This window comes from Polynucleobacter sp. Tro8-14-1, from assembly GCF_018881655.1.
Lineage (GTDB): Bacteria > Pseudomonadota > Gammaproteobacteria > Burkholderiales > Burkholderiaceae > Polynucleobacter.
In genome coordinates this window covers 110,044-222,046 of record NZ_JACVPX010000002.1, presented here as the reverse complement: position 1 = coordinate 222,046, position 112,003 = coordinate 110,044, and the positions used below count along the sequence as shown (strand labels likewise).

The window sequence follows — 112,003 nt, the reverse complement described above, 5'->3', positions numbered from 1 at the left end:
GCGCAATAAATACTGCAGCCATTGTTAAATAAATAGAGGTGCCATCTAAATTGAATGAATAACCCGTTGGAATAACTAAACCAACGCACGCTTTCTTGGCGCCCAACAGCTCCATTTTTTCCATCATGCGTGGCAAGACGGATTCGGATGATGAGGTTCCCAAAACAATTAACAACTCTTCTTTAATGTAGCGCACGAATTTAAAAATATTGAACCCATTAATTCGCGCGATGATTCCTAAAACAATGAACACAAAGAGTAGGCAGGTTAAATAAAACGAGCCCATGAGTTTGCCCAAAGAGAATAAAGAGACTATGCCGTATTTGCCAATGGTGAATGACATTGCGCCAAATGCACCAATAGGCGCAAACTTCATAATCACACCAATCATGTCAAAGAGAACATGGGATGTTTTTTCAATTAAGTCGAACACCATTGTTCCGCGACCACCAAACTTATGCAATGCAAATCCAAACAAGATTGCAATGAAAAGAACCTGCAAAATTTCACCCTTAGCAAATGCATCAACCGCACTGCTCGGGATAATATTCATTAAGAAATCTGTAGTAGTACCTATTTTTCCGGGCCCGGTATACGAAGCAATTCCTTTGGTGTCTAAGCTTGCTGGATCGATGTTCATGCCAGCACCAGGCTGAAGCACATTCACTACAACTAAGCCGACCATCAAAGCAATCGTGCTCACAATCTCAAAGTACAACAGTGCGAGTCCACCAGTTTTGCCCACCTTCTTCATGTCTTCCATGCCGGCAATACCTAGAACCACCGTACAGAAAATAATGGGGGCAATTAACATCTTGATGCCTTTAATGAAGGCATCCCCAAATGGTTTCATTTCTGTACCCAAGCTTGGGTAAAAATGACCCAGCAAAACACCAATTACAACGGCTGTAAGTACTTGAAAATAAAGGATTTTATAGATTGGTGGTTTTTTTAATGCAATAGTCATTTGGTCATCCTTTATTAAATTATGAGCAGGCTTTTTTATTTCGTCTGCCCCCATCTTAACTCCAGGCCAGTATTTAACCCTAATATCGGATAATGCAAGCATGGAAGAAAAAGTACGCGTCTCAAAATTACTCTCTGAGCTTGGTCTTTGCTCCCGTCGTGAAGCCGATTCATACATTGAGCAAGGTTTAGTCACAGTAGATGGCGAAGTGGTGAATGAATTAGGTGTTCGCGCCTACCGTGATCAAAAAATTGAGTTGCAATCTGGCGCCAAAGCACAGCAAGCCTCTCGCATTACCGTCATTCTGAATAAACCCGTTGGCTACATTTCTCACTATGACGACGAACAAGAATATCAACCGGCGGCCTCTTTGATTACCCCTGAAAATTACTTTGCCAGCCCGCTTGATAAAGGTAGAAGCCCTCGCTTTAATACCAAAGGGCTAGCGCCAGCAGGCAGGCTAGATATTGACTCTACAGGCATGCTAGTTCTGACTCAAGATGGTCGTATCGCCAAATTATTGATTGGTGAAAACAGCCCCATCGAAAAAGAATATTTAGTGCGCGTAGAGGGGGCTCTCTCTTTTGAAGATTTAGATCGCTTAAAACATGGTCTCTCTCTTGATGGAGTAGAACTCAAACCTGCACAGGTTAGCTGGCAGAACGAAGATCAGCTTCGCTTTGTATTGCGTGAAGGGCGTAAGCGCCAAATTCGTCGGATGTGTGAGATGGTGGGCCTCAAAGTGATAGGCCTCAAACGCGTCAGAATGGGTCGCATCTCATTGGGACCGCTTCCTCCCGGGCAATGGCGCTATGTAGGGGCTCATGAGCAGTTCTGAAGCACCTTGGCACGCTTATAATTGCCTCCGAACCTAGATACTCAACGCAGAATTACCATCGAAACTCTTACCTCCAGCACTCCAGGCGCAGAAGTACTTAGACGTCGAAGCTTTGCAATCATCTCTCACCCAGATGCAGGTAAAACTACGCTTACAGAAAAGTTACTGCTGTATGCGGGAGCTATTCAAATTGCGGGTAGTGTTAAAGCGCGTAAAGCCAGCCGTCATGCAACATCTGACTGGATGGAAATTGAAAAGCAGCGCGGCATCTCTGTAGCAAGCTCGGTGATGCAAATGGAATACCGTGATTGCATCATTAACTTATTAGATACACCAGGCCACCAAGACTTCTCCGAGGACACCTATCGTGTGTTGACTGCGGTTGACTCCGCTCTCATGGTGATTGATGCTGCTAATGGTGTTGAATCTCAAACATTGCGCTTGCTTGAAGTTTGCCGTGCGCGTAATACGCCTATCGTGACATTCATTAATAAGATGGACCGTGAGGTTAAGCCTCCTATGGAATTAATGGATGAGATTGAAACCGCGCTGGGCATTGAAGTAGTACCGTTCACTTGGCCGGTTGGCATGGGTAAATCTTTTGCTGGTGTGATTGATATTGCTAATTCTCGTATGCGCATGTTCAAGGCTGGTGAAGATCGCGTTACCGAGGATTCACATGCGGTGGTTGATATAAATGATCCAGCCCTTAAAGAGCGTCTGGGCACAGACTTAGAAAATGCCCTAGCTGAAGTGGAGCTGATCAAAGAAGCAATGCCAGCCTTTGATCTCAAAGCCTTTCTGGCTGGCCGCCAGTCACCGGTCTTCTTTGGTTCAGCTATCAACAACTTTGGTGTGCGGGAGATTCTCAATACATTGGTTGAGCTCGCACCATCGCCAGGCTCACGTAAAGCCTTGCAACGTGAGGTCAGCCCTGCCGAGAACAAGTTCTCAGCAGTTGTATTCAAGATTCAGGCCAATATGGATCCAGCACATCGTGACCGTGTAGCTTTTTTACGCATCTGTTCTGGCCATTTTCAGCGCGGCATGAAACTCAAGATTTGTCGCAACGGCAAAGAAGTACGAACCAACAATGCGCTATCTTTCTTATCCCAAAGACGGGATATTTTGGATGAGGCTTTTCCAGGCGACATCATTGGCTTGCCAAATCATGGCTTACTGCGATTGGGTGACACCTTAACCGAAGGCGAGCAATTGCAATTTACGGGGCTCCCATTCTTTGCACCAGAAATTTTCCGCATGGTTGAGTCCGCCGATCCTTTGCGCTCTAAGCAATTACGCACTGGACTGATGCAATTGGGTGAAGAGGGGGCTATTCAGGTCTTTAGGCCAATGGCTGGGGGCACCATGCTACTTGGCGCCTTTGGTCAACTTCAATTTGAGGTGGTAAGCCATCGCCTCCAAACTGAATATGGCGCGGAAGTGCGCCTTTTGCCTGCCCGCTATAGCCTGGCTCGCTGGGTTAGTTCAGATGATCCAGTTGCCCTGAAAAAATTTACCCAAGAAAATATCCACCGCATGGCAGAAGACGTAGTGGGTGCATCCGTTTTCTTGGCATCACATAAATCAGAGCTGGACGTTGCCCAACAACGTTGGGAGTCCATTCAATTCCATGCCCTCAGAGAGCATGCTGGCTTAATTTATCAATCCGATATGGCAGGCTAATTCGCCCAGCGGTTGCATTAAATTAGCGTGTTGTTTTGCAATCAAAGACAGCAACCAACTGCGTATCACTACTTTTAAACGAGGCAACCTTGCCATACTGCGCACAATAGGCGCTGGCCTTCTGAGTTAATTTCTCAACTGATTCGCCGCTACTATTTAGAAAAGTAACATGGTTAGAATCTGATGCATCGGTATATACCGCAGCACAAGCGCTCAAAATAGATGAGCAACATGTAGCCAAAACAGAAGACCTCATCAATGCATTCATTTAATCATTCCTCATCCATAACTTAGGGCTTATTGAGGCCCAGTACATTCATAATCTTTGCAGTGATTTTGCTAGCAAATGGCCTGTAAATCAGAATACAAACAATAGCCACTGGGTAAGCTACTGACCAAACTTCAAACCACGCCCAGAAGAAATTTTCTGCAAGGTCAACACGAACAAAAGTAGTGGCGAGCGTAATGCTTAAAGACATTAAGCACCCCATAACTAAAGCAAAGATAAGGTTCTGTATCTGAATCATGATCTAAACATAAAGTAGACGGCGCCCAATAAGCATAATCCCGCCCAGATGTAATCGGTTTTAAATGGCTCGCCCATGTAAAACACTGCAAACGGAACAAATACACTGAGAGTAATCACTTCTTGAGCAATCTTGAGTTGTCCCAGACTAAAAAACTGATAGCCTATTCGATTGGCTGGAACCTGCAAGGCATACTCAAACAAGGCAATCGCCCAGCTCACTAAAACTGCAATCCACCATGGCTTGGCTGATAAGTTTTTTAAGTGTGCATACCAAGCGAATGTCATAAATACATTGGATAGCGCTAATAGGCCAATAAAACTAATTGGGCTATTGAATACAGATAGATTAATCATGGCTACATCATAGCTTCTAGGTTTGTTAACTGTTATTCTGGACTGTGATCACTATTGTGCGCCCTAGACAGGGGAATCTCTTAAGAAAGTCTTTGAGATTCATCATTCCATTACTCTAGGAAAACTCCATGGCTGTAGGCCAAAATCAAAGAACCAGAAAAAATGACTCTATGCTCACCAAAACAGGAAAAGCGCGCTTAGGCCCCCTGAATACCGCTCAACTTACTAAGTTACTAGAATCGAGCACCAAACCCAAAGAGAAAAGCAAAATCTTGCGTGCACTCAGCAAACACAAAGTTGTTGCCGCATAATTAAAAAGCCCCGTTTAATCGGGGCTTTTTAATTTCATGGTTAGAAATAAAACTACGCTCTTTTTACCAGCATTCTTTTCCCAAGGATAACAGTAGATACAACCAACATAGCAAAGATTAAATTCATCACCGTGAGTGAATCGCCCAATAAAACGCTTGCTGCTACTAGAGTGCAAAATGGCTGAATCAATTGCACTTGACTGACACGTGCAATACCGCCAATCGCAAGACCCTCATACCAAAAGAAGAAGCCAAGAAACATGGGGAATAAACTCAGATAGACAAAGCTAGTCCATGCCACGGCACCCGCATGAATATATTCTGGGCTATAGGTAAGCCAAGTCATCACAATATTCAACGGCAATGAAATAACCAAGGCCCAAGAAATGACCGCGCGTGGATTCATTTTTCTGGAGAGTTCGCCACCCTCTACATAACCAATGCAAGCGCTGATTCCGCCAAGTACTAAAAGGCCATCAATATACGTAAAGCTACCGGAGCTCTTCAATAGAGCGTACAGAATGACCAAGCCTGCACCCAATAAAGATACCAGCCAGAACCCTAGAGAAGGCCGCTCTTTAAAGCGCAGCACTCCAATAACAGTGGTAGCAAGCGGCATCACCCCCAAAATCACTGCCCCATGTGAAGATGAACCTTGAGTCATAGCAACAGTAGTGAATATGGGAAAGCCAAACACGACACCCAAAGCTATGACAACAAATTTGACAAAATCTACTTTAGTGGGCGTGTGCTCTTTTTTGTACGCAAGATAGACCAGAGCAACCAACCCTGCTAAGGTTGCCCTGCCAAAAGCAATGAAATACGGGTTAAAGCTTAAAACAGCAATCTTACTTACTGGTAGCGTTAAGCTAAAAATTAGAATACCGATAAAGCCAATCAGCATTCCCTTGCTTTCTTTATTCACCGTTGCCCTTTGTCTTGTGTTGTATTTATTGTATTAACAATCATCAAAGCATGAGTTGTAATATGTAAATAGTCCCTATGAAATTCAATGCCTATATTCAAGCCATCTATCTAGCAGCGTCTGCTGGCAAGCAGATGCTATCTGTCAGCACTGCCAAAGTCATAGTTGGCAGTGGCCTTGAAGGTGACCGTTATGCACTAGGTACGGGCGCCTATTCAGCCATCGAGCCAACTAAAGTGCGTCACGTCAGTATCATCGCCCTATCTGCTATCAATACAGCAAATGATTGGCTAACAGCTGGAGATGAACCGACTTTTGAGGGCTCTGAAACACGCCGTAATATTGCACTTGCAGGAATTACGGCGTCTGAACTAAATGCGCTCGTAGGCCAACGATTTCAGCTAGGTGACATTCAACTACTTGGCACAGAACTATGCACCCCCTGTGAAAGACCGGCGCAATTACTGAGTAGGCCAAGCTTCATGGAGGCATTTGAAGGGCGCGGCGGCATTCGGGCCGAAGTTTTAAATTCTGGAGCTCTTGCTGTGGGTGATAGGCTCTTCGTAGGGGAAGAGGAATGACATGATTCAATATCACGACAACGCCACTATTACTGTGGAGCAAGCCATCGATCTTTACAAGCGCTCCACCCTTGGGGAGCGACGCCCTGTTCACAACGTTCAAACATTTGAGGAAATGCTCAAGAATGCCAACCTCACTATTACCGCATGGGACGGCAAATCTTTGGTGGGTATTTCGCGTTCGCTGACAGACTTTTCTTATGTGGCTTACCTTGCGGATTTAGCCGTTGATGAAAAATATCAACGCTCTGGAATTGGCAAGCAACTAATTGAGGAAACCAAAGCGCGCCTTGGTCCTGAATGCATGATCGTACTTTTAGCAGCGCCTAAGGCAAATGAATATTACGGACATATTGGCTTTGAACACAATCCGCGCGCCTGGACTCTCAAAAAGTAATTCCGTCTTTATCATTGCCATATGACTATTACTCGATTTTGCTTAGTTCGCCACGGTGAAACCGACTGGAATGCCAGACGCCGCCTTCAAGGCCACACTGATATTGGCCTCAATGCCAAAGGATTAGCTCAAGCAGGGCAAATGGCGCGTGCCCTTAAAAATATGGGGCTTCAATTTGATGTTCTATATACAAGCGATCTTCAGCGAGCAGCAAAGACTGCACAAGCTATTGAAGAGATATTCGAAACCTCTGCGATACCTAATACTGGGCTAAGAGAGCGTCATCTTGGTGCTCTACAGGGACTCACTACAGATGAAGCCCCGATACGTGAGCCAGAACTTTGGAAATCTCATCTCAGCAGAAATATTGAGGAGAACTTAGGTGATGGCGAAAGCATTCGACAATTTGCAGATCGAATTAAAACTGCGCTTGTGGAAATCTGCGAACAACATTCAGGCAAAAGTATTTTATTAGTAAGCCATGGAGGCGCATTGGACATGATGTACAGAATTGCGAGCAATCAAGCTCTGGATGCAGAAAAGACCGTTACAGTGCCCAATGCCTCCCTCAACTGGATTAGCCATGATGGGCTTGCATGGAAAGTAAACGGCTGGGCAAATACAAGTCATCTGAAGGATTTGGCTCTAGATAATCTAGACCTCTAGTGGCCTACAAGGGCTTATGATGCCTACATGAAATCGATTTTTCGCATAACGGCTCTTTTAATTGCTGCTGTAGTCTGCTTTCCGGCCTACGCCATGGATGATATTCCGGATACGCTTCCGGATCACATCGTTGGCGATATCGGTGTGGCCGCTTACACCACTAATTTACATATTGGCACTGAAGGGACTCAATCTTTGGCTGTGCCCTATGCCTTTTTTGACTATCAGCGTTTTTTCGCTCGTATAGATGAGGTGGGCATTAAGACTTTCAAGATGGGCTACGGCTATTTTGAAGTTATTGGAAAAATTAATTTAGATACCTACAAAGTAAAGTCGTCAATCAACGGCAACTCTATCAATCGAAGTGATCCAATACCACTTGGCTTGGGAACTTTTCAAGAGACGCCGATCGGAGGATTTTTTGTTAATGCCTATCATGACTTTGGGAAGTCAAAAGGGGCGCTCTATGAATTTTTATACTTCGCCGAAATTGAAACCTATAAAAAAGTAACCGTCTATCCGCAAATTGGTGTGGAACGACAGTCAAGTCAATACGCTAATTACTACTATGGCATCAACCCTGGAGAGTCGATGGCTACTGGTTATGCGGCTTATAGCGCCCCCGCAACAAACAATCTTCTAGCGGGACTCATGGTGGAGATTCCAGTGGTGGATAACTGGTACATCAACGTATATGGTAAACGCAAATGGATGGGTGGCGGAATTAATAACAGTCCCGTCATGAATCGCTCATTCCAAGACAATATCTTTATGGCACTTGCGTATCGCTTTAAGTAAGCGGGAGAGGTTAACTAACTCTAAGTGGCGGCTTTAGAAAGACATGGCAAGAATGGAAAAGCCTGAAATTAACATCACCAGCTCCATCAGTAATAAAAATTTCTTTTCTGGCAATGCCAAAACAATCTTCTTAGAAAAAATGGAGCCGACCAAAACGCAGCTACCAATAAGTAGCCCCTGAATGATTATGGTGGCATTGAGAAAGCCTAGTTGATGAAATGTAATGCCCTTGGTAAACAGAATAGATAAGGTGCTGGCCGCCTCTGTTCCCAAGAAGGCACCCTTGGTGAGGCCGTAGGCTAAAAAGAAGGGGGTGTTGATAGCTCCAGTAGTCGCAACAATCCCAGTCAAATACCCAATTACAGCGCCAACCAAGGCCATCTGCCAAAGTTTTAGATAAAAATTTTGATTGCGCATCCAGCGACGAATCGGTATCAATAGGATTAAAAATATTCCTAGAGTAATTTCTATTAATCGCTCATTAAGTTGAACAAGAGTATTCACCCCTAATATCGTGAACGGTATTGCAGCTAGGCTATAGACAAAACAAACGCGCCATTGAATCACGCTCCACCACAAAAAAATACGAGAGAGATTAGCTACGGTGGCAACCAAAGCAATAACCGGAATTGCCTGAATGGGGCCATAAAAATAGACCAAGGCAGGCATCAGGATGATCGTTGTGCCAAAACCAATGACGCCTCCTAAAACTCCAGCAGCTAGGCCCAATGAGCCCAGTACCAAGGCTTGAAGAACTAAATCAGGCAACACTATAGATCTCGATTAAATTTAAAAAAGGGTTAACGTCCGCCCTGACAATCTAAAGGCATTTCCCACATAGGCTTGCCTTGACTAAAGTCACAATTCACTCCGTCTGGAGAGGTAGTGCTAGCAAGACAACCGCTCAAGACCAGAGCAAATAAAGTCACAGTCAAAGCTAGGAATATTTTCTTCATATTGCAATACCTTAATTGAAATACAGTTTTATAAATAATTTTTCATTAAGCCCAAAATGCTTTCATCATTGCTACATCAGCAACACCCCTATCATTTCCATACTTCAAATAGGGTGCAATCCATTTTGGATCAAGAAGATTCTCCACCTTAGATAAACCAGGCGGAAGGCCAACAACAATATGTTTGGTCTTTGTGCCACCGCCCTCTAAATCTTTCACCTCTTGATTAATCGTATTGGGCAGAGAAGACAAACGCAATCCCTGCTTTTGCTCGTTGATCGTTCCATCGCCTAAAGAAATCACAATGGCTCGTTTAACGCCGGCAATAACATCGCTATGCGTGCTACTCTGGCTCATGCCGCCATCCATACATAACCTATCTTTTATAAATGTAGGGCCAACCTGGCCTGGTGCTGAAGAGCTTGCGGCACAAGCAACGTTAATAGGAACATTATCGGCTTTTGATAAAACAATACGCTGCCCCGTAAAGCAATCAATAGCCGTAGTAAACATTCCATCTGAAGGCCAAGCAGAAGCCGTTAGTAGTTTCTTCACTACCTTGTAGTGATCGGCTACACCATCAGGATTAAATGAGGCCATCGCAGCTTTGCCGATGCGCTGAATAGATGCAAGAGATCCATCACGCACCGTCAGCTCGGCACGCTGCGCTCTTAATTGAGAAGCATTAAATTTCAATGCGGGCATCATTTCTGCAAGCAATTTTGGGAAATCGGCAAAAAGATCTATCTCATCCACAAGGCGCCACAAGTGCCCAGATGTCAGCATTGCACCAAATATTGAACCCGCAGAAGTGCCGACCACTACATCTGCACTGCTTAAATCTATACCAGCCTTCTTCAGTGCGTTGCAGTACCCGGCATACCAAGCAATTAATGGAGTTCCACCACCGCCCAACGCTAAACCTCGCTCCTTACCTTGCGCAAACGGATTCTTAAATGGAGCTGGATGAACCAAACCATCATTCCAACTCGCTGTAGATTCAACATCTTTTTTAGCTGCCAAGGCCTCAACTTCGGCGATGGTTTTTGGTGACAAATTTTGGGCCTGGGCTAGAGCTTGCGTACTGGCAACTGCGGCGATGCCAGCAGCGGAAGTTTTTAAGAAATTACGGCGTGATGGTGTAGTCATATAGTTTCCATAAGTAATGCTCGATTTATAGCAGGCCCTAACAGCAAAGAATCATTTAAACGGCGAGCCTGTAGAGAGACCATGCCAAGTTCAAGGCCACTAATGCAATCAGCGTAAAAAAAGTAAATTTCATTCCAAGCACGCGCTTGCTGAAATCTGGCGGTGGAGTATTCATGCCTTTTGCATGAATCAAACGCCCAATGATGAGTGAGACGCCTGGAATAGCCACCAACCACCAGGGGGCGCCATTTAACTCAAGACAAGCAATTAAGATAACTCCCAAAGGAATGTATTCAGCAAAATTTGCCTGGGTACGAATAGCCCTCTCAAGATCTTCGTGACCACCACTTCCTAGACCAACCTTATTTTTTCTTCTTAAGCCAATGACCGCAAAAGAGAGTTTGATAAAAATGATTGTTAGGATGGCGACAATGATTGATGTAATTAAAAGCATTCATATCTCCTTAGATAATTTCTAATACCTTGCTTAAAGAATTGCCTTCATAGTTTGGCTTTTCACCAATCTCTTCAAAAGGGTGGCCAAGACGATTGACCCAAAATACATCAAAGCCATACCACTTTGCAGCTAAAGCATCCCAAGCATTGCTCGATACAAAGAGAATTTCTTCCTTCTTGACAGGAAATGCCTTTAATAGCAATTCATAGGCCTGTGGGGCCGTTTTAAATAAGCGCACATCCTCGATAGTGACAACTTTATCCAGGTAAGGCTTCAAGCTATTACTCTCAACTACGGTTGCCAACATTTCTCTGCTGCCGTTAGACAAAATCGCAGTAGATATTCCTTTCTGTTTTATTGTTTTGAGGACATTAAGACTATCTTCAAAGCCAGTGAGCTTGGCATACTGGTCCATCAACCGCCCCTCATAATCAGGGGTGAGATTTAGGTTCATACGCTTACAGACATACCGCAATGAGCGAATGGTTAACTCCCAAAACGGGAGATAGTGCTTACTCCCATTGGGATTGGGGTCACTCATCGTTACCAAGCGGGTGTATTCAATTTGGCGATCGCGCCACATTAAAGCAAAGGCCTTCCCATGACCCGGAAATAATTCTTCTGCCAACTGCCCCATGGAATACACATCAAATAATGTGCCATAGGCATCAAAAGCGATTAGCTTATACATGCGTTTCTTGCTTTCTAGTATGAATTTCTATTGTCATTTAATCAGAAAATTTAGCCAACGCATGCCACCCAAAACTGAGAAGGGGAAGCATATCTTTAGCGAAACCAGTGATCTCTTTAATTAACTCTTTCGAGCAAATCGTTGATCTGGGCAACTGCTTTCTAATAATCCAGCCTTTGAGTTTGATTGCTCGTTCAACCTCTGGCGGGACATCATTAAAGCCCCTCGGAATGCGGGCCAATGTGTTGGAATAATCCAGCTCATAGCCTTTTCTTTTTAAAGACTTCTCAAGCGAAAGCCAAGCCTTAGGGTTATCTAAAATTCCCTGTCTGAGCTTTTTTAGATTGTGGGCTTCTGGCTGTAAATAACCCGCAGCACATCTACTGCCTAAGGGGTCTAAACGAAAATACAAAACGCCGGGAGAGTGCTTGTCGCCAGTTCTCGTAAAGAGCCCACTGGCGTGCATGTTGTAAGGATGCTTTGCTTTTGAAAACCGAGCATCTCGATTAATTCTAAAGAGGGATTTTTTGGGATCGCCCCACAACGGTATATCTTTATTTGCGAGACTCTCAGACAATTCATCTGTAAAGTGCTTCATGGGTTCGCGTACAAACTCTTCATATTCCGAGCGATGCTCAGAAAACCAAACTCTAGTTTGATTGTCGGTAAGCTCTTCAAGAAATTTGAAAGCCTTAGGACTAAATCCAATAAAGTCGCTCATTAAAGTAGGGGCGAGAATACCAAGTCTAGCCTGGTTGCTTGAACCACTTCTGCTTTTCTTCAGGGCTCATATTTTCCCATTTGGCTCTTCGGGCCCTCATTTCTGCCTGTTCTTTTGGTGTTAACCCATCAAAGAACGCTTTTCTCTCGGCTTTCATTTTTTCTTTTTGTTCAGGAGTAATGGATTGCCATTGTGCCTTCATTTTTTCCTGAACTAGCTTGCGATCTTCGGGGCTTAAGGCCTTCATTTGTTCGCGCCTCTGATGCCAATATGCTTTTCGCTCTTCTGGTGTTGCTTTCAGCAATGCGGCATCTATTTGCTTCATTTGTTCAAAGCGCTGATCAAAGGTGAGGTTGATATTAGCCAAAGGATTTGGTGGCTCAGGGATAGCAGCACCAGCCAAAGAAACTACAGAAGCGCTAAATAGCGCTCCAACTACCCATTTTTTAGAACTCATCGCTTCATCTCCCGCTGGTTATGAGCCATTCTAATCCCGGTCAGGACAGAGTCAACCGGCCCTATCTAGTAAGTTAGACCCGCAATATAAGCGTAAAGCGGTATCCCCAAAATGATATTGAAGGGGAAAGTAATTCCTAATGACATGCCCATATATAAGGCGGGGTTTACTTCTGGAAGCGCATGCCTTAACACTGCAGGAACCGCAATATAAGAAGCGCTGGCGGCAAGCACCATCAATAAGACGGTATCACCCAATGGCAAGCCGAATAACTTGCAAAGTACTAATGCAATAGAGGCATGAACCAAGGGGGCGCCGATTGCATAAAGCAAAATAATGGTTGGCTTACCTTTTAATCCCTCAAAGTTCTTAGCTGCCATCAAACCCATATCGAGCAAAAAGAAGGCCAGCATTCCCTTGAACAAATCGATTGAAAATGGAGCCATTATTTTTTGCCCGCTGTCGCCACTGACTAAGCCAACCATCATCGAGCCCAAAAGCAGTAGCTGCGCACCATCAGTAAATGACTCATGAAGAATCTTTGAGATGCCTGCGGACTGTGTCGAATTAGTAGCTGATGACCTCGCTTTATTCGCCAACAAAATTGCCAGAATGATTGCCGGCGACTCCATCAAGGCCATTGCGGCCGCCATGTGTCCACCAAACGCAATGCCATACTGATCAAGCGCTTGTGTCGCAGTAATAAACGTTACAGCGCTAATAGAACCATAAGTAGCCGCAATGGCAGCTGCATCATAGTTATTGAGTCTGCTTCTTAAAACCACATATCCCATGAGAGGAATGAGGATTGCTAAAAATACCGCGAGCCCAAGCGCCAAAGACAAAAAAGAGAATTACTGGATTTAGGAAATTATTCATACCAAGATCTTAGGTAATTTTAGAAGTTCTTGTATTAGCCCCACAGTGCCTGAGGGCTATACAGGATCTATATGCGTCATGACATTGAGTACCGGCAATTGCTTCTTGATTTCATTACCCGCGTTTAGGGCAATGTCGTGCCCCACCTTGACGGTGGCATTGGCATCCACATCGATATGGACATCTACCAAAATCATATCACCCATCTTGCGAGTACGCAGATCATGAAAACCTCTAACGCCATCAGTAGATTTGATAATGTCCTCTATTTGACGATGCTCTTCTTCTGATACCGCCCTGTCCATCAGGTCATGCAGGGCATCCCAACCAAACTTCCAACCCATTTTTGCCACCATTAAGCCAACCACCAAGGCGCCAATAGCGTCAAAGATTGGGTGCCCAAATAAAGCACCAACAATACCGATAGAAACGACTAGTGAAGAGGCTGCATCAGATCTCGCGTGCCAAGCATTGGCTACCAACATAGAAGATCGCACACGCTGAGCTACTACCAACATGTATCTAAAAAGTATCTCCTTTGCGACCAAAGAGGCCAACGCAACATACAAAGCTAGGATTTGAATTTGTCCAGCTGGCACTGGATCAATGATCTTTTCTCCAGCCTTAAAGAGCATGCCAGCACCAACAGCTAATAATGAGATTCCTAAAAATAGAGAGGCTGCAGTTTCATATCGTTGATGACCATAGCGGTGATCTTCATCTGCATCTTTGGCGCTATGGTGATTAGCAAAGAGCACGACAAAGTCAGCAACTAAATCTGTCGCGGAGTGAATACCATCCGCAATCAAGCCCTGAGAGCCAGACACAATACCCGCAAATACTTGAGAAACTGTCAGGCCGATATTTATAATGACACTAACGAGGGTGCTTTTCTTCGCAGCCTTTTGTTTCGCAGGTGTTTCTGATTCGTGATCTTCTATTTCTTTATCCATTTGCCCATGCTAACAAGTATTTATGAAATATTGGCATATATCTCTACTTATTAATTAGAGAATTAATTCGGGCAAGTCGCTATGTGTGCTGTAGAACGCTCCTATTGAATTTAATTCTATAAAGTGATCCTAGGGATGGTCAAGCAGACATTAGAGGATGCGATAAGTAAGAAGTTTTCTGCTTTCAAACTTACGGCTAACAATCGCCAAATCTCCATTTCCTATAGTTTTGTATTTAATCTTTCTGGACAACCAAATCAAAACCACCAGAAGGTGGATTTGATTTTCTTGGTGGCCCGGCGTAGCGCCTAATGACCGTTACAAGGAGTGCGGTAATTAAAAAGTCAGTCCTAGGGCTTTAGTAATAACTCAGCGGCTCAGTTTTGCCCCAAAAGATTTTGTAGGAATAAATGGTGTATCCAATGATGGTTGGCAGCACAACTATAGCCCCCCAAAATATGACCCACAATGATTCCGTAGCTGAAGCCGCCTCCCAAATCGTCATTTTGTCGACAACGATGTAAGGGAACATGCTGTAAGCAATTCCTAAAAAAGCCAGGACAAAGATGGCTACACTTAGAGCAAAAGGCACCCATACAGGAGCGGGCTTATTTTTTTGCATTTTTAACAAGTTCAAATCGATCAAGATAAAACAGGCCAAGGTCAGAACTGGGAACGGCAACAAGAAAAAGACATTGGGAAAGGTAAACCACTTTGCCGCAATCTCTGCACTAAAGAATGGTGTCGCTACAGAAATGATCCCAACACCAAGCGCCGTTAATAAGAGGCATTTTCTTGCCCAACCTACTGCCTTGAGTTGTAACTCACCAGACGTTTTCATAATCAGCCAGCTAGCGCCCAATAGGGCATACCCGGCAGGCAGGCATAGCGCAACGATAAAAGAAAATATCCAGCCCAAGTATCCAGAGTCAAAACCAATCACTTCTCTACCAACCATGACCCCTTGAGATGCCGCAGCCAAGAAGCTACCAAAAAAGAATAGAAAGTTCCACACTGCCTTCTGACTCAAATGGGCCTTTGCACGAAAGTCAAAAGATACACCTCGTAAAATTAAACCAGCCAACATAATGCCTACAGGCAAATAGAGCTCAGTCAAAATAATGCCATGGGCCATTGGAAAGGCAATCAAGAGCACTCCGACCCCGAGTACTAACCAAGTTTCATTAGCATCCCAAAAAGGACCAATTGATGAAATCATGATGTCTTTTTCTGATTCGCTTGCCTGATTCAATAAGATACCAACACCCAAGTCGTATCCATCCAAGATAACGTAAGCAATCATTGCAATTCCCATTGCAACCAAAAAGAAAAGGGGCAACCAACCAGATGGTTCGTATAAATTAGGAATCATTCTTATGCTCCTGCAATGTTGTTAATGAGGCCTGGTTTTTGCTCATCAATAATATGTACAGGATTAGCTTGTCTTGCTAAATAAAACACAACCCAAATATAAGAAACAATAAGTCCAAAATACAGCGCAAGGTACATTACGAGCGTACCTAAAACCATATTGGTAGGCACTTTAGTAACTGCATCAGCAGTTTTTAGCACTCCACTAACAAGGTAAGGCTGTCTGCCTATCTCGGTCACATACCAGCCGGCAACTACACCGACCCAACCAGAAAATGTCATCACACTGAGCCCTTTTAAGAGCCAAGTTGGTAGTTCTTTATTTTTTCTTGCCAGGAAGAACCCAACGAATGCGGTAAAGAGCATCAACATGCCAATGCCGACCATAATGCGAAAGGCAAAGAAAATGGGGGCGACTGGTGGGGTTGCCCCAGGGAAAGCATCCAAACCTTTCACCTCACCCGCAAATGAGTGTGTCAAATATAAAGATGCGAGTTTTGGAATAGCTATTTCGTATTTATTGGCTTTAATACTCTCATCCGGTATGGCAAATAAAACGGCGGGGGCACCTTTTGTTGTTTCCCAAATTCCCTCCATTGCCGCCACCTTTGCAGGCTGATACTCCAGCGTATTTAGGCCATGTGAATCGCCAAGCACAATTTGTAATGGAGCCAACACCACCGCCATAGTCATTGCCAATTTGATCAGCGCTCGGTTGCCAGAAAGATTGATGCCTTTCAAATATCGATAAGAAGAAATGCCTGCAATTAAGAATGTTACCGTCAAAAATGATGCTGTCATCATATGAAGGAGGCGATAAGGCATCGAAGGATTAAAGACAATCTCAATCCAATTGGTCGCATGTGCTTGACCATTGATCATCTCAAACCCCTGTGGGGTTTGCATCCAAGAATCTAAGGCAATGATCCAAAATGCTGAAAGTGATGTGCCGAAAGCAACTAAAAATGTGGCGACAGTGTGCGCTCTTTGAGAGACTCGTTTAGAGCCAAACAACATAATTCCTAAAAAAGTTGCCTCAAGGAAGAATGCGGATAAAACTTCGTAGCCAAGCAAAGGCCCTGCGATATTGCCAACCGTTTGCATATATCCAGGCCAGTTAGTTCCAAACTGAAAGCTCATCGTAATGCCGCTGACAACCCCAAGCGCAAAGGTTAAGGCAAATATCTTGACCCAGAATTGATAGGCTTCGCTCCATACTGAGTCGCCAGTTTTATTAAATTTAACTTTGAAATAAAAAAGTACCCATCCCAATGCAATCGATATGGTTGGGAAAAGAATATGAAAAGTCATATTCGAAGCAAATTGAATTCTGCTCAAAATAAGCGTATCAAGCATTTGGCTACCTCTTATTTTTAATATATTTTTATTATGCTCTTTACCCCTCTAGCCTGCTGAGGCTGATTTAATAAGCCTACTCTAAGCATGGCATGCCGTTTTAACGCCCTTGCCCCAAGTGAAAAAAACCATCCGAAGGTGGTTTTGGTGATTCGTGGTCGCCGGGACTGATCGACCTGGGCCGAGGATCTCTAATCCTTATCGGCATATTGCATTTCACCATTACCAAACGACCAATTTTCTTTGCTTACCTCAAGCAGGTTAATAAAAACATCCTGTGGTCTGACTTTAAGCTTTTGCACTAAAGTCTCACAAATGACTTTATATAGCCTCTTTTTTATCTCAATAGACCTTCCAAAACTTATGGTCGCTTGAATAAAAATGATGCCTTCTGAATATTCAATTCCTAGATAGCTTTTTGGAATATTTAATTCCGATGCATCGTGTCTAGTAATAATCTGAAATTTATCGTCTTCAGGAACGTTGATTTGTTCGCGCATCACCTCATAGATAATGTCTCCGACTTGCTGAGCAAAGCTCTCAGAGTGTTTTTTACTTAAATTAATTCTGACTAATGGCATCACTATTCTCCTTGGGTCCATCCATCTTAAACAGATTCAACCTTATTTAGGTCTATACAACTTAAAGAGTTGCTCTTTGCCAATAGTGAAGTAATCGCCTGGACCGCCACCCCTAAGGACATGACCAGCCTCTGAGGTTTCGTAGATTCCCTGTTTTAATAAAGACTTAGCAATATGAATTTCTACAACTTCACCAAGCACCAACCATGTTTGCGCCTTTTCACCTGAAATACCTTTGAGCTGAATGATCTCAGTACATTTACATTCAAATGCAACCTTGGCTTTTGCAACCCTTGGGGGGATGACCAATGTCGATTTAGCTTGCTCAAGTCCTGTGGCCTCAAACTCACTGACTTCAGGCGGATATGGGGCGCATGATTGGTTCATAGCCTCTACTAAATCGAATGTAACTAAGTTCCAAACAAAGTCGCCAGTTTCTTCAATGTTTCTTAGGGTGTCTTTATAGCCAACACTAGAGAAGCCAATAATTGGTGGGACATAGTTAAACGCATTAAAGAAACTATAGGGGGCTAAGTTAATAATCCCAGCTTTGCTTTGTGTTGAGATCCACCCAATCGGCCTTGGACCAACGATGGCATTAAACGGATCATGCGGTAAACCATGTCCATTCTTGGGCTCATACGAATACATATCTGTCATCTCTGCTCCTTAGGCAGTTAGTACCACTTAGCTTCTTTTGGATTGAAGTTAGGGTTTTGAATAATTCCAAATCGGCTTTCAAAAGGGTCCTTTACAGCGGCAACCTTAATGCCTTCGCCAACATCTGTCACCGGCTCAAGAGATTCTGCGCCAAGGAATGGCAATCTTTTAAAAGCAGTTTCTATATCGGCCACACCCCAGAGCGGCTGTACTCCAGCAGTAGATGATTCTCCTTGCGGCAAAAGTCCAAGCTCAAACCCGCCCACCTGAAAGCCCACATAAAAAGGCTCATCAAAATATGGCTCCATCTTTAATACTTGGGAATACCAGTCTTTAGCCTTGGCCAAATCATTCACTGGATAGATTGCTGTTCTGAGTCCGAGGATCATATAAGTCTATTTAAGATTGCGTTGAGCAAAGCATAGCAAACCCAGATGAAAAAACCACCCGAAGGTGGTTTTGGTGTTTCTTTGTAGCCTGGAGCGGAATCGACCAGGGCTACAAGGTGCCTGACTCTAGCTCTAGACTACTTCCAGCTAAGGTTTAACTTCTTACGAGATGACGCACAATCACGCAAATAGAGATTAATGAGGCTTTGATAAGGAATGCCCACCTCTTCTGATATAGATTTGAAGTAACTCACTGAATCCTCATCCAATCTAATGGTGATGGGCTTCTTGAGCATAGAAGCATATGGATTTTTACGAGCTTTTGAGAAATCATATTCTTTACGCATTTTCATCACCTTTAATAAGCTTTTGACTCTTTAGGGGTTGCCTTACGAGCCGAAATAATACGAACGACATTACCCTCGCTTCGATAACAATGGCAAACCAAAATTACACGAAGAAAATGGCTTACTCCCAGCAAGATAAATCTGTCTTCATCCTCCGAATGATCGGGGTCGGAAATTAACTTAGCACTTTCATCATAAAACACAGATTTCGCCTCTTCAAAAGAAATGCCGTGTTTCTTCAGATTGGCTGAAGCTTTTCTGGGTTCCCATTCAAATCGTAACAAAATCATATGTACATTGTACATATGATTTTTGGAGTAAGCAATTATGGTTAAAAATCCTGGGGCAAGCAACCTTTACGTCTGACCAAATGAAAAAACCACCCGAAGGTAGTTTTGGTGTTTCTTGGTGGCCCAGGGCGGAATCGACCAGGGTCCAGGATGCCTGACTCTATTTCCAGCTTTGAGCCTGTTGAGATAGATGCTTCTTAAAGATTGTGGCTATTGGAGATAACTTTTTGCCTTTGGGACTCACAAGGTGCCAGCTTGATTCAATAGGAAATTCTTTACATTTCAATATGGCAACCTCTTCTTGGTCAATCTTATCACCAAGAGAATACTTGGATAGAACTGCGATACCGAGACCACCTATAACTGCCTGTTTAATTGCCTCATTGCTCCCTAGCTCTAACCTAACATCAGGCTTGAACTTTAGTCGCTTAAGGTGAGCATCCGTTGCCATTCTTGTACCAGAGCCCTTTTCTCTAAAAATAAACTTTTCACTCTTAAGCGCACTGATATCAATATTCTTTTTTTTGGCAAAAGCATGATCTTTTGGGGCAACCAATAACAAAGGGTTGGGCATAAACACTTCATCTTCTATATCGAGATGAAGTGGTGGCTGGGACATGATGTAAAGATCATCCAAGTTTTCTTCCAATCTTTTCACTACACCATCACGATTGAGCACCTCTAGAGAAATATCGATTTGAGGATACTTCGCACAAAAAGTTCCCAATATTCTGGGAATGAAATATTTAGCGGTACTTACCACTGCTACTTTTAACTTTCCTCGTGTTAACCCTTTGACGCTATTGACTTGCTGTTCGAAAGAATCCCACTCCCCAGAAATCGCACGAGCCGTCTTAGCCAACTCATGACCCATTTGCGTTAAATGTACTTTCCTGGCTACCACTTCGTAGAGGGGCACTCCAACAGCATCCGTAATTTCTTTTAAGCCCATAGAGGCCGTTGGTTGGGTAACATGAACCATGCGAGCGGCCGCGCTAACGCTTCCAGTCTCAGCAAGAGCGAGAAATAGTCTTAACTGCCTAAAAGTAATATTCATCAGCATTTACCTATATATAAACGTATTAATATCGATTTTACTTTACATATAAATTTCCCTAAGATCGCCTCAAAGGACAATTTATGAATATCTTGCTAGATCCCACCATCCTCTTTTTCATCTTCGGCATCTTTGCGGGCCTCGTGAAATCCAATTTAGAAATTCCACAGCCCATTTCTCGATTTCTTTCGCTATATCTACTGATGGCTCTGGGATTAAAAGGTGGATTTGCTTTAAACAAATCAGGCTTTACTCCTGAGATTGCTATTAGTCTTGGTCTGGCGATCACTTTAGCAATAGCCATTCCGCTATTGGGCTACAACTGTCTTAAATACAAACTAGATAAACTGGATGCCGCCGCGATTGCCGCTACTTACGGATCTATTAGTGCGGTTACTTTTATTACTACTACACAGGTCTTAGATCAAAGCGGTATTAGTTATGGCGGACACATGGCCGCGGCAATGGCCCTCATGGAGTCGCCCGCCATCATCATCGCCATCATTCTTGCCAACAGAATTCGTCAACAACGCTCAGGCAATGCCAGTGGCCACACTTCATTGGGCAAGATACTTCACGAATCATTTACTGATGGTGGGCAACTACTCTTATTAGGAGCCTTAGTAGTAGGGCTCATTTCAGGTGATTCGGGCCATAAAGTCATGGCGCCCTTTTCGATTGATTTATTTAAGGGTTTATTAGCATTCTTCTTGCTCGATATGGGATTGCTTGCCGCCAAGAGTTTAGGGGAGCTCAAAGGCAAGCCTTCGGTGACTTTAGCTTATGCCTTCATCGCGCCGCCTACCCATGCGATGATTGCCTTGGGTTTATGCCATATATTTCATATCTCTCTGGGAGATACGATCCTTTTGATGATTTTGGCGGCAAGCGCTTCTTATATTGCGGTTCCAGCAGTATTGCGCCATGCAATGCCCGAGGTAAGTCCAGCCTTGTATATGGGCATGTCCCTTGGCATCACCTTCCCTTTAAATATTATCTTAGGCATTCCAATCTATAGCGCAGTAGCCAAATATTTTGTTTAAAAACATCCAAATAAAATGCCAACTCATCCAAAACCCTATTCTGGACTCAAGGCGAGTTTGCTAACTCAACATGGCAAAGAGTCGGTCATTTGTCCACAACTCCTTGACTCTAATGGCTTAGAAGTTGTCCATATCTCTGGGTATGACACAGATAAACTAGGTACCTTTACTAGAGATATTCTAAGATATGGCTCCCAACTAGATGCCGCCAGAAAAAAGGCTAGGGTTGGAATGGAATTATCAGATTCTATGCTTGGCATTGCCAGCGAAGGTGCTTTTGATAATGATCCCTATACGGGCATGCTTCCTTGGAATTACGAGTTAGTAGTTTTAATAGATGACATACGCAAACTTGAAGTTATTGGTTTTTTTGGCGGGCACGCTCAAAGCACCAGCCGGCAAGTATCAAGTTGGGATGAATTAAATGCGCTTCTTTCAGAGGCACAATTTACTACCCATCAATTAGTCGTTCGACCTGATGATGAATATCACCCAGAGTGTCGTAAAGGAATCAAAGATCTTGAGTCTTTGAAAGAAGCGTTCGATTGGGCAACTAACCTTTCAAAAAAGGGAAATGTATTTGTAGAGAATGATTTAAGAGCACATACCAATCCCACGCGTATGTCTAACATATTGAAGGCTACACAAGATCTCTCAAGAAAGATGAATTCTGTATGCCCAGAGTGTGAGTCGCCTGGCTTCTGGATCACAGAAAGAAAGAAGGGCTTGCCATGCTCTAGCTGTGAAGCGCCAACAAATCTGCCAATAGCTAATGTATGGTCATGCGTAAAGTGTGCGTACAAAAAAGAAGAAATGTTGCTGGATCAAATCAAGGCGGATCCATCAAAGTGCGATTACTGTAATCCCTAAATATATTTGTCGTTTAAAACGACATCGACTGACGCAGGGATGAATAATTGGCTTGTCCTTTTAAAGGACATTTGATGACCCTGATATCCCAATCTAGAGCCAGAGTGGTGGCATCCTGATTGACGGATTGACTCTATGGAAAGTGACCGACTACGCTAATAGCAAGGTAGAGGCGCCATTGAGGACTTCTAATAAAAATAGCCCAACAAGTGGGCTATTGTGAATCTTGGTGGCCCGGGGCGGAATCGAACCAGGGCCGAGGATGCATAATGTCTTTAGAACTGCTCCTTAAAGTAGTCGGCAACAGCCTGCTGGAAGATGCTGTAACCCCTCTGATACATCATCATATGACCCGCATTAGGCACAACTACATATCGCTTATTGGCATTAGGCAATTGCTCAAAGAAGGGCATTAATTGCTTAGTATCAGCCACATCATCATATTGACCGTGAATGATCATGGTGGGCACAATAATTTGAGTTGGATTGAGCATTGGTAATTTAGTCACTAGGTCTAATTGTGGGCTAGTCGCAGTATTTACTTCAATCGCTGCGGCACTCTTAGCGTAGGCATCTACGGCTTCTGGGAAGTTATCTTCTTTGGGGGTCAGAGAATAAAAGCGGCCATGCCAACCAGCCTCAGGAATTTGAATGTAAACCTTATCTTGATATGTTTTTAGATTGGCTCTACGCTTGCCAATATCGATACTATCGATACCCATCTGCGCGTAAGAAACATATCGATCTACTTTTTCCGGATGGGCCATTACAAACAAACCGCCATACTGAGTCCCATAAGACCAGCCCAATAAGCCTACCTTGGGAATATTTCTAGATTTCATTACAAAATCAACGGTTGCGTTTAGATCGCTGGCGGCGTCCTCTGTAGTGAAATGTTGCTCTGGATGGGTAGATCTTCCAAAGCCTCTAATGTCCAAAGCAAATACATCGAAGCCTTGTTTGGCCAACACATCCATTAGGCTAATGTCTGGCTTACTTGGAACTCGCAAATCAAAGGATTCCTTGCCAGCTGTAGCAGAGCCGTGAGCTAAAACAATCACCGGTTTATTTTTTGGACTAACAGTAAATTTTTCCCAAACATATATCCTGATGTCTCCGTTTTGAACCCAGTGCTCAGCACTTTGTACGCTACCTGAATTATTTTTTTCTGCCATTACATTTGAAAAGTTGATAGCAAGCAATGCCGCAACTAGAACCTTGATTAGCCTCATTTTGTCTCCAATTTATTTTTATAAACTACAAAATCAGAATATCACGACAAAAGAATCGAAGTGGTGCTTCAAATGAAAAAACCGCCCGAAGGTGGCTTTAGTGGTTCTTGGTGGCCGGGGCGAAATCGAACCAGGGCCTAGGATTTCTTCCTATTGGGTTAACTTATGGGGTTTTCCAAAATGATCTTCCTTGGGATAAATCCAAACTGTCTTCACTGGCCCCATACCAATAATTTGCACTTGGGTATCAGCCACCATGGCGCCATCAAAATGTATGCCGTTAGCCGGATGAAACATCAGACTACCTGCTGGCATTGGAATATTCTTTTTTGGATCCCACTCAGGACCCATACCTGCATACCAGACCCCGCTGATTACCGTAACAAATCGATCTTGATCGTGAGAATGGGGTGCACTCATTACCCCCGCAGGAAAAATATTGCGGACCACATAAATTCCTGGCTTGCTAGGGTCTCCGTATAGGGTGGTTTGCTTGACGCCGTTTTCATTGGTCTTCCAAACAATCTGATCTTCTTTAACTGTAATAAATCCGCCGGGTAAATTCTCTGCATAAACTGTCGCGGAGAATAAAAATGTAAATAGCGTGGCCAACAATACTTTCATACCGAACTCCCTATCTTTTACCTTAAATAAAAAATCACCCAAAAGGTGGTTAATGTCCCCTCCAATCGATAACTATCTTGAATTGGCTTTTTATATGACAATTTAAGATAGTGCTAAGTGCGATGGAATATAGCTAGGACTAACCCTTGAGCATAATAAGAATTGTCGTTTTAAACGACATCGACCGACACGGGGACGTGTAATTGATTCGTCCCTTTAAAGGGCATTTCTAGATGGGGATATCCGAAATTTATAGCGGTCAAGCCGCAAAAGAGAATAGCCCAACAAGTGGGCTATTAGGATTCTTGGTAGCCCGGGGCGGAATCGACCAGGACCTGAGGATATCTAATCTTTGGTTGGTATTAAAAATTCTTTATCGCGCCGCAAAAATAGAAATCCTCATAGCGTTTTTTAGTACGAAAAATCATCATTAGAACTAAAGTACTACCCACACTTGGCAAGAAAATTGACTTAGGACAAGTTTTTCTAATTGGCACAAGCAGAGTATTGACTCACTGCTAACAACATAATTGTGAGAGAAGAAAATGGGGATAAAACATTTAGTTGTCGGGTTTGTTATTGGATTGTTTGTAGGTGTCGTAAGCGCATCAACATTAGAGGTGGGCAAAATTGGCTTTACTAAAGATGGGGTGATTACCTACCTAAATCAAGCTTGCTCAAATTAAGAACAGTTTTCTCGCAGTAACCATCTTTGCCCGCAGAAGTATGCGGGCATTTTTTTGATCTTATTACAACGGAACCTTATCCGTCAGCACCAAATAAAAAACCACCCGAAGGTGGTTTTGGTCTTTCTTGGTGGCCCGGGGCGGAATAGACCAGGACCTAGGATGTTTAATTCCGCCTCTAGACTGTTGCTTTAAAAGACAATTTACTCTTGCTCAATGTTAACAAATTTGTTAACATACACGGATGAGCTATTCCATCCTTTATTACAGCGAGCAGGTTCAAGAAGACATTATGAATCTTCCCGACACGCTTCAAGCTCGCTATATTGGATTGACCACTCGAATGATTGAGCATGGGCCGAATTTAGGCTTGCCTCATACGGATTCATTTGGCGGCGGCTTATTTGAATTAAGACTTAAAGGGGCTGAAGGTATCGCCCGAGTTTTCTTTTGTACGATGGTGGAGAAAGAAATAGTGATGCTCCATAGCTTTATTAAGAAGACTCAAAAGACGCCTGAGAAAGAATTAAAGATTGCGAAAGCACGTATGAAGGAGTGGAAAAAATGACAACACAGAAGAAAACAAAAATGCTTACCCATAAACAAATGATAAGCAAAATGCTTAAAAAGCCAGCTGTAAAAGCCGCAGTCAAAGAACTTGATCGCACTGAATTTGCTATTCTTGATGAGATTCTTACGGCAAGGAAAGAGGCTGGATTAACGCAAGCTCAAGTGGCAAAAAAGATGGGAACACAAACCCCAGCTATTGCTAGATTAGAAAGCTCTCTGGCTACCGGCAAACATTCCCCAAGCCTAACTACCCTAAGAAAGTATGCGGCGGCCTTGGGCAAGAGAGTTGAGCTTCATTTAGTCTGAGGACGTCTATATCCACTGTAATCATTTCACCCATAATTCATAATAGCTATGTTTGAAATAAAATTGATTGATCAGTTTTACTTTCTGGGACAACTAATCAGATATGGCATTTAGCATTGAACAGCTAGGGGATATTGACTATTTGGTCGGGCAGTGGTGTCTGCTTCTGGCTCCACTTGAAATCAAAAAAGATCTTGATTACGATTACGAAATCGATGGCCAGACTGTAAGTGTTTTTGAAGTTCGCCCTTTGTGGCGTGGAAAACCAGGAGAGTTAACTCGACGACCGTTTGTAAAATTTCGGTATATACAGTCTGAGGCTCTGTGGCATATTTATTGGATGCGAGCCAGCGGAAAATGGCAAGCCTATGAGCCAAATCCAATCTCAAAAGATCTCAATGAGGCACTACAAGTTATTGATGCCGATCAATATGGCTGTTTCTTTGGATAACAAGCTTGGGTTAGTCACCCTAGTTGCATTGCCTTGACTATTAGCTACTCCAGAATAAAAAACAAGATTTATAGTGTCGATGCTAACTTTCAAATGAAAAAAGAGAGCTAGAAGCTCTCTTTTTGAATTCTTGGTGGCCCGGGGCGGAATCGACCGGGGCCTAGGATGCCTTACTCTGTGGGAGCCAATTCTGCTCCAGCTGGTCTTTTGTAGCGGTTGTAAGACCACATATATTGATGTGGCTTAGAAAGTATCATCTCTTCAAAATAGTGGTTCATTTCTGTACAGGCATCGACTAGACAATCAGGAAATGCCTCATTCATCAATTGGCTCTTAATGAGCCAGCCCTTTCCTAATCCCAGTCTTTCTGCTCCAACAAAAAGGATTGCTACATTTGCTTGGCGAGCTAATTTAATTGGAAATGAGGTTGTATAAGCATATTGATTAAAAAATTTAGCCCACACTCCATCGCCAACGCTAGGCACCTGATCTGCTAATAGGCCAACTACCTCACCTTTTATTAAAGCTCGTTTAATCTGACGAACCCCGCCAAGATTTGCTTCAACAAATTCAATCTCGGTATGTTTTCTTGATTGAAGCATAAGCTCATTAACCCATCTTTTTCGGGCTGGCCTATACATTACTGTTGCTCTTGTATGTTCAGCAAAAATACGAGGCACTATTTCAAAGCCTCCGAAATGTGAAGCAAGAATAATTAAGCCTTTGCCACTTTTGGATAGCTCAATAACTTGATCCAAGTTTTCAATAGTTACTTTATTAATGGAGGATTTTGGATGCCTCCAAATCCATAATGTGTCAGCAAACATCATTCCAGATTCGGCAGCTACCCTCCACGGGGTTGATTTGAATCCCGAATAATGGGCTGCGCTCTGATGATTTTTATATAGGCGTCTTCGATATTTGTAAGAAAACAAGTAAACCAATACACCTGTGCCAGCGCCAATAATTTGAATGGCTGCCAATGGAAGCGAGCTAAAGAGCCGCAATATGAAATACAACATCGGCCATTCTAGACGCTATTGATGAAAAAACCACCCGAAGGTGGTTTTGGTGTTTCTTGGTGGCCCGGGGCGGAATCGAACCACCGACACAAGGATTTTCAAATATCCTCCGATAGACCGCTTTCGCTTTGCTTTCAAGGGCTTGAGTCACCAGTCTTAACTTGTCTAAAAATTGTGCGTCGTTGTGCTGGTCAAATTTGGTAATAAAATCAGAATCTTGCGAATGGCGATTTTTCAGTGTGTACAGATATGTTGCCATACCTTGCCAGTCAACCACCATAGTGTCTGTAAATGTCGTTTAAAACGACAAAATAAAACCACTCCGAAGAGTGGTTTTATTTTCAATTGAAATTAGATTACCCAACCCGCATAGGCAATAGGATCATTTGACGCCCACTAAAGTGCAATCTTTCCTGAATCTCCAATGGGGTTTGATTATGTAAGAACTTGGTAAAGAAGTTTGATTTAGCCAAAAGTAGCTTGCTTGAGAAACAAACGCTTTCATTTGGAAACTCAACATAAGCCTCATCCGTTAACTTCATAAACTCTTTGATTGGATCGGTGCCAAAACCAATTTTTGAAGTTGCGGCTAATCCATGCTGATGACAAAAATCAACATAGTACGCCATCGATTTTTCCATCTTCTCTTTAAGTTCTTCCATTTTTTGATGGCCTTCAAAGCTCGTTGCATCTACTTCACCCACTGCTACGAAAACATAATTCTTGTAGTGTGGGAAAAGTCTCATCGCCCACATCAGGGCATGCATACTGGCACCACGATGGCGACTAACCAAGATGATTGCGGCAGGTTTAGATTTATCTAGTTGAGTGATAGCCTCTGACTTCTCTACCAGCAGATCTGGGAACGCCTCATCCGCTTTTGATAATTGAACCCTAAAGTTCTCATAGTGCTTTCTTGTCAAGAGACAAAGAACTACCACTACAGATGTGACCAGGATAGTTAACCAACCGCCTTCAAATAGCTTTTCACTGATGGTAATCATCAAAATAGAGATGGTGACTACAAAACCTAAAGCGCTGAGCAAAAAGTGCTTTAACCAACCCTTATTTTTACTGTGCTTGATCCAATAGACTGACATACCAAATAAAGACAAACTAAAGGTTAGGAACACATTAATGCTGTACAGAACTACCAAGGTTGCAACAGAGCCGCCTGTAAAGAGAAGAATTAGTAAAGCGGCAACACCCATCACCAAAATACCGTTCTGCCTTACTAAGCGACTTGATAGCTCACGGAACTGTCTTGGCACCCAATAGTCGGCCGCCATGTTAGAAAGCACAGTTGGGCCATCTAAGAATCCCGTTTGTGCGGCAACAAACAACAATCCAGCCTCGAGCAATAGAACTACAGCTAAGGCAATATCGTTAACTCCACCGCCATTAGGATTTAAGTGATTAATAATTGAACCAAATGCTGTTGCATTTAGAGTTTGGCCTTCAACCTTTTCTGCGCCCCAAAGCATATAGAGCAAGATGATGCCGCCAGCAGTAATTGCCAATGAGAATGCTAAGTACCACATCGTGCGTTTGCCATGAGGCACTCTAGGCTCTGCAAGCGTATTCACATTATTGGATACGGCCTCTAATCCTGTATAGGTACCGCCTCCTAACGAGTAGGCTTTTAAAAATAAGGATGCAACCATGATCCAGCCTAAATTTGAACCCAGAGCATTAGCTTCAGAGATCGCATTTGGAAATAAATTCCCGAGTTCAGGCGCATGAACGCCAATACCGTAGGCAATCAAAATAGCGTGGGTAATACAAAAGCCCAAGAAGATCGGCAAAAGAATCAAAATGGATTCTTTAATGCCTCTAAAGTTTAAGAATATAAGGAACACCACCAAGCCGAGTTCAATGATCAACTTGTAGTCTTGATACTCAGGTGGGATCAAACTAAATGCGGCATCTACTCCGCTGGCAAGGGAAATAGCAATTGTTAATACATAGTCAACCAATAATGCTGATCCAGAAATTAATCCCGCCTTTGAGCCCAGCAATGCGGTAGCTACTTTATAGCCGCCGCCACCCGTAGGAAAGAGTTCAATAATTTGGTTGTAGCCCAATGCAATGATGAACACCGTTAAGGCTGTAGCCATTGCCAAGAACAGCGCCATATTGTGATTAGCACCTAAAGCTAAGAAAGCCTCTTCAGGACCATAGCAAGAAGATGACAGTCCATCGGCCCCCAACCCAACCCAAGCCAGTAGCGGAATAATAGATATCGCCCCTCTTGTTTTTGGATCCATTGGATCTAAGGCTTTGCCCTTAAAAAAATTAATGATTTTTTCCATCGTGTCCTCTGCGTTTCTTGGTTATATATCTAGGCGATATCCAACGCCTGTTTCAGTTAATAAAAACCTTGGTTGAGCTGGGTCATCCTCTAACTTTTGGCGGAGGTGCCCCATATAAATTCGTAAGTAGTGGTTATCTTCGGTATGCTGACCACCCCACACCTCTTTCAATAGCTGACGATGTGTCACTACCTTACCGCTATTTGTGAGCAAAATATTCAGCAATTGATATTCAATAGGGCTTAAATGAATCTCTTCATTAGCCTTAGTGACCTTGCGAAGGCTGAGATCGATCCTCACATCACCAAAACTAAATATTGGTGTATTAACCTCTGATTTAGATAGGCGCCTTAAAAGAACTCGCATTCTTGCCATGAGCTCTGCAGTACCAAAAGGTTTTGTGAGGTAATCATCGGCGCCTGCATCAAGTGCTTTTACTTTCTCATGCTCCTGCATTCTGGCTGAGAGCACTAGGATGGGATTGGTAGACCATGTGCGGTAGTTATTGATAAAACCAAGGCCATCGCCATCAGGCAAACCTAAGTCCAAAATGATTAAATCGGGCTTCTCTTTTGCGGCTACTTGCGAACCGCCGAAAATAGTCTGCGCTTCAAAGGCTACTAGATCCATGCCTTTTATGACTTTGATGATGAGTCCGCGAATATCTGCATCATCCTCAATCACCAATACTTTGATGGCTTGATCGCTCATAGCTTGGGTAACCCAGCATTTTCAGCAATAGGCAAAGTAAAGGTAATTACTGAGCCTACCTTTGATTCATTATTCTTTGCCGCTATAGAACCGCCGTGTGCCTCAACAATTTCCCTGCAAATTGCTAAACCCAATCCCATTCCTGATTGATTCGTATCAGAAATTCCTCTAGCAAACATCTCAAATAATTGACCAGGCTCTTGAGCAAAACCAGCACCAGCGTCAATTACGGATACTTCAACGAATTGCTCGCTTTTGTTAGCACTCACCTCAATAGTTGCAGATTCAGACGAATACTTGGCGGCATTCTCTAGCAAGTTACAAAGTACCCTTTCAATTAATACTTCATCAAAAAACAATGGCGGTACATCGCGTGCAATGCTTGTCTTAACAATGCTTTGTGGAAACGATGTGGAGAAGTGTTTAATGCTAGAACCAATAACATCCTCTATTGGTTGCCATTCCTTTTTAAGGGTTGGGCCCTGTGTTTGCAATCTGGCCATCTCCAGCAAATTTCCAATCATGCTTGATAGCCTTAGACCCTGGCCTCGAATGGTTTCAAGATCGGCTTTACTCTCAGCATTAATATTTTGATTCCGATCTTGCAGGCTCTCAGCCAAACCAATCATGGTTGTCAGCGGAGTACGAAGATCATGTGAGAGGGAAGAAAGAATTGCGCTCTTTAAACGCTCTGTAGCGGCCTCTACTTTACTGAGCTCCTGTGCTTGTACAGAACGCAATTGAGCAATAGCTAATGCAATTAAATTGGCGGCTGTTTGTAGTAGATCGTCACGACCGTAGTACCTTAAAGACTTTGTGGGATCGGACGCCACAAGAATGCCCAGCGTCTTTAATTCAGAGCGAATGGGTAGATAAATGATGGATTTACCATCCACCTCATCAACCTCATGAAATATCCGAGTGCCGCTCTGCATCGACCATGCAACAGATTGCATATCAAATCTTGCACTCTTTAACTTCTCTGGACTCTCAGTAATGAATAAATCAATTTCAATGCCGATTGGGCCCTCTAAAGCAGATTTAGCAACTTGAATAACCTGCTCATCTGATTGGGCGCTAAAGAGCCCTCGGGATAAATTTTGAAGGGCTTTGGCCAGCCCCTCTCTGGCAGAAACATCTTTAATTTGCTCTTTTAATTTTGCGGCTAAATGACCAGTAACTAGACCAACAATCAACATCACCAAAAAAGTAATGAGGTATTGGCTGTCGTCTACAGAAAATGAAAATCTTGGAGTGACAAAGAAGAAATCAAAAAATCCTACATTGATAAAAGCCGAGAATATAGCGGCATTACGGCCCAATGAAGTGGCAATCAAAAAAGTGCTTAGCAGGAAGATCATGACAATATTGGCAAGATCCACCGTGCCTAACAGGGTAGTACAAGCCAAACTTAGAATTGATGAAATCCCAATACAAATCAAGCCAGAGAAGAATGGCTGATTAGCTATAGAGGAATTTATTGTCTTTTTATCCACTTAAGTATTTTCGATCTATTGGCGTAAAAAAGGCGTAAAAATGAATTTGTCGTTTTAAGCGACATCGACTGACGCAGGGATGAATAATTGACATGTCCTTTTAAAGGACGCTCGTCGATGAGGATATCCAATGCCAATGGTGCCTAACCCTGCCAACCCATAAAAGAAAATAGCCCAAAAAGTGGGCTATCGTTGTACGACTCGACACATAGTTAACACTTTATACCGGACACATACTTTACAGTTTTTGGCATAGGAGGGACCTTACTATGCCGTGGAATGAAAGTACGAAGATGGATGACTGGGGGTGTAAAGCATGTGTCCGGTACGTACCCGTAATTCTTGGTGGCCCGGGGCGGAATCGAACCACCGACACAAGGATTTTCAATCCTCTGCTCTACCGACTGAGCTACCAGGCCAAGACTTGGAATTATAAATGAAACTGTAAGTAAGCTCTCTAAATGTGTGCAACTGTACTCAATCGCCTTGTATTTGCTTAATCCTACGGCAGTTAAGGATGTTTAATCCTGTTTAACGGTGTTCTGCTTTTCCTGCTTACGCAGATAATGCATTGCGTAAGTTTTGCTGTGCTTTCGTTACTTTTTGACGCTTTCTTTCGCTGTCTAACGCTTTGCTGACATTGTCTTTCTGCGTTTTTAATGCGTCTAAGCGTGCTTGTTGCGGCGTAAGCGGACTTGTTTTAATCCTCTGTTCTAGCTCTTTAATACGCATATGGCTGCATCCCTTATGCTACTTGGCTTGGCTGGTGGGGTACATTAGCGGCGCCGAAAATGGACTTAAACAATGCATATGCTTGTGCTTGATTTTGTGCGTACACGATTGTTTCTGTCCATAGTCCGCTTGCTTTGACTGTTGCCTTGTATTTGTGCATATAAGTATTTAGTAGTGCCGTGCTTTGCACGACAAATGCAACCATTGAAAAAAGCAGTGTCGTAGAATGTTTCTATTAAAAATAAACAACTGAGCCGAAAATGAAAAAACTATATTTACTTTTTTTCGTACTACTAACCGCCTGTAGCACAGGTGAGGTAATGAAGACGGCAAATAATGAATCTTATTCAGTTCATTCGGAATATATGTTTTTAGCAGGTGGCTGGGAACGATCATCTTTTGAGGCAAGAGAAAAGGCGGCGAACTTCTGTAAGGCAACAAATACACAGATGGAAGTCCTTGATGACAAGCGCGAGGGAGTGCCTGGCTTAACTCCACTAACAACCGATTTGCATTTCAAGTGCATCAAAAAAGCCTCTGAAACCTCTACCCCAAATCAAAATAATACAAACAATGCCTTAACATTTGAGCAAGCTAAATCCAAATGCATTGATTTAGGATTTAAGGCTGGAACTGAATCTTTTGGACAATGCATATTAAAACTTGCGAAATAATACTTGGGCAAAGTAGTGTCGTGTTCAACGCGACACCATCACTCCCTACTTGCCAAATCCTTTTCGCAAATTTACGCTTGCAGTTGCAATCTGCGTATCAAGCTCACCTAACTCCACCGCACTTTTAATCTGCTCCAATGCTTTGATTAAACCTTGTGCCGTGTCGCACTCTACGCTGTGCTTACCTTTTGCCAGCTCAATAAGCTGACTGCCATATTTAATGCTGACGCAAACCTTGCCTTGTTCGTTCTTAAACCACCACTCTCTCAACCTTTTGTTTACTTCCACGCTTTTACGCAAACCAGTTTCTTTGTCCTTTACTGTGCGAAACTTTTTAACAGCAAAGCTGGTGCCATCAATTTGGCTTTTGGCTAACTGTATTTGCTCCCAAAGTTTATTGGACAGCTTATTGCGACGAAATACGACTGCTGGTATATGTGCTGGTTTTTTTGCTGTGCTAAGTTTTAATCCATCTAATGTACTCATATCAATCTCCTTTGTTAGTAAGTTCAATTACTGTAATTTCGGAAACGCTACGAGAACAACCTGAATTTGCCGTGCAATACCAAGTCATATGTAAGAAATGGACAGCAAATATTAAGGAATATTTGGTTGTTGATAAATATTTGTATGCGTAATGACGAACAAGTAGCGAATGACTGGTTAAAGCAAAACGGTATTGCAATAAAGCATATGGATAAGATGGACTTATGTTTACAGCAAGCACAGATAGTTGCGACTAACTTACTCAAACATCACGCAGAATGGTTAAACAGCGACGAACGCGATTTACTAACGACATATACAAAAACCGTGCAGATAAGAGCAAGACAGAACAAGGCTTGTAGGGCTATGGCTTACAAGGTGCTTAATTTAGGCAAACGGACGAACAGAAAATTATTTAGGCAATATAAGGCAACAAACGCAAATAAGTCATTGCGATAACAAAGGACAAAAACACGAAGTGGAATATAACGGCTAATGACTTCGTGCTCGTACTGCAATTGCTGTAAAGATTGTGATACATATGAGCGAGCCGCAGAATTACTGTTTAGCAAATCAATGCGAAAACTGGTTGAGAGTTTTAATACATTCGTCTCTCGTTGAATTCTTTTACAGTTGTATGCGATGGAATCAGAACATTACATACAAGCGACGACTATCAATGCTACTTCTTTAAGTCGCATATAGCCGTTGTTTACTCCAAAATCAGTCAAACAACAAAGCAAAAGCAAATCAATAATGAGCCGAAGGAAATGTGACGAGCGAAAGCGATAGCTTTAGCGAAGACACAGCAAGCAACGAAGTAGCTTGCCTACAAAGCTCTTTTAAGGAGCCAAAACTATTTCAGCAGTCTCCCCACCTTTTACCGCAACCCTACGCATTAAGCTACCGCCTTGAGTGGCATAATTAACAGTCCATCTAACAGCAGTAACTACGAAATAATCGCCATCAGCAACATTTTTAAAGCTGAAGAAACCTTGTGCATTGCACTGAGTATGCTTTTGCATTGTTTTGTACTCTGCGACATCTGGCACAAATGTTGGTCTATTGTATGTATTAATACCTTTACTGGAGTTGCCATATAAAGCCAAGATACGAGTGTTGGCATAAGTTGTATATGGTATTAAATTAACTTCTTCGCCAGAGCAAGTTACTGTCTGCCCATCATTTCGCTTAATCAAAGCAGAACCAGTAATAGTGTTCTTCCCAACCTGATTGATTACCGAAGCTTCTTTAGCATCAAATGGAGTGGCGATATTGACGGTCTGCATTTGAGCACAAGCAGAGAGAATGGTAACAGTTGTAAATGCAATTAGTAATTTTTTCATATAAAAATATTTTCAAAAGATTAACAAACTTAGCATTGTTTATTCTAACCTTTAGAGCCACTTTAAAAACACATTATTAGGCGTTAATTTAATGCAATTGAGCACACTAAACGCGACAACAAATAGCAACACAAGCGAGAAGCAGCTCAAACAGTGTATAGACGATGTACGCAAGTCTGCGTATTTCTGTAGTCAAAATCCCACACTATCAATAAATACTCATATGTAAGGAAATACAAAGAAGCTTTGGTTTCTCGTCAAAACCTACATATCTCATTGATTATTGGAAAGAATTTAATTTGACAGCATACACACACGAAACGGTCGCAGAAAGATACAAAAGAAAATACATTAAACGCTTAGCAAACATTTGGTTAAAGAAGGAAAAAGTTATGACTAAGCAAGCAAAAGTTCTTAACAGCACAGAGATACGCAAAGTGCTTGATTACTGTGCAACACGAAAACACTCACTACGCAATAGAGCGTTAGTGCTAATTATGTTTAATACGGGAATGCGTGTCAGCGAGGTTGCCAGTCTTCGAATAAAAGATGTTGTAGATAGCGAAGGCAACATAAAGAATGAAATACGCTTATTGGCAGAGAATACAAAGACGAATGAGGCAAGAACGGTATTTGTGAATGAGAAGTTGCGTAAAGAACTACAGCAATATGCAAAGCTATATGCCAACGCCAATCCAAGCAATAAGTTCTTCTATAGTCAAAAGCGTGATAGCGACGGCTTTACGGCAAACACACTTACACAGCACTTTCACTATTTGTATAAGCGTGTTGGGTTAGACGGAGCAAGTAGCCATTCGTCTCGTCGCACATTTATTACAAAATTGGCAAATGATGGAATTGGTGTGCGTGTGATTATGGGGTTAAGCGGACACAAAGCACTTAGTAGCGTGCAATGCTACATCGACTGCAATAGTGAGCTTATGAGAAACGCTGTGGAGAATTTGGCTGTGGTGTGATGGATTTGATGGTTTGCTTGGTCAAGTTGGTCAAGCCGACCTTGCAGACCTTGCTGGATATGGGTTTGCGGGACAGAGAATATAGGGTTTAAGGAAAAGCACGGTTTTTACTAGGATAAATGGTGCAAAAAAACCATACTTTTTAATAAACCACTACCTTTGCTTCTTCTGCATTGCCTTTTCGTGTTCCTTTAGCAGTTCCAACTGCTCCTTCTCTTCCTTACTCATTTCACATTCAAACTGCTTACGCAAAGCGTCTTCCATTGCCCAAACTTCTTTATCACGCTTGCTTGCTACAAGACTGCCATTACCAAATCCTGCTCTTGTAAGTGCAATGTTGCCTACGCTTTGTACACTCCAACTTGCTTTACCTTCGTCAAGCGCCTTACTCCACGCATCCATATACACTCGCGCCGCTTTCACTTCGCTGCCTGCTTGTAGCTTTCTAATGCCATCAAGCATTCCATCTTCTACTTGTGCAATCGCTTGCTTGTAAATCTCAATACGCACTTCTAGCTTAGTTTTCCAACCAATCGCTTGTTCTTGTTCTTTAGTTTTAGGACGCTTATGCGTTTTGCGTAATAGCTCTTGCTCTGCTTGTGCATTATGTAAACGCTCAATCTGCTCAGGACTCAATAAGACTTCAACATCAAATTTAGAAACCTCTTCGCCACGCTCCAACTTCGCCAAACGCTCTTTAAGTCGCTGTGGCAAGTGGGTTATGTTTAGCTTTGGCATTGATTGTCACCAGTAAGTTTATTTAGATACTATGATTTGCCAATGATGTATTGCTAAGCTATGCTTAATTAATTCTTTTAATTATCTATATTATGAACAAATATACAATACTTATTATGTTATTTTCTACTTGCCTTATTGCGGCTTGTAGCAAATCTGACAACACAAAATTAAGTGCCGAAAAGAGTTTAGAGCTGTCCAAAAAATGCTCTGACCAATCCATCATTGCCTTTAAGCAATTAGGCTTTAAGGTTGGAACAACTGACTTTTACGAAAATCATTACAACAATAAATTAAATAAGTGCTTTATCTTAATTCAATCACCCATAGCCACTGCGTCGGCAAATAAACAGCTAATCGATGCATTTGAATTGAAGTCCTATGCTTACTGGGAAGTAAGATTTGATAATAAGAAATTGGAGAATGCCTTTCAAGTTTGCGAAATTACAATTCCGAATGAGCCAAAGAAATTATGCAAATCAGCGGATGACTTTGATAAATTTGTGTCCGCATATATGAATGAGTAACGCTTTATAAAAGGAATAATGTGTCTATGAAAAAGATTTTTATTGGATGTCTATTTTTATTGTTCTCAAATGCGTTTGCTGGAAATCTTTATATGGGCAGCGTCTTGCAAGGAACTGCTAATGGACAAACTCAAGCGGCGCAAGTAAATATGATGAATGCGTGGACGCAATGTATGAATAATGGCGGCGGAGCAACTTGTGGAAATGCTCCACAAGCAAGCCAACCAAGTCCGACGCCGCAATACAACCAAGTTCCACAGCGTGACTATCAGTGCTTTAACGATTGTATGAGCCACAACTACACTTCACAGCTTTGTAGTGCAAGATGCTCATACTAACTACGCCAACCTATCCGCCGCCATTGTTGCCGTCATTTTGCTGTAGTGTCGTTCAATCATATTCACGCTTGTTCCCATTTGCTTAGCGAGCGTATGTATATCAATGCCACTTGCTAGAGCAAAAGTCGCGTAAGTATGACGCAAGCTATACAGCGTTCGGTTTAGTCCGCCACTATCCTTACGCATACTGCTTCGCACCATTAAGTTTCTAAATATGTTTTCCATATTGCTTATCTGCGTGTTGTCAGGCAAACAGAAGATAGCTTTATCTAGCTTTGCTTCAATTAGTCCATTTAAGTTTGTGTAGTCTAACTTGTGCCACCGCATAAGTCGTTCAAATACCTTTATCACTTCGTGCTTTGCAATTAAGTAGCGTGGTCCAGTCTTGCCACTTACCCAAACACGCAAATATTTTTTATTACCTATCCAATGCCATTGCAAATGCTTCCATCGCAAGCGTAGTGCTTCTGTGCCGTGTCTTACTCCAGTGTTTACCAAAAATTCTATATAAGCTACGCACAGCGTTCGCATTAGTCGTGTGCGTTCTGTATAGCTACTCTTTACCCAAGTCTCCGTATAACTTATTAGCTCTGTAATTTCTTCTTTACTAAAAGCTGGGCGAGGCTGACTACGCTTGCCTTTGCTGTCTAACATTGGCACAGCACGATTGTGTGCAACATAGCCACGCTCACGCGCCAAATTGACAACACGAATGTATGCACTTGCGTGATTGCGTTTCGTGCTTGCCATCGGCACTTTATTCATTTCTGTAATTCGCCACGCATCAAAATCTGCAAGCATCTCTGTTGTAATGTTTTCTATTTCGTAGGCGCCAAAAAAAGGAATGAGATATTTGTTGATTGCAAAAATGTAATCTCTATAACAACGACGACCAATGTTGTTATCTAACGCTCTACTCATATTTGCAATTTCATCTAATGCTATTTGTTTAAATGTTTTCGTTGTGATTGCCAAGCCAGCGTCTGTTTTTATTTTTACTGTTTCAATAATTGCAATGGCATTGATTTTTGCTTGCTCAATGTCGTCTGTATTTGTTGTCGTGCTATGCCACTTATTGTTTGCTAACTTAAATCGCACTTGCCACTGAACCGACTGCGGACGCTTATACAACAAGGCTTTGCCGTTCATCAGCTTTACTTGTTTAATTGTTTTCGCATCAAACTGTGTTGCGAATAATTGTTGTAGCGAGGACATACACGCAAGTATGTTTTCAAATGCCAACTTGGACGACGATTAGTTTTTTATCGTCGTCAAAATGCCACGCGATACTCTGCGAACAAAATTATGTGTGTGATTTTTTTATTGTGTGCCGCAGATTTTTCTGCGAATTGAACGGCGCTGTGAAGAGGAGCTTTTGACTAATGTTTACAACTGTCAAACATCGAAAAATATTTTTTTCAATCCTCTGCTCTACCGACTGAGCTACCAGGCCAAGACTAGGAATTATAAATGAAACTGTGTTTGCGCTTAACAAATGTAATCCACTGTGCTGACTCTTATTGTAAATTCGTAATCCTGTTTGGGTGCGGATGCTTCATCCTGCTTGCGGTAGCCTGTATTTGCGGGGGTGGCAGGGTTTAAGCGTAAAAATAATTTACGCTACAAAATAACAAGCAGCCATTTGCGCTATACCTCTCGTCCCCACAACCAATAAATTACAAAAACACTAAAAATCTACCAAAACCCCACGCTTTTGGTGTGTTTTTGCTGGTTTTACCAAAACAGGGGGGTGTTAGATTAAAACTGGTGGGGTAAAAGCACAGTGGAAGTTGGCACAACAACAGAGCTTGTACCTACATTAGAAATTATTAAGGGCGCTGTAGAAGCGGGTGAATTGGACACGCAGTTAGAGCAAGTTAGTGGCGCTGTAGCTGCTGCGTTTAAGCATTAAACGGCATTAAGCGGGTAAGGGTGCTGCCGTATGCGTAGCACCCACCTCTTATTCAGTTATTTTTTGAATACTTCAGAGTGTGTACCAATGCGCACTAAGTACAACTCTTTTTCAATAATGCGGTAGATAAGCACACAGTCATTGGTAATGTGACAATCCCAAAAATCTTTGTATGTACCGATAAGAGAGTGGTTGGCATATTTTGCTGGTAATGCTTTGCCAGCAATGAGCAAACTCAACACCACCAAATATTCAGAGTGATTAAATTTAGGGCTTTGGACAATCCGCTTAAAGTCTTTGCCGTACTGCGTACTGGCAATAGGAACAAGCATTAAGGTGGCGTCTATTAGCTACGAGCCAATGCTTTATTCATTTCTGCTACGGACTTATGACGTTTTAATTTAGCACGTGTTTTTGGATTTTCAATCTCCTCCATTGCCGCAATAGTTTTTGTATTAGGCACACGCAAGTCAAACGGAATAGTGCCGTCAGTAGCCACACGCTTTAAGAATAGGCGTATAGCGTCGGAGACATTAAGTCCCATTGCTTCAATCACCTCTGCTGCGTCTGCTTTTACTTTAGCGTCAATTCGGCAACGCACGTCTGTAGTTAGCATTTTGTGCTCCTTTTTTTATATGCCGCTATTGTAGCTACAAATTGTAACAACGTCAAATCTATGCCCTAATGCGCTTTTACTGTCGTTTCAACACGACTACGTAAGCATTTCCAATAAATACATAAAAGGAGAAGTGCTATGCGTATGAATGAATTTATGAAAGACGAGGATAAGAATGAATTACTACAACTGCTAAACCAATTCTTTGCCAGTAAGTTTGCTGCGCCACAAGTCCAACCCAACCAACCCTCCCAACCTAAACCAACACCCCCGCCTAATAAAGCCATACCCTCACCAGCCTCTACCCAACCCCCACAACAAAAAGCACCACCCCCACAAGCTAAGCCACCAACCCTTCCGCAAAAACTCCACAACGTACAGCAACGCAAAATGAATGGGCTTGCTAATCGCTATACCCAGTCCGCCTTAAAGCAGCAAGCCCAACCAACTGAAACAGATAAAGTGCTGGCGTTGCGTAACGTAGCGCAGCAAAAGTTTGACAACAAGTAAGTGTCGTTTCAACGCGTCACTTTATCTAAATGCGTTTATGCGCCAAAAGACGGGGTATTAGTGGTGAATATGGCTGTATAAAAAAATATTGGTGACACTGACGACAGGCATAGTAAAAATGGTTAAGCGTTGGCAACGTCACACGTTTTGAAATACGTAATTACGTTTTGCTACGCTACTTTTTATGTGAAGAAATTTTTAACGACTGTAAAAATATTCTGTGATTTTGTTTAGCAAACTTTGTAACTTACCAAACTCTAATCGCCCGCAAAGCCTAATTCTATATGGCTCTGCCGTCTTCCAGGATGCTTTTCAATCCTCTGCTCTACCGACTGAGCTACCAGGCCAAGACTTGGGGTTATAACGAATTGGCTTGGGGCACCCTCAAATTTGCTTAGTACCCCGTGATTTCTGGGTTTTGTGCTGCTTGCCCTTATTGGGTGGTCGCCTAGCTCTCGCCCTTATTGCGCGAGGTATCTATTCCCAATGCTTTCAGTTTGCGATACAAATGGGTTCGCTCTAGACCTGTGTACTCTGAAATCTTAGTCATACTGCCGCCCATGATTTGCATTTGATGTTCAAAATACGCCTTCTCAAATAAATCTCTTGCCTCCCTCAAAGGAAGATCAAAGTACGTTTTTGCAATTCCACTGATGTATTCGCCCTCAGTAGCTGGGGCAACCGATTCGGCAACCACCTGCTTTGGTGTGACAACGGAGTTAGTGATCGACTGAACGGTCCTAACCTGTTCTGGCTCTACATATTTAGGAGAGCTCTCCAGTGCTTTGCTGACTGTCTTTAAAAGTTTCTGTAGGGCAATCGGTTTTTCTAAAAAGTTGAGAGCACCAATGCGAGTGGCTTCAACAGCAGTGTCAATCGTTGCATGTCCCGACATCATCACTACTGGCATCGTGAGCTGGCCAGTATTGGACCATTCTTTTAATAATGTAATGCCATCGGTATCAGGCATCCAAATATCTAACAAGACTAAGTCGGGGCGCATTTGTTCGCGAATAGTGCGCGCCTGAACAGCGCTTTCTGCAGCGTAAACAGTATGGCCTTCATCTGTGAGAATCTCATTGAGAAGCTCACGAATTCCCATCTCGTCATCAACAACCAAAATACTAGCCATGCTTATGCTGCCTCTTTTGCTAGATTCATAAACAATATTGACACTTTCGCACCAACCACTTCTTCACCCTGCGTACGGTTCCGAATTTCAATTCTGGCCGAGTGATCATCAATGATTTTCTTAACTACTGCCAAACCCAGACCCGTGCCTTTGCTCTTTGTTGTTACGTAAGGCTCAAAGGCTCTTGCCAATATCTTAGCTGGAAATCCAACCCCACTATCACTTATTGTTAATCGCACAGCATTTTGCGCTATGCCATTGTGTTCGCCATAAGGGACTAACTCTGTCTTAACCTCCACCGGATTACCGGGATGGGGACCCTCAAGAGTGGCATCTTGGGCATTTTGTAGCAAGTTATGGATTACCTGTCTTAGTTGTGTGGGATCCCCCATGATCTCTGGGCAATGAGGATCTAACTGAGTGCGCAATGGACTGCCCTCGTATAACCCCAAAATTTCAGAGGTGAGCGTATTGATAGAAACGGGCTTGAGTTGTGGGGTTGGCGTCTTCGCAAAATCCCTAAAATCATTCACCATTTCTTTCATAGCTTGCACCTGACCAATGATGGTTTCAGTGCTGCGATTAATCATTTCTTCTTGCTCTGGGCTCAACTTGCCTGCAAGCTTATGCTGCAATCTTTCTGCAGAAAGCTGAATAGGCGTTAGAGGATTTTTAATTTCGTGAGCAAGACGTCTAGCTACTTCACTCCAAGCGATAGATCTCTGTGCGCTCACCACATCAGTAATGTCATCAAAAACAACCATGCGTAAGTCGCCAGTTAGCTCTGTGCCACGCACGAACAGGGTCACACCTAATTCATTTTCAAATTCATTTGTAGTGTGCAGTTGAATTTGTTTTTGCCACACCGGCGCATTCATCGGCGCAGTCTTTTGTTCCGCGTCTCCCTCGCCCAGGACTGCGAGTTTCATAGTAGAAAAGCCTTCTTTGATGGCCCCTTCAAACTCCAATAGAGCTGGGCTGCTACCAAGGGGCTTTCCATCAAGCAGAGTAAGGTCCTGACCAAAAATACGATCTGCACCAGCATTACTAGAAACAACGTTGTAGTTTTTATCGAAAATGCATACGCCTGCGGTAAGGCTGCCCAATACGCGCTCTAAGAATGCTTTGGATTCTTGCAACGAAGTGCGGGTATCAGCCAACTGCCTAGTCATGACGTTAAATTGCCGTGTAAGCATGCCAAGCTCATCGCCAGTATCGAGCTCTGGCTTGGGAGATAAATCTCCCTGTGCAACTGCCTGGGTGCCCCTCAGAAGCATTAGGAGAGGACGGGCAAGCTGCCTACCCAACATCAGAGCCAAGGTAATAGCCACAAAGACCGCAAAGAAAAGGGTAAGCGTTAATGTCCCCACAAACATCTTGCGAAGGCCGGTACGCCCCAACGCTTTTTCTTGATATTCGCTATATGCAGACTCCACAGCAAAAATGTTTTTTGCCAACGGGGTAGGTAGGTAGCGCACTAATTGTAAAAAATATTTGTCTTCGATATCTTTGCCAGAATCTAATTTGTTGTGAATCGATTTTTTTCGTATAACAGGAACAATTGCCCTGATTCGATAGCCTCGTTGACCACCCTCCACTTCAATTTGGTCTAAAAAGGTCATACCCTTCTTGCTAAACGCTTCTGCAACGACGTCGGCACTAGGCGCAGGAAAGTATTTTTTAGGCCTTAGCTCGCTCGTTAAGATCAAATTGCGTTGCATATTGAAGAGACTAACCTCTTGAATGCCAAATTGATTACGAATTTTCATCACCGCTGCAGCTACCTGCTCAGTAGTTGTGCCTGATGGAACTTGGACGATCTGCTCGGCAATGAAATTGCCCTCACCCAAAATTTCTTCTTGGGCTACTCGCAAAGTTACGCGCCCCAACTCTAAACCCGAGTTCAGCGCTGTCTCCACTTTGACGTCAAACCAAGTCTCAATGCTGCGCGACACAAACTGCAATGAAACGCCATACAAAATTAAGCCCGGAACAATTCCGACCAAGGCAAAAATCATTGCCAACTTTGCAATCAAGCGCGTGCCAAAGTGACCGCGATACCATCGCACAGCGATAACCGCCACCAAAATCAAAATAACCAGAGTTAAGCAAATCCCAATGACTACATTGGCAGCATAGAGCCAAATAAAATAGTTATTAAAAAATTCTGTGTTGGATGAGGCAATCGCCAATAAAACTAAAAGCAATAAAGCAAAGGCGCCGATCACACCAATCGTGATCGGAATTATTTTTTTACTCCAAGCCTTAGATGTAAAAAAGCCCGGGTCTAGCATGGCTGCTATCGATCTCATCGCTTAATTAAATTAGGGCCATTAGGAGAAAATGGGAAGCGATACCAATCGCTTGATACGTTCCATTCGCGGTTATTGAGTGCGTTTACTTGGAATGGTTTTGGTAGCTTACTGAGATCTAAGCTCATTCGCATGCTGGCTGTATACGATTTACTGGAATCTAGTTGAGTGCCGTCAATGACTCGCCACCCACCAATACTCCCCACCGCCTGCAATGCCTCAGACATAGTTTTGGCAGAAAAGGTAAAGCCCTCTGAAGCAATTCGGTACTGCTGTGTCAATGGCTGATAAGAAAGGCGCATCTGCCTTTGCACAAGCACAGACTTTTCATCAAACCAATACCAACGCGATCGCATTAAATCAAACTCCGTTTGGAAATAGAGGACGACGCCTTTTTGCACTGCGTCTTCTAGTCCGGGAGATAGCTCAATCTGAAAAGTGGCATTGAGAAGCCAGTCGTTATCCGCCTTCTCCAACTCAAAGGATTTAATCTTGATTCCTTCGGCGCTAACGGTTGTTGAAAAAATACCCAACAACATCAAGAACAAAAAGAGGAATTGTTTAATTCTTCGGCTCATGGCCCATTTTTCTTAAACAAAGCATAGTAAAAACCGTCATTTAGCTCACCAGGCAAAATCTGGCCTGGAGCAGCTAATCGTACCGCATTGGAGTGCTGCTCAGCAAACCAAACAGTCTGCTCCTCGCCCTCCTCAGGGAATATCGAGCAAGTGACGTACAAAAGAGTGCCTCCCGCTTTGAGCATCTTCCACGCTTGATTCAGAATTGCACGCTGCCTTTCTTGGAGAGCCCAGATATCTGCTTCGCGCCTTAAAAATGGAATATCAGGATGTCGCGACACTATTCCAGAAGCTGAGCAGGGGGCATCAAGCAGAATCTTGTCAAAAAGAACACCATCCCACCAAGCCGCCTTGGAAGCATCGCCGCGTAACACGCGGACTTTGTCAGATTGCAAACGAAGGCGGTCTAGGTTGCCGCCAATTTTTCCAATGCGCTCGCCATCCAACTCCAGAGCCCGCATCGAACAATCTGCAAGCTCCAATAGATGCGCCGTTTTTCCACCGGGAGCTGCGCAGGCGTCCAACACCAACTCTCCGGTCTGGGGATTTAATAAGATCGCGGCCAGTTGTGCGCCCGCATCTTGCACAGACACAGCGCCAGTATAAAAACCTGGCAAGTCCGATACGGGAACCGCTTCAGGCAACAAGAGAGCGGAAGGCAACTGAACACCAACCAATTCATCTATTGGCTTTGATGAAATTCCGGCCTCAGATAATAAGGATTGATATTGCTCACGCGTATATTGCCTTTGGTTTACTCGCAAAATTAATGGCGCACGCTTGGCTTGTTGAAACAAAATGGATTGCCATGCTTTGGAGTAATTGCGCTTGAGGTTTGCTCGCCACCAAGCAGGGACATACATTGGAATTGGATCAGGCGGAAAATGCTTTTCGTCCGCTGGCGGTTGCACTACAAGGCTGACCTTGCGTAATACCGCATTCACCAAACCTTTGGCATACATGGTTTCGTCATATTCGCCACAGGCTTTCACTGCCTGATCCACAATCGTGTGGGCTGGATAGCCCTTGCTCTCAGCTGGATCTTGTAAAAATAAAGCAATCGCGACGCTGAGCAAATGATCCACTTCAGGAGGCGGAGTCTTTGGAATAAATTGCTTAATGAATTCATGAGAACGCACCCATTTACGAAGTGCATCAAAACTCAGGCTCTGCACGATCGGGCGCTCATAGGCCTCTAGCTCATCCAGAACTTCTGTAAGCGATCTTCCGCTGATGACCTCGCTTACCGCTTGTGCGGCAATCGTGATTGCTTCAGAGAGCGGGAGACTGCGTGGTATTTTTTGATCAGTCAAATTAATTTGCTCCGGGATATACCCCGTTTTTAGCCATACTCATTAAACGTGCCACCCGCTCCTCAGTTGGTGGGTGGGTTGAAAATAGTTGCGCAAGACCGCCGGCACTCAAGGGATTGAGAACCATCATCTGCGCTGTTTCAGGATGTTGTTCAACCGCTTGAAACGGGATGCCTTGTGCATAGTTATGAATTTTTTCTAATGCCTGCGCTAGCGCCTCAGGATCAGCGCTTATTTCTGCACCACTGCGATCTGCCTCGTATTCTCTTGCGCGAGAAATGCTCATTTGAATCAAGCTTGCTGCGATCGGGGCCAAAATTGCCACCATCAAGCTGGCTATTGGATTGTTGGGCCTGCCCTCAGAATCGCGCCCACCAAAGAACATGGCAAAGTTAGCTAATGCTGAAATGGCTCCCGCCATAGTGGCAGCGATAGTCGAAATCAAAATATCACGATGGCGAACGTGGGCAAGCTCATGCGCCATCACACCCCGTAGTTCGCGATTTGAGAGAATTTTCAGAATGCCCGTTGTTGCGGCAACCGAAGCATTGTCTGGATTACGCCCTGTTGCGAAAGCATTAGGAGCGTCTTCATTAATTAAAAATACTTTAGGCATCGGCAAGCCGGCCTTCTCCGACAACTCTTTAACGAGTCCGTAAAACTGGGGGGCAGATCTTTCATCAACCTGCTGTGCATTGGTCATCTTCAACACCATGGTGTCGGAAAACCAATAGCTAAAAAAATTCATTCCAACTGCCAGCAGCAAGGCCATCAACATGCCCTGTTGACCACCCAACATACCGCCAACCACAATAAAGAGTGCAGTAATTGCTGCCATCAAAACAGCAGTCTTTGCAAAATTAAACATTTCTACTCCTTTGTTTGAAAGCGCAACAATTTTTCACCAGCACCAATCGGCTGCAAGCACGTTTTGGCATCTATTTTTTTACCGCCCGGTTTTTGCATCTCTAAGACCTCAAGCACCCCTTCACCACACTGTATAAATGCGCCCTTATTACCAAACCCAAGGACCTCGCCTACAGTACCGGTGGCGCTGACGGCTTTAGGGTCTGCAAGTCTTGAATTCCAAAACTTTACGGCTAGCCCATTGAGGTTGCTGCTTGCCCCCGGGAAGGGATTAAAGGCCCGAATACGTTGATCGATTTCTTTGGCGCTGAGAACCCAATCGATCTCCGCCTCACTCTTCAATATTTTTTCAGCGTAAGTAATGCCATCTTTTTCTTGAGGTGCTCGAGATAAATCCTTACCTTGCTCTAGAGTATTTAAAACATCCACTATCAATTTTGCGCCAAGCTCTGCTAAGCGATCATGCAAGCTTGAGCTCGTTTCATCGCGAGCAATTTCAATATCAGCGACTAAAACAGTATCTCCGGTATCTAAGCCAGCATCCATTTGCATAATACAAACGCCCGTTTTGGCATCGCCTGATTCAATTGCTCGCTGAATTGGCGCTGCACCACGCCAACGGGGCAACAGAGAAGCGTGAATATTAAAGCTGCCATATCTTCCTGCTCTCTCGCTAATATCCAAGATCTCTTGGGGCAAGATCAAGCCATAGGCCACGACCACCATGGCGTCAAAGTCTATTGTGGATAAGCGCTCATTGGCCGCCACCGCTTGCGCCTGCTTTTGCGGATCGGAACTAGTGAGCCGCAATGTCTCTGGTTGGAGCACGGGAATATTTTTCTGCAAAGCAAACTCTTTAACTGGGCTTGCCTGAAGGTGCATGCCCCTGCCGGCACGACGATCGGGCTGCGTTAAAGCCAAAACAATTTCATGGCCAGCATCGTAAATTGCACGCATCGCTTGCGCAGCAAACTCAGGAGTTCCAGCAAAGACGATTTTCATTCGGGCGCTTAGCGCTGACCTACTAATTCTTTTGCGCGCTTCTTCATTTTTTGTGAGATACGAGTTCTTTTAAGTATGGATAAATACTCAACAAAAACTTTTCCTTGTAAATGGTCTAACTCGTGCTGCAAACAAACTGCTAATAAACCATCAGCTTCTATTTCGAATTCTTTACCGTCAATATCCACAGCTTTCACTCGAATCTCGGATGGTCTTTCAACCTCGTCATAAAACTCGGGCACAGATAAGCAGCCTTCGCGCCAAGATTTTGTTTCAGAGCTTGCCCAAACAATTTCTGGATTGATAAAAACCATCAATTCGTTTTGTTCATCAGACACGTCAATCACCACGATGCGCTCATGAATATCTACCTGCGTAGCAGCTAAGCCAACACCGGGAGCTTCATACATAGTGTCTGCCATATCGGCGACAATTTTTTTAATGCGAGCGTCCACTTGCTCCACTGGTTTAGCAACCTTGTGCAAGCGCGGGTCTGGGTAACAAAGGACGGATAACAAAGCCATATAGGAATTATCCAACAGAGCTATCAGTCTGTCCTGATTGCCGCAATTCCCCCAAAGAACAAAATTGATTGATGCAAACATCGCCAGTGCCTAATGCCGTTCTCCAAATCGATCGTCAGAGCCATCATTACCCAAGTCGCCTCCATGATTTATATGATCCCCCAGAGTGCCTTTATATATATGGGGACATTCATCTTCTAAAGAGACCAATGGTGGCAATAGTGGGCTCAAGAAACGCCAGCCCTGCAGGCTTAAAAAATGCCCACCTGTTTGCTCAAGCACTGTCTAAAGCAGGTGCCTTGATCGTTTCTGGCCTAGCAAGTGGGGTCGACAGTGCCGCACATCAGGCCACTCTTGAGCTTGGGCCCAATCACTCCACTGCGGCAATATTAGGAACCGGCATAGATGTCGTCTACCCCCGGCAAAATATCGAGCTATCTCGGGCCATCAGCGAGCAGGGAGTATTGGTGTCTGAGCTCCCTCTGGGGTCAGGGCCTAAGGCATGGCACTTTCCTAGAAGAAATCGCATTATTGCCGCTTTAGCGCTTGGTGTCGTTGTTATAGAGGCGGCGGAAAAGTCGGGCTCCCTCATCACTGCTCGCCTGGCCGCAGAGCTTGGAAGAGAGGTTTTTGCCCTCCCTGGGCCCATCCACAACGCAAATTCTACCGGTTGCCATCTACTCATTCAGCAAGGTGCAAAACTAGTCTTTAGGCCGGATGATGTTCTTGAAGAGCTTTGTTTTTAAGCAAAAATGCCATTTAAATAGCCTAAAGAGGGGTTTTTATCTGAAAATCGGAAGTGTCGACACGCCCAAAACTGGCCAAAAATAGCGGTTTTTGGACTTTTCCCAATTTATCGGTTAATAATAAAAAAGGGGTATTCAATTGGCTAAGTCCGATTTTGGGTTAAATTGGCCATCCGTTTTACCCAAAAAACATCGTTTCTAGCTCAAATTTAGGCATAACGCGTGGCAACTAAAGCAACTACCAAAAAAAGCAGCCCAAAGGCTAGCGCCGGAGATCATCCTAAGGCGCTCATCATTGCAGAGAAGCCTTCTGTTGCCAATGACATTGCTAAGGCCTTGGGCGGCTTTACAAAGTATGAGGATTATTTTGAGAGCGATGAATTCCTAATCTCTTCCGCGGTTGGCCATTTATTAGAAATTGCAGCCCCCGAAGAATTTGACGTAAAACGTGGCAAATGGTCATTTGCCAACTTACCGGTGGTGCCGCCATACTTTGATTTACGTCCGATTGTAAAAACTGAGTCGCGCCTCAAGGTTTTACAAAAGCTCATTAAGCGCAAAGATGTTACTGCGCTCATTAATGCTTGTGACGCTGGGCGTGAAGGTGAATTAATTTTTCGCCTAATTGCGCAACACGCAAAAGCATCGCAATCTATTCAGCGCTTATGGTTGCAATCGATGACTCCAGCCGCCATTCGCGAAGGTTTTACCAATTTACGCAGCGATGAAGATATGAAGCCTCTTGCTGATGCGGCTCGTTGTCGCTCAGAGGCAGACTGGCTCGTCGGCATTAATGGCACGCGCGCAATGACCGCCTTTAATAGCAAGAGCGGCGGCTTCTTCTTAACGACTGTAGGTCGTGTGCAGACTCCAACGCTTTCTATTGTGGTGGAGCGCGAAGAGCTCATTCGCAAGTTCATCTCTAAAGATTACTGGGAAGTGAAGGCTGAATTTATCGCTGCTGCTGGCGTGTATGAAGGCCGCTGGTTTGACCCTAAATTCAAAAAGGATGCTGCCGAGCCCGACGCACGCGAGAACCGCCTATGGAGTGAGGCTGCAGCTCAAAGTATTGTGGCTGCATGCCGCGGCAAAAAAGCAAATGTGACGGAAGAAGCCAAGCCTGCTACACAGCTTGCTCCTCAGCTATTTGATTTAACTAGCTTGCAACGTGAAGCAAACGCGCGTTTTGGATTCTCTGCAAAAAATACATTAGGTCTTGCACAGGCTTTGTATGAGCGCCACAAAGTATTAACCTATCCACGTACCGACGCAAAAGCGCTTCCTGAAGACTACCTCGATACCGTTAAACAAACCATGGAGAACCTTGCTGAGCATTCGCAAGACTATCGTGCTTTTGCTAAACAAATTTTGAAGGGTGACCCAAAGGATCCTAAGTCCAAAGCCGGCTATGGTTGGGTAAAGCCAAACAAACGAATTTTTGATAACTCTAAAATTTCTGATCACTTTGCAATCATCCCAACATTAGAAACACCTAAAACTTTAAGCGAGCCCGAAGCCAAGCTCTACGACTTGGTTGTGCGCCGCTTCTTGGCCGTGTTTTATCCTGCCGCAGAGTTCCGCGTGACCACACGCATTTCCGAGGCGTCCGGACACCACTTTAAAACCGAAGGTCGTGTGCTTGTAAACCCTGGTTGGCTAACGGTTTATGGCAAATCCAATCAAGCAGACGATGAACTAGTCCCCGTCCAAGAAGGTGAGTCAGTACAAACCGAATCTATTGCAGCGGTGCCATTGAAAACCAAGCCGCCAGCACGCTATACAGAAGCAACCTTACTTTCTGCAATGGAAAGTGCGGGTAAGTGGGTTGATGATGAAGACATGCGCGAAGCGATGGCTGAAAAGGGATTGGGTACACCAGCAACTCGGGCTGCCATCATCGAAGGCCTGCTCGCTGAAAAATACATGGTGCGCGAAGCTCGTGAGCTGATTCCAACTGCAAAAGCATTCCAATTGATGACCTTGTTGCGCGGCTTAGATGTTGAAGAGTTAACCCGCCCCGATCTCACTGGTAGCTGGGAGAACAAACTTTCTCTCATCGAGCAGGGCAAGATGAATCGCGATACTTTCATGCAAGAGATCGCACAAATGACTCAGCGTATCGTCAAGCGTGCCAAAGAATATGACAGCGATACCATTCCGGGTGACTATGCCACCATGACCACGCCGTGCCCACACTGTAAGGGTCCGGTAAAAGAAAACTATCGTCGTTTTGCCTGTGAAAAGTGCGGCTTTACGATCAGCAAAACGCCTGGTGGACGCGCATTTGAATATCCAGAAGTTGAAGAGTTGTTGCGTGAAAAAACCATTGGACCGCTGCAAGGCTTCCGCAGCAAAATGGGGCGCCCATTTGCAGCCATTATTAAATTAAGCGAAATTCCGGAGGATGACAAAGATTATCCAAATGCGGGCTTCAAACTTGAGTTTGATTTTGGCAACACGCAAGATGATGAGACTGAAGCCGTCGATTTCACGGGCCGTCTGGCGCTAGGCGTTTGTCCAAAATGTTCAGGCGCAGTATATGAAGATGGCATGCGTTACGTTTGCGAAAACAATACTGGCCCCAATAAATCATGTGATTTCAAAACCGGAAAAGTAGTGCTGCAACAAGAGGTCTCACCAGAACAGGTTCAGAAATTGCTGAAAGAGGGCAAAACAGATCTTTTAACCAACTTTAAGTCGAACCGCACTGGGCGTGGCTTTAAGGCCTATTTAGCGCTAGATTCTGCTGGCAAAATTGGTTTCGAATTTGAGGCCAAAGCACCTAAGGCTGAAGGCGCCGCTCCCGCAAAGAAACGGGCGGGCGCAAGTGCAGCGACTAAGTCTGCAGCAAAACCTAAGCGCGCAAGCAAAGCAAAGTCATCCTCTAGCAGTTGAGCTGTAATCAGCTTAGCCGCTAGAGCGGACCACAAAATTCCTCTCGACCCCAAGGCAGTAGCTAAAAATATTCCTGGGCGCTGAGCAAGTGCGCCGATGATTGGTAAACGATCGCCGGCGACACAACGAATGCCCACAAACTCTCCAGACTTCATTAATGAAGAAAGATTGCCTTCTTCGTAATCTACTAAGCGCTTAGCTTGCTCACGATTAAAGTCATCACTCATTTCTCTTGGTGAAAGATCATCCTCACCCTCATCAAAACTAGAGCCAACAATCCATTGATAGCTACCATCATCAAGTTGCTTGGCTGGCAAACAATATCCATCTCCAGAGATGCCAACCTGGGGTAGTTTTTTGATCCAAGGGTCATCTTTCCGAACCGTGAAAATGCTCAACTGACCGCGCACAGGCCTTAAGGGCAAACGAATACCGATACTATTCATAAGATCTTTTGCTTCAAGGGCGCAGGCTACTACAACTTGATTTGCAGTCACAATCAGCTTGTTTGAGGCATCAAATAAATGCCACTGATTGCTGAGCTCTTCTAAGCGCGCGATGCGCGTATTCCACATATAAGTTAATCGCTGTTGTTCATGTAATAACTCCTTGCTTGTTTCATGCAAATTTAAGCCAGCGCCGCGCGGCAACCAAACACCGCTTTGTTCAATTCCACAAAACTGTTTAGCCTCATGAGCATCCATGGCAATGGCTATATTTTCATCAAGATCCAATGAGCGCAGATGCTCTTCTGTTGCAGTGCGATCAAAGGTTTTATCTTTTTTAGTCGGCTGAAATATCCCATGTTGCCGCCACACATTTTTCCAGCGCGCCTCGGCCAGCAGAAATGCAAGGTGCGTTAGACGCAATAAACGGGGGGCGCCTTTGCCAATATGCGGATGTGCAATGGCATAAGCATGGCTTGAACAGGCGGCGGCTGGGGAGGGAGCGGTGTCAATAATACAAACAGCTTTGCCACGCTCAAGCAACTCATTTGCAATGGTTGCCCCACAAATGCCTGCCCCAATCACCACTATTTCATGGTGTTGGGGTTTGGTCATTTAAATAAATCTAAGATTAGTAGGTGCTACTAAAAACTTAAGCGTTTAAGCGTTTTTCAATCTTGGTACGCATCTCTGCTAATTCCTTAGGCAGACGATCGCCAAGATGCTCAAACAACTCTGTATGCAGCTTAAGTTCATTTTTCCAGTCATCTACCTTGGCGGTAATGACCTTTTCAAACTTCTCAAGAGAAAAGTCTAAACCCTTCCAATTTATATCGCCGTGCTCTGGAGAAATACCAAATACGGTTTCAACCCCTTTTGCAGTGCCCTCTGCGCGGCCCAAGATCCACGCCAGAACGCGCATATTTTCACCATAGCCAGGCCAAACAAACTTGCCGTCATCGCCTTTGCGGAACCAGTTCACGCAATAGATCTTGGGCAATACAGCGCCTTCAGCTTCAAGCTTCTTACCGATATTGAGCCAATGCTGGAAGTAGTCACTCATGTTGTAGCCAGCAAAAGCAATCATTGCGAATGGGTCTCGACGAACAACGCCAACCTGACCCGTAATGGCAGCAGTGGTCTCTGAGCCCATTGTTGCGGCCATATAAACGCCCTCTACCCAGTCGCGCGCTTCACTAACGAGAGGCACAGTAGTTGAACGGCGACCGCCGAACAAGAACGCATCAATCGGAACGCCTTCTGGATCATCCCACTTAGAATCAACGGCAGGATTGTTTGTGGCTGCCATTGTGAAGCGAGAGTTTGCATGAGCGGCTTTACGGCCAGCAGCACCATCAGCCGGAGTCCAATCCTTACCTTGCCAGTCAATCAAATGTGCGGGCGGTGTTTCTGTTAATCCCTCCCACCAAACATCACCATCATCAGTTAAACCAACGTTTGTAAAGATTACATCTTCGTTTAATGAATCGATGCAATTTGGATTTGTTTGACGATTTGTTCCCGGAGCGACGCCAAAATAACCAGACTCGGGGTTGATCGCAAATAAACGGGTTTTGCCTGTGACGGGATCTTTGCGTGGTTTGATCCATGCAATGTCGTCACCAATCGTTGTTACCTTCCAACCATCAAATCCTGCTGGCGGAATCATCATTGAGAAATTGGTTTTGCCACATGCAGATGGGAATGCTGCTGCTACGTGATATTTTTTTCCTTCGGGCGAAGTAACGCCCAAAATCAACATATGCTCAGCAAGCCATCCTTGCTCGCGCCCCATGTTAGAAGCAATGCGTAAGGCAAAGCATTTTTTACCCAACAATGCATTGCCGCCGTAACCTGAACCAAAAGACCAGATTTCGCGGGTTTCTGGATAGTGAACGATATATTTAGTTTTGTTGTTTGGCCAAGCCATGTCCTTTTCGCCCGGGCTCAATGGCTTGCCAACTGTATGGATACAAGGAACAAACTCGCCGTCGGCACCAAGCTGATCAATTACCGCTTTACCCATGCGAGTCATCAACTTCATGTTGATCGCAACATAAGGGCTGTCAGACAACTCAACGCCAATGTGTGCAATTGGTGAGCCAATTGGGCCCATTGAAAATGGCACAACGTACATTGTTCTTCCGCGCATGGAGCCATCGAACAATGGGTGCAATGTTGCACGCATTTCTGCTGGGTTTACCCAGTTGTTAGTTGGGCCTGCATCCTCTTGTTTAGCCGAACAAATGTAGGTGCGGTCCTCAACACGCGCAACGTCATCCGGGTCAGATAAGGCTAAAAATGAATTTTTACGCTTGGCTGGATTGAGGCGCTTGAAAACGCCCGCCTTTACCAACAATTCACATAACTCGTCATACTCTGCCTGCGATCCATCGCACCAACGAATAGCATCAGGCTTGGTAAGAGCAGCCACCTCGCCAACCCACTCAACTAAACGCTTGTTTTTTACGTAAGCTGGCGCATTTACATTAATCTGGCCGCTGGTAGTTGAAGTCATATGTTTCCTTATGAAAAATTGAATTTTTAATCCAACAATTTTATCATTTTGGGTAAATTTTTACCTCCACCCACACACAGCACAAACCCTTTACTTGCCAATACAGAACTGGCTGAAGATTTTCCCCAAAAGGTCGTCTGGAAGCAGTTTTCCAGTAACTTCACCCAAATGTCTTTGGGCCAAAGAGAGCTCTTCTGCAAATAATTCGAGAGAATTGTTGCCATTTGCAGCGAATTCTTCTGATTTTTCAATATGTTCGGCTGCACGCTCTATGCAGTCCAAATGTCTTCTACGAGCCAAAATGGCACCCTCCTGGGGTCCAGCCCAGCCCACAAGCTCCAAAATCTTCTGTTTTAGCGCCTCAATTCCCTCTCCGGTTTTGGCGGAAATCAGCAAAGATTCTCTGGACGCAGTTTTTGATGATTCTTGGAGCAAATCAGCCTTATTCACAAGCTCAAGCACAGCGCATTTGGGTGGTAATTCCCTCAAAATCTGGGTTTTTAGGTCGTCCTGTTGGGGGGGCGACTGAGCATCAGTCAAAAAAATCACTACGTCTGCCAAACGAATGGCATCCCAGGATCTTTCAATACCTTTTGCCTCTACAACATCCGTTGTTTCGCGCAGACCGGCTGTATCAATAATATGCATGGGCACACCGTCAATGGTGATGCTTTCTTTAACCCGGTCTCGGGTTGTCCCGGCAATGGGGGTAACAATAGCCACCTCTTCACCGGCCAATCGATTCAGCAAAGAGCTTTTTCCCACATTCGGCGCACCAGCCAATACCAGCTGAATTCCGTCGCGCAAGATTTTTCCCTGCTTAGCGCCAGCACGTAAAGCCTGTAACTTTTCTTTAACGGCGGTTAAGCGCTGACGCGCCTGAGCGTTTTCTAGAAACTCAATTTCTTCTTCTGGGAAATCTAAGGTTGACTCAACCAAAATTCTGAGTTGGGTTATTTCTTCAATGAGATTGTTAATGTCGTCAGAAAAAGCGCCCTGCAAAGAGCGAGCTGCGCCGCGAACAGCCGCCTCGCTTTGCGCATCAATTAAATCTGCAATAGCCTCAGCCTGGGTTAAATCAATCTTGTTGTTGAGATAGGCGCGCAGGGTAAATTCGCCTGGCTCTGCAATGACAAGCCCCTCGTTTTTGCCGAGCTCAAGACAGCGCTTCATCACCAGCTCAAGAAGTTGTGGTCCACCATGACACTGAAGCTCTAAAACATCTTCACCTGTAAAGGAAGCTGGCCCAAAAAAATAAATTGCAATGAGCTGATCAATGGCTTGGCCATTCTCATCACAGAGCGTTAATAAGTTTGCTTGTCTTGGGGAAAGATTTTTTTGAAAAAGGGTGCGCGTCAGGGTGCTTAAATTTTTTCCGCTAATGCGAATAACCCCAACGCCCGCCTTGCCTGGCGCGGTTGCAACAGCAATGATGGGCAATTTTCTTGTCATCATTGCTGTCTATTTATTACAGGCGAGTTATGCCGCGCTTAAATTACTTAGCGGGCTTTTTTCCAAATATCCGATTAATCTGCCATTGTTGAGTAATGGACAGAATATTGTTGGTGACCCAATACAACACCAAGCCCGCAGGGAAGAAAAAGAACATGATTGAAAAGGCGATTGGCATGTACATCATCACCTTCGCCTGAATTGGATCTGGAGGCGTTGGGTTCAACTTCGTTTGCACAAACATCGAGACAGCCATGATGACTGGCAGAATGTAATACGGATCAGGCACTGAGAGGTCGTGAATCCACAACACCCATGGTGCGCCGCGCATCTCAACGGATGACAATAGCACCCAATACAAAGAAATAAACACGGGGATCTGAATCACAACCGGTAAACACCCACCCAGTGGGTTAATCTTTTCTTTGCGATACATCTCCATCATGGCTTGATTAAGCTTTTGAGGTTCGCCCTTGTACTGCTCCTTCATGGCCGCCAAGCGTGGCTGCACTTCCTTCATGCGAGCCATCGACTTATAACTTGCAGCAGATAGGGGGAAGAAGACCAACTTAATTAAGATGGTCAACAGAATGATGGACCAACCCCAGTTGCCAGCAATATTGTGAATATGCTCTAGCAACCAAAAAATAGGTTTGGCCAGAATAGTTAGATAACCATAGTCTTTAAGCAGCTCAAGTCCAGGGGCTATGGTTTCAAGCATGCGCTCTTCTTGGGGGCCAACAAATAACTGCGCATTGGCGATTAATGTGGTTCCAGTTGGAATTGCGCCTAATTGTGTCTGCATTCCAACTCGGTACAAATCGCTATCGATTCTTCCTGAATAAATGTCTCGCGGCAATTTGTCATCTGGAATCCATGCACTAGCGAAGTAGTGTTGAACCATAGCAACCCAACCAGGCTGTCCGGCCGATATCTGTGCGGGTGCAGTAAATTTATTTTTCTCTATATCTGTAAATGGGACTTTTTTAAACTTATTCCCATCGGTATAAATTGCTGGCCCAGTAAAAGTGCTTGCAGAAAAAGCACCTCCAAAAGGTCCAATTTTTTGTTCCTGGGAGCCATCTCGCACAATCTCTGTATACAAACTCAGCGGGGCACCATTTGCTGCCACCTGTGTAACCCGATGTCCAACATAAACATCGTAACTTTGAGGATTAAGGAGAAATGTTTTTTCTAGTTTCACACCGTTACGCTCGGCGGAAAGAACCAAGAATGGTCTGCCAGACCCATCTTTGCCTGAGCGATCAAGCTTAAATGTGCTTGTATGGTTTGGCAAATCCACATTACCAACAGCCACCAAACCTGAGCGAGCTACATAGGTGTGGGTAGGCGTATGTTGGAAAATTTCTACTGGTTTTTGATCTGCGGTTAGTTCTTTTAATAATTTCGCACCAACGACGTTTGCGCCCGCAGAACTTATCTCCAATGAAAGAAGTTCGTTAGACAAAACAAATTTTTCAGCGCTCTCGCCCGTTATTGTTTTGGAGTTGGGCGCCTGGGTAATAGGTGTGCCCGCTATTGCCGCTGGGGCATCAACCTTGAGTGGTGTCGCCTTATCGTTAGATGAAGCAACAACAGCTGGAGATCCGCCAAACAAGGATGGCTTGCCCTCATGAACCTGCCAATTGTTGTAGAGCATGAGACCCGACATCGAGAATACTGCCCAAAGAATTGTTTTTTTAAAGTCCATTTATATTCACTTAAGTTGGTGTTTTGTATCTTTTACAGCAGGATCATAACCGCCGTGTGACAAAGGGTTGCAGCGCAAAATACGCCACACCGTAAGACCAAAACTTTTAATAAATCCGTAGTGACTAAAGCAGTCACATGCATATTGCGAACAGCTGGGAACGTACTTGCAGTGCATGCCTAAATACGGGCTTAAAGTGAGTTGATATATTTTTACCAACTTAATTGCCGCATTATTTAAGGCTCGCACCTAAATCAGCCCCGAAATTTGAGAGCGCAAAATTTCTTTTTCTTTATTTCTGAGTCTGCCTCGAGTTTCGCGACCAATTGGTTTTTTGAGCTTAACCACAACATCTTTGTTTAATGTGCTGGCTTGAGCCATCCAAACCAATTCGCGAATCATCCGCTTTAGGCGGTTTCGATCAACCGCTCTTTTGGCTAGCTTCTTTGCTACTGCAACCCCCAAGTCAGGTTTAACGCCCCCTTGAGTGGATGCAAAATACATACCCCAATACAAACTTGTCTTGGGGCGTGTTTTTAGTAATTCAGAAATCCTTGCGCTATTCAATGGCTAAATTACACAGCCAAACGCTTGCGGCCTTTTGCACGACGAGCATTTAAAACTGCGCGTCCGCTTTTGGTTTTCATGCGAATACGGAAACCGTGTGTACGCTTGCGACGGGTTACTGAGGGTTGGTAAGTTCTTTTCATGTTCGATCCCTGGAAAACCAAGTATTTTCCTTGTTGCAGAGCAAAAGGTCAATCCATCTTGATGAATATGTAGGTGTTTTTCTCTATTTTTATTTAAATTTCTCTTAAATCTTTAATTTAAATAGAGATTTTTCTATTATTCACAAGTTATCCACAGCTTTTCCACGTTTTTGTTACTTGTGGATAACTTTGCAGCATCGCTACAATGGATCCTCCAAAAATATGAGCAACTTACACAATCCTCCCGCCTTGAATTCAATTAGCCCACTGGGGTTCTGGGATGATGCTATCGGCATTTTATCCCGCGAACTGTCGCCCCAACAGTTTAAAACATGGATTCAACCCCTTACTTTATTATCTTTTATTGAAAGTGATGACTCACTAACAATTGGAGCCCCCAATCGATTTAAGTTGGACTGGACCAAAAAGACATTTGCCGACCGATTCCAAGAGCTGGCCTCCCAGTATTTTGGGCGCCCCATTAATGTCGGTTTTACACTCTCTGTCGAGGGTGGCACAACCAATACCGCACCCCCTGTATCACTGGAAGAGCCCATAGAAAAAAATGTTTCTGTGGAGACACCGGAACCAAACATATTGGTAGAAGAGAGTGCTTTTGAGATTGAAGATCACTCAAAACTCAACCCGAACCTTACTTTTGAAACGTTTGTTACTGGCAAAGCCAATCAACTTGCTAGGGCAGCGTCGATTCAGGTGGCGCATAACCCTGGAACCTCTTACAACCCCATGTTCTTATATGGTGGGGTAGGTCTGGGTAAGACCCATTTAATTCATGCGATTGGCAACCACCTCTTAAAAGAGAAGCCAAACGCCCGTATTCGCTATATCCACGCCGAACAGTATGTTTCAGATGTGGTCCGCGCATACCAACAAAAGGCGTTTGACCGCTTTAAGCGCTACTACCACTCCTTAGACCTCTTACTTATTGATGATATTCAGTTTTTTAGCGGCAAATCCAGGACTCAGGAAGAGTTTTTCTACGCTTTTGAGGCTTTATTAAGCAACAAAGCCCAAGTCATTATTACTAGCGATACCTACCCCAAGGAAATGGCGGGTATTGATGATCGCCTTATTTCCCGCTTTGATTCTGGGCTAACGGTTGCCATTGAGCCGCCAGAACTAGAAATGCGTGTCGCTATTTTAATGAAAAAGGCAATTAGTGAAGGCATCCCCATGAGTGAGGACGTTGCATTTTTTGTGGCCAAACACTTACGCTCAAACGTTCGGGAGCTAGAGGGGGCTTTGAGAAAGATTTTGGCGTTTGTTCGATTCCATGGTCGCGAAGTCACGATTGAGGTTGCCAGAACAGCCCTAAAAGACCTGCTTTCTATTCAAAATCGTCAAATTTCTGTCGAAAACATTCAAAAAGCGGTTGCTGATTTCTATAGCATTAAGGTTGCAGACATGTACTCCAAAAGGCGCCCGGCTAATATTGCTCGGCCCCGTCAAATTGCAATGTTTATGGCTAAAGAATTGACACAAAAAAGCTTGCCGGAGATTGGTGAATTATTTGGCGGTAGGGACCACACAACCGTCCTGCACGCTGTTCGCAAGATTGCAGATGAGCGGGCACATGATGGGCAGCTAAACCATGAGATTCACGTTATTGAGCAAACCTTAAAGGCGTAGTTTTTTGCTTGTGGATAAGGTTGTGGACAACCCTAGGGATAAGTTTGGGGATTGGATGTGGATAAATTGTGGAAAGGTTCAGCTTCATGCAAAAATAGGGTGTTGATAAAAAGTTATCCCCTTTTTATGCAGTGCTTATACAAGAGTTTTCCACAGGTTTTTTAATCTTCAATGTGTTGTTTTATAAGGGGTTTTTGACTTATCCACGGAATTTCGAACCCTTATTACTATTACTACTAAGATATATACAAGGATTTAAAAGCAATGCAACTCGTTAACACTTCTCGCGATAGCCTACTAAAACCACTTCAGGTTGTTAGTGGAATTGTTGAACGCAGACACACGCTGCCAATTTTGGCAAATCTCTTATTTAAAAAAGTTGGAGAAAAAGTTTCATTCATCTCCACTGATATTGAAATTCAAATTACAACAAACGCCAATTTTGGTGTTGGTACAGAAGATGTAACAACAACTGTTGCCGCTAGAAAACTTTTAGATATTTTGCGTGCATTGCCAGAGGGTCCGGTATCTTTAAATCTTAAAGATAACAAGATGGTTGTTCAAAGTGGCAAAAGCCGCTTCTCTTTGCAAACACTTTCTGCAACTGAGTTTCCAGTGATGCAAAGTGTGGGTGAGGTAACCGCTGCTTGGAAGATGTCACAAAAGAGTTTTCGTCAACTCATTAGCCAAGTACATTTTTCAATGGCACAACAAGATATTCGTTATTACTTAAATGGGATGTTGTTGGTAATTGAGGGTAAAGAGGTGGTTGCGGTGGCAACAGATGGCCACCGCCTTGCTTACTCTCAGGTTGAGCTTGCAGAAGCCCCATCAGGCTCTGGTCAAAAACAAGAAATCATTATTCCTCGCAAAACAATTTTGGAGTGTCAACATTTACTCGAGGACTCTGATGAATCCTTAGAAATTAGCTTGACAGCTAATCAAGTGAAGTTTGCGTTTGGTGATATTGAGTTAATTTCGAAATTAGTTGAGGGTAAGTTCCCAGATTTCCAAAGGGTGATTCCGAAGGGGCATAAAAACTCACTCGTAGTTGGTCGTGATGCCCTTCAATCAGCACTTCAGCGTGCTGCTATTTTGACAACAGATAAATTTAAAGGTGTCCGTTTCTCTCTTTCTCCAAACCGCATAACAATCCAATCAACCAATGCTGAGCAAGAAGAGGCTCAAGAGGAGATTGAGACTGAGTATGCTGGTGATGCGGTAGAAATTGGATTTAACGTTAGCTATTTGTTGGATGTTTTATCAAACCTAAAGAGCGAAAAGATTCAAATTAGCTTAGGTGATGCAAATAGCAGTGCCGTAATTACTCTGCCTGGCTCAGAGAGTTTTAAGTATGTTGTGATGCCAATGCGTATTTAACTTAGAAAAAAATGACTGAAGAAAAAAAAGTAGTAGAGCAGTACGGCGCTGCATCGATTCAAATCCTAGAGGGTCTTGAGGCTGTTCGTAAACGTCCTGGTATGTATATCGGAGATACATCCGATGGCACGGGTCTGCACCACCTTGTATTTGAAGTTTTGGATAACTCTATTGACGAAGCTTTGGCTGGCTATTGTTCTGAAATCACAGTTGTTATCCAAACTGATAACTCTATTTCTATTGTCGATAATGGTCGTGGTGTCCCAACAGGGATTAAATACGACGATAAGCATGAGCCGAAACGCAGTGCCGCTGAAATTGTTATGACCGAGCTACATGCAGGCGGTAAGTTCGATCAAAATAGTTACAAAGTTTCTGGCGGTCTACATGGTGTGGGTGTTAGCTGTGTAAATGCGCTATCTAAATGGTTGAAGCTAACCATTCGTCGTGATGGTAAAGCTCATTACATGGAGTTTGCACGCGGCGTTATTCAAAATCGCAATATTGTTGATGAGAATGGCGTTTTAGTTTCTCCAATCACTGTTACTGGCGACACTGAGTTATCGGGAACCGAAGTTCACTTTTTGGCCGACGAGACAATTTTTGGAAATGTTGAGTTTCATTATGAAATTTTAGTTAAGCGTATTCGCGAGCTCTCATTCTTAAACAACGGCGTTCACATTAAACTGATTGATCAACGTACCGGTCAAGAAGAAGACTTTGCTTTCTCTGGTGGTGTAAAAGGGTTTGTTGAGTACATCAATCAAACTAAAAATGTACTGCACCCCAACATTTTTTATGCTGAAGGTAATCGCCCTTCAGACCTAGGCGGTCAAATTACTGCTGAAGTATCTATGCAATGGAATGATAGTTTTAGTGAGCAAGTACTTTGTTTTACTAACAACATTCCGCAGCGGGATGGTGGAACACACTTGACCGGCTTGCGTGCCGCAATGACGCGTGTCATTAATAAATACATTGATGAGCATGAAGTTGCCAAGAAAGCAAAAGTAGAAATTTCTGGTGATGACATGCGCGAGGGCTTGGCCTGCGTTTTGTCGGTGAAGGTCCCAGAACCAAAATTCTCTAGCCAAACAAAAGACAAGTTAGTTTCCAGTGAGGTACGTGGGCCAGTTGAAGAAATTGTTGCCGAAGCTTTGAGCGCATATCTTCAAGAGCGTCCTGCGGATGCCAAGATCCTGTGCGGCAAGATTGTTGACGCCGCCCGTGCTCGCGAAGCCGCACGCAAAGCGCGCGACATGACCAGACGTAAGGGTGTGTTGGATGGACTTGGACTACCCGGCAAGTTAGCCGACTGCCAAGAAAAAGACCCAACAAAATCTGAACTCTTTATTGTCGAGGGAGACTCTGCAGGAGGCTCTGCGAAACAGGGGCGTGATCGTCGCTTCCAAGCAATTCTTCCTTTAAAAGGAAAAATCCTCAACGTTGAAAAGGCTCGTTTTGACAAAATGCTTGCTAGCCAAGAGGTGGTTACTTTAATTACCGTTCTGGGCACCGGTATAGGGATTGAAGAATATAAGGCAGATAAATTACGCTATCACCGCATCATTATCATGACCGACGCGGACGTTGACGGTAGTCATATCCGCACGCTGTTGTTAACTTTCTTCTATAGGCAGATGCCTGAGTTGATCGAGCGCGGCCATATTTATATTGCTCAACCACCGCTTTACAAAGTAAAGTTTGGTAAGAATGAGCAGTACATTAAAGACGACAACGAGCTAAATCAGTTGTTATTAAAAATCGCACTAGAAACCGCCTCTCTACAAACACCAACAGGTGAAATTGTTGAGGGTGAAGCACTTAATGAGTTGGCTAAACACTACCAAGTGATTCAGTCGATTGTTGACCGCTTGTCTCGCACCATTGATGAAGATGCTCTGCGAGCAATTGCTTCAGGAACACCATTAAATCTGGATACAGAAAAATCAGCAAATGAGTCTGCTGATCGTTTAAGGCAAGCACTTGCCGACTCTTTGAATCCTTTAGCTTTGCCACCAGAAATTATTGTGCAAAAAGAAGATCGCACTGAGCGCTTCCGCTTATTGTTATCGCGCCGTATTCATGGAAACCTGAAGCTCTCTTCCATTAACTCTGACTTTGTTCATGGCGATGATTACCAAAGCCTTGCAAATGCAGCAGCTGTTTTATCGGGCAAGGTTGTGGCGGGCTCCAAGGTTCGTCGTGGCGATCCAGATAAAAATCAAAAAGAGCAAACAATTGGCGACTTTAGGGCCGCCTTTGCTTGGTTGTTGTCTGAGGCAGAGCGCGTATTGAGTCGTCAGCGCTATAAGGGTCTTGGTGAGATGAACCCTTCACAGCTGTGGGAAACCACTATGGATGCTAGCTCTAGAACACTCTTGCAGGTAAAGATTGAAGATGCGATTGCCGCAGACCAGGTCTTTACTACTTTAATGGGGGATGAGGTTGAGCCTCGTCGCGCATTTATTGAAAAAAATGCCCTTATTGCCCGCAACCTAGACGTTTAATTTATGACATCCAAAAAATTAAAACCACCTAAGGTGGACAGATCCTCTATTGTTGTGAAATCTTCGCCTATTCACGGAAAAGGCGTATTTGTTGCCAAACCCATTAAAAAGGGTCAGGCAATTATTGAATACAAGGGCGAGCGCATCAGCTGGAAGCTTGCTGAGAAGCGCCACCCACACGACCCCAAAGACCCCAATCACACCTTTTACTTTTCATTAGAAGATGGTCGTGTGATTGATGCGAAATACGGCGGCAATGCTGCACGTTGGATCAATCACTCGTGTAAACCCATTTGCGAAACCCGCGAAGATAGTTTTGGTGGTGAGCCGCGAGTATTTATTTATGCAAAGCGCACCCTTAAGGTTGGTGAAGAGTTGTTTTACGACTACTCACTCGATATTGAGGGGAAAATTACGAAGCAAATGAAAAAAGATTACGAGTGCCGTTGTGGTTCAAAAAAATGCCGTGGCACTATGCTTGCAACTAAAGATAAGTAAAAATAATTTTCATGTTGTTTGTAACAATCCAAGAGCTAGAGGCTACCATCAACTACTGGCGCAGTCAGTCCCCATCAGAGGGTGATGAGTTGCGGCTCTGCCCTGAAGCTTCGGCCCTCGCTAAACCATATGCGTTAATGATTGTGCAGGGCGCCCAAAGGGTTCCGGTTGACGTCTTAGACGAATTAGCTCGTTCAGCAATTCAGCAATTTCAAAAACTGACCTAAAAATTTTTTAGCGCTACCGCTTTAATTGTTTAGGGTAATTGCTATATAAACCCATGCCATCTTCGGGTATCCTCGTATTCTTGCTCCCAAGTAGGGGGTAGAGGGTATGACATTGCAAGAAACAATATTAAAAACAATCGGACTGGGAAAATCCTTTAAGGGATTTTCTGCGGTCACTGATGTGAACCTAGATGTCGCTCGGGGAACCATCCACGCTTTGATTGGGCCTAATGGAGCCGGCAAGACGACTTGCTTCAATTTGCTGACTAAGTTTTTAGAGCCCAGCAGCGGTCAAATCTTATTTAACGGTTTTGATATCACCAAAGAGGCCCCCGCACAAATTGCAAGACGGGGCATTATTCGCTCCTTTCAGATTTCCGCTGTTTTTCCACATTTAACGGTTATTGAAAATGTTCGTGTTGCACTGCAGCGAGGATTGGGTACGGAGTTTCACTTCTGGAAGTCTGGAAACTCTTTAAATGTGCTTAATGAGCGCGCACTAGAGCTTCTACATGAGGTTGGTTTGGAAGGTTTTGCCGACGAGGAAACTCTCAATCTAGCTTATGGCCGTAAAAGGGCGCTTGAAATTGCAACAACTTTAGCTATGGAGCCAGAGTTAATGCTTTTGGATGAACCCACCCAGGGAATGGGCCACGAAGATGTTGAGCGCGTAACAGAGTTGATTGATCGTGTGGCCAAGGGCCGCACTATTCTGATGGTTGAGCACAATATGAAGGTGGTTTCTTCAATTGCAGATCGTATTACCGTTTTACAGCGTGGCTCCGTGCTGGCTGAGGGTTCTTATCATGAGGTTTCAAACAACCCACTGGTTGTTGAGGCTTATATGGGTAGCCATGGGGGAGACAACCTATGAGCACCATGGCGCTAGAGGTTAAAAATTTAGAGTCTTGGTATGGCGAATCTCACATTTTGCATGGCGTGAATTTTGCTGTGCGTGATGGCGAGGTTGTTACTTTACTTGGAAGAAATGGCGCCGGTAGAAGCACCATTCTGAAGACCATCTTAGGATTAACTAGTAAAAGAACTGGTTCTGTAGAGGTCTATGGGGCGGAAACTATCTCCATGCCCACTTATAAGATTGCTCGTTTGGGGGTTGGTTTTTGCCCAGAGGAAAGAGGTATTTTTGCTAGCTTGAGTACAGAGGAAAACCTTTTACTTTTGCCAGAGATTGCGCCCGGCGGCATGGGTTTGGATGAGATTTATGAAATGTTTCCAAATCTCTATGAAAGAAGAAATAGCCCTGGCACCCGCCTATCTGGTGGTGAGCAGCAAATGCTGGCGATGGCGCGAATTCTGAGAACCGGCGCCAAGCTATTGTTATTGGATGAGATTACTGAGGGGTTGGCGCCCGTGATTGTGCAAAAGCTTGGAGAAGTTGTCACCAGTTTGCGCAACAAAGGCTTCACGATTGTGTTGGTTGAGCAAAACTTCCACTTTGCTGCGCCCTTAGCTGATCGTCATTATGTAGTTGAGCATGGAAACGTGGTTGAGGTGGTGCAACAAAGCGAGCTTGCCGAAAAAGCAACTTTATTAAATGAGTATCTTGGGGTTTAGTGGATTTCTATAGGAGACGGTAATGAAGTTAAAGCAAATAACCGCGTGTCTGGTTGCGGCGACCATGTTTGGTTCAAACCCAGTGTTTGCACAAAGCGGATCAAAAGTAAGTGGCGATGTTGTAAAGATTGGCGTCTTAACTGACCTTTCCGGAGTCTATTCCGACTTGGCGGGCCCGGGCGCAGTGATTGCGGCAAAAATGGCGATTGCTGATTTCTCAAAAGACGGCACCGTTATTGGAAAGAAGATTGAGCTCGTAAGCGCTGACCACCAGAACAAAGCTGACATTGCCGCCAACAAAGCGCGTGAATGGTATGACAAAGACGGCGTTGATGTAATTGTTGAATTAGTTTCCACCAACGTTGCCTTGGCTGTAATGGAGGTTGCCGAGCAAAAGAACAAGATTACTTTGGTTTCCGGCGCTGGATCAGTTGCAATTACTAATGAAAAATGTACTGCCAACAACGTGCATTGGACTTATGACACTTACGCCCTTTCAAATGGCACGGGTAAGGCAGTAGTAAAGCAGGGTAAAAAGAACTGGTACTTCATTACCGCTGACTATGCTTTCGGTGCAGCCCTTGAAAAAGATGCCACTGCTGTTGTGACCGCTAACGGCGGTAAAGTTTTAGGCACCAGCAAACACCCATTCCCCAATAGCGATTTCTCTTCCTATCTTTTAAAAGCGCAGGCTAGTGGCGCAGATGTGGTTGCTTTGGCAAATGCAGGCCAAGATACCATTAACACCGTTAAGCAAGCCTCTGAGTTTGGTATCAACAAAAAACAAACCGTTGTTCCTTTATTGATGTTTATCTCCGACGTGCATTCTTTGGGTCTACCCACTGCACAAGGCATGTACCTCACAGAAGGTTTCTATTGGGATAAAGATGACAAGACCCGCGCATTTTCAAAGCGCTTCATCTTGCAGCATAAGCGTATGCCAACAATGGTTCAGGCTGGCGTTTACTCATCTGTTCTTGCTTATTTAAATGCAGTACAAAAAGCAGGTACCGATGACACTCAAGCTGTGATGAAGGCATTAAAGTCTACAAACATCGATGATGGTCTTTTCAAAGGCAAGATTCGTGCCGATGGTAAGTTTGAGCATGACATGTATTTGTTAGAAGTGAAGAAGCCGGCTGACTCTAAGAGCCCATGGGATTACTACTATGTTCGTGCAACCATTCCTGCTGCAGAAGCTACTTTGCCGCTTTCACAATCGAAGTGCAAGTTAGTTAACAAGTAATAAATAGAAATCAAGAATGTTTGAACTTCTCGGAATTACCCCTCAAGGGCTGGTAGCCCAGCTCTTGGTGGGGCTTATTAATGGCTCGTTCTACGCCATATTGAGTTTGGGATTGGCCATTATTTTTGGCCTTCTCAACATCATTAATTTTGCGCATGGTGCTCAGTACACTATGGGCGCTTTTATTGCCTGGATTGGTTTAACCCAGATTAGCCAATGGCTTGGGTTCCCTGACCTAACCATTAATTATTGGTTTGCTCTGATTGTTGTGCCATTGGTTTTGGCGGGATTTGGCTTAATTCTGGAGCGCACGATGTTGCGCCGCCTGTACCACCTTGATCACCTATATGGCTTGTTGCTGACTTTTGGTTTGGCTCTCATTATTGAGGGCATGTTCCGTCATTGGTATGGAATTTCTGGTGAGAGCTACCCGGCCCCGGAGTTATTGCAGGGAGCGATTCCATTAGAGTCGCTTGGCATCATCTTGCCAAAGTATCGCATATGGGTTGTGGTGATTTCTATGGCGGTATGTTTCTCAACCTGGTATGTGATTGAGAGAACAAAGTTGGGTGCCTATTTGCGCGCTGGAACCGAAAACCCCAAATTACTACAAGCTTTTGGTATCAATGTTCCGCTGATGATTTCTTTGGCCTACGCCTATGGCGTTGGCCTAGCAGGTTTTGCTGGAGTATTAGCAGCCCCCATTTTCCAGGTGAACCCGTTGATGGGTTCCAACCTCATCATTGTTGTGTTTGCGGTGGTGGTGATTGGTGGCATGGGCTCGATCATGGGTGCCATCCTTACTGGTTTGGGCTTGGGTCTGGTTGAGGGCCTGACTAAGGTCTTTTATCCAGAGGCCTCCGGCGTTGTGATTTTTGTGATCATGGCAATTGTTCTTTTGATTCGTCCTGCTGGACTGTTTGGGCGGGAGAAGTAAGCATGAATCCAAAAACAAAATTGCTTTACGGCATCTTGGTTTTAATTGCCCTGTTATTGCCGTTCCAAGATTTTATTTATCTCGTGTTTGCAATGAAGGTGTTGTGCTTCGCCCTTTTTGCGTGCGCATTCAATTTGCTTTTGGGTTTTACCGGGCTTCTATCTTTTGGTCATGCAGCATTTTTTGGAACTGCTGCCTACATCACCGCCTACTTCTGCAAAGAAGCGGGCCTCTCCCCTGAGTTAGGAATTGTGTTGGGCGTTGTTGGTTCTGGTGTTTTGGGATTCTTAATTGGATCGTTGGCCATTCGCAGACAAGGCATTTACTTTGCGATGGTGACTTTGGCTCTTTCGCAAATGGTTTACTTTTTAGCTGTTCAGCTTCCATTTACAGGTGGCGAAGATGGAATACAGGGCGTCCCCCGCGGCATGTTATTTGGCTTGATTGACCTAAAGGATGACGTCGCGATGTACTACTTTGTTTTGGCAGTTTTCTTATTTGGTTTTGCCGTCATTATGCGCGCTGTGCACTCTCCGTTTGGTCAGGTTCTTAAGGCAATTCGTGAGAATGAGCCTCGTGCAATTTCCCTGGGTTATGACGTTGATCGTTTTAAGTTGATGTCTTTTGTGCTTTCGGCCGCATTATCTGGCTTGGCTGGCTCCATGAAATCTTTGGTGTTCCAATTGGCAACACTGACCGATGTTCACTGGCATATGTCCGGCGAGGTTGTGTTGATGACTTTGCTTGGAGGCATGGGAACCATTCTGGGCCCAGTGGTTGGCGCAGGAATTGTTGTTGGTTTGCAAAACTATCTTGCCAATATTGGCTCATGGAGCACAATTGCAACCGGCTTCATTTTTGTCATTTGTGTTTTAGCATTCCGCCGTGGTGTTGTTGGTGAAATTGCTGCGTACTATAAAAACAAAAACTGAGCTTTTGTTTTTCCTTTTATTATTTGATTTTTAGTGCGGCGCTTTCGCCGCACTCATTTAATTAAAAGAGACTCTCATCGAATTTTCAATTTTCATATGGCCACTGCTTTTAGCAATGGCTTTCTTTGCTGGGCTGGTTGATGCTGTAGCCGGAGGCGGCGGCCTGATTCAGGTGCCGGCCCTGTTTGCTGCTTATCCCAATGTTCCACCTGCAACTTTGCTGGCGACGAATAAGGTTGCCGCGGTTGGTGGGACCTTTAATGCTGCGCGTAAATTTTTGGGTCATGTTTCTTTGCCTTGGGCAATTGTTTTGCCAGCAATCGTCGCAGGTTTTGTTGGCTCTCTTTTGGGCGCAAATGCAGTGAGCAATTTCCCGGCTGAGCCTTTGCGCAAAGCGTTGCCATTCGTTTTGTTGTTCCTGCTTCTGTACACCTGGTTTCAGCCTTCGCTTGGAGAGGCGCATGCGCCGAAAATTCTTGGGCGTTTTCAACAACTCAAGGGTGTAATTCTTGGCTTAACAATTGGTTTTTATGACGGCTTCTTTGGTCCCGGTACCGGTAGCTTTTTATTGTTTGGTTTTGTGCGCTTTTTTGGTTTTGATTTTCTCCATGCCTCTGCGGCAACAAAATTGGTAAACGTAGCAACCAACCTAGCAGCTATTTTGATGTTGGCTAGCCTGGGTCAAATTAATTGGACGCTTGGTTTTGTCATGATGATTGCCAACATTGCCGGCAGTCAGTTCGGCAGCCGGCTTGCAATTAAACACGGTAGTGCTTTCGTCAGAAAGGCCTTTTTGGTCATTGTTAGCGTGCTGATATTGAAGTCAGCCTGGAATGCTTATTTCATCAATTAAATCAATTGCTTAGAAATCAAACCTTTGTTTTTCTAGGAATTGTTGATCTTTTGTTTCACGTGAAACAAACAAAATGCTATGATCATCGCCCTATCTGAGGCAAATCATGCGTTATTCCAAAAGTTTCGATGTCATTGTGGTTGGAGGCGGTCACGCTGGGACTGAGGCCGCGCTTGCGTCGGCGCGTATGGGATGCGATACCCTATTAATCACCCATAGTATTGAAAACTTGGGCGCCATGAGCTGCAATCCTTCCATTGGCGGGATTGGTAAGGGTCATTTGGTAAAAGAAATCGATGCCATGGGCGGCGCAATGGCTGCGGCTACGGATGAGGCTGGCATTCAGTTTCGCATCCTGAATTCTAGTAAGGGCCCCGCTGTTCGAGCCACTCGTGCTCAGGGTGACCGAGTTCTATATAAGGCCGCCATTCGCCGCCGTCTAGAAAATCAACCTAATTTAAGTATCTTCCAGGCTGCAGTGGATGACTTATTGGTCAAGGGTGATCAGGTCCAGGGCGTTGTTACCCAAATGGGGCTGGAGTTCGAGGCAAAAAAAGTGGTCCTCACGGCAGGTACCTTCTTGGATGGAAAAATCCACGTTGGCTTAAATAATTATGCTGGTGGGCGTGCAGGCGATCCTGCCGCAGTTTCTTTATCGGCTAGATTAAAAGAGTTGAAGCTTCCGCAGGGAAGACTGAAGACTGGTACCCCACCTCGCATTGATGGTCGAACAATCGACTTTTCAGTCATGCTTGAGCAGCCTGGGGACTTGGATCCAGTGCCGGTATTTTCTTATTTGGGGCGTCCAGAGCAGCACCCCAAGCAGGTTCCTTGCTGGATTTCTCATACAAACGAAAAGACTCACGATATTATTCGAGGCGGTTTAGATCGTTCACCTATGTATACCGGTGTGATTGAGGGAGTTGGCCCCCGTTACTGCCCTTCTATTGAGGACAAGATTCATCGTTTTGCCTCCAGAAACAGTCACCAGATCTTCTTGGAGCCAGAGGGCCTAACAACTAACGAGTTTTACCCCAATGGGATTTCTACCAGCTTACCTTTTGATGTTCAGTGGGACTTAGTCCGCAGCATTTGGGGTATGGAGTCTGCGGTGATTGTCCGCCCTGGGTACGCAATTGAGTACGACTTCTTTGATCCACGCCAATTACGTCATAGCCTTGAGACAAGGGCAATTGGCGGGCTTTACTTCGCTGGCCAGATCAATGGCACCACAGGCTATGAAGAGGCTGCAGCGCAAGGTATGCTGGCCGGAATCAATGCCGGCTTGGCAGCGAAGGGCAAAGAGCCTTGGCTGCCTAAGCGCAGCGAGTCCTATATTGGTGTTTTGGTTGATGATTTGATTACCCGTGGTGTCCAGGAGCCTTATCGCATGTTTACAAGCCGGGCAGAGTATCGCCTGAGTTTGCGGGAAGACAATGCAGATATGCGTCTAACCACGATTGGGCGCGAACTTGGCTTGGTGGATGACTATCGTTGGGAAGTATTTTGCAGAAAACAGGAGGCTGTTTCACGTGAAACATCTCGCTTGCAAGACATTTGGGTTGGGCCAAAACATGAGGCTGCCCCCCTAGTTTCTCAGTTGCTGGGTCAAGACCTGTCCCATGAATGCAACTTAACCGAGTTATTGAGGCGCCCAGGGGTTACTTATGAAGCAATTACCGCTTTGGGTAATGGAATGTGGGCCCCAGCAACTCTAGACGAAGATCTTGGCTTGGCTGCTCAAATTAGCGATCAGGTAGAAATCTCAGTTAAATACCAGGGCTATATTGATCGTCAGGCGACAGAAATCGCTCGTCAAGAACACAATGAATCATTTCCCTTATCGGAATCATTGGATTATTCCCAGGTTATTGGCTTATCTAAAGAGGTTCAGCAAAAGCTGAATTTGCATAAACCCGAAACATTAGGTCAGGCTGGCCGCATTTCAGGGGTCACGCCTGCAGCACTTTCGCTTCTATTGGTGCACCTTAAAAAAGGCTTGGGCCGCACTCAAGAGACCCATGAGTGAGGGTTTGCTTGCTTTAGGGATTGGTGATCTTGGGTTGGAATTAAGCCCAAGCAATATCGCCGATTTAGAGCTATTTTTGCAAGAAATGGGGCGCTGGAACCAGGTTCATAATCTCACGGCAATCGAGGGTGAGAAAGATTCTATTCGACTGCATCTTATTGATTCTATTGCAGTTTTGCCAGTATTGAAACGCTTCTTAAGGGGCCCGTCTCCTAAGATTGCTGACCTTGGTTCAGGAGGCGGGTTACCGGCCATCCCTATTGCCATTGTTCAGCCGGAGTGGCAGCTTTCGCTGATTGAGGCCATCCGCAAGAAGACGGCATTTCTGCAGCATGTGCGCGGAAAACTGAAATTGAAAAACATTGAGGTGCTGTGCGAGAGAGTGGAAGATGCTGCAATGCAACATCCAGCACAATTTGATGCAGTCATTTCTCGGGCATTTACAAATCTCGCACGTTTTTTGGATCTGTCATTGCCCTTCTTAAAGCCCGATGGCCTGGTATTTGCAATGAAGGCCAAGCGCGCTGACGACGAAATGAAAGATGTTTCCATGGACGATTGGTGCTTAGTTGCCGATGAGCCCCTTCACATCCCTAATTTAGCGGTGGAGCGACGCCTTTTGGTGTTGGCCCCCGTGAGAAAATCCACCCTCACCTCTTAAGTAAACTCAAAAGTAGCCATGGCAAAAATTTTCTGTATTGCAAATCAAAAGGGTGGTGTTGGTAAAACCACAACCGCCGTTAATTTGGCGGCAGGCTTAGCGGGACTACAGCAGCGCGTTTTGTTGGTGGACCTTGATCCTCAAGGTAATGCCACCATGGGCTCAGGGATAGAGAAAGCAGATTTAAACGCGAGCGTATATCAGGTGTTAATTGGCATGACATCAGTTAAAGAATGTGTGCAGCTTTGCGAAAGCTCCGGGTACGACGTATTGCCGGCTAATCGTGATTTAGCGGGCGCCGAAATTGAATTGGTAGATTTGGATTTACGCGAAGCGCGTTTGAAAGATGCGCTTGCTCAGGTCGCAAATGATTACGACTTTATTTTGATTGATTGTCCGCCCGCCTTGTCTTTGTTAACGCTCAATGGATTGTGCGCAGCCAACGGAGTGATTGTGCCAATGCAATGCGAATACTTTGCATTGGAAGGCCTGTCTGATTTAGTAAACACCATCAAACAAGTGCATGCAAATTTGAACCCCGACTTGGTCATCATTGGTTTATTACGCGTCATGTTTGATGCGCGAATGACTTTGCAGCAACAAGTCTCCGATCAGTTGCTTGAACACTTCGGTGACAAGGTATTTAAGACCATTATTCCGCGCAATGTACGTCTTGCCGAAGCCCCCTCTTATGGGCTTCCTGGTGTGGCTTTCGATAAATCATCACGTGGCGCAAAAGCCTATTTAGAGTTTGGTGCCGAGATGGTTGAGCGCATCAAGCACATGTAATTTTTAGAAAGAACAGTAAAGATCATGGTTGCCATTAAGAAAAAAGGTTTAGGTAGAGGCCTCGAGGCGTTGCTTGGAGAAAAGACGCAGCAAGCAAGTCCTTCCACCGAAATCAATCGTTTGCCATTAACTGCTTTGCAGGCAGGCAAATATCAGCCGCGTCAAAAAATGGAAGCCGGTGCATTGCAAGAGTTGGCAGAAAGTATTCGTGAGCAAGGTGTTATGCAGCCCTTACTGGTTCGCCTGGTGGCTCCCGGTAAGTACGAAATTATTGCGGGTGAAAGACGCTTTCGTGCGGCAACTATTGCGGGCTTAAAAGAGGTTCCGGTTTTAGTTTCTGGCGCCGATGATCAGGCTGCGGCGGCAATGGCCCTGGTAGAAAATATGCAGCGAGAGGATTTAAATCCTCTCGAAGAATCACAGGGCTTAGCTAGGTTGATTGAGGAGTTTGGATTTACGCACGAGCAGGCAGCAAAGGCTGTAGGCAAGTCTCGCAGTGCAATTACCAACTTATTGCGTCTTGCCCAGCTCGCAAAGCCGGTCCAAGCCATGCTGTTGGCCGGCGATATCGATATGGGACATGCGCGTGCGCTATTGCCCCTTCCCGGGTCGAGCCAGGTGGCTTTGGCCCAGAGAATCTCGGCACAGGGTCTGTCTGTCCGTGAGGCGGAGAGAATGACTGCTGCTTTGGTGATTGCGGGCGGTCAAATTGGAGACAAAAAGGCTAAAAGTAAGCCAAGTACTTCTTCACCCAGCAGCGATCCAGATATGCAGCGTTTGACGCAAGAAATTGCAGATTTGATTGGTCTAAGCACGGAATTCAAGCTTAAAGGCAAGGGTGGAGAGCTCAGGCTTCGGTTCAGCCAGTTCGATGAATTAGATTCCCTATTAAAAAAACTGGGTATTGAGTCTTAAATTAGGTCAAAAATGTACCCAAATCCTTTGACATATTGCACTGCACACACTAAACTTTCGGGGCTAAATTGATTCCTCAAAAAAATCAATTTTCCGAGGTGGATGAGTGGGATGAGCCCGAAGAAGTTATCCGGGTTTACAGCAAAGAGGAAATTGTTGCGCTGCGGCAAAGTGATGCGACAAAGTACCGAGCCCTTTCACCGTGGAAAATTATTTTGGCCCAAGTGCTGATTACAGCTATCAGTATGGTGTTTTGGTCAATTTTTGGGGAGCCGGTAGGGGTAAGCCTTTATACTCAGTCGGCCTTTTTAGGTGGTTTAATTAGCGTCTTGCCTACAGCCCTGTTTTTAGTCAGGTTGGAGTTGGCAAAAAAATCGCAAAGATTGAATCCAGGAAGATTTTTGGCAGCATTGGTTTCGGGTGAATTTATCAAAATCGCCGTGACGTTGATGCTGTTTATAGGGATTGCGTATTACGTCCCTGGCGTGCTTTGGGTCCCCTTGTTGGTGACTTACCTGCTTGCCTTGAAGTGTGTATGGCTGGTGTGGTTGTGGCGCTAAGTAGTGACAATTGAGATTGAAACAAAGGACTAGTTAAGAGATGTCTAGCGAAGTACACCAAGCCCACGAGGCAGCCGAGCAAATGACGCCAACCGCGTACATTTCTGAGCATTTACAAAATCTCACCAGCACTGGTGAGCATCAATCCTCCATCGTTGATTTCAGCGTCATCAATTTAGATACCATTTTTTGGGCTTCATTGATGGGCTTTATAGCGGTATTTATTTTGTTGATTGCGGCGCGTCGTGCAACCCCTGGCGTTCCTGGTCGGTTTCAGTCTTTGATTGAAATGATTGTGGAGATGGTTGATACCCAAGCCAAGAGCATTGTTCATGGCGATCGCACTTTCATTGCGCCTCTCGCGCTCTTCGTATTTTTCTGGATCATTCTCTTAAACACCCTCGACTTAATTCCTGTGGATTGGGTGTTGGGCGTAAATCATTTCATCGGTAACTTTGGCGGACATGTACCGCACAACCGTATGGTTCCCACAACCGATTTAAATGCAACTATGGGCATGTCCCTATCAGTGTTGGTTTTAGTATTCTTTTACAGCTTTAAAGTAAAAGGATTTGGCGGCTTTTTGCATGAACTCATTTCCGCCCCTTTTGGTGCGAAATGGTACTTAGCCCCATTCAACCTTGCATTGAACATCATTGAGTATTTGGCGAAAGGCGTTTCTTTAGGAATGCGACTTTTCGGCAATATGTACGCTGGCGAATTGGTCTTCTTGTTGATTGCCTTGCTTGGTAGCGTATGGACCTTTAATTTAGATTTATCCCTGTTCGGATTGGTGGGCCACGTTATTGCTGGATCAGCTTGGGCCATCTTCCACATTTTGGTTATTTTGTTGCAAGCCTTTATTTTCATGATGTTGACTTTGGTTTACATCGGGCAAGCGCATAGCCATCACTAAGATTTTATTTTTAACTTACCTCTTTTAACTTCAGGAGTCAGCAACATGCAAGCATTTTTAGCAACTATTCAAGGTTCAACAGCTATCTGTATAGGCATCATCATCGGCCTCGGCGCGATCGGTGCATGTTTGGGCATTGCATTGATGGGCGGCAAATACATCGAAGCATGTGCACGTCAACCAGAATTGATGGAGCCACTCCAAACTAAGATGTTCCTTTTGGCTGGTTTGATCGATGCTGCGTTCTTGATCGGCGTTGGTGTTGCAATGTTGTTTGCTTTCGCAAACCCACTGCTCGCAGTTATTAAGTAATTGTTTTGGCGTGGATGACCAACGGGTCATCCAACTGTTCTCAACAATACTGAAAGGAATATCGTGAATCTGAACGCGACCCTATTCGCGCAAATGATCGTTTTCTTCGTCTTATGGTGGGTTGTTGCACGCTTTGTGTGGCCACCGCTAGTTAAGGCGTTAGATGAGCGTTCAAGCAAAATTGCTGATGGTTTAGCTGCTGCCGAGCGTGGTAAAGAAGCTCTCGCATTAGCCAGCAATGAAGCTGAGCAAGAATTAACTAAAGCACGTCAAGAAGGTGTTCAACGCGTTGCTGAAGCTGAAAAACGTGCACAAATGTCAGCCGAAGAAATTCGCGCTAACGCACAAGCTGAAGCCGCTAGAATCATTTCTCAAGCGCAACAAGACGCAGCCCAGCAAGTTACTCGTGCCCGCGAAGTTCTGCGCGCTGAAGTGGCTGTTCTCGCTGTTAAAGGCGCCGAGCAAATTTTGCGTCGCGAAGTTGATGCAAAAGCTCACGGCCAGTTGCTTGATCAACTAAAGGCAGAACTTTGATATGGCTGAATTAGCCACTATTGCACGTCCTTATGCGGAAGCGCTTTTTCAAAGCGCCAAGCCGGCTGAGTTTGCAGGCTGTTTGGAGCAACTAAACGAATTGGCACAGCTTGCAGCTTTGCCAGAAGTTGCTGCTTTATCAAACAATCCAAAAGTATCCGCTGACGATTTGAGCAAGTTGCTTTCTGGCATGGTGAAAACCAAGCTAGACCCTAAGGTTGCTAGCTTTTTGAATCTTGTGAATCAAAACCACCGCTTAGCAGCTGTTCCTGAAATTGCTCATCAATTTGAAGCAATGAAGAACAAAAGCGAAGGTGCCGCAGAAGTAAACATTACTAGCGCATTCCCTTTAGAGGGTTCTGCGTTAAATGATTTGTTGTCAAGTTTGAAGAAGCGCTTTGGGGGTAAAGAATTGCGCCCAACTATCCAAATTGATCCAACATTGATTGGCGGAGTTCGCATTCAAGTTGGCGATGAAGTAATGGATAGTTCAGTTAAGGCCCAGTTAGCTCAAATGCAAGCAAGTCTTGGCGCATAAGTGATCCCTATTAAGAACATACGAAATAAGACCCAGGAGTAAGTAATGCAACTCAACCCTTCCGAGATCAGCGAGCTGATCAAAAGCCGAATTAGCGAATTGGGCGTTGACTCCCAAGTTCGCAACGAAGGCACTGTAATTTCAGTGACCGACGGTATTTGCCGCGTACATGGCTTGTCAGGCGTTATGCAGGGCGAAATGTTGGAATTTCCTAACAACACTATCGGCCTTGCATTAAACCTTGAGCGTGATTCTGTTGGTGCCGTAGTGTTGGGTGAATACACTCACATTAAAGAAGGCGACCCAGTGAAATGTACGGGCCGTATTTTGGAAGTTCCAGTTGGCCCAGAGTTGCTCGGTCGCGTTGTAAACGCACTCGGTCAGCCTATTGATGGCAAAGGCCCAATCAATACGAAGTTAACTGACTTTATCGAAAAAGTTGCTCCAGGAGTTATCGCACGTCAATCCGTTAGCCAGCCAGTTCAAACTGGTTTGAAGGCGATTGATGCGATGGTTCCAATTGGCCGTGGTCAGCGTGAGTTGATCATTGGCGACCGTCAAACTGGTAAGACTGCAGTTGCGGTTGACGCGATCATTAACCAAAAAGGTAAAGGCGTTTATTGCGTTTACGTGGCGATCGGTCAAAAAGCTTCCACTATTGCTAACGTTGTTCGCAAGCTCACAGAATTGGGCGCGATGGAGTACACAGTTGTTGTTGCAGCGAGCGCTTCTGAGTCTGCAGCGATGCAGTACCTCTCTGCTTACGCAGGCTGCACCATGGGTGAATACTTCCGAGATCGCGGCGAAGACGCTTTGATTGTTTACGATGACTTAACTAAGCAAGCGGTTGCTTATCGTCAAATCTCCTTGTTGCTCCGTCGCCCACCAGGCCGCGAAGCTTATCCTGGCGATGTGTTCTACCTCCACTCACGCTTACTCGAGCGCGCTGCACGTGTAAATGCTGAGTATGTTGAGAAGTTCACCAATGGCGCCGTAAAAGGTAAGACTGGTTCATTGACTGCATTGCCAATCATTGAAACCCAAGCTGGTGACGTTTCTGCATTCGTTCCAACCAACGTAATTTCAATTACTGACGGTCAGATCTTCTTGGAAACTGACTTGTTCAACGCTGGTGTGCGTCCTGCGATTAACGCCGGTATTTCTGTTTCCCGCGTTGGTGGTGCTGCACAAACTAAAGTGATTAAGAAATTGTCTGGCGGTATTCGTACCGACTTAGCGCAATATCGTGAATTAGCAGCGTTTGCTCAGTTCGCATCTGACCTTGACGAAGCAACCCGCAAGCAACTCGAGCGTGGTCGTCGTGTTACTGAATTGTGTAAGCAAGCTCAATACAAGCCACTCCAAGTTTGGGAAATGGCCGCTTCACTTTATGCTGTTAATAACGGCTATTTCGATGATCTCGAAGTGAAGAATGTATTGCCATTCGAAAAAGGTTTGCAAGATCATTTGAAATCTAAATTCGCTGACTTAGTTGCGCGTATTGAAGAAACCAAAGATTTGAGCAAAGATGACGAAGCTGCATTGCGCGCTGCCATTGAGGATTACAAGCGTTCTGCCTCTTTCTAAGAGGGCTCGCATAAATCATGGCAAGCACAAAAGAGATACGATCTAAGATCAAGAGCGTGCAAAACACGCGCAAGATCACGAAGGCAATGGAAATGGTCGCCGCATCCAAGATGCGGCGCGCCCAGGAGCGTATGCGTAATGCGCGCCCCTATGCTGAAAAAATTCGTGAGATTGTTGCCAACCTTTCTAAAGCAAATCCAGAGTTTCGCCCTGCTTACATGGCGACTCGTGAGGTGAAGAAAGTTGGCACGATTTTGGTTACAACAGATAAAGGCTTATGCGGCGGTTTAAATACCAACGTCTTGCGTTTGATTGCTAACCAAGTGCGCGATTTGCAAGAACAAAATATTGAGATTGCGTACACCGCAATTGGTTCAAAAGGCTTGCAATTTTTGAATCGCTCAAAAGCAAAACTGATTTCTCAAACAATCCAAATTGGTGATACACCACATATGGATGTTTTGATTGGCGCAATTGTTGCCCAATTAGAAGCGTTTGAGCGTGGCGAGATTGATGCCGTTTATTTGGCATTTACCCGCTTTGTAAATGCAATGAAACAAGAGCCTGTTTTAGAAAAACTCTTGCCTTTGGAGCCAGAAGCTTTGACTCCACAAGAGAAAACAGGCAATTCTTGGGATTACATCTACGAACCTGATGCAGAGTCTATTTTGAATGGCCTGCTTAAGCGTTACGTTGAAGCAATGATTTATCAGGCAGTTGCTGAAAACATGGCTTCTGAGCAGTCTGCACGTATGGTCTCTATGAAGGCCGCTTCAGATAATGCGAAGAACGTAATCGGCGAATTGCAATTGGAATACAACAAAACACGACAGGCTGCTATTACTAAAGAGTTGTCAGAAATTGTTGGCGGAGCGGCTGCGGTTTAAGCGGTCAGCGTTTAGGAATACGAAAGAATTCAGGAATTAAAAGCGGAGAAATGCGATGAGTAACGGAAATATCGTGCAATGTATCGGTCCAGTGGTGGACATTCAGTTCCCACGCGACAAAATGCCAAACATTTATGATGCTTTGACATTAGTTGATAGCGGTGAAAAATCATTTGCTGAAAAAGGTTTGACCTTTGAAGTTCAGCAACAAATTGGTGACGGCGTAGTTCGCGCTATTGCCATGGGCGCAAGCGATGGTTTGCGTCGTGGCATGGAAGTGAAATCTACTGGCGGTCCAATTTCTGTGCCTGTTGGCCCAGCAACACTTGGGCGCATTATGGACGTTTTAGGTCGCCCAATTGATGACGCAGGTCCGATTGCAACTGAAGAGCGTCGTGCTATTCACCAGCCAGCACCGAAGTTTGATGAGCTTTCACCTTCTGTGGACTTGTTAGAAACTGGTATTAAGGTTATTGACTTAGTTTGCCCGTTTGCTAAAGGCGGTAAGGTTGGCTTGTTCGGTGGTGCGGGTGTTGGTAAGACCGTGAACATGATGGAGTTGATTAACAACATCGCTAAGCAACACTCAGGTTTATCAGTGTTCGCCGGTGTTGGTGAGCGTACTCGTGAAGGTAATGACTTCTACCACGAGATGAAAGAATCTAACGTTATCGACAAAGTAGCGATGGTGTTTGGTCAGATGAATGAACCTCCTGGCAACCGTTTGCGCGTTGCGTTAACTGGTTTGACAATGGCTGAAGCGTTCCGTGACGAAGGCCGTGACATTTTGTTCTTCGTTGACAATATTTATCGCTACACATTGGCCGGTACTGAAGTTTCTGCGTTACTCGGTCGTATGCCTTCTGCTGTGGGTTACCAGCCTACATTGGCTGAAGAGATGGGCAAATTGCAAGAGCGTATTACTTCTACCAAGACTGGTTCCGTTACCTCTATTCAGGCCGTTTACGTTCCTGCGGATGACTTGACCGATCCGTCACCAGCTACAACCTTCTTGCACCTTGACTCCACAGTTGTGTTGTCACGTGATATTGCTGCATTGGGTATTTATCCAGCGGTTGATCCATTGGATTCCACTAGCCGTCAGCTCGACCCACAAGTAGTTGGTCAAGAGCACTACGAAGTAGCTCGTGAAGTACAGATGACATTACAGCGTTACAAAGAGTTGCGCGACATTATTGCTATTTTGGGTATGGATGAGTTGTCACCTGAAGATAAGTTATCTGTATCACGTGCTCGTAAGATTCAGCGTTTCTTGTCCCAGCCTTTCCACGTTGCCGAAGTGTTTACTGGTTCACCAGGCAAATACGTTCCATTGAAAGAAACTATTCGTGGTTTCAAAATGATCTGCAGCGGCGAATTGGATCACTTGCCTGAGCAAGCGTTCTACATGGTGGGTTCAATTGATGAAGCCATCGAGAAAGCCAAGAAGCTTTAATCTAGGGAAATTATGTCAACCATACGCGTCGATGTAGTGAGTGCTGAGCAGTCTATTTTCAGCGGGGAAGCCAAGTTTGTTGCACTTCCTGGCGAAAGTGGAGAGCTCGGCATTTTGCGCGGCCACACTCCTTTGATTACACGTATTCGTCCAGGCTCAGTTCGTATTGAAAAAGCTGATGGTGATGAAGAGTTTGTTTTCGTAGCAGGTGGCTATTTAGAAGTTCAGCCAGATCGCGTTACTGTTTTAGCGGATACCGCTATTCGCGGACACGATCTTGATGAAGCTAAAGCGATTGAAGCTAAGAAACGTGCTGAAGAAGCGATGCAAAACCGTGGCACTGATTTTGATTTGGCTTTGGCTCAATCTGAGTTTGCAATGGCGGCTGCACAGCTAGCTGCAATTGCTCGTTTCCGTCGTAAAAAGTAATAGCCGGTCATCTCCTTGCTGTTAAATGATCGGTTTTTAAAGGCCTGCTTGGGCGAAGCGGTTGATCAAACACCGCTTTGGCTCATGCGTCAAGCCGGCCGATACCTCCCCGAGTACAACGCTACTCGCGCCAGAGCTGGAAGTTTTTTAGGGCTCGCAAAAAATCCTGCATATGCGACTGAAGTAACCCTTCAGCCTTTAGATCGCTATCCGTTGGATGCGGCGATTTTGTTCTCCGATATTTTGACAATCCCTGATGCCATGGGATTGGGCTTGAAATTTACTGCTGGTGAAGGCCCAAGCTTTGAGCATCCTCTTCGCACTGAAGAGGCAGTTAAGAAATTGCGTGTGGCCGATATGGATCAGCTCAAATATGTATTTGATGCGGTTTCAGAAATTCGGAAAGCATTGATACAGGATGGCAAGCAGCGTGTTCCATTAATTGGTTTCTCGGGAAGCCCGTGGACATTGGCGTGCTATATGGTTGATGGTTCAAGTGCCGATGATTTTCGTCATGCCAAAACGATGATGTTTAGTCGTCCTGACTTGATGCAGCATATCCTTGATATTAATGCTCAGTCAGTGGCAGCCTATTTGATAGAGCAAGTTAAAGCAGGCGCTCAAGCTTTGATGATTTTTGATACTTGGGGTGGAATGCTGCCAGATGGCTGGTATCAAAAAATGTCTCTGGCCTCAATGCAAAAAGTGATTTCTTTATTGCCACGCGAACATGAAGGCAGAAAAATTCCAGTAATCATGTTTACCAAAGGCGGCGGGATTTGGTTGAACGATATGGCGCAAGTTGGTGCTGATGTTATTGCCATTGATTGGACAATGTCGCTGAGTCGCGCACGCAAACAATTGCTGGCATTGAACAAGCCATTGGCATTGCAAGGTAATTTAGACCCGCTTATTCTGTTCTCAGAGCCAAAACAAATTGCGCAGCAAGCAAACCTCCTGCTTGAGGATTTGGCGAGTGCTCCAGCCCTTAAATCGGGCTTACATCCTCTAGACGGACATGTCTTTAACCTAGGGCATGGGATTTCTCAATTTACCCCTCCTGAAAGTGTTACGGCTCTCGCCGAAGCGGTCATTGAGCGCTCAAGGGCTCTCAGGACAAAGTCGTAATACTGAGTGATTGCTAACTTGCCGCTAGGATTTTTGGCGAAAGTTATGCACAGATAGCGGTAAAATTCGAAATTCAGTGAGATTGCGAATAAAGATGAAAATTCACTTTCGAATATCTTTGTAAGTTACTGATTTATATAAATAATTACTAAAAAGCTTTAAAAGGGTGCAGAATCCGAAAGCTGATAAATTAGCTTATAAATCAGAATCCTCGGATGATATCCACAGACTTATCCACAAGCAAACTAGAGATTTGAAGTAAATCATGCCCCCTCCAATCGTTGTCCAAGTTGTTGTTGATAAGCCCCTTGCCCAGGGCTTTGACTACTTGTGGGACGAAGAGGCATTAGGGTGCGACCCACAAGTGGGGGCAATAGTTGAGGCTCCCTTTGGGTACAGCTCACTGGTGGGATTGGTAATTAAAGTAAGTGCTCACTCAGATTATGAACTAGATAAATTAAAAGGGGTAAGCAAGATTGCGCCCCTTCCCCCCTTGGACCCTGCAATATTGAAGTTAATGAACTTTGCCAGCCAGTATTACATTCATGCGCTAGGCGAGACCATTATTCCCACCATTCCACAGATGTGGAAAAAGCCTGATGATTGGGAAAAGATCCCCAAGAAATTAGCTGCAGATCAAGAAAAGCAAAAGAAAAAAAACAAGCTAGAGGCCGTTGAGGGATTTGTTGATGAGGCCCAGCTGAACGATGGTCAAAAACTCGCCTTAGAAAAATTACGCACTATTCCTTCGGGAGAATTCAAAGCAATACTGTTGCAGGGACAAACTGGTAGTGGAAAGACTGCTGTATTTTTAAATTGGTTGAGTGGTATTTTGGAGGATGCGAGTGCACAAGTATTGCTCTTGGTCCCTGAAATTAATTTAACGCCACAGTTGGAGCGCAGAGTGCGTACTTATTTTCCAGATAAAAAAATGGTGGTGCTTCATAGCGGTGTCAGTGAGAAAGTAAGAGGCATTGCTTGGTATGAGGCGATGACTGGTCAGGCCCAAATTATTTTGGGAACAAGATTGGCTGCATTAACCCCCCTTCCTAATCTACGCGCCATTGTTGTGGATGAAGAGCATGATCCATCTTATAAACAGCAAGATGGTATTCGTTACTCTGCAAGGGATCTTGCGATATGGCGTGCCCACGACCTTAAGATACCGATCTTATTGGCCTCTGCTACACCATCGCTTGAGACTTGGATGGCTGCCAGGGCTGGTCGTTATGAATATGTTCGCCTAGATCAGCGCGCTCAAGGCGCAAGTTTGCCAAAAGTGCATTTGATCAATACGCGCGATCCACAAACGCAATTTAGTCCGGGTGATATAGAGAAGCCAAAATCCAAAAGCCTGATTACTAAAACCCTTGCGAATGCGGTTAGTCAGAATCTAGAAAATAAGCAGCAAAGCTTAATACTGATCAACCGACGAGGTTATGCTCCAGTGCTTAGCTGTGGCGCTTGCTCATGGCTCTCAAGATGCGAGCAATGCAGCTCCTATATGGTGCTGCATAAAGCTGGAGCATTAAGCAGGAAATCAGTTTTAAGTTGCCACCATTGCGGCTTGGTTAAATCGATTCCAAACCATTGCCCTGATTGTGGCAATGCCGACTTGAAGACCTTGGGACAGGGAACTCAAAAGATTGAAGATGCTATTGAGGAGATGTGGCCGGCTGCAAGAGTGCTGCGAGTCGATACAGACTCCAGCAGAAAGAGTAAGGGTGCCGAAGAGCTCTTTCAGGAAATTCACGAAGGCAATGTCGATATTGTGGTTGGGACCCAGATGATTGCCAAGGGGCACGATTACCAAAATATTGGCTTAGTAGCTGTATTGGATGCTGACAGCAGATTGTTTTCTCAAGATTTTAGGGCTGCAGAGCGATTATTTGCACAGCTAGTTCAGGTTGCAGGACGGGCTGGGCGATCCAATAAGGATGGTGAAGCAGGCGGCGCTATTTATATTGAAACCCAGTTCCCAGAATCTGCGGTTTTTCAGTTTTTACTGCGCCATGACGTAGATGGGTTTTTAAGCTTTACGGCCAATGAAAGAAAAGAAGCGGGTTTGCCGCCATTTGCCTATCAGGCTCTCATCCATGCTGAGGCTAAAAGTTTAGATAAAGCAATTCAGTTTTTGAGTGGTTTGAAAGGATATTTAAAGTCTCGGGGCCACATCAATAAAGGCCTCAGAGTCTATGATCCAGTACCTAAGGCGATGATGCGAGTAGCTGGATCGGAGCGCGCTCAACTTCTGGTGGAGTCTGATGATCGAAAAACCCTGCAAGAAATCTTAGAGGCGATGGATCTTTATTTGCGAGAGAACTCTCAGGGGCGCATTAGTAAAGAAGGGCGCATTCGTTGGTTAATTGAGCGCGACCCTATTTCAATCTGATTGATTTCAGATATCAGGCGCCAGGGCCCGCGTTATATATTTCTGGGGTCAGGAGTTGATTGAGTTCTTCGTTAAGAATTTCATCGGAGGCGGGTTTGATTTTGAATAGCCAAACACCGTATGGATTTTCATTGACGATCTCGGGTGATGCATCCACTGCTTCATTGAGGGCAACAATCTCACCGCTTACTGGCGCATGAATATCACTGGCCGCCTTCACTGACTCAATAACGGCAATAGCCTCCCCCTGCTTTACTTGTTGCCCAAGCTTTGGGGCCTGAAAGAACATCACATCGCCTAGCGCCTCTTGCGCATGATTACTAATACCAACCCAAACTAAGCCATCATTTTCCTGATCGGCCCATTCGTGAGTTTCTGCAAATTTAAATGTATCTTGGCTATTCATTGTTTTATCCTTTAGGTGCATTTTATGCCGACTCCCCTAAACTAGCTTTCCCCAATGATTCACTTAACTATTTGTACGTATGCCAATTAAATTAGGAATTGTTCCTGTTACTCCGTATGAGCAAAATTGCTCGATTTTGGTTTGCCAGGAGACTGGCGATGCTGCTGTCGTTGATCCTGGCGGGGATATTGAAAAGATCCTTGAGGGCGTTAAGCAGATGGGTGGCAAGGTTAAAAAGATATTACTGACGCATGGACATTTAGATCACTGCGCGGCCGCCAAAGACTTGGCTGATCAGCTTGGTGTGCCTATTGAGGGGCCACAAGAAGAGGAGCGTTTTTGGATTGATCAGCTGCCAGAACAAACAGTGCGTTTTGGTTTTGGGCATGCCAAAGTTTTCGAGCCTGATCGTTGGTTAAATAATGGCGATCATGTGCAGGTGGGAAATATTGATCTAGAGGTATTTCATTGCCCTGGTCACACACCTGGTCACGTTGTATTTTTTGACAAAGAAGATCGTCTTGCAATTGTGGGCGATGTTTTATTCGCGGGCTCAATTGGCAGAACTGATTTTCCGCGTGGTAATCATGCAGATTTAATTAATGCGATTAAAACCAAATTGTGGCCCTTGGGAGATGATGTACAGTTTGTTCCTGGTCACGGACCAATGTCGACGTTTGGTCAAGAGCGCAAAACGAACCCCTATGTGGGAGATGGCGCGTAGCTAATTAATGAATCTAGCTATTTGAACTACAAGTGAGTAATTAGGTTTTTGCTGAACCGGTACGATGCGTACGGTTGTAGAGGCAACTTGCGCAAATCCAACGTTGTTTGCGATTGCTTGTCGGAATCCATGTGCCACCCTCAAGTCGTTTTTCACGGCTGCAAGAAGAGCAAAATTTCAGGCTCTGGGAGGTTTCTTGGGTAGCTGCTGGAGTCGATGTAGTCATGGGTAATCCGGGTAAGGCAAATCTTATACAGAGATCTATTTTACCCGTTTTGTCCCGCTGGGGCTGGGGTTAGCACAACCCGAACCGAATCAGCCGTTTTGTTGCCGTCAAAATCTAACCAGGCCTTGTTTTCAAAGTCATAGAGCTTGCACTTACGCGCAGTATCAAAATACCAGCCCCAAGAGAACTTTTGCACAAAAATACGGTCTGGAAGGATCGTTTCTAGGGTCTGTTGGGCCTCTGGCAGGCGATAAAGCGGTACGCTCATATCCACATGGTGCGCAGTGTGCTCCATGATGTGGTGCATCAATTTGCCCCAAATCCAGTTAAAAGTCAGGTGAACGGTTGTGGATACAAACGGCTGGGCGCGTAACCACTCCGATTTCTTGTCATACCAAGAGACTTTTGGATGGGTGTGGTGCACGTAAACCACAAATCCAATCATGCCGTTCCAGAACAAGAATGGCACTGCAAAGCCAGTGATCAAGCCAATCCAAATAGATTGCCCGGTAGCAATGGCCCCAGCAATTAAGCAGCCAATCCAAACGATTGCAAATGCGGTAACAAGCAAATTGTCTTTTAAGAAAATGGGACGATCACCAGGTTTGTTTTTTGCATTTGGGAAGTACTCACGTCTCCACCAAATTTCAATGAGGTAATAAAAAACAGGGCCCCAGCCGCTACGGTAAAGGCGCTCTAGAGCCTTACGCAACGGGGGAAGTGCGTCGTATTCTGCTTTTGATAGGGGTGCCCATACAAAATCAAAACCCTTTAGATTGGTTTGACCGTGATGTACAACGTTATGACCAACATCCCACAAGCTATATGGTGTGAGAGATGGCAAGAACGCAATACGACCTAACACTTTGTTCAGTTCGCGATTGGGTGTGTAACTTTGATGGCAAGCATCGTGACCCAATATAAAGATGCGACCTGTTACAAAACCGGCAATCAAACCAAAAACAATTTTGAGCAACACGCTCTCTACGAAGATTGTTCCTGCGATACAGCCAAGCCAGAGGAAGGCATCGATTGCTAGGAGCATGATTGCGCGCCCAGTTTCGCCCTGTGCCATCGGGATTAGCCAGCTTCGAATGATTTTTCGATGCGGTAATGGCGCCTCTGGGTGCAAAGGATTAGTTAGGGAAGGCTCTGAAAGGGCGGTATTTAGATGTGTAGACACGATAAGAATCAATAAGTTAGGTGCAAATGATAGCGGTTTTCGCAATTTCACGCATGATGTAGGTCAAAAACCCCTTGATTTTTGGCGCGCCCGGCAGGAATCGAACGCTTCGGAGACCTCAACCGACAAAAAACATACAAATACTTTAAATAACTGTACATTGTCTAAAACGTCTTAAGCCCATATAGATAAAGGCTTTAGAGTTAAAAACTTGTTTTTATAGAGACTAAAAACAACGTTTAATAGCGGTTAATTTTTCAAGTAGATATTTCTCGAATAATTCGCAAAATAGGCTTGTTAGACCCCTAGCCTCAATGCTCAACAACCTTATTTTACGTTAAACGGCGTTCGTAAATATTTTATCAACCCCTGCTATTAAGGCGGTTATCAGTGCGGAGCTATTGTTTATCACTTCGAGCTAAAGCCTTTATAAAAGAGATCAAGATAAGCATGAACCTTCAGCACAGAATCCTCATCGCCGATGGAGAGGCTACTGCTGGTTAGTTGGTCGGTCAGTCGTCGTCTTAGTGTGGAGTCTGAAAATATAGCATCGATACCCTGCTTGGTTGAGTCTAAGCAAATCTTGGCAACATCTTTTCCCAACATCTGAATACCTGCCAACTCTGGGTCATATTCCAATGATTCTAGTAGCGCCATTTCCTCCGTATAAATGCGATCCTCATTTCCGGCGTCGTGATAGCTTTTGGCGATAAGAAGAAAGTCGACGGCATCTTTACCTTGGTTTTCTTGGCCCCGGTCTTGCCAGGCAATTAGCTTGAGTGCGGCCATGCCCGCTAGCGATGCAACCCGTATAGAGAAATTCTCAGCAATCTTTAGCAAAATAGCTGATCTTAGGGCCTCAGAAAATCCAGAGACGTTCATAACCACATTCATTTCGGGTGGCCATTCAATCGTTGAATCTAAATTTTCAACTCCGCCAAATGGAATGAGATCAAGTGGTGTGGAGTATTGGTCCTGCGGTCTTTTAAAGTGCATTTTCTGTGGTGCCTTACCCTGGGTAAAGCAGCCCATGGAAATCAAGCTTGATTTAAGTTTGTCAAACTTAGCCCAGTCTTCTAAGCAGATGCCCAGATCAAGATCATAGGTGGCCTGTCCGGTTCGCTTGTTAAATACATGCCCCAAGATAAGATCCCTTGCCTGGGCTCCAGCTAAAAAATAGTCAATATTTAAAGACCGTGCCACGTCATCAAAAATTCGTAAGATGGCCAAATGCTCCGCTTTTAAAGGGCGGTCAGGGCTAATTTCAAGCTTGAGTGAGATATCGGTCATAAATTAGTCTAGCTGTTTCAATATTGCGTGGATTGGTGGTGGCCAATAAATCTGCATATACCAGTAGCGCCGGCACAACTCCGTTCATTTGCAGTTCTGTATCTACTGCCCAAAAGGCTTCCAAAATTTCAATATCGCCGTTAACGTCAGGGCGCAGCCGATTTTCTACAATGAGTCGATCTAGGTTTTTACGGGCATAAATGGTGATCTTTGCAGGCTTGAGATAGCCGGTGAGCTTTTCTGCCGCGACTTCCCCGCCCCAATAGGCGTCGTACTGCTCAATATTGACATCTCGATACCAATCTTCTTTGGCAGCAGTAAAGCGACGTGCATTTAATTTTGGTCGTAATTTAATGGGGTAGTGAGCCACCCATTCCTCTTCTAGTCGTTTCTTATCAAGAATTCGCCGTGGACCTAAGTCAGTAGGAGTGAGAAAACCGCGGTTTTCTAAATTCGTTAATACGGGGCCTACAGTTCCAAGAGCTACTTTGGCAAAAGTGGCTATTTCGCGATAAGTTTGGGGGGTGATTATTTTTTGATTAAGTAATGCAAAGACAATTTTTAACCCGCCGGTTGTTAAGGCTGTGAATTCTGGCTTTTCATGAGTGCGCTCTGGACGAGCTTGACCAACAACATATACAAATAGCCCCGGAGTCATAATATAAGCATTTCCAGCTTCATCAATGAAGGGCAAATCTAGCTCGCGACACTGGGTTGCAATTTCTTTGGTGATATAGGGAGCTACAAGCAAAACGGGCTTTGTACGAGTTCCTAGCTCTCTGATATGCGTAAGCGTTTTGAAGCGATCGATCACCCCCTTAATTTCCGCCTCAAAATGAACGGGGTGATCAGGGGTTTGAATAGTTAACAAGGCATCTGCTGGCCCTCCTTCCCAAACATGGTGGATCTGTAGGCCAGTAGTTCTCTGAAAAGCATCAATTGCTTTAGCGAGAATGAGTTGTTCTTTAGTTTCTAGGTTCATCATTTTGTACGTAAAATTTAAATGTTCACGTTACGTGAACGATATGATTAATTGAACGCACCCCACTTGTGTTCAACGTATTTTATTGTACACGTTACGTGAACAATAGTCAATACTGAACAAACAAGATTCAGTCAAATTGCTTGATTTGCAAACCGTCCTCTTTCGGTTTAAATGGTGGAATGGGAAAATCAGGAAAAAGCAAAAGATCTGTTATTCGGATTTATGAAGAGAGCCCTGAGATTGAATTATTGCGAGAGCAATTCCCACCCCGCGCAAATTTACAAGCTGACGAAGTCGACCGACTATCTCGAGAGGACCTTAATCAATTTCTCTGGTTAGTTAGGCCAGAGCCTAAATTTCGGGCATTAGCACCAGCAATCGGTCGCCTTGCAGCCGTGTGTAAGGAAATGCAAAAACCTGAAACTGGAGGCCCAAAGATAGACTGGGCGCTTCTCTTGCGCGTGGCTAATGAGATTTACCGATTGGGTATTTGGGCCCACAAGGTAAATCCATCTCTTTTTGAAAATATGGGGGAATCAGATGATGCCGTTTCGGGCAGCCTCGAGGACGCTAGCGGTAAACCTCCCGTCAATCCAATTTTGCATCACGGATCTTCAGCATTTCCAATTTACTCAATATTAAGTAACGATATTTGGCTCAAGGGCGTTATCGATGCTGCGGACAGGCAAGACGACCCCAGGATGGTTGCCATGCGTCGATTGGCCGGATTTGCCATTATGCGAAATTTGGAGCTGCTCGACATTACTAGGCAAATGCAAACAATTGAGGGTGAAGAGGAATCTGCCTTAAAGAAGATTACTGCAGTGCAGCAAAAATTTACAGATCCTGTGTTGTTCCAGTGCGTGGATGTTGAAAAAGATCGATATCACTTTTACTTTGTGGGGGTTGAGCAAGCGATTCGGGAGTGGTCGCGGGATTGGGAGGGTGTTGATGAGGCAAATCAGTTGTTTCAATGGGCGCAATTGCCTTACCCCAAATTTAAAGAGCAGTGTCTTGACGAGTATTTGCATTTACAAGGCGCTCCCGGTAAAGAAAAAGTCACATTAACTAAATCACAAGCAAAGTTCAAATCGGTTTGTAGGGCATTTTCTAGTAGCGTTCGCAAATCAAAAATGAGCACATCGAAGCCTGGCTCTGGAGAGCGCTCAAGGGAAAAAGAAAATCCCGGTATTCAGTACCACGGCCTATATCGAGATATTTGGCTTAGTGAGGGTGATCTTCGGGGTAACGAGTTTGAGATTATTCCCATTGATGACGCTACCATCACCGATGAATACATCGAAACACTAATAGAGCCTGGCGACGATGTTGGCGAAGAAATCGAAGATGATCGATCCGATGCGCCCCAGTTAAGGTGGGTTGCCCCGCAGGTGGGCAAGAGTCGGTTAGAGCTTGAAAGAGATTCTAGTTATACGCAACGGTTTATAGCTAAGCTTAACCAGCGATTGTATTGGGGCACCAATGTCGCTTCCTGGAAAGAAATGGACCTGTTCAAAAACTATTTGGACAGTCTTGAGAGTGCGCTCAAGGGCGGCAACCAAGATGCATCAGAGCGAGCCACCCAATTGAGCGCAATTATGGCGCTGCGCCTAATGTATATCTTGGGGATCGATATTCACACGGCATTGGACGCGCAAATCATCTTGCGAGAGCGCGAGACTTGGCGCAGCGCCTATTCAAATTTTGAAGTTGGGGATGAGTTGCCTAAAGGTGATAAACCCAAATTGGGTAGCCAAACCTTGCACTTAGTAAAAGCCAATGCAATGCCCGTGAATCAGCCTCCAAGCTATATTTATTTGTGGAGATTATCGGTTCCCAATTACGCTTGGTCTGAACTGGTCAATGTGCAGGCAGAGGAGTATGCGCCACACCTAGGGGCGATTGTTTTTCGAGACCTGTCGGGTGTGGCTGGCCAAATAGCAGCAGCCAATTCCCAAATATCAGAAACGCCCTCTCCCATATTTGCTCCCAGTGCACGACTGGAAATTGAAAAAAATTGTGAAAGCTTGCTTGCTCAATTTAATCGCGAGATGGATTTATATAAGGCCAAGCGCCCGTTGACCTTGCTGAAGATCAGGGAGTGGAGCAAGCACCAAATGGTTGCGCAGAAATACGATCCAAAACTTCTAGATGTTTTAGATCCCCATACTCCAAGGGCTTTTAGGTCGGATTCACATTACTACACCCATAATTATTTTAAAGAAACAAGGCAACTAGGTTCTATTGATAAGTACTTAGAGGCCAGCATGGATGTGGGTGATATTCATGGGGCCTCGGTCTCTGAAAAGAAGCCAGAAGGTATTGCCAACCTCTCTTCAAAGAGAACGCTGTTGCTTGGCGGCAATCCTAGTCAGACTGAATTTAGAAAAATGAGGCAGAGCGTGGTGGGCGCCACGGGTTTGGTTGCCGTTGATGGGAAGGGACATCCACAAGCCTTGATTGAGCACATACAAGAATTAAAAAAGCAGATTGATATTCCGCGCTTGGCAAACGGAAGGGCTCAAGACTACAAGCAATTTTGTGATGCCTTTAATCAACTCACCCTCTATTGCGCGCTTTGGTTTGCATGTGAAACTTCACAGCGTCCGCACCATCTTCCTTATGTGGACATTGCCTCAGTCGATCCATTTTTGGGCCTTACTCGTATCGGCGATAAAACCAATCGCGCCGGTGATCGGCTACGAGTCATTTGGTTAAGCCCGTTATTGCAAAAGCAAATGTGGGTATATGAACAACTGCGTCGCAAGTTGCTTAAAAAATTGTCCCCCGATGTCACGCAGCATGCTTTGTATGGGGAGTTAATCTGGCTTGAGCCGGTGGTGCCTGTTTCAAAAAAACAAAAGAGCAATAAGGGAGGCACCCCTAGCTTGGCCGCGCTGCCATTGGCCATTGAAAAATGGAGCGCGACTAAAATGCGGCGGCACTTTAGAGGCTATATTGAAAGCTCGATTGTTGCTCAGCCCAATTTTCACCGTAAGCTCATGCCCGCCTTATTAAAAAATCTGGGCATGAGTCAGGTGGATATCAGCACTTGGCTTGGTCATTGGCAAGCGGGTACAGCGCCCTTTCATCAGTTTAGTTCTCATAGCTATTTAGAGTACATCGAGCGGATCGAAAACCCCATTCAAAAAACTATCAAGGGTTTGGGTTTTGAGCTTGTCACGTTGGCCATGCCAGCTTGGCCAAAGGAACAAAAGTAAGTGAGCGCTAAACCAACTGCCGCTAAAGAGGCGCTAAAGGCGCAAGAGGTAATGTGCGCCCAATTAAGGGCCCATCTGCGCGCGTTACCAACCAACCCGCATTTACTTGCAATCATTACGCAGATTGCTCGTCCCCACCAAGATGCCAATCAAATCCTAAACACTTCTCCTGAGCAGATTGGTGCAATGATTTGCTCCAAGATTCGCGAATGTATTGAAAAAGAATACTTGGCTAGGGGCGAGCTCTCTCAGATTGGTTGCGCTCTATTGGGTATTTCTCGGCAAGCTCTGGACGCCTCTTTACAAAAGGCGGTACAAGGCCACTTCCTACCAGATGATCAGTTACGCAGTGTGGATACGTTGCGCCTGGAAAATCCTGCCCACTATATGCCGGGTGTGCAGACGCTTTTCAAAGCGCTCTTTAGTTTGTCCGATGGTTTTCTAAGTTGGAAAAAATGGCTATTTGATGTGGTTGATGCGGATCTTGCGGATCTCTGCGCCCAGCAAAAACTCGAGTGGCCTGGCCTGGGAACTATTGAAGTTGTTTTGCCAGAACCCAATCCTTATCGACACTTTGATCGCAAAAAAGCAGGAGCAGGTTTACCTGCTGGGGTGAAAAAAGAAAGGCTGGAGAAAGAAGCGCAGCAGGCGTTGGCACTTCGCCTCATCATTGCGGCCTTTACCAATCAGCGTTTTGGAAAATTTGATTGGGAGGCATTACAGCCAAAAGCACAGTTTGGTGGTTATCTATTTAGCGCCATCGTTTTTTCTGGGGTGCAAGATTTGGGGAGGCTTAAGCAAATTACAGAACTTAGCCTGGCTAAGGAGGCGTTAGATGCGCCCTATTCCAGTCTGCTGTTGCCTCGCAATCAAAAGCTACGAATGGATGCCGCTTATGTCGCTCTTGAAAAGGCGCGCAAGGAAAGTAAGAACAAAGCACCTAGACATACGAAAGAGTATGGACCCGATCTCTCGCGCTGGATCGCTGATCCACTGACCGCTGCCCTGCATTCTCACTATCGAGAAAATTGGATCTTTACCGATCGAGGACCTAAGTTTGCAAGTGAGTGCTTGAAGGCATTTATGGTGGCGCTAAAAGGCGAGTTGCGCATTCAAAAAACAGCCAATGAAATGGGGATGGATGAAGAGGCTTTGTTTGAAGCAATTGATTTACTCTCCACACGCAAGGCATTGATGTATGCCACGCAATCTTGGCAAGAAGATACCTTACCTACATTTATTGCCCGCTATTTGGCGGGAAGAATTTCTACCAAAGATCTGCAGATTGAAAACTTGCTTCAACTAGGCATGTCAGATGCGAAGATGCCAACAGCCAAAATCGCAAAAGAAAATCTTGATGATGCTTGGTCTGATAGTGAAGATGAGATCGACGTTCGGGAAGGTGAAGCCGAAAGCCAGGCGCTCTCTCCAGTGGCGATGCAGTGGATTGAGCAAATCCTTGAGGCTATCTCGCACTTGAGTTACGAAGTCCCGCCAAGCCAAGAGCGATGCTTGGGCGCGATCGAGGAAATAGAAAAGCGCTATCAACTGTCCGAGCAAAGATTGACTCGCAGCTTATTGAAGTGGGCTCGTCATTTAATTACGCAAGACTGGGCATCCAAAAGCCTCACCACAGAAATACTCACGAGCTATCTCCAGCTAATATTGCCGCTGGCTATGGCCGCTTGGGATTTAGATGAAGGCTTGGATGAATTTAGATCTGAAGATTGGGGCGAAGAATTCGTAGAGCTTTACGTTCAATTAACAACACCAAAAGATCAAAAAATCTTTAAAGCAGCTTGGGAAAGTTTGCGAAAAAGTCAGTTAACCGAAGCAGAAAAAGGCTTAAGACCTGAATCACAAGTTGATGTTGGTTATTTAACGGAGCTTGAATTTCGCTGGGCTCAGATTGACCTTTACACAGTTGCTTGTCGTAAGTTACCGACTGAATATAAGAACGCCTGCCTGATCATTTTCACGCTTGGCTATCGCTTGGGCTTACGAAGATCTGAGGTGCTTAAGCTAGCCACTAGCCATGTGCATATCAAAACAGGCTGGCCCACTGAAATTTCCGTACAGTGGTGGAAGCATCGCCGCTTAAAGACAGCCTCTTCAGTGCGCATACTGCCTGTCGAGGCTCTGCTTGATCCCAGAGAATTGAACTGGTTAAAGTTGTGGGCTGCTGCTCGTGAGCAAGGCGCTTTATGTGTTGATGAGCTGATCAAAATTGAAGCGCCTGAACACAAAGCGAGCCCCTTAGGTGGACAAACCAAGTTGCCTGAGCCCGGGCTGTATACGGCAGATGAGCTGGAATTCTTATTCCCGGTACCAATGAGCGCTAAAGCGCGCGAGAAGAATTCCCTAGAAATAACGAGTAACACCGAGCGCGACAGAATCATTGACTATATTCATGAGTCGATGAGGCGGGTCACAAAAAATCCCTATATCCGCTTTCATCATCTCCGGCATTCAGCAGCGATGAATACCTTGATGCTTTTATGTGCGCCGCGATTGCCTAATTCTGAGCGCTTCATACTTGATCACCTTTATGGCAATACGGAAATCCAGGCGCGCATTGCGAGGGATCATGCGGCTGTAGGAATGGCAGATGGAAGTAATCCCATTTTGCAGATTAGAAATCTCAAGCGTCGTATGGGATATGCCCGTTATTTTTTACTCAATGACTCGAGGGCAAGTCCATCAGAGCTCTATGTCGTATCTACTTTGCTTGGGCACTCTTCGCCTGCAACGACTCTATATAGCTACATCCACGTGATTGATGTACTGACCGGCGCTTTTTTACATGAACGTTTGTTGCGCTTAAATCCGGGGTTACTAAATGCGCTCTATCCTGGCACTAAACGTAATTTAGATATCAGACGTAGGCGGTGCAAAACGCCATTTGATGACCCCAAGGCTGGGCTAGATAAAGTTCCGGTGTTACTCAATGAGGTGATGAGTCCAGGGCCAAAGATTCAAAAACAGACTTCAAAGCATTTAAACCTTGTGCAGATATTGAATCCTGATGCTGGGCGGGGGATTGAGTGGGCTTGCGATAGTTTCGAGAGGCTTGTAAGCGCAGATGAGAAGCGGTTTGCTAAAACGGCTGCGTTACTTGATATTCCGGAAGAGCTTGCTCATCACTGGATCAGCAATGCCACCGCGTTCACCAATCAAGCCGACCTATATGCATCAGATAGAAAGTATCTTTACGAAAATTTACCCGATCCCTTGCCCAAGGCTTTTATTGTCAAAAAGCCGCGTATGCGAGGGGGAATCAAGAAGGCTGATCAATGGCTTACAAAAGCAACCGCGTATTTTGAAATGCATCCTGACGATATCTTCTTATTGCTTGATTACGCCAAAGAGCGAATTAGAGCAAGGGCAGATGCGATTAAATTTACTCAGAAAGAATTGGGTATCGGCCAACATAAAAGGAAAAGCGCGGTTATTTCAAGCCCAATCAATGAGACCTATATGAGATTTCTGGATGCATTAGAAGTCGGCTATGCGCCCACTGGAAAAAATAGTCTGGTATTAAAGTGCGGAGGTAAGGCGGCGGATGATTTGCCATTTGCTTTTAGGCAGATGATGATTTTGTTGGGGGGTATTTTTATGTTTTATTATCAAGAGTGATTCTTCACCCAGCTAATTCCGAGGTTATTCCAAAGCAATTTAGAAATTACAGTTTGTCCAATCAAAATTGTGGCCAAATGATATGCGGTAAGAACCTCATTTTGTAATTTTTGATCACTTTCTAATGCTATAACATTAACACCTTGTCGCTTAGCTTCAGCAATATCAATTCTTCTGCCATGACTCTTGTGAGTGCTTGCATCATTGAAGTATCGAGCGATAGCTTGCGCTTTAGTGATTTTATTGGGCGATCTTTTTAGCATTCTATTTGCAAGCCACGATGCCACCATCCTCTCGCCATAATCTAATGCATACTCAGCTTCGACTAAAAGCGCAGGCCCAAGCGATTGTAGTATTGGGGCCCATGCATGAGCCAAAGCAAGGTCAGAGCTAATTTCCAATTTTGCCTTTGCAAATTGATCAACAATTGCTCGTGCAGATACAAATTTTCCTGAAATAGGAATTTGAGGATCTATTGGGCCTAGTTGGCTTGGTCGGCCCATAATTATTCTATTTGCTGACAGGCTGATCATCGTTCCAGCAGACATAGCAAAGGTGGGAATAATTACCTCTATATCCTTAAATTTACTATGAAGATATTGAACGATTGATTCGGCTGCATTCGTGACGCCTCCTGGAGTGTGAAGAATCAAAGTCAGCCCCTTATTGAAATCCATCCCATACAAACAGGACATGAATCCATTTATTTCTTCATAGGTAATTTGAATGGCATCGGGGTTTAAGTGTGGCTTCTGTAGGAAGGCTGAAGCATAAAAAAGAACATTCCTGTCTTTTCTGAGCTTTGAAATATTTGCTAATGCCGTTGTAAGATTGCTTACAAGCCACTGGTGTTTGATATTCGGGTCGGCAGAGAGGGAATTTAATTCGTCTACTAATTGAGACCACGCCGCCATATCAGATATTCTTTATAAATGAGAGGCCTATCGGATACGTCCAATCCTTGGGTCTACCAAGCGGCATCTGTTGACTTGGGCCAAGGTTAGATGTTCTGTTAAGGGCAGTATAAATTTCAAGCTGACTAGATGCCTCAGAAAGAAGCGCTAAAATATCTGAATCGCTGAGTAGTTTATTGGCCTTTTTTTGTTTCATTGCGCCTCCTATAGTGGAAATTTATCATAGATTTGCCTTATTTTTTGCTTTATGACGCTCCAGGCAATTATCGGTGGGGCTTAATGATTCCTATGTGCCATCTCTAAATATATGTCGTTCGATGAACGCTATGATGTCATTTGGGCTGGAAATCGGATTATCGTAAAGATAGTTGGCGAGACTGGTCACCAGTGACCAGTCAGATTCAAGCAGCTTAATTGCGGTGCTCTCGTATTGAGCAATGCATAAAGATAGATTTGCATTGCTCAATTGAGATCTTAATAGGTCGTGATCTAATTTAGCGCAAGTTGGATCCGCCTTCAAACCATCCACTTTTAGCTCGGCTAAATATTCGGCAGCTAGGCCAGCGCTAAGAATAGTGGCAAGATCGTCAACAATTTCCCCATCCTTTTGTATTGAGTTATCAATGGGCTTTCCGGCAGCCCTCAGTTTACTTTTGCTCAGGGAAATAAAGATTTCGCCAGCCCCATAATTCATGAGATTAATCGGGCCACATAAAGCGTGGAATTTTGACTGGTATGCAGCAATGGCGTGGCCGGCCTCGTGGAATGCAGCTTCGCGTTTTATTGTCATAATGATTTTGAGTTAACTTTAGCCTATATTTTTCTAATGCGGCAGGCATTTACAAAGGCCCTACCAGCAATGGTTGGGTTAACCCTTCCAAAGACCTCCCCGCCACCCCAGGTCATTTCTGGGCGTAGGCACCCGAGTCGCACCAAGTTGCTTAAACAAATAACTATCTCATTATTCGGCGGCAGTGGATTTTCTTTTCTATCCTCTTCTGCAATTCGCGCAATTTCTGGAAGTTCCGCAGTAAGAATACCGTTGTGTTGACTTTCATTAAATGGCAGCGAATAAAGGGTATTTAGAATTTGTGCATCTAGTGGGTTTAATTGCTCAAGAATTGAAATGTATGAGGAGCGCACTTCTTCACCAAAAGAGGCATTGGCAGCATTCACCAAAAGATTGGCCCAAATATCCTGAAGGGAGTCATTTTCCTCAAGGGTTGCGCCTTGGAGGATGGGAATCAATAGCTTCATCGGAACATTTTGGGTTGGGGCTTTGAGGCCTGACTCATCCAGGATTTCTTGTACGCGCCTGATGAGGCGAATTTGACGCTCCCAGCGCAGAAATTTCAGTCGATCCTCAAATATTCCTATCCCCTGCTCTAAAGGGCCGCCGATATATTTAGCAATAAAGCCACCCATTTCTCGTGTCGCATCAATTCCTTTTCCCGCGGTTTTTGCTAGCTCTCGAATTGCATCGTATTCATTTTCCATTGCTCACCTAACTTGAATTTTTAACCCTAAGTCTTAATTTGAAGCGCTAAATTTTTCAGCCCCCTTAAATTATTGACAATGCATTTTCCTAAACATCGTAGGACTAACTCCAAACCGCCGCTCAAATGCCTTTGTCAATTGAGCGGGAGCGGAATAGCCATTTAATATGGCGATCTGTTTTAGTGAAGTTTTAGAAGAAAGAAGATTGCGCGCATTATCTAGTCGTAACTTTTCGACATAATCCCGAGGCGTTTCTCCAAAGCATTGCGTGAATTTGCGATAAAAGGTTCTTTCTGACATGGCCATTTGCTCCGCCATCCTTGGAATGTCAATATTTTGATCAAGATGTTTTCCAAGCCATTCAACCAGTTTTAAAAATTTTGGCACAGCATTTTCTTGGGCTTTGAGTAATGGACTAAATTGTGATTGATAGCCAGGCCGCTTTGCATAAAGTACTAAACGTTTAGCAATAACGTTAGCAATTTCAGTGCCAAGATCTTGTGCCACCATTTCTAGGGCCATATCAATGCCTGTAGTCACTCCAGCAGAAGTCCAAAGTTTTCCTTGATTAACAAATAATGCGTTGGCATCAACTTCTGCATCTGGATAAAGCATTGCCAGTTTTTCGCATGAACCCCAGTGTGTTGCCACTTTCTTTTTCTTGAGTAAGCCTAGGTGACCTAGAACAAAAGCCCCAGTACAAACAGACCCATAGCGACGAGTCCCTTGAACCGTCTGCTTAATCCACTTCATGAAAGGCTCGTTCCTAGATAGTGCCTCCAATCCATCCGCACTACCGCCAGCGATTAAGAGCGAATCTATAGGGGCTAACTTAGAAGATTTGTAGCTTTGGGATTGAATGCTAATTCCAGAATGACTGGAAACTAACCCTCCTTTGGCTGATATGGTCGCCACTTGGTAATAGGGCTTGCCTAAGGCATCGTTGGCCGCAGAGAAAACAGAGGCGGGCCCCGTGATATCGAGAATCTGAAATCCATCAAAAGCAATGAGAGCAATTTGGCGTAATTTGGTCATTGGCAGAAATTAGCATGATTTTGTCATTTATGCCAAATCAATATTGCTTAGACTTTGATCATGCTTAATTCAACTAAGGGGCTGATATGAATACAAACATTGAAGTGGGCTTTCTGTTATTTCCTAATTTGACTCAGCTTGATCTCACCGGCCCCGCTCAAGTTCTTAGCCGAGTGCCTAATGCGAAAGTGCATTTGGTGTGGAAAGACTTAGGCCCCGTAATGACGGATGTGGGGTTTTCTATTAATCCAACGACAACATTTGAGAGCTGTCCTCAATTGGATGTTCTTTGTGTACCCGGCGGTTTTGGAATCGGCGAGCAGATGATTGATGAGGTAACCCTCTCGTTCCTGCGTAAGCAAAGCATCGGCGCCAAATATATAACCTCTGTCTGTAATGGATCACTCATTCTTGCGGCTGCTGGAATCCTCAAGGGCCACAAAAGTGCGTGTCACTGGATCTGGAGCAAATATCTTCCGCTATTTGGTGTTGAGCCCATTAATCAACGAGTGGTCAAAGATGGAAAATTTATCTCTGGCGGAGGGGTAACTGCGGGCATTGATTTTGCTTATGAGCTAGCCGCAGAACTTGCAGGGGAAGATATTGCTAAGCGACTTCAGTTGGCGCTTGAATATGATCCTGTGCCACCATTTAATTGTGGTTCGCCAAAAAAAGCGGGCCCAGCATTAGTGAATGAGGTACTGGCACTCCAAAAGGATCGGATTGTCGTAATGGAGACGGTGATTCAAAAGGCGGCCCTTAATTTAGGTGCGTAATGGTGGACGAATAAGTTCGTCGGGCGGATTTTCACGTTCGCATTAGCTCAACCAGGTTAAAGACTAAAACAGTTCTACACATTGGGTCTAAGCACAACAAGACTCACTACCCGCTAAGCACCGAATCTATTGGTTTCCAGCGGTTTCGAATATTCCCGAATTGGCATCGACAGCTTTGAGCTGGTGAAATTTTTATAGAATCTTCTTTATTAGAGAGCCTTTGGCAACTTCATAAATTGGAACTAAAGGCAAATACTGTTTTGCCAAATCTACAATTAAAGTTTTAATTGTTGGATTAATTTTATTTCCCAAATAAATTCCAGCGAATGCTTCAATTGGCAAATCTAATTTTTGATTTACTAATACGGGCCCATATGGAAGCGGCGGTTCGGAAATAACCACTCTGAATTCCCTTTCATCTCGCCATTTATCCAGTTTAGTAAGAGCCGTAGCAGAAAGAGTCTCCATATCTTGGTCGCATACTAAATCCCACTTAGGTCGACTTTGGACATAGTTAACTTGATAGACGGTAGAAAATTCTGGAGTGATAAAAAATTGAAAGCTAATGCCAGCATAGTCATCGGCATAATTAACCCACAAGTGATGATTGTCTGGAATATCACTTAGACTTAAAAGACGGTATTGATTTTCTATTTCTTGGTGATATTCGGGTTCAAGCTGTTTCGCATAGCTCTCAAGACCTTCTTGAGTAATGATGCTTAGCTGGTGCTGAATTTGTGCTTCCAAGGCATGAGGGTTGCTTCTTGTGGCTATGCGTCTAACCCATCTATGGACTCTTGCCCTGTATATTGGATCGGAATAATCTCCAACAGTAACTGGCGGTTTGAATTCTTCATCTTTGTCGTTTGTTTGAGATGGCCTTGGACAAAATATCTTCCTGTCTTTAATAATTTCTAATGTATGAGGCAGGTATTTTGGGGCTAGTGATTTATATTTATAGAAGTGCCCCCTTCCCATTACAACCGGCTTGGGATTTCCATAGGCATCTATTTGTTCATCATAAAGAGGTGAAACTTTTATCTTTGGCTCTAAAGGCATAAGGGAATCTTCCCACCTTTGGTCAAATCAGGCAATCTGTTAATCTCCACAAGGGTGTTGGGCAACAAAGAATGCGATTGAACGACGGGGAATTGCAATGACCAATTTAAATAAAGCAGCCTTTACAGATGATGCATTGGACAGAAAAAAACTTGCTGAGGGCATTTATAAATTGCTTGAGGGATTGCCAAAAGGTGTAGTGGCTATCGATGGAGATTGGGGTATTGGGAAGACCTGGTTCGGGGAGAACTTGGAGGCCTTAATTAAAGAGCGCAATCAATTTAATGTTGTATGGATTGATGCATTTGAGGCAGATTGGGTTGATGATCCCGCATTAACTTTAATTTCTTCAATGGGCGCAGCATTGGGTGCCGCGGAAAGAAAAAACCTTTTTGATTCCGTTGCTCCATTAATCGCAAGGGCAGTGCCAAATTTAGCAAAAGCTGCAGCTAAAACCGCAGGAAATTTAATTGGTATCAATGAAGATGTGCTCGATACAGCAGCAGATATCTTGAAAGATGAATCTGAAGAAATAATTCGCGCAAAATTAGATGAGTTGGCAGAAAGAAAAGAGGTTCTTGAGCATTTAAAAAGGCTTATAGCTAAACATATTAAAGAAGCTAAAGGTGAAAAAGTTATTGTTATTGTGGATGAGTTGGACAGGTGTTCACCAGCTTATGCAATCCGTTTATTGGAAAGACTTAAGCACCTATTTGATATAGAAGGTGTCGCTTTTCTTTTGCTGTGGAATAGGTTGCAGATTAAGCAAGCTGTTGAAGCCTTTTATGGCGCTGGGACTGACGGTTCAATGTATCTTGATAAGTTCATTGACTATCCAATTGCGATGTCATTTGCCAGTTTAAGCACCAATTCACCGCCAATGGAAAGGCTAATTAGCTTGCTTGCAGAAGAATTGGATCAACAGAGAAAGTTGCGATTCTTAGATAATTCGAGATGGTTGATCGCAATCTCCACATTGTTAAATTTAAATGCTAGGCAATGCAAGAGAATGTTGGACTGGTGGACGATGTCCTCCACCAGGAATTTTGTAGCATTAGAGTCTTGGCTTATTGGGCTAAAAGCTAAGTACCCAATGATTTATCAAGGGGTGTGTTCTGGTGAATTATCGTCCCATCATCTTGCTGCTAACTTGTTAATAAATATAAAAGAGAGTGATCAAAATTATCGGGTAGCTCAGGTTTTTTTGCGACTACATAGGAGCTATGAGCGGAATGTTTTTGATGAAAAAGATGAGGAATTAAAGCAATTCTGTGCTGGTTTTGGGGTTTCTCTATCAGAATCTATCGGGATTGCGCGCCGACATATTGAAGGCACCTTTGATTAATTACTCTTTTGTGGCGAGCGTCTAAACTCTAGACGCTTAACTTCTTCAAGCAATTCTTACACAGACATTGATCTTTTGATTTGTCTTTAAGGACTTGTTCTAGTTTGAACTTGTCAACTGGCACATCAAAGCACCAACATTTCTTATCGCTTGCCAATTGGCAGTCGTTGGTTTTTCCGCAGGCCGGGCAAATGGTTCCAATATCTTTTCTATTCTTTTGAGTTTGCAACAAAAGTCTTCAAGTAATTTACAAAGCTAGTGCATGACAATAAAAAATATTTGGCGTCTGCTTGCGTTAGATTTGATTCTTCCATTAGCCCGTGTCTAATGCCATTAGCATCACTTGTATAGCCATATAGACTTAAGTAGCCGTTCTTTAGGGCTCCATGAAGTTTATGTTTTGACTCAAGTGTTTTAAGTATTTCGCCAAGAGTTGCATTTGGCTGATTGGTAATTATTTTTCCCATTGCTTCAACTGCTGAAATTGCTTCCTTAATTGAATTCCGATAGTCCGGATTTTCGCGACTCGATAATAGGTCTATAGAAGATTGAATGTGGTGAGATACTGGAGAAAAAATTCCCTTATATGAAATACCTTCTAATAGCGCCGAAAGTTCATGTTGGTCGGTTATTTGAATGAAGTGATTATTAAATATGCGATATGCAGACACCTCTTCAATCAAAATAGCATTTATCTTTTTCGCAAGCGGGCCATAAGGGTCTGTAGAAATTAGAAACTCGATAAAGCTAAACACTTTATGCCATGGGCATGAGAAGTAATATTCTCTGGCTTGTGCCCAAGCGTGGGCATAACTTATGCCCCTATAGCTCTCAATTGCGGGCATTTTGTCTGTTGGGGTTTTAAAGAAATTTTTCCAAATTAAGTAGCAAACGCTTCCCAAGTCTTGAGTGTCAATCCACTCTATTACTTCATTCCATAAGGAATTTCGGAGCGTAGGCGAAATGGAATCAGGTTTTAGGTTCGAGGGTAGTTGGCTATGACCATTTCTTTCGCTAAAAAGCATTTATAGGGCTCCAAAAGTAATTACTCATCTTCCCATCTTTGGCCGATTGGGGCAATCCTCGCCAGCCCTATTCCATCAAGCCTCGTTAGATAGAGGATCGCTTATTGCCTGATCTAGATGGAATAAACTAATTTGCATCTAGTTGTTGCGGGACGCTTAATATTTGGATATTGAATAAAAGGGGCTGCAATGGACTACGATATTTGTAACACCTGCCTTTTAGTCCCAGTTTCTTTTACTCGCACAGAGTGTGCGGCCTGGGTTCAGGCTATAGGCTCAGTCTGCGCAATAATTCTTGGCATCTTGGCAATCATCTATCAGCAGTCTAAAGAGGAGGCTCGAAGAATAGAGGCCTCGAGGCTGGAGAGCCGCAAACAGTTAAATGCTCTGAAGTGGATATTTCTTGAAATTTCTAATCAAGCCCAAATGTGCCTGACCAAGCTAAATAGCGAGCATGTGAGATGGGATATTCAGGCAGATGAGTTTCAAGAGCTTGATAGAAGAATGCATTCCATGCCGCTATCAATAATTTCAGATGCAGGGTTAATGGCGAGAGTTCTTGAGACTTCAAGGGGATTAAGGTTAACCGTCTTGATGGTCAATGCTCTCAGCAGCCCAAGAAAAGAAGAGACCAGGTTGATCATTTCAAGAATGATTGCAAAAACTAAAGAAGAGGCGTTAATTGGAGTAGCCGAAGTAACTCAGCTATTGGTCAAGTGCAGCTCAAGTGCGGAGTTGGAAAAAGACTGGGAGTTGATTGATAAAAGAAAAAGCAATCGAGACATGACGCTAGAAGTCTTATCAGAATTAGATCGAGCTTGATAGATGGAGGATAGTTAATTGCACGCTCTATCTAGATCAATATTCTTAATGGTGATGGAGGTAATGATTCACTTTTAATCCTGTGGAATATCGTGACCCGCATCTCGTAATGCTTTTGCCCAGCGACGAATCGTTGCGCGTAGCGTTCGCTGCACACCATCATCGAGCGGCATAGTCGGCACCAACTCTAGGGCTTGAGCGGGCGCAAGGTAGGCGTACTCCAGTAGCGCCATACAAAACTCTCGATCTTTGTCCCGCCCTGCCGCAGCCTTTGCAAGAAAGAGATCAAGCACATCAAGGCAGTACCCCACTCGACCATTGGTATTGTTGTTTTGCACGCGATGGATACGCGACATCCAGTCTTTTGGCAGTATTGCGGTATCCGGCCCCACACCTTGAGCGTAGTAACCATAAGTCTCGTGGAATTGCGAGCCTTCACCAATTGCACCATCAATCTCATCAGCCAAGTCAGGAGCCTGTCGTGGATAGATGTCCGCTTCCATAGAAACGGTGAAGACCTTTTCTGGATTGGGCACTTGGCCTAGCATTGACTGGCTGCCGATGATCACAAATTCATATTGGTTGGTGACATCAGCGCTGGCGCGAATGATGTGCTCTAGCTCTTCTCGTGTCATGGTAACTCCTTGAAGGCTTCATCATCTTGGGTGCCAGTTATAGAGCTGCCAAATACGACCCCTTTTTTGAGCGCGCTCACATCCTTCAAAATACGAAGGCGCACTTCATCTGGAAGAATGGTCACCAGTGGTGAGGTTTGTCTAAGTTGCTGGGCATGCCTCGTGCGGCCAAGCACTTTGCGCCAAGAGCCTGCACTTAAGATCAGTTGCCATTCACGCCATAGGCCAGCTGAGCGAGAATCGCCAGCAGCAAGCCAACGCTCTACGGTATCTTGAGCTTGTAGCAGTAATGCAGGATCAGTCTTTACCAGCCGAACAGCCTCTTCATGCAGGGCAAGACTTTGTAGATCTTGAAGTCGGTGCCCGGCGTTATCTGGCAAAACGCGTACTTGTACGTTAGGGGTAATGCGTCTGGACCTTGCTCCTGCTGATCCAGCTGGAGAGGCCTGCATCGTGTCGCCCGCCAAAAGCGCTAACTCTCCGCTAACGCCCAGAACGGACATCACTCTTAGGTAAGCGCCGATTGAAGGAGATGGATCGCCTGCTTCAATGGACCGCAGAGTATTACGAGTAAGTTTTGCGCACGCAGATACTTCGACCGTGCCAAGCCCTTGCGCTTTACGTAAGCGCTTAATGCGATCGCCTAGTTGCAATAGCAACTGGCGCTCTAGGATGGGGCTAAGTTCAGAAGCAGTCATTTGATCATTATTTTAACCATAAAAACATTATTTGGTCAATATATTGATCAAATAATCACAAAATAAATCAAAGAATTGGCTACCAATTGCTGATTGGTCTTTCTGGTTTTCATCCAATGCTAACTAAGTGAACTTCGCATCTTGGAATCATGTGTGGGCAACCCCACGGCTTTACGGACAAGCTCAAAAATCCCCTTACCAAGTCTGTCGGGATGCTTGGGAATTCGCTGCAGGTTGGGGTTTGACTCTCGCTGAGCTATAAAGTCCGAAAAATAGAAGCATTTTTCAAATAGGAGTATTTCTATAGCTTCTGAAATGGTTTTAACTTTTGGAATGCGTGATGCGAGCATATCGCGCAATTGAATCCAGTCCGGTCGTCTTTGTAGATCCTCATAAAGCCTCCCCCTTGTTTTATTCAATAGTCTAGTGCCATGTAGGCCTAATTTTTTTAGGTAAAAGACGGATGCCTTAGTGTCAAGTGTCTTAAATTCGTTGATAAGTTTATTTGTAATTTCAATTTCAGCTTTTATACGTTCCTGCTCTATGGGGCTGGTATTTCCCAGAAAGTCCGGCCAACTAGTCCACTCCGAATATCCGCCGCTTGGGGCTGTTGGGGATTTTCTGATGAAGCCCCAGTCGCTACCCGTCTTGGGATGTTTCTCAAATTCTGTTTTTGATTGGAAGTTAAAGGAGCGTACAAATTGCTTTGCAGTCTCCCAAGCCCAAAAATCATCAATTTTTCTACCGTTAATAAACTCAAACCATGTCATTCCATAGCTTTGCAATATTGAATAAGGCGTATCTGTCGGGAAAAGACCTTTTTGGTGCGCATGTTCATATTGAGATCTTTCGATAATTCCCAGTCGAAGGCAATCTGCCCTGACATCTTCAATAGGCCTCAACTCTTCTTTGTATGCAATAGACCTTCTTGCATAGAGTTCATCGAGCTTAACTCTAACTTGCTTACGAAGGCCTTTAATTTTGATTAGGTTATATAGATCTTGCGCGTTCTTCTGAAAATGCGACAGAAATTGAATATTGTTGGTTTGAGCGTAATTTATAAAATCATCTAAAGCCCAATTAATACCAAGGTCATGTTGACTATATTCAATTGGGAAATTTGTGGGATCGCATAACTCAAGGCCAAGGTTGATAAATTCTTGCTGGATATGACTTAAATATCTCTTATAGCCATGTTGACGATAAATTTCAGCCTCAATCGCAATGAATGGTAACCCCTCCGTTTCATAATAGAGCTCCTTTTTTTGGCGATTATTTAGGTAGTCTTTGCTCCAATTCGGTAAGTTTGTTCGACACTTGACCCCGTCTTTGGAGAACATAAATACTTCAATATTTGCCACCATGGGCAATTGAAAATCACCTCTGTACGGCTTGCTTGTTTCTTGCAGTTTTAGCTTTGGATGGCTGATGTAGTCAATTTTTGAGTAATGAAGCCAATTGGCGACAATGAGTTCCGAGCGACTGGCATATTTGCGACCATCAATGCCATAAAGTTGGTTGGACCATTTCCCAGAATCAACCATTAATTTTTCTATTTCAGGCCAAAGACCTAAGTTATGTGCAGCACTTTGAGCGGCACCATAACTATCGCGAAATTCTCCAGCAGACTTAAATTGTTCGCACAGATTTAGCCAGTCGGGTAATTTATAGGATTCCCAATTCTCTACTCCCCTGCGCCATCCTCGTGTATCGCTTAAACGCGTTCTGAGGGTTTTGCGTCGCCCAATTTCGTTATACAAAACTGAGTCTAGGTCTTGAAGGTGGCTCAAATTTGAGGGGTCGTATTTGCAAACTAATTCAAATATAAAGTCATCAGTTGCATTGCCATAAAGCTTGTATTTAGGTGCCATAGTTTTCTCAAGTGGTTGGTGATGGGTTGAAGTAAGGAGTTTGGCGAGCCTCATAAAAGGCCTCCCTTTGGGTGATCTGAGGGTGGGGTTGGGTCGACTTTAGGGGGCATAGAAAGACCAGAATGTTTGGCAATTTCTAGCCAAGGATTAGCGATCAGTGCAGCATCAGCACTTGGATTGATTCGAGTGTTGGGCAGTGCAACTGGAGGCTTTGGGGTTTCGGGCTCAGGTAATTCTGGTGCTTGTTCAACTTTCTCAGTCACCCGACTCTGAGTTTTCGGTAAATGATTCACTCCAATGCTGTTGGGATTTATAACTGAGTGGGCGCTTACTTCATTGAGTGATTGGGGGTTCACAATGGGGTGCGGCTGGTCTTGCATCTGCGCTGCCATGAGTCGTTCAAAGGCGCTTCCATCCTGGCGGGTCAAGTTTGGAATGAATCTTGAGTACACCCGAAAGAGCATCTCGGTAGTGGTGTGTCCCATCTGACGGGCGATCCATTCGGGGGCCTCGCCAGAAGCCAACATGAGGGTGGCATAGGTATGGCGAGTTTGATAGGGCACTCGCTTTTTCAGGCCCAATAATCTTAAGAGCGGATACCAAACTCGCTTAGAAATATTGCGATGAGAAATGGGCGTTCCAGCACTGGTTGCAAAAACATACACGCCCTGCCCTGTTACTTTGTGCTGAGCCAAAAGCGCATCAAAGACCATCTGGGACATTTGGATGTCACGCTCGGACTCTCCCGTTTTGGGAGTTTCCTCATAGTCATTCACAATCGTCTCTTTTATGGAAATCGTGCGACGTTCAAAATCAACGTACTGCCATTTGAGGCCATCGATCTCACCAGTACGGGTCCCCGTAAAGAAGCGAACGATATAGTAGTTGCGAAAGTCAGCTCGAACCGTGTGAAGAATGTCTTGGACTTCTTGCATCGTGAACGGCTGCACATCGGTCTTGCCCACTCTTAAAGGTTTGATATTGATAAAGGCCGGGGCAAATTCATAGCGATCGGCAGCCTCTGTCAATATCATCCGCAGCGGGGTCATGATGTGGTTGATGCGAGAAGCTGAAAGGCTCTCTTTGTTCTTAATTCCGGGTAACTTCGCTAAAGATGATCTAAAAGCGAGAATTTCACCCTTTTTAATCTCATTTACCGTCTTTTGGCCAAATTGAGGAATTAGAAAGTTATCCAGGACACCTCTAGTAGTAGTGCGATGCGAACGCTTCCACCCTACTTCCATCTCTGAGTACCATTGATTGGCAAAGTCGGAAAACAGTGGGGTTTGACGATGGGTTGATGGCGGGCGGTCGGGTAGCATTCCAGCAATGGCTAAAACCAAGTTGGTGGGAGCCTTATTAATAGCAGGGGTGCTAATAGCCAGTCGTGCTTCTTCTACTTCTGCAATGCGTTTACTCATTGGAAAGAAGTGCTCATGGCGGTAAGAGCCATTGGCTACAGCTACTTTGATGTTTTCATCTAGCTTGGCCAGTAATTTGCGGTTAGCCTTGGAGTCACCCAATTCCGTTTGCTCTCTACAGCGAATCCCAAAAACTCGGAAATCCAGAAAGAGGCGCCCAGTTTCTTTTCTGACGCGAATGTTAGACATGAACAACGCCCCCTCTTGCCATTGGGATTTGATTTAGGGTCGAAGAGATCGCCTTTGTCATGTCATCCTCAATAACTTCCCAGATATAGAGAATCTTTCTTCCGCCAAAAGGGCGGAAATAATGACGTCCCTCTAATAAGACAGAATCTTTAAGTTGATCCCGAATCGTGCGGGGGTCATATTTGATGCGAGCTGAAAGCTCTTCAGTGGTGAGATAGGTCTGTGCCATTGTTAACTCCATGTAGTAAAATCAATCAAAGTGGCGAAAAGTAATTCTTAATTAACTTTTGCCATCCTGAATGACATTATGCATGAGTAAATGACATTTAGCAAGCACTTTTTACATTTAATATTAAAAAAAGCTATTCAGAATGATAAAATGCCATTTATCGACCCTTATGGGTGAAAGAAAACTTAAGTTGGTAGATGTCGCTCGTGAGACTGGCTTGCATCGGAACACCATCACCCTGCTTTACGATGAAACTGCTGCAAGGGTCGATTTAGATGCAATTAGTAAGCTATGCAAATTTTTCGATTGCAAAGTCGAAGATCTATTTGAATACCTACCAGATGCTCAAAATGACTAGTCATTTCGCCTTGGGCACAGAAATCTAGGTATTAAGGCGGTAAGTGTGCCAATTTGAGGCTAATACTCAAAACCAGCATAGATCAAAAAGGGTGGGCACAGAGCAGGCACAAAATGGGCACGGTTTGGGCACAAAAGACCATTTGAGTATTGGCCTGATTTGTAAATGAAGAGAGAGCAAAAGCATTAAAAGCCGCAAAAAATAGCTTTCAATGCAGTTTTTTAAGAACTATGTGCCCGAAAGACTGGTGCGCCCGGCAGGAATCGAACCTGCGACCCTTGGCTTCGGAGGCCAATACTCTATCCACTGAGCTACGGGCGCTAGTGGAAAAACTGGTTACCCCTCTATTGTAAGTGTCTATAACCCTTCTCTCTAGTTATAATCTCGACAAAACAACCCTGAAACCCGTCAAACGATAAATTCTTATGAGCAACGAGCACGGAAGTCTAATTAAGTCCCCAAAACAACTCATCATCATGGTGTTCGCAAGCTTTTTCGTGCCACTCATCATCATTTTGTTATTAATGGTGTTTGTGAACAATGGCAAGCGCGCAGATTCATCTGCATCTGCCGATCAAATTATTAAGCCAGTGGGGCAACTCAATTTTAAAGATGCTAGCGAGCCTGCGGCTCCTGCTACTAGCGCCAAATAAGTCTTTAGCGCATATTTAAAAGCTGGCCTTGTGCCAGCTTTTTTATTTTCATTTATTCACTCTTTGCATCTAAGGCAACTTGATAGGCTTCTTTTTTTGTGAGTCCTAAAGTT

Annotated in this window: 122 protein-coding genes, 2 tRNA genes and 2 pseudogenes (2 of these 126 running past the window's edge); 55 read left to right on the top strand and 71 right to left on the bottom strand. The window is 44.5% G+C overall.

Features of this window, described 5'->3' with window-relative positions; genetic code table 11:
* A protein-coding gene (locus tag ICN34_RS03580; protein ID WP_216120813.1) for a dicarboxylate/amino acid:cation symporter crosses the window boundary here: on the bottom strand, nt 1-967 show its 5' portion. 362 nt of this gene lie to the left of the window's left edge; the window shows 967 of its 1,329 coding nt (coding positions 1-967); it begins with the start codon at nt 965-967; its stop codon lies off the left edge, out of view.
* Between the two features lie 100 nt (nt 968-1,067).
* Between ICN34_RS03580 and ICN34_RS03575 the strand changes: the two genes are divergently transcribed.
* Together ICN34_RS03575 and ICN34_RS03570 are read left to right on the top strand one after the other, a co-directional pair.
* Nucleotides 1,068-1,805, top strand: a complete 738-nt coding sequence (locus ICN34_RS03575) for a pseudouridine synthase (protein ID WP_072582590.1) — start codon at nt 1,068-1,070, stop codon at nt 1,803-1,805.
* A 57-nt stretch (nt 1,806-1,862) separates the two neighbouring features.
* Nucleotides 1,863-3,491, top strand: a complete 1,629-nt coding sequence (locus ICN34_RS03570) for a peptide chain release factor 3 (RefSeq protein ID WP_216120875.1) — start codon at nt 1,863-1,865, stop codon at nt 3,489-3,491.
* 22 nt (nt 3,492-3,513) lie between these two features.
* Here the strand turns inward: ICN34_RS03570 and ICN34_RS03565 are convergent, their stop codons facing one another.
* From ICN34_RS03565 to ICN34_RS03555, 3 genes are read right to left on the bottom strand one after another with little or no spacing between them, the layout of a single operon-like run.
* The gene (locus ICN34_RS03565; RefSeq protein ID WP_216120811.1) at nt 3,514-3,759 is read right to left on the bottom strand and encodes a hypothetical protein; all 246 of its coding nucleotides are present in this window, start codon (nt 3,757-3,759) and stop codon (nt 3,514-3,516) included.
* Nucleotides 3,760-3,781: 22 nt separating this feature from the next.
* Nucleotides 3,782-3,982: a DUF2798 domain-containing protein gene (locus ICN34_RS03560; protein WP_255407115.1), complete on the bottom strand. Its 201-nt coding sequence runs from the start codon at nt 3,980-3,982 to the stop codon at nt 3,782-3,784.
* Between the two features lie 32 nt (nt 3,983-4,014).
* Nucleotides 4,015-4,374, bottom strand: coding sequence for a DMT family protein (locus tag ICN34_RS03555; RefSeq protein WP_072582587.1), 360 nt, complete (start codon nt 4,372-4,374; stop codon nt 4,015-4,017).
* A gap of 128 nt (nt 4,375-4,502) precedes the next feature.
* Here ICN34_RS03555 and ICN34_RS03550 point away from each other — a divergent pair, with 128 nt between their 5' ends.
* Complete coding sequence (locus ICN34_RS03550; protein ID WP_072582586.1) at nt 4,503-4,685, top strand: hypothetical protein; 183 nt, start codon at nt 4,503-4,505, stop codon at nt 4,683-4,685.
* 52 nt (nt 4,686-4,737) lie between these two features.
* On the opposite strand, the gene ICN34_RS03545 is transcribed toward ICN34_RS03550, so the two are convergent.
* The gene (locus ICN34_RS03545; protein WP_370623957.1) at nt 4,738-5,610 is read right to left on the bottom strand and encodes a DMT family transporter; all 873 of its coding nucleotides are present in this window, start codon (nt 5,608-5,610) and stop codon (nt 4,738-4,740) included.
* A gap of 77 nt (nt 5,611-5,687) precedes the next feature.
* Here ICN34_RS03545 and ICN34_RS03540 point away from each other — a divergent pair, with 77 nt between their 5' ends.
* From ICN34_RS03540 to ICN34_RS03525, 4 genes are read left to right on the top strand one after another with little or no spacing between them, the layout of a single operon-like run.
* Nucleotides 5,688-6,191 (top strand): MOSC domain-containing protein, encoded by a 504-nt coding sequence (locus ICN34_RS03540; protein WP_255538562.1) that lies wholly within the window; start codon nt 5,688-5,690, stop codon nt 6,189-6,191.
* A gap of 1 nt (nt 6,192) precedes the next feature.
* Nucleotides 6,193-6,588, top strand: a complete 396-nt coding sequence (locus tag ICN34_RS03535; RefSeq protein WP_072582583.1) for a GNAT family N-acetyltransferase — start codon at nt 6,193-6,195, stop codon at nt 6,586-6,588.
* 21 nt (nt 6,589-6,609) lie between these two features.
* Nucleotides 6,610-7,254, top strand: a complete 645-nt coding sequence (locus ICN34_RS03530) for a histidine phosphatase family protein (RefSeq protein ID WP_216120809.1) — start codon at nt 6,610-6,612, stop codon at nt 7,252-7,254.
* A gap of 27 nt (nt 7,255-7,281) precedes the next feature.
* A complete protein-coding gene (locus tag ICN34_RS03525; RefSeq protein ID WP_072582581.1) occupies nt 7,282-8,052 on the top strand; it encodes a MipA/OmpV family protein in 771 nt (256 codons plus the stop codon).
* A 33-nt stretch (nt 8,053-8,085) separates the two neighbouring features.
* Here the strand turns inward: ICN34_RS03525 and ICN34_RS03520 are convergent, their stop codons facing one another.
* The 17 genes and pseudogenes from ICN34_RS03520 to ICN34_RS03440 all read right to left on the bottom strand — a co-directional run bounded on the left by ICN34_RS03520 (nt 8,086) and on the right by ICN34_RS03440 (nt 20,366).
* Nucleotides 8,086-8,823, bottom strand: a complete 738-nt coding sequence (locus ICN34_RS03520) for a sulfite exporter TauE/SafE family protein (protein ID WP_216120807.1) — start codon at nt 8,821-8,823, stop codon at nt 8,086-8,088.
* Nucleotides 8,824-8,852: 29 nt separating this feature from the next.
* A complete protein-coding gene (locus tag ICN34_RS03515; RefSeq protein WP_192846848.1) occupies nt 8,853-9,008 on the bottom strand; it encodes a hypothetical protein in 156 nt (51 codons plus the stop codon).
* Between the two features lie 45 nt (nt 9,009-9,053).
* A complete protein-coding gene (locus ICN34_RS03510) occupies nt 9,054-10,157 on the bottom strand; it encodes a patatin-like phospholipase family protein (protein ID WP_216120805.1) in 1,104 nt (367 codons plus the stop codon).
* A gap of 55 nt (nt 10,158-10,212) precedes the next feature.
* Nucleotides 10,213-10,611: an MAPEG family protein gene (locus ICN34_RS03505; protein WP_216120803.1), complete on the bottom strand. Its 399-nt coding sequence runs from the start codon at nt 10,609-10,611 to the stop codon at nt 10,213-10,215.
* A gap of 10 nt (nt 10,612-10,621) precedes the next feature.
* Entirely contained in the window at nt 10,622-11,305 is a 684-nt protein-coding gene (locus ICN34_RS03500) for a haloacid dehalogenase type II (protein ID WP_216120802.1), read from the bottom strand.
* Between the two features lie 37 nt (nt 11,306-11,342).
* Complete coding sequence (locus ICN34_RS03495; protein ID WP_216120800.1) at nt 11,343-12,026, bottom strand: DUF2461 domain-containing protein; 684 nt, start codon at nt 12,024-12,026, stop codon at nt 11,343-11,345.
* Between the two features lie 25 nt (nt 12,027-12,051).
* Complete coding sequence (locus ICN34_RS03490; protein ID WP_216120798.1) at nt 12,052-12,483, bottom strand: DUF3106 domain-containing protein; 432 nt, start codon at nt 12,481-12,483, stop codon at nt 12,052-12,054.
* Nucleotides 12,484-12,548: 65 nt separating this feature from the next.
* Nucleotides 12,549-13,319, bottom strand: a pseudogene (locus tag ICN34_RS03485) (sodium-dependent bicarbonate transport family permease); the annotation flags it as partial.
* Nucleotides 13,320-13,418: 99 nt separating this feature from the next.
* Nucleotides 13,419-14,315, bottom strand: coding sequence for a cation diffusion facilitator family transporter (locus tag ICN34_RS03480; RefSeq protein ID WP_216120796.1), 897 nt, complete (start codon nt 14,313-14,315; stop codon nt 13,419-13,421).
* A gap of 358 nt (nt 14,316-14,673) precedes the next feature.
* Nucleotides 14,674-15,687 carry a cytochrome d ubiquinol oxidase subunit II gene (locus tag ICN34_RS03475; RefSeq protein ID WP_216120794.1) on the bottom strand — a complete coding sequence of 338 codons (1,014 nt, stop codon included), beginning with the start codon at nt 15,685-15,687 and terminating at the stop codon, nt 14,674-14,676.
* 2 nt (nt 15,688-15,689) lie between these two features.
* Complete coding sequence (locus tag ICN34_RS03470; RefSeq protein WP_216120792.1) at nt 15,690-17,042, bottom strand: cytochrome ubiquinol oxidase subunit I; 1,353 nt, start codon at nt 17,040-17,042, stop codon at nt 15,690-15,692.
* A 191-nt stretch (nt 17,043-17,233) separates the two neighbouring features.
* Nucleotides 17,234-17,623: a tautomerase family protein gene (locus ICN34_RS03465; RefSeq protein WP_072582572.1), complete on the bottom strand. Its 390-nt coding sequence runs from the start codon at nt 17,621-17,623 to the stop codon at nt 17,234-17,236.
* A 42-nt stretch (nt 17,624-17,665) separates the two neighbouring features.
* On the bottom strand, nt 17,666-18,283 hold the full coding sequence (locus tag ICN34_RS03460) for a flavin reductase family protein (protein WP_072582571.1): 618 nt from the start codon (nt 18,281-18,283) through the stop codon (nt 17,666-17,668).
* Between the two features lie 17 nt (nt 18,284-18,300).
* Nucleotides 18,301-18,672 (bottom strand): VOC family protein, encoded by a 372-nt coding sequence (locus tag ICN34_RS03455; protein ID WP_216120790.1) that lies wholly within the window; start codon nt 18,670-18,672, stop codon nt 18,301-18,303.
* Nucleotides 18,673-18,809: 137 nt separating this feature from the next.
* Nucleotides 18,810-19,019: a BrnA antitoxin family protein gene (locus ICN34_RS03450; protein ID WP_072584034.1), complete on the bottom strand. Its 210-nt coding sequence runs from the start codon at nt 19,017-19,019 to the stop codon at nt 18,810-18,812.
* 11 nt (nt 19,020-19,030) lie between these two features.
* A complete protein-coding gene (locus ICN34_RS03445; RefSeq protein WP_072584035.1) occupies nt 19,031-19,309 on the bottom strand; it encodes a BrnT family toxin in 279 nt (92 codons plus the stop codon).
* Between the two features lie 160 nt (nt 19,310-19,469).
* Complete coding sequence (locus tag ICN34_RS03440; RefSeq protein WP_216120788.1) at nt 19,470-20,366, bottom strand: LysR family transcriptional regulator; 897 nt, start codon at nt 20,364-20,366, stop codon at nt 19,470-19,472.
* Nucleotides 20,367-20,449: 83 nt separating this feature from the next.
* Between ICN34_RS03440 and ICN34_RS03435 the strand changes: the two genes are divergently transcribed.
* Both ICN34_RS03435 and ICN34_RS03430 read left to right on the top strand, forming a co-directional pair.
* Entirely contained in the window at nt 20,450-21,409 is a 960-nt protein-coding gene (locus ICN34_RS03435; RefSeq protein ID WP_072584030.1) for a sodium-dependent bicarbonate transport family permease, read from the top strand.
* Nucleotides 21,410-21,424: 15 nt separating this feature from the next.
* Nucleotides 21,425-22,279 carry a DUF6671 family protein gene (locus tag ICN34_RS03430; RefSeq protein WP_216120787.1) on the top strand — a complete coding sequence of 285 codons (855 nt, stop codon included), beginning with the start codon at nt 21,425-21,427 and terminating at the stop codon, nt 22,277-22,279.
* Between the two features lie 275 nt (nt 22,280-22,554).
* On the opposite strand, the gene ICN34_RS03425 is transcribed toward ICN34_RS03430, so the two are convergent.
* Both ICN34_RS03425 and ICN34_RS03420 read right to left on the bottom strand, forming a co-directional pair.
* Nucleotides 22,555-23,511, bottom strand: a complete 957-nt coding sequence (locus tag ICN34_RS03425; RefSeq protein ID WP_215304057.1) for an alpha/beta fold hydrolase — start codon at nt 23,509-23,511, stop codon at nt 22,555-22,557.
* 150 nt (nt 23,512-23,661) lie between these two features.
* Entirely contained in the window at nt 23,662-24,135 is a 474-nt protein-coding gene (locus tag ICN34_RS03420) for a cupin domain-containing protein (RefSeq protein WP_216120784.1), read from the bottom strand.
* A 930-nt stretch (nt 24,136-25,065) separates the two neighbouring features.
* Between ICN34_RS03420 and ICN34_RS03415 the strand changes: the two genes are divergently transcribed.
* The 3 genes from ICN34_RS03415 (at nt 25,066) to ICN34_RS03405 (ending at nt 26,148) form a co-directional block, all read left to right on the top strand.
* Nucleotides 25,066-25,389, top strand: a complete 324-nt coding sequence (locus ICN34_RS03415; protein WP_072582000.1) for a type II toxin-antitoxin system RelE/ParE family toxin — start codon at nt 25,066-25,068, stop codon at nt 25,387-25,389.
* The gene (locus tag ICN34_RS03410; protein ID WP_370623372.1) at nt 25,386-25,697 is read left to right on the top strand and encodes a helix-turn-helix domain-containing protein; all 312 of its coding nucleotides are present in this window, start codon (nt 25,386-25,388) and stop codon (nt 25,695-25,697) included. The genes ICN34_RS03415 and ICN34_RS03410 overlap by 4 nt, the downstream gene beginning before the upstream one ends.
* A 103-nt stretch (nt 25,698-25,800) precedes the next feature.
* Nucleotides 25,801-26,148 (top strand): DUF3024 domain-containing protein, encoded by a 348-nt coding sequence (locus ICN34_RS03405; RefSeq protein WP_072582001.1) that lies wholly within the window; start codon nt 25,801-25,803, stop codon nt 26,146-26,148.
* 170 nt (nt 26,149-26,318) lie between these two features.
* Here ICN34_RS03405 and ICN34_RS03400 read toward each other — a convergent pair whose 3' ends face one another.
* From ICN34_RS03400 to ICN34_RS03370, 7 genes are all read right to left on the bottom strand, one after another.
* A complete protein-coding gene (locus ICN34_RS03400; RefSeq protein ID WP_216120782.1) occupies nt 26,319-27,131 on the bottom strand; it encodes a lipid A biosynthesis acyltransferase in 813 nt (270 codons plus the stop codon).
* Between the two features lie 10 nt (nt 27,132-27,141).
* Entirely contained in the window at nt 27,142-27,429 is a 288-nt protein-coding gene (locus ICN34_RS03395; protein WP_216120781.1) for a hypothetical protein, read from the bottom strand.
* A 97-nt stretch (nt 27,430-27,526) separates the two neighbouring features.
* Nucleotides 27,527-29,482, bottom strand: coding sequence for an APC family permease (locus ICN34_RS03390; RefSeq protein ID WP_072582002.1), 1,956 nt, complete (start codon nt 29,480-29,482; stop codon nt 27,527-27,529).
* A gap of 21 nt (nt 29,483-29,503) precedes the next feature.
* Nucleotides 29,504-30,193, bottom strand: coding sequence for a winged helix-turn-helix domain-containing protein (locus ICN34_RS03385; RefSeq protein ID WP_215284305.1), 690 nt, complete (start codon nt 30,191-30,193; stop codon nt 29,504-29,506).
* Nucleotides 30,190-31,689, bottom strand: a complete 1,500-nt coding sequence (locus ICN34_RS03380; RefSeq protein ID WP_216120780.1) for a DUF4118 domain-containing protein — start codon at nt 31,687-31,689, stop codon at nt 30,190-30,192. Before ICN34_RS03380 ends, ICN34_RS03385 begins: the two co-directional genes overlap by 4 nt.
* Nucleotides 31,690-32,032: 343 nt before the next feature.
* Nucleotides 32,033-32,108: transfer RNA gene (locus ICN34_RS03375), tRNA-Phe, on the bottom strand.
* A 136-nt stretch (nt 32,109-32,244) separates the two neighbouring features.
* A complete protein-coding gene (locus ICN34_RS03370) occupies nt 32,245-32,421 on the bottom strand; it encodes a hypothetical protein (RefSeq protein WP_216120777.1) in 177 nt (58 codons plus the stop codon).
* 260 nt (nt 32,422-32,681) lie between these two features.
* On the opposite strand from ICN34_RS03370, the gene ICN34_RS03365 reads away from it, so the two are divergent.
* A complete protein-coding gene (locus ICN34_RS03365) occupies nt 32,682-33,095 on the top strand; it encodes a hypothetical protein (RefSeq protein WP_216120775.1) in 414 nt (137 codons plus the stop codon).
* A gap of 45 nt (nt 33,096-33,140) precedes the next feature.
* Here ICN34_RS03365 and ICN34_RS03360 read toward each other — a convergent pair whose 3' ends face one another.
* Nucleotides 33,141-33,581 carry a DUF6641 family protein gene (locus ICN34_RS03360; RefSeq protein WP_216120773.1) on the bottom strand — a complete coding sequence of 147 codons (441 nt, stop codon included), beginning with the start codon at nt 33,579-33,581 and terminating at the stop codon, nt 33,141-33,143.
* A gap of 144 nt (nt 33,582-33,725) precedes the next feature.
* Between ICN34_RS03360 and ICN34_RS03355 the strand changes: the two genes are divergently transcribed.
* The gene (locus ICN34_RS03355; RefSeq protein WP_071539889.1) at nt 33,726-34,040 is read left to right on the top strand and encodes a hypothetical protein; all 315 of its coding nucleotides are present in this window, start codon (nt 33,726-33,728) and stop codon (nt 34,038-34,040) included.
* Between the two features lie 383 nt (nt 34,041-34,423).
* Here ICN34_RS03355 and ICN34_RS03350 read toward each other — a convergent pair whose 3' ends face one another.
* Entirely contained in the window at nt 34,424-34,927 is a 504-nt protein-coding gene (locus ICN34_RS03350; RefSeq protein WP_216120771.1) for a hypothetical protein, read from the bottom strand.
* Between the two features lie 392 nt (nt 34,928-35,319).
* Between ICN34_RS03350 and ICN34_RS03345 the strand changes: the two genes are divergently transcribed.
* A complete protein-coding gene (locus ICN34_RS03345) occupies nt 35,320-35,904 on the top strand; it encodes a site-specific integrase (protein ID WP_216120769.1) in 585 nt (194 codons plus the stop codon).
* A gap of 153 nt (nt 35,905-36,057) precedes the next feature.
* Here ICN34_RS03345 and ICN34_RS03340 read toward each other — a convergent pair whose 3' ends face one another.
* Nucleotides 36,058-36,642, bottom strand: coding sequence for a hypothetical protein (locus ICN34_RS03340; RefSeq protein WP_216120767.1), 585 nt, complete (start codon nt 36,640-36,642; stop codon nt 36,058-36,060).
* 116 nt (nt 36,643-36,758) lie between these two features.
* On the opposite strand from ICN34_RS03340, the gene ICN34_RS03335 reads away from it, so the two are divergent.
* Together ICN34_RS03335 and ICN34_RS03330 are read left to right on the top strand one after the other, a co-directional pair.
* Nucleotides 36,759-37,169, top strand: a complete 411-nt coding sequence (locus ICN34_RS03335; protein WP_216120765.1) for a hypothetical protein — start codon at nt 36,759-36,761, stop codon at nt 37,167-37,169.
* A 20-nt stretch (nt 37,170-37,189) separates the two neighbouring features.
* On the top strand, nt 37,190-37,507 hold the full coding sequence (locus ICN34_RS03330; RefSeq protein WP_216120763.1) for a hypothetical protein: 318 nt from the start codon (nt 37,190-37,192) through the stop codon (nt 37,505-37,507).
* Here ICN34_RS03330 and ICN34_RS03325 read toward each other — a convergent pair whose 3' ends face one another.
* The gene (locus ICN34_RS03325) at nt 37,508-38,722 is read right to left on the bottom strand and encodes a tyrosine-type recombinase/integrase (RefSeq protein ID WP_216120761.1); all 1,215 of its coding nucleotides are present in this window, start codon (nt 38,720-38,722) and stop codon (nt 37,508-37,510) included. It abuts the gene before it with no gap.
* A gap of 568 nt (nt 38,723-39,290) precedes the next feature.
* Here ICN34_RS03325 and ICN34_RS11490 point away from each other — a divergent pair.
* On the top strand, nt 39,291-39,419 hold the full coding sequence (locus ICN34_RS11490) for a hypothetical protein (RefSeq protein ID WP_255538560.1): 129 nt from the start codon (nt 39,291-39,293) through the stop codon (nt 39,417-39,419).
* Between the two features lie 56 nt (nt 39,420-39,475).
* Here the strand turns inward: ICN34_RS11490 and ICN34_RS03320 are convergent, their stop codons facing one another.
* Complete coding sequence (locus ICN34_RS03320) at nt 39,476-39,751, bottom strand: type II toxin-antitoxin system mRNA interferase toxin, RelE/StbE family (RefSeq protein ID WP_216120759.1); 276 nt, start codon at nt 39,749-39,751, stop codon at nt 39,476-39,478.
* 14 nt (nt 39,752-39,765) lie between these two features.
* The gene (locus ICN34_RS03315; RefSeq protein WP_096673161.1) at nt 39,766-40,035 is read right to left on the bottom strand and encodes a type II toxin-antitoxin system RelB/DinJ family antitoxin; all 270 of its coding nucleotides are present in this window, start codon (nt 40,033-40,035) and stop codon (nt 39,766-39,768) included.
* 138 nt (nt 40,036-40,173) lie between these two features.
* On the opposite strand from ICN34_RS03315, the gene ICN34_RS03310 reads away from it, so the two are divergent.
* Complete coding sequence (locus ICN34_RS03310; RefSeq protein ID WP_216120757.1) at nt 40,174-40,545, top strand: hypothetical protein; 372 nt, start codon at nt 40,174-40,176, stop codon at nt 40,543-40,545.
* Nucleotides 40,546-40,993: 448 nt separating this feature from the next.
* Here ICN34_RS03310 and ICN34_RS03305 read toward each other — a convergent pair whose 3' ends face one another.
* The 7 genes from ICN34_RS03305 to def are packed head-to-tail and all read right to left on the bottom strand — an operon-like array spanning nt 40,994 to nt 48,273.
* Nucleotides 40,994-41,677 (bottom strand): response regulator, encoded by a 684-nt coding sequence (locus ICN34_RS03305; protein ID WP_216120755.1) that lies wholly within the window; start codon nt 41,675-41,677, stop codon nt 40,994-40,996.
* Between the two features lie 2 nt (nt 41,678-41,679).
* Nucleotides 41,680-43,989 (bottom strand): ATP-binding protein, encoded by a 2,310-nt coding sequence (locus ICN34_RS03300; protein WP_216120753.1) that lies wholly within the window; start codon nt 43,987-43,989, stop codon nt 41,680-41,682.
* Nucleotides 43,986-44,567 (bottom strand): DUF4390 domain-containing protein, encoded by a 582-nt coding sequence (locus ICN34_RS03295; RefSeq protein ID WP_255538559.1) that lies wholly within the window; start codon nt 44,565-44,567, stop codon nt 43,986-43,988. Before ICN34_RS03295 ends, ICN34_RS03300 begins: the two co-directional genes overlap by 4 nt.
* A complete protein-coding gene (gene rsmB / locus ICN34_RS03290) occupies nt 44,564-45,880 on the bottom strand; it encodes a 16S rRNA (cytosine(967)-C(5))-methyltransferase RsmB (protein WP_216120751.1) in 1,317 nt (438 codons plus the stop codon). Before rsmB ends, ICN34_RS03295 begins: the two co-directional genes overlap by 4 nt.
* Before the next feature lies 1 nt (nt 45,881).
* Nucleotides 45,882-46,748, bottom strand: coding sequence for a zinc metalloprotease HtpX (gene htpX, locus ICN34_RS03285; RefSeq protein ID WP_216120750.1), 867 nt, complete (start codon nt 46,746-46,748; stop codon nt 45,882-45,884).
* Nucleotides 46,749-46,750: 2 nt separating this feature from the next.
* Nucleotides 46,751-47,749 carry a methionyl-tRNA formyltransferase gene (fmt, locus tag ICN34_RS03280; protein WP_216120748.1) on the bottom strand — a complete coding sequence of 333 codons (999 nt, stop codon included), beginning with the start codon at nt 47,747-47,749 and terminating at the stop codon, nt 46,751-46,753.
* A gap of 8 nt (nt 47,750-47,757) precedes the next feature.
* The gene (def, locus tag ICN34_RS03275; RefSeq protein ID WP_072582117.1) at nt 47,758-48,273 is read right to left on the bottom strand and encodes a peptide deformylase; all 516 of its coding nucleotides are present in this window, start codon (nt 48,271-48,273) and stop codon (nt 47,758-47,760) included.
* Nucleotides 48,274-48,344: 71 nt separating this feature from the next.
* Between def and dprA the strand changes: the two genes are divergently transcribed.
* The gene (dprA, locus tag ICN34_RS03270) at nt 48,345-49,019 is read left to right on the top strand and encodes a DNA-processing protein DprA (protein WP_072582027.1); all 675 of its coding nucleotides are present in this window, start codon (nt 48,345-48,347) and stop codon (nt 49,017-49,019) included.
* Nucleotides 49,020-49,241: 222 nt separating this feature from the next.
* Complete coding sequence (locus ICN34_RS03265) at nt 49,242-51,914, top strand: DNA topoisomerase III (protein ID WP_216120746.1); 2,673 nt, start codon at nt 49,242-49,244, stop codon at nt 51,912-51,914.
* On the opposite strand, the pseudogene mnmC reads toward ICN34_RS03265, so the two are convergent.
* From mnmC to rpmH, 7 genes and pseudogenes are all read right to left on the bottom strand, one after another.
* Nucleotides 51,887-52,975 (bottom strand): annotated as a pseudogene (gene mnmC, locus ICN34_RS11485) (FAD-dependent 5-carboxymethylaminomethyl-2-thiouridine(34) oxidoreductase MnmC); the annotation flags it as partial. The gene ICN34_RS03265 and the pseudogene mnmC overlap by 28 nt on opposite strands.
* Before the next feature lie 37 nt (nt 52,976-53,012).
* A complete protein-coding gene (locus ICN34_RS03260) occupies nt 53,013-54,878 on the bottom strand; it encodes a phosphoenolpyruvate carboxykinase (GTP) (RefSeq protein ID WP_072582030.1) in 1,866 nt (621 codons plus the stop codon).
* Nucleotides 54,879-54,968: 90 nt separating this feature from the next.
* Entirely contained in the window at nt 54,969-56,330 is a 1,362-nt protein-coding gene (gene mnmE, locus ICN34_RS03255; RefSeq protein ID WP_216120867.1) for a tRNA uridine-5-carboxymethylaminomethyl(34) synthesis GTPase MnmE, read from the bottom strand.
* Nucleotides 56,331-56,373: 43 nt separating this feature from the next.
* Entirely contained in the window at nt 56,374-58,041 is a 1,668-nt protein-coding gene (yidC, locus tag ICN34_RS03250) for a membrane protein insertase YidC (protein WP_072582031.1), read from the bottom strand.
* Nucleotides 58,042-58,047: 6 nt separating this feature from the next.
* The gene (gene yidD, locus ICN34_RS03245; RefSeq protein ID WP_072582032.1) at nt 58,048-58,290 is read right to left on the bottom strand and encodes a membrane protein insertion efficiency factor YidD; all 243 of its coding nucleotides are present in this window, start codon (nt 58,288-58,290) and stop codon (nt 58,048-58,050) included.
* Complete coding sequence (gene rnpA / locus ICN34_RS03240; RefSeq protein ID WP_237767697.1) at nt 58,291-58,545, bottom strand: ribonuclease P protein component; 255 nt, start codon at nt 58,543-58,545, stop codon at nt 58,291-58,293.
* A 71-nt stretch (nt 58,546-58,616) separates the two neighbouring features.
* Nucleotides 58,617-58,751 carry a 50S ribosomal protein L34 gene (gene rpmH, locus ICN34_RS03235; RefSeq protein ID WP_011903922.1) on the bottom strand — a complete coding sequence of 45 codons (135 nt, stop codon included), beginning with the start codon at nt 58,749-58,751 and terminating at the stop codon, nt 58,617-58,619.
* A 222-nt stretch (nt 58,752-58,973) separates the two neighbouring features.
* Here rpmH and dnaA point away from each other — a divergent pair, with 222 nt between their 5' ends.
* The 26 genes from dnaA to priA all read left to right on the top strand — a co-directional run bounded on the left by dnaA (nt 58,974) and on the right by priA (nt 85,692).
* Nucleotides 58,974-60,401: a chromosomal replication initiator protein DnaA gene (gene dnaA / locus ICN34_RS03230; RefSeq protein ID WP_255538558.1), complete on the top strand. Its 1,428-nt coding sequence runs from the start codon at nt 58,974-58,976 to the stop codon at nt 60,399-60,401.
* A 264-nt stretch (nt 60,402-60,665) separates the two neighbouring features.
* Nucleotides 60,666-61,781: a DNA polymerase III subunit beta gene (dnaN, locus tag ICN34_RS03225; protein ID WP_072582033.1), complete on the top strand. Its 1,116-nt coding sequence runs from the start codon at nt 60,666-60,668 to the stop codon at nt 61,779-61,781.
* A gap of 11 nt (nt 61,782-61,792) precedes the next feature.
* The gene (gene gyrB / locus ICN34_RS03220; protein WP_072582034.1) at nt 61,793-64,291 is read left to right on the top strand and encodes a DNA topoisomerase (ATP-hydrolyzing) subunit B; all 2,499 of its coding nucleotides are present in this window, start codon (nt 61,793-61,795) and stop codon (nt 64,289-64,291) included.
* A gap of 3 nt (nt 64,292-64,294) precedes the next feature.
* On the top strand, nt 64,295-64,789 hold the full coding sequence (locus ICN34_RS03215) for an SET domain-containing protein (protein ID WP_072582035.1): 495 nt from the start codon (nt 64,295-64,297) through the stop codon (nt 64,787-64,789).
* Nucleotides 64,790-64,800: 11 nt separating this feature from the next.
* The gene (locus ICN34_RS03210) at nt 64,801-65,016 is read left to right on the top strand and encodes a DUF3717 domain-containing protein (protein WP_072582036.1); all 216 of its coding nucleotides are present in this window, start codon (nt 64,801-64,803) and stop codon (nt 65,014-65,016) included.
* A gap of 106 nt (nt 65,017-65,122) precedes the next feature.
* Nucleotides 65,123-65,890: an ABC transporter ATP-binding protein gene (locus ICN34_RS03205; protein WP_072582037.1), complete on the top strand. Its 768-nt coding sequence runs from the start codon at nt 65,123-65,125 to the stop codon at nt 65,888-65,890.
* A complete protein-coding gene (locus tag ICN34_RS03200; RefSeq protein ID WP_072582038.1) occupies nt 65,887-66,591 on the top strand; it encodes an ABC transporter ATP-binding protein in 705 nt (234 codons plus the stop codon). The genes ICN34_RS03205 and ICN34_RS03200 overlap by 4 nt, the downstream gene beginning before the upstream one ends.
* Before the next feature lie 22 nt (nt 66,592-66,613).
* Nucleotides 66,614-67,837 (top strand): ABC transporter substrate-binding protein, encoded by a 1,224-nt coding sequence (locus ICN34_RS03195; protein WP_072582039.1) that lies wholly within the window; start codon nt 66,614-66,616, stop codon nt 67,835-67,837.
* Nucleotides 67,838-67,853: 16 nt separating this feature from the next.
* Nucleotides 67,854-68,774, top strand: coding sequence for a branched-chain amino acid ABC transporter permease (locus ICN34_RS03190; protein WP_216120745.1), 921 nt, complete (start codon nt 67,854-67,856; stop codon nt 68,772-68,774).
* A 2-nt stretch (nt 68,775-68,776) separates the two neighbouring features.
* Nucleotides 68,777-69,706 carry a branched-chain amino acid ABC transporter permease gene (locus ICN34_RS03185; protein WP_072582041.1) on the top strand — a complete coding sequence of 310 codons (930 nt, stop codon included), beginning with the start codon at nt 68,777-68,779 and terminating at the stop codon, nt 69,704-69,706.
* A 115-nt stretch (nt 69,707-69,821) separates the two neighbouring features.
* Complete coding sequence (locus ICN34_RS03180; RefSeq protein ID WP_072582042.1) at nt 69,822-70,559, top strand: TSUP family transporter; 738 nt, start codon at nt 69,822-69,824, stop codon at nt 70,557-70,559.
* A gap of 106 nt (nt 70,560-70,665) precedes the next feature.
* Nucleotides 70,666-72,588 (top strand): tRNA uridine-5-carboxymethylaminomethyl(34) synthesis enzyme MnmG, encoded by a 1,923-nt coding sequence (gene mnmG / locus ICN34_RS03175; RefSeq protein ID WP_072582043.1) that lies wholly within the window; start codon nt 70,666-70,668, stop codon nt 72,586-72,588.
* Nucleotides 72,581-73,249 carry a 16S rRNA (guanine(527)-N(7))-methyltransferase RsmG gene (rsmG, locus tag ICN34_RS03170; protein WP_072582044.1) on the top strand — a complete coding sequence of 223 codons (669 nt, stop codon included), beginning with the start codon at nt 72,581-72,583 and terminating at the stop codon, nt 73,247-73,249. Before mnmG ends, rsmG begins: the two co-directional genes overlap by 8 nt.
* A gap of 18 nt (nt 73,250-73,267) precedes the next feature.
* Nucleotides 73,268-74,038, top strand: a complete 771-nt coding sequence (locus ICN34_RS03165) for a ParA family protein (protein ID WP_072582045.1) — start codon at nt 73,268-73,270, stop codon at nt 74,036-74,038.
* A 24-nt stretch (nt 74,039-74,062) separates the two neighbouring features.
* Nucleotides 74,063-74,953 (top strand): ParB/RepB/Spo0J family partition protein, encoded by an 891-nt coding sequence (locus ICN34_RS03160; protein WP_215321254.1) that lies wholly within the window; start codon nt 74,063-74,065, stop codon nt 74,951-74,953.
* Between the two features lie 68 nt (nt 74,954-75,021).
* A complete protein-coding gene (locus tag ICN34_RS03155) occupies nt 75,022-75,513 on the top strand; it encodes an ATP synthase subunit I (protein ID WP_216120742.1) in 492 nt (163 codons plus the stop codon).
* 40 nt (nt 75,514-75,553) lie between these two features.
* A complete protein-coding gene (gene atpB, locus ICN34_RS03150; RefSeq protein ID WP_215321256.1) occupies nt 75,554-76,429 on the top strand; it encodes a F0F1 ATP synthase subunit A in 876 nt (291 codons plus the stop codon).
* A gap of 45 nt (nt 76,430-76,474) precedes the next feature.
* Nucleotides 76,475-76,741, top strand: a complete 267-nt coding sequence (gene atpE, locus ICN34_RS03145) for a F0F1 ATP synthase subunit C (RefSeq protein WP_011901869.1) — start codon at nt 76,475-76,477, stop codon at nt 76,739-76,741.
* Between the two features lie 63 nt (nt 76,742-76,804).
* Nucleotides 76,805-77,275, top strand: coding sequence for a F0F1 ATP synthase subunit B (locus ICN34_RS03140; RefSeq protein ID WP_072582048.1), 471 nt, complete (start codon nt 76,805-76,807; stop codon nt 77,273-77,275).
* Nucleotide 77,276: 1 nt separating this feature from the next.
* Entirely contained in the window at nt 77,277-77,813 is a 537-nt protein-coding gene (locus ICN34_RS03135; RefSeq protein ID WP_072582049.1) for a F0F1 ATP synthase subunit delta, read from the top strand.
* A 45-nt stretch (nt 77,814-77,858) separates the two neighbouring features.
* Nucleotides 77,859-79,400: a F0F1 ATP synthase subunit alpha gene (gene atpA / locus ICN34_RS03130; RefSeq protein ID WP_072582050.1), complete on the top strand. Its 1,542-nt coding sequence runs from the start codon at nt 77,859-77,861 to the stop codon at nt 79,398-79,400.
* Between the two features lie 17 nt (nt 79,401-79,417).
* Nucleotides 79,418-80,287, top strand: coding sequence for a F0F1 ATP synthase subunit gamma (gene atpG, locus ICN34_RS03125; protein WP_072582051.1), 870 nt, complete (start codon nt 79,418-79,420; stop codon nt 80,285-80,287).
* A gap of 55 nt (nt 80,288-80,342) precedes the next feature.
* On the top strand, nt 80,343-81,743 hold the full coding sequence (atpD, locus tag ICN34_RS03120; RefSeq protein WP_072582052.1) for a F0F1 ATP synthase subunit beta: 1,401 nt from the start codon (nt 80,343-80,345) through the stop codon (nt 81,741-81,743).
* A gap of 12 nt (nt 81,744-81,755) precedes the next feature.
* Complete coding sequence (locus tag ICN34_RS03115) at nt 81,756-82,172, top strand: F0F1 ATP synthase subunit epsilon (protein WP_215321259.1); 417 nt, start codon at nt 81,756-81,758, stop codon at nt 82,170-82,172.
* Between the two features lie 9 nt (nt 82,173-82,181).
* Nucleotides 82,182-83,300 (top strand): uroporphyrinogen decarboxylase, encoded by a 1,119-nt coding sequence (gene hemE / locus ICN34_RS03110; RefSeq protein ID WP_216120863.1) that lies wholly within the window; start codon nt 82,182-82,184, stop codon nt 83,298-83,300.
* 265 nt (nt 83,301-83,565) lie between these two features.
* Nucleotides 83,566-85,692 (top strand): primosomal protein N', encoded by a 2,127-nt coding sequence (gene priA / locus ICN34_RS03105; RefSeq protein WP_216120740.1) that lies wholly within the window; start codon nt 83,566-83,568, stop codon nt 85,690-85,692.
* A gap of 13 nt (nt 85,693-85,705) precedes the next feature.
* Here the strand turns inward: priA and gcvH are convergent, their stop codons facing one another.
* Entirely contained in the window at nt 85,706-86,098 is a 393-nt protein-coding gene (gene gcvH, locus ICN34_RS03100) for a glycine cleavage system protein GcvH (protein WP_072582056.1), read from the bottom strand.
* Between the two features lie 79 nt (nt 86,099-86,177).
* Between gcvH and ICN34_RS03095 the strand changes: the two genes are divergently transcribed.
* Nucleotides 86,178-86,822, top strand: a complete 645-nt coding sequence (locus tag ICN34_RS03095; RefSeq protein WP_216860748.1) for an MBL fold metallo-hydrolase — start codon at nt 86,178-86,180, stop codon at nt 86,820-86,822.
* Nucleotides 86,823-86,862: 40 nt separating this feature from the next.
* Here the strand turns inward: ICN34_RS03095 and ICN34_RS03090 are convergent, their stop codons facing one another.
* The 4 genes from ICN34_RS03090 to ICN34_RS03075 all read right to left on the bottom strand — a co-directional run bounded on the left by ICN34_RS03090 (nt 86,863) and on the right by ICN34_RS03075 (nt 90,506).
* Entirely contained in the window at nt 86,863-87,048 is a 186-nt protein-coding gene (locus ICN34_RS03090) for a hypothetical protein (RefSeq protein WP_041396810.1), read from the bottom strand.
* 40 nt (nt 87,049-87,088) lie between these two features.
* On the bottom strand, nt 87,089-88,231 hold the full coding sequence (locus tag ICN34_RS03085; RefSeq protein WP_370623952.1) for a fatty acid desaturase: 1,143 nt from the start codon (nt 88,229-88,231) through the stop codon (nt 87,089-87,091).
* 408 nt (nt 88,232-88,639) lie between these two features.
* Nucleotides 88,640-89,521: a nucleotidyl transferase AbiEii/AbiGii toxin family protein gene (locus tag ICN34_RS03080; protein WP_216120739.1), complete on the bottom strand. Its 882-nt coding sequence runs from the start codon at nt 89,519-89,521 to the stop codon at nt 88,640-88,642.
* Entirely contained in the window at nt 89,496-90,506 is a 1,011-nt protein-coding gene (locus ICN34_RS03075) for a type IV toxin-antitoxin system AbiEi family antitoxin (protein WP_216120737.1), read from the bottom strand. Before ICN34_RS03075 ends, ICN34_RS03080 begins: the two co-directional genes overlap by 26 nt.
* Nucleotides 90,507-90,685: 179 nt before the next feature.
* Here ICN34_RS03075 and ICN34_RS03070 point away from each other — a divergent pair, with 179 nt between their 5' ends.
* On the top strand, nt 90,686-93,727 hold the full coding sequence (locus tag ICN34_RS03070; protein WP_216120735.1) for a hypothetical protein: 3,042 nt from the start codon (nt 90,686-90,688) through the stop codon (nt 93,725-93,727).
* A complete protein-coding gene (locus tag ICN34_RS03065) occupies nt 93,728-97,363 on the top strand; it encodes a hypothetical protein (protein WP_216120733.1) in 3,636 nt (1,211 codons plus the stop codon).
* Here the strand turns inward: ICN34_RS03065 and ICN34_RS03060 are convergent.
* The 5 genes from ICN34_RS03060 to ICN34_RS03040 all read right to left on the bottom strand — a co-directional run bounded on the left by ICN34_RS03060 (nt 97,354) and on the right by ICN34_RS03040 (nt 100,809).
* Nucleotides 97,354-98,277 (bottom strand): hypothetical protein, encoded by a 924-nt coding sequence (locus tag ICN34_RS03060; RefSeq protein ID WP_216120731.1) that lies wholly within the window; start codon nt 98,275-98,277, stop codon nt 97,354-97,356. The genes ICN34_RS03065 and ICN34_RS03060 overlap by 10 nt on opposite strands.
* Before the next feature lies 1 nt (nt 98,278).
* On the bottom strand, nt 98,279-98,473 hold the full coding sequence (locus ICN34_RS03055) for a hypothetical protein (RefSeq protein ID WP_216120729.1): 195 nt from the start codon (nt 98,471-98,473) through the stop codon (nt 98,279-98,281).
* A 90-nt stretch (nt 98,474-98,563) separates the two neighbouring features.
* Complete coding sequence (locus ICN34_RS03050) at nt 98,564-99,067, bottom strand: hypothetical protein (protein WP_216120727.1); 504 nt, start codon at nt 99,065-99,067, stop codon at nt 98,564-98,566.
* Nucleotides 99,068-99,090: 23 nt separating this feature from the next.
* Entirely contained in the window at nt 99,091-99,774 is a 684-nt protein-coding gene (locus ICN34_RS03045) for an Abi-alpha family protein (protein WP_216120725.1), read from the bottom strand.
* A gap of 69 nt (nt 99,775-99,843) precedes the next feature.
* Nucleotides 99,844-100,809, bottom strand: coding sequence for a GlxA family transcriptional regulator (locus ICN34_RS03040; protein ID WP_216120724.1), 966 nt, complete (start codon nt 100,807-100,809; stop codon nt 99,844-99,846).
* 86 nt (nt 100,810-100,895) lie between these two features.
* On the opposite strand from ICN34_RS03040, the gene ICN34_RS03035 reads away from it, so the two are divergent.
* The gene (locus ICN34_RS03035; RefSeq protein WP_216120722.1) at nt 100,896-101,585 is read left to right on the top strand and encodes a DJ-1/PfpI family protein; all 690 of its coding nucleotides are present in this window, start codon (nt 100,896-100,898) and stop codon (nt 101,583-101,585) included.
* A 192-nt stretch (nt 101,586-101,777) separates the two neighbouring features.
* Here ICN34_RS03035 and ICN34_RS03030 read toward each other — a convergent pair whose 3' ends face one another.
* The gene (locus tag ICN34_RS03030) at nt 101,778-102,644 is read right to left on the bottom strand and encodes a hypothetical protein (RefSeq protein ID WP_216120720.1); all 867 of its coding nucleotides are present in this window, start codon (nt 102,642-102,644) and stop codon (nt 101,778-101,780) included.
* A gap of 97 nt (nt 102,645-102,741) precedes the next feature.
* Between ICN34_RS03030 and ICN34_RS03025 the strand changes: the two genes are divergently transcribed.
* Nucleotides 102,742-103,989: a P-loop NTPase fold protein gene (locus ICN34_RS03025; RefSeq protein ID WP_216120718.1), complete on the top strand. Its 1,248-nt coding sequence runs from the start codon at nt 102,742-102,744 to the stop codon at nt 103,987-103,989.
* A gap of 28 nt (nt 103,990-104,017) precedes the next feature.
* On the opposite strand, the gene ICN34_RS11595 is transcribed toward ICN34_RS03025, so the two are convergent.
* Complete coding sequence (locus ICN34_RS11595) at nt 104,018-104,218, bottom strand: cysteine-rich CWC family protein (RefSeq protein WP_216120717.1); 201 nt, start codon at nt 104,216-104,218, stop codon at nt 104,018-104,020.
* A complete protein-coding gene (locus ICN34_RS03015; protein ID WP_216120715.1) occupies nt 104,199-105,014 on the bottom strand; it encodes an AbiJ-NTD4 domain-containing protein in 816 nt (271 codons plus the stop codon). Before ICN34_RS03015 ends, ICN34_RS11595 begins: the two co-directional genes overlap by 20 nt.
* Before the next feature lie 189 nt (nt 105,015-105,203).
* Here ICN34_RS03015 and ICN34_RS03010 point away from each other — a divergent pair, with 189 nt between their 5' ends.
* The gene (locus ICN34_RS03010) at nt 105,204-105,836 is read left to right on the top strand and encodes a hypothetical protein (RefSeq protein ID WP_216120713.1); all 633 of its coding nucleotides are present in this window, start codon (nt 105,204-105,206) and stop codon (nt 105,834-105,836) included.
* Between the two features lie 74 nt (nt 105,837-105,910).
* Here the strand turns inward: ICN34_RS03010 and ICN34_RS03005 are convergent, their stop codons facing one another.
* From ICN34_RS03005 to ICN34_RS02985, 5 genes are all read right to left on the bottom strand, one after another.
* The gene (locus ICN34_RS03005; RefSeq protein WP_216120711.1) at nt 105,911-106,471 is read right to left on the bottom strand and encodes a DUF6036 family nucleotidyltransferase; all 561 of its coding nucleotides are present in this window, start codon (nt 106,469-106,471) and stop codon (nt 105,911-105,913) included.
* Nucleotides 106,468-107,169: a helix-turn-helix transcriptional regulator gene (locus tag ICN34_RS03000; protein ID WP_216120709.1), complete on the bottom strand. Its 702-nt coding sequence runs from the start codon at nt 107,167-107,169 to the stop codon at nt 106,468-106,470. The genes ICN34_RS03005 and ICN34_RS03000 overlap by 4 nt, the downstream gene beginning before the upstream one ends.
* A gap of 119 nt (nt 107,170-107,288) precedes the next feature.
* Complete coding sequence (locus tag ICN34_RS02995) at nt 107,289-109,094, bottom strand: hypothetical protein (RefSeq protein WP_216120708.1); 1,806 nt, start codon at nt 109,092-109,094, stop codon at nt 107,289-107,291.
* Entirely contained in the window at nt 109,091-110,650 is a 1,560-nt protein-coding gene (locus ICN34_RS02990; RefSeq protein ID WP_216120706.1) for a tyrosine-type recombinase/integrase, read from the bottom strand. The genes ICN34_RS02995 and ICN34_RS02990 overlap by 4 nt, the downstream gene beginning before the upstream one ends.
* On the bottom strand, nt 110,643-110,879 hold the full coding sequence (locus ICN34_RS02985; protein WP_071464423.1) for a hypothetical protein: 237 nt from the start codon (nt 110,877-110,879) through the stop codon (nt 110,643-110,645). The genes ICN34_RS02990 and ICN34_RS02985 overlap by 8 nt, the downstream gene beginning before the upstream one ends.
* Nucleotides 110,880-111,021: 142 nt before the next feature.
* Between ICN34_RS02985 and ICN34_RS02980 the strand changes: the two genes are divergently transcribed.
* A complete protein-coding gene (locus ICN34_RS02980; RefSeq protein ID WP_071464424.1) occupies nt 111,022-111,237 on the top strand; it encodes a helix-turn-helix transcriptional regulator in 216 nt (71 codons plus the stop codon).
* Nucleotides 111,238-111,482: 245 nt separating this feature from the next.
* Here ICN34_RS02980 and ICN34_RS02975 read toward each other — a convergent pair.
* A tRNA-Arg gene (locus ICN34_RS02975) sits at nt 111,483-111,558 on the bottom strand.
* Between the two features lie 104 nt (nt 111,559-111,662).
* Here ICN34_RS02975 and ICN34_RS02970 point away from each other — a divergent pair.
* The gene (locus ICN34_RS02970) at nt 111,663-111,890 is read left to right on the top strand and encodes a hypothetical protein (protein WP_236638845.1); all 228 of its coding nucleotides are present in this window, start codon (nt 111,663-111,665) and stop codon (nt 111,888-111,890) included.
* Nucleotides 111,891-111,942: 52 nt separating this feature from the next.
* Here ICN34_RS02970 and rsmI read toward each other — a convergent pair whose 3' ends face one another.
* Nucleotides 111,943-112,003: the end of a 16S rRNA (cytidine(1402)-2'-O)-methyltransferase gene (rsmI, locus tag ICN34_RS02965; protein WP_071464425.1), read on the bottom strand. 833 nt of this gene lie beyond the right edge of the window; 61 of the gene's 894 nt are visible here — the last part of the coding sequence; its start codon lies beyond the right edge, outside the window; its stop codon occupies nt 111,943-111,945.

What these genes read in the sequence shown, in the direction of transcription:
- ICN34_RS03575 (WP_072582590.1), top strand. Translation starts at nt 1,068, where the DNA reads ATGGAAGAAAAAGTACGCGTCTCAAAATTACTCTCTGAGCTTGGTCTT.
- ICN34_RS03565 (WP_216120811.1), bottom strand. Translation starts at nt 3,759, where the DNA reads ATGAATGCATTGATGAGGTCTTCTGTTTTGGCTACATGTTGCTCATCT.
- ICN34_RS03560 (WP_255407115.1), bottom strand. Translation starts at nt 3,982, where the DNA reads ATGGGGTGCTTAATGTCTTTAAGCATTACGCTCGCCACTACTTTTGTT.
- ICN34_RS03555 (WP_072582587.1), bottom strand. Translation starts at nt 4,374, where the DNA reads ATGATTAATCTATCTGTATTCAATAGCCCAATTAGTTTTATTGGCCTA.
- ICN34_RS03550 (WP_072582586.1), top strand. Translation starts at nt 4,503, where the DNA reads ATGGCTGTAGGCCAAAATCAAAGAACCAGAAAAAATGACTCTATGCTC.
- ICN34_RS03540 (WP_255538562.1), top strand. Translation starts at nt 5,688, where the DNA reads ATGAAATTCAATGCCTATATTCAAGCCATCTATCTAGCAGCGTCTGCT.
- ICN34_RS03535 (WP_072582583.1), top strand. Translation starts at nt 6,193, where the DNA reads ATGATTCAATATCACGACAACGCCACTATTACTGTGGAGCAAGCCATC.
- ICN34_RS03530 (WP_216120809.1), top strand. Translation starts at nt 6,610, where the DNA reads ATGACTATTACTCGATTTTGCTTAGTTCGCCACGGTGAAACCGACTGG.
- ICN34_RS03525 (WP_072582581.1), top strand. Translation starts at nt 7,282, where the DNA reads ATGAAATCGATTTTTCGCATAACGGCTCTTTTAATTGCTGCTGTAGTC.
- ICN34_RS03515 (WP_192846848.1), bottom strand. Translation starts at nt 9,008, where the DNA reads ATGAAGAAAATATTCCTAGCTTTGACTGTGACTTTATTTGCTCTGGTC.
- ICN34_RS03510 (WP_216120805.1), bottom strand. Translation starts at nt 10,157, where the DNA reads ATGACTACACCATCACGCCGTAATTTCTTAAAAACTTCCGCTGCTGGC.
- ICN34_RS03505 (WP_216120803.1), bottom strand. Translation starts at nt 10,611, where the DNA reads ATGCTTTTAATTACATCAATCATTGTCGCCATCCTAACAATCATTTTT.
- ICN34_RS03500 (WP_216120802.1), bottom strand. Translation starts at nt 11,305, where the DNA reads ATGTATAAGCTAATCGCTTTTGATGCCTATGGCACATTATTTGATGTG.
- ICN34_RS03495 (WP_216120800.1), bottom strand. Translation starts at nt 12,026, where the DNA reads ATGAGCGACTTTATTGGATTTAGTCCTAAGGCTTTCAAATTTCTTGAA.
- ICN34_RS03490 (WP_216120798.1), bottom strand. Translation starts at nt 12,483, where the DNA reads ATGAGTTCTAAAAAATGGGTAGTTGGAGCGCTATTTAGCGCTTCTGTA.
- ICN34_RS03480 (WP_216120796.1), bottom strand. Translation starts at nt 14,315, where the DNA reads ATGGATAAAGAAATAGAAGATCACGAATCAGAAACACCTGCGAAACAA.
- ICN34_RS03475 (WP_216120794.1), bottom strand. Translation starts at nt 15,687, where the DNA reads ATGATTCCTAATTTATACGAACCATCTGGTTGGTTGCCCCTTTTCTTT.
- ICN34_RS03470 (WP_216120792.1), bottom strand. Translation starts at nt 17,042, where the DNA reads ATGCTTGATACGCTTATTTTGAGCAGAATTCAATTTGCTTCGAATATG.
- ICN34_RS03465 (WP_072582572.1), bottom strand. Translation starts at nt 17,623, where the DNA reads ATGCCATTAGTCAGAATTAATTTAAGTAAAAAACACTCTGAGAGCTTT.
- ICN34_RS03460 (WP_072582571.1), bottom strand. Translation starts at nt 18,283, where the DNA reads ATGACAGATATGTATTCGTATGAGCCCAAGAATGGACATGGTTTACCG.
- ICN34_RS03455 (WP_216120790.1), bottom strand. Translation starts at nt 18,672, where the DNA reads ATGATCCTCGGACTCAGAACAGCAATCTATCCAGTGAATGATTTGGCC.
- ICN34_RS03450 (WP_072584034.1), bottom strand. Translation starts at nt 19,019, where the DNA reads ATGCGTAAAGAATATGATTTCTCAAAAGCTCGTAAAAATCCATATGCT.
- ICN34_RS03445 (WP_072584035.1), bottom strand. Translation starts at nt 19,309, where the DNA reads ATGATTTTGTTACGATTTGAATGGGAACCCAGAAAAGCTTCAGCCAAT.
- ICN34_RS03440 (WP_216120788.1), bottom strand. Translation starts at nt 20,366, where the DNA reads ATGAATATTACTTTTAGGCAGTTAAGACTATTTCTCGCTCTTGCTGAG.
- ICN34_RS03435 (WP_072584030.1), top strand. Translation starts at nt 20,450, where the DNA reads ATGAATATCTTGCTAGATCCCACCATCCTCTTTTTCATCTTCGGCATC.
- ICN34_RS03430 (WP_216120787.1), top strand. Translation starts at nt 21,425, where the DNA reads ATGCCAACTCATCCAAAACCCTATTCTGGACTCAAGGCGAGTTTGCTA.
- ICN34_RS03425 (WP_215304057.1), bottom strand. Translation starts at nt 23,511, where the DNA reads ATGAGGCTAATCAAGGTTCTAGTTGCGGCATTGCTTGCTATCAACTTT.
- ICN34_RS03420 (WP_216120784.1), bottom strand. Translation starts at nt 24,135, where the DNA reads ATGAAAGTATTGTTGGCCACGCTATTTACATTTTTATTCTCCGCGACA.
- ICN34_RS03415 (WP_072582000.1), top strand. Translation starts at nt 25,066, where the DNA reads ATGAGCTATTCCATCCTTTATTACAGCGAGCAGGTTCAAGAAGACATT.
- ICN34_RS03410 (WP_370623372.1), top strand. Translation starts at nt 25,386, where the DNA reads ATGACAACACAGAAGAAAACAAAAATGCTTACCCATAAACAAATGATA.
- ICN34_RS03405 (WP_072582001.1), top strand. Translation starts at nt 25,801, where the DNA reads ATGGCATTTAGCATTGAACAGCTAGGGGATATTGACTATTTGGTCGGG.
- ICN34_RS03395 (WP_216120781.1), bottom strand. Translation starts at nt 27,429, where the DNA reads ATGGCAACATATCTGTACACACTGAAAAATCGCCATTCGCAAGATTCT.
- ICN34_RS03390 (WP_072582002.1), bottom strand. Translation starts at nt 29,482, where the DNA reads ATGGAAAAAATCATTAATTTTTTTAAGGGCAAAGCCTTAGATCCAATG.
- ICN34_RS03385 (WP_215284305.1), bottom strand. Translation starts at nt 30,193, where the DNA reads ATGAGCGATCAAGCCATCAAAGTATTGGTGATTGAGGATGATGCAGAT.
- ICN34_RS03370 (WP_216120777.1), bottom strand. Translation starts at nt 32,421, where the DNA reads ATGCGTATTAAAGAGCTAGAACAGAGGATTAAAACAAGTCCGCTTACG.
- ICN34_RS03365 (WP_216120775.1), top strand. Translation starts at nt 32,682, where the DNA reads ATGAAAAAACTATATTTACTTTTTTTCGTACTACTAACCGCCTGTAGC.
- ICN34_RS03360 (WP_216120773.1), bottom strand. Translation starts at nt 33,581, where the DNA reads ATGAGTACATTAGATGGATTAAAACTTAGCACAGCAAAAAAACCAGCA.
- ICN34_RS03355 (WP_071539889.1), top strand. Translation starts at nt 33,726, where the DNA reads ATGCGTAATGACGAACAAGTAGCGAATGACTGGTTAAAGCAAAACGGT.
- ICN34_RS03350 (WP_216120771.1), bottom strand. Translation starts at nt 34,927, where the DNA reads ATGAAAAAATTACTAATTGCATTTACAACTGTTACCATTCTCTCTGCT.
- ICN34_RS03345 (WP_216120769.1), top strand. Translation starts at nt 35,320, where the DNA reads ATGACTAAGCAAGCAAAAGTTCTTAACAGCACAGAGATACGCAAAGTG.
- ICN34_RS03340 (WP_216120767.1), bottom strand. Translation starts at nt 36,642, where the DNA reads ATGCCAAAGCTAAACATAACCCACTTGCCACAGCGACTTAAAGAGCGT.
- ICN34_RS03335 (WP_216120765.1), top strand. Translation starts at nt 36,759, where the DNA reads ATGTTATTTTCTACTTGCCTTATTGCGGCTTGTAGCAAATCTGACAAC.
- ICN34_RS03325 (WP_216120761.1), bottom strand. Translation starts at nt 38,722, where the DNA reads ATGTCCTCGCTACAACAATTATTCGCAACACAGTTTGATGCGAAAACA.
- ICN34_RS03320 (WP_216120759.1), bottom strand. Translation starts at nt 39,751, where the DNA reads ATGCTTGTTCCTATTGCCAGTACGCAGTACGGCAAAGACTTTAAGCGG.
- ICN34_RS03315 (WP_096673161.1), bottom strand. Translation starts at nt 40,035, where the DNA reads ATGCTAACTACAGACGTGCGTTGCCGAATTGACGCTAAAGTAAAAGCA.
- ICN34_RS03310 (WP_216120757.1), top strand. Translation starts at nt 40,174, where the DNA reads ATGCGTATGAATGAATTTATGAAAGACGAGGATAAGAATGAATTACTA.
- ICN34_RS03305 (WP_216120755.1), bottom strand. Translation starts at nt 41,677, where the DNA reads ATGGCTAGTATTTTGGTTGTTGATGACGAGATGGGAATTCGTGAGCTT.
- ICN34_RS03300 (WP_216120753.1), bottom strand. Translation starts at nt 43,989, where the DNA reads ATGAGATCGATAGCAGCCATGCTAGACCCGGGCTTTTTTACATCTAAG.
- ICN34_RS03295 (WP_255538559.1), bottom strand. Translation starts at nt 44,567, where the DNA reads ATGAGCCGAAGAATTAAACAATTCCTCTTTTTGTTCTTGATGTTGTTG.
- htpX (WP_216120750.1), bottom strand. Translation starts at nt 46,748, where the DNA reads ATGTTTAATTTTGCAAAGACTGCTGTTTTGATGGCAGCAATTACTGCA.
- fmt (WP_216120748.1), bottom strand. Translation starts at nt 47,749, where the DNA reads ATGAAAATCGTCTTTGCTGGAACTCCTGAGTTTGCTGCGCAAGCGATG.
- def (WP_072582117.1), bottom strand. Translation starts at nt 48,273, where the DNA reads ATGGCTTTGTTATCCGTCCTTTGTTACCCAGACCCGCGCTTGCACAAG.
- dprA (WP_072582027.1), top strand. Translation starts at nt 48,345, where the DNA reads ATGCAAACATCGCCAGTGCCTAATGCCGTTCTCCAAATCGATCGTCAG.
- ICN34_RS03260 (WP_072582030.1), bottom strand. Translation starts at nt 54,878, where the DNA reads ATGACTTCAACTACCAGCGGCCAGATTAATGTAAATGCGCCAGCTTAC.
- mnmE (WP_216120867.1), bottom strand. Translation starts at nt 56,330, where the DNA reads ATGACAAGAAAATTGCCCATCATTGCTGTTGCAACCGCGCCAGGCAAG.
- yidC (WP_072582031.1), bottom strand. Translation starts at nt 58,041, where the DNA reads ATGGACTTTAAAAAAACAATTCTTTGGGCAGTATTCTCGATGTCGGGT.
- rnpA (WP_237767697.1), bottom strand. Translation starts at nt 58,545, where the DNA reads ATGTATTTTGCATCCACTCAAGGGGGCGTTAAACCTGACTTGGGGGTT.
- rpmH (WP_011903922.1), bottom strand. Translation starts at nt 58,751, where the DNA reads ATGAAAAGAACTTACCAACCCTCAGTAACCCGTCGCAAGCGTACACAC.
- dnaA (WP_255538558.1), top strand. Translation starts at nt 58,974, where the DNA reads ATGAGCAACTTACACAATCCTCCCGCCTTGAATTCAATTAGCCCACTG.
- dnaN (WP_072582033.1), top strand. Translation starts at nt 60,666, where the DNA reads ATGCAACTCGTTAACACTTCTCGCGATAGCCTACTAAAACCACTTCAG.
- gyrB (WP_072582034.1), top strand. Translation starts at nt 61,793, where the DNA reads ATGACTGAAGAAAAAAAAGTAGTAGAGCAGTACGGCGCTGCATCGATT.
- ICN34_RS03215 (WP_072582035.1), top strand. Translation starts at nt 64,295, where the DNA reads ATGACATCCAAAAAATTAAAACCACCTAAGGTGGACAGATCCTCTATT.
- ICN34_RS03210 (WP_072582036.1), top strand. Translation starts at nt 64,801, where the DNA reads ATGTTGTTTGTAACAATCCAAGAGCTAGAGGCTACCATCAACTACTGG.
- ICN34_RS03205 (WP_072582037.1), top strand. Translation starts at nt 65,123, where the DNA reads ATGACATTGCAAGAAACAATATTAAAAACAATCGGACTGGGAAAATCC.
- ICN34_RS03200 (WP_072582038.1), top strand. Translation starts at nt 65,887, where the DNA reads ATGAGCACCATGGCGCTAGAGGTTAAAAATTTAGAGTCTTGGTATGGC.
- ICN34_RS03195 (WP_072582039.1), top strand. Translation starts at nt 66,614, where the DNA reads ATGAAGTTAAAGCAAATAACCGCGTGTCTGGTTGCGGCGACCATGTTT.
- ICN34_RS03190 (WP_216120745.1), top strand. Translation starts at nt 67,854, where the DNA reads ATGTTTGAACTTCTCGGAATTACCCCTCAAGGGCTGGTAGCCCAGCTC.
- ICN34_RS03185 (WP_072582041.1), top strand. Translation starts at nt 68,777, where the DNA reads ATGAATCCAAAAACAAAATTGCTTTACGGCATCTTGGTTTTAATTGCC.
- ICN34_RS03180 (WP_072582042.1), top strand. Translation starts at nt 69,822, where the DNA reads ATGGCTTTCTTTGCTGGGCTGGTTGATGCTGTAGCCGGAGGCGGCGGC.
- mnmG (WP_072582043.1), top strand. Translation starts at nt 70,666, where the DNA reads ATGCGTTATTCCAAAAGTTTCGATGTCATTGTGGTTGGAGGCGGTCAC.
- rsmG (WP_072582044.1), top strand. Translation starts at nt 72,581, where the DNA reads ATGAGTGAGGGTTTGCTTGCTTTAGGGATTGGTGATCTTGGGTTGGAA.
- ICN34_RS03165 (WP_072582045.1), top strand. Translation starts at nt 73,268, where the DNA reads ATGGCAAAAATTTTCTGTATTGCAAATCAAAAGGGTGGTGTTGGTAAA.
- ICN34_RS03160 (WP_215321254.1), top strand. Translation starts at nt 74,063, where the DNA reads ATGGTTGCCATTAAGAAAAAAGGTTTAGGTAGAGGCCTCGAGGCGTTG.
- atpB (WP_215321256.1), top strand. Translation starts at nt 75,554, where the DNA reads ATGTCTAGCGAAGTACACCAAGCCCACGAGGCAGCCGAGCAAATGACG.
- atpE (WP_011901869.1), top strand. Translation starts at nt 76,475, where the DNA reads ATGCAAGCATTTTTAGCAACTATTCAAGGTTCAACAGCTATCTGTATA.
- ICN34_RS03135 (WP_072582049.1), top strand. Translation starts at nt 77,277, where the DNA reads ATGGCTGAATTAGCCACTATTGCACGTCCTTATGCGGAAGCGCTTTTT.
- atpA (WP_072582050.1), top strand. Translation starts at nt 77,859, where the DNA reads ATGCAACTCAACCCTTCCGAGATCAGCGAGCTGATCAAAAGCCGAATT.
- atpG (WP_072582051.1), top strand. Translation starts at nt 79,418, where the DNA reads ATGGCAAGCACAAAAGAGATACGATCTAAGATCAAGAGCGTGCAAAAC.
- atpD (WP_072582052.1), top strand. Translation starts at nt 80,343, where the DNA reads ATGAGTAACGGAAATATCGTGCAATGTATCGGTCCAGTGGTGGACATT.
- ICN34_RS03115 (WP_215321259.1), top strand. Translation starts at nt 81,756, where the DNA reads ATGTCAACCATACGCGTCGATGTAGTGAGTGCTGAGCAGTCTATTTTC.
- priA (WP_216120740.1), top strand. Translation starts at nt 83,566, where the DNA reads ATGCCCCCTCCAATCGTTGTCCAAGTTGTTGTTGATAAGCCCCTTGCC.
- gcvH (WP_072582056.1), bottom strand. Translation starts at nt 86,098, where the DNA reads ATGAATAGCCAAGATACATTTAAATTTGCAGAAACTCACGAATGGGCC.
- ICN34_RS03095 (WP_216860748.1), top strand. Translation starts at nt 86,178, where the DNA reads ATGCCAATTAAATTAGGAATTGTTCCTGTTACTCCGTATGAGCAAAAT.
- ICN34_RS03090 (WP_041396810.1), bottom strand. Translation starts at nt 87,048, where the DNA reads ATGACTACATCGACTCCAGCAGCTACCCAAGAAACCTCCCAGAGCCTG.
- ICN34_RS03080 (WP_216120739.1), bottom strand. Translation starts at nt 89,521, where the DNA reads ATGACCGATATCTCACTCAAGCTTGAAATTAGCCCTGACCGCCCTTTA.
- ICN34_RS03075 (WP_216120737.1), bottom strand. Translation starts at nt 90,506, where the DNA reads ATGATGAACCTAGAAACTAAAGAACAACTCATTCTCGCTAAAGCAATT.
- ICN34_RS03070 (WP_216120735.1), top strand. Translation starts at nt 90,686, where the DNA reads ATGGGAAAATCAGGAAAAAGCAAAAGATCTGTTATTCGGATTTATGAA.
- ICN34_RS03060 (WP_216120731.1), bottom strand. Translation starts at nt 98,277, where the DNA reads ATGGCGGCGTGGTCTCAATTAGTAGACGAATTAAATTCCCTCTCTGCC.
- ICN34_RS03055 (WP_216120729.1), bottom strand. Translation starts at nt 98,473, where the DNA reads ATGAAACAAAAAAAGGCCAATAAACTACTCAGCGATTCAGATATTTTA.
- ICN34_RS03050 (WP_216120727.1), bottom strand. Translation starts at nt 99,067, where the DNA reads ATGACAATAAAACGCGAAGCTGCATTCCACGAGGCCGGCCACGCCATT.
- ICN34_RS03045 (WP_216120725.1), bottom strand. Translation starts at nt 99,774, where the DNA reads ATGGAAAATGAATACGATGCAATTCGAGAGCTAGCAAAAACCGCGGGA.
- ICN34_RS03040 (WP_216120724.1), bottom strand. Translation starts at nt 100,809, where the DNA reads ATGACCAAATTACGCCAAATTGCTCTCATTGCTTTTGATGGATTTCAG.
- ICN34_RS03035 (WP_216120722.1), top strand. Translation starts at nt 100,896, where the DNA reads ATGAATACAAACATTGAAGTGGGCTTTCTGTTATTTCCTAATTTGACT.
- ICN34_RS03030 (WP_216120720.1), bottom strand. Translation starts at nt 102,644, where the DNA reads ATGCCTTTAGAGCCAAAGATAAAAGTTTCACCTCTTTATGATGAACAA.
- ICN34_RS03025 (WP_216120718.1), top strand. Translation starts at nt 102,742, where the DNA reads ATGACCAATTTAAATAAAGCAGCCTTTACAGATGATGCATTGGACAGA.
- ICN34_RS03015 (WP_216120715.1), bottom strand. Translation starts at nt 105,014, where the DNA reads ATGCTTTTTAGCGAAAGAAATGGTCATAGCCAACTACCCTCGAACCTA.
- ICN34_RS03010 (WP_216120713.1), top strand. Translation starts at nt 105,204, where the DNA reads ATGGACTACGATATTTGTAACACCTGCCTTTTAGTCCCAGTTTCTTTT.
- ICN34_RS03005 (WP_216120711.1), bottom strand. Translation starts at nt 106,471, where the DNA reads ATGACACGAGAAGAGCTAGAGCACATCATTCGCGCCAGCGCTGATGTC.
- ICN34_RS03000 (WP_216120709.1), bottom strand. Translation starts at nt 107,169, where the DNA reads ATGACTGCTTCTGAACTTAGCCCCATCCTAGAGCGCCAGTTGCTATTG.
- ICN34_RS02995 (WP_216120708.1), bottom strand. Translation starts at nt 109,094, where the DNA reads ATGAGGCTCGCCAAACTCCTTACTTCAACCCATCACCAACCACTTGAG.
- ICN34_RS02990 (WP_216120706.1), bottom strand. Translation starts at nt 110,650, where the DNA reads ATGTCTAACATTCGCGTCAGAAAAGAAACTGGGCGCCTCTTTCTGGAT.
- ICN34_RS02985 (WP_071464423.1), bottom strand. Translation starts at nt 110,879, where the DNA reads ATGGCACAGACCTATCTCACCACTGAAGAGCTTTCAGCTCGCATCAAA.
- ICN34_RS02980 (WP_071464424.1), top strand. Translation starts at nt 111,022, where the DNA reads ATGATAAAATGCCATTTATCGACCCTTATGGGTGAAAGAAAACTTAAG.
- ICN34_RS02970 (WP_236638845.1), top strand. Translation starts at nt 111,663, where the DNA reads ATGAGCAACGAGCACGGAAGTCTAATTAAGTCCCCAAAACAACTCATC.